The sequence below is a fragment of the Rahnella rivi genome (assembly GCF_019049655.1).
In the GTDB taxonomy this organism is placed as follows: Bacteria; Pseudomonadota; Gammaproteobacteria; order Enterobacterales; family Enterobacteriaceae; genus Rahnella; species Rahnella rivi.
The window spans coordinates 1-115,343 of the sequence record NZ_JAFMOX010000064.1 but is presented as its reverse complement, the minus strand read 5'-3'; the positions used below and the strand labels follow the sequence as shown (position 1 = coordinate 115,343).

The window sequence follows — 115,343 nt, the reverse complement described above, 5'->3', positions numbered from 1 at the left end:
CGCATAGGTGTAATGCGTCTGATGACTGACATTCAGTTTCATTATTGTGCCTCCAGATAGGTCTGATGGATGCTCTCGGCGATAGCGCCGGTCTGGTCGAGGAACTGCATCAACCAGGGGCTGAGGCCCATTTCGACAATCTCTTCCATTTCGGTGAAACGAAGCTGCGCGTGCAGGGTATGAACGCGGCGGCGTGGCAGGTTGCCTGCGGTGCCGCCGATTTCTTCCAGCTGTTCGGCCATGATTTCCACGCAAGACAGCAGTGAGCGCGGTAATTCACGGCGCAGGATCAGCAATTCAGCGATGCGCTTCTGGCTAAGTTGCTGCTTATAGAGCGTGTGGAACGCTTCGCGGGCGCTGACCGCGCGCAGCAGGGTGTCCATCCGGTAATACTCGCGTACCGGATCTTCATCGGCGTTGAGAAGCTGATTTTTGGCATCCAGCAGGCGGGCTGTACTGTCTGCGCGCTCCAGCATGGTGCCGAGCCGGATGAAGTTCTGGGCGTCGCTGCGCAGCAAAGTGCCGAACATGGCGCCACGAAACAGATGTGAGCGCTCCTTAACCCAGTCGAAAAATGAATCGGCGCCCGCCGACCCGACGCCCTGGCGGCGGATCAGTTTCATCTCGATCCAGGTGGCATTGATGCTTTCCCAGACTTCAGAAGACAGGCTGCCGCGCACGGCGTGAGCATTATTCCACGCCATTTGCAGACAGCTGAAAATGCTGCCGTGGTTGATGTTGTCTAACGCGAAAAAGTTGAGCAGATTGCTCATTGTCAGCTGCGGATAATGCGCATCGAACAGCGTGCGCGTGCCGGTCATGGTCAGCGGCACCAGCAGATCGTTATTTTCGTCGCGTGCTGTCACGTCGCGGATCGACATCATCGACAGCTTGTTAGTGACGTCCAGCAGACGGGCGATATTTTCGGCGCGTTCCAGATAACGCGCCATCCAGTACAGCTCACTGGCGGTTCTGCTTAGCATGCGTCGTCCTCCGTCGAATCTTCTTCCAGCACCCAGGTATCTTTGGTGCCACCGCCCTGCGATGAATTGACCACCAGCGAGCCTTCGGCCAGCGCAACACGGGTGAGCCCGCCGGGCACCAGGCGAATTTCCGCACCGGTCAGGGCGAAAGGCCGTAAATCGATGTGGCGCGGCGCCAGGCCGTTTTCGACAAACGTCGGACATGTTGAGAGCGCGAGTGTCTCCTGCGCGATGTAATTTTCAGGGCGGGTTTTTAGCAGATCGCGAAAACGGGCCAGCTCTTCCTGACTGGCCATCGGGCCAATCAGCATGCCGTAACCGCCAGCGCCATGAACCTCCTTCACCACCATTTTGTCCAGATTCGCCAGCACGAAAGAGAGATCGCTTTCTTTGCGGCATTGCCAGGTCGGCACGTTATTGAGGATCGGATCTTCGGCCAGATAGTAGCGGATCATCTCCGGGACATACGGGTAGATCGATTTGTCATCCGCCACGCCGGTACCGATCGCATTCGCCAGCACCACGCCGCCCGCGCGATAGACGGAAAGCAGGCCGGGCACGCCGAGCATGGAATCAGCACGAAACGCCAGCGGATCCAGGAATGCATCGTCGATGCGACGGTAAATCACGTCAATTTTGCACGGCCCGGCGGTGGTACGCATCAGTACGGCACCGTCTTTCACGAACAGATCGGCGCTTTCCACCAGCTCAACGCCCATTTGCTGCGCCAGGAAACTGTGCTCGAAATAGGCGCTGTTAAAGCGGCCCGGCGTTAGCACCACGACGGTCGGATCGTTCACCGGTGTGCTTTCGCGCAGGGTTTGCAGCAGGTGAGAAGGGTAGCGCGAAACCGGCGCGATCCGCTGCTGGGCGAAGAGTTCCGGGTATAACCGCATCATCATTTTGCGGTTTTCCATCATGTAGGAGACGCCGGAGGGCGTGCGCAGGTTGTCTTCCAGCACGTAATATTCACCGTCGCCACCGCGCACCATGTCGGTGCCGGCGATGTGGGCGTAAGTATCACGGTGAAGATCGATGCCCTGCATACAAGGCTGATATTGATCGTTTGCCAGCACCTGTTCGGCAGGCACGATCCCGGCTTTGAGGATCTTCTGATCGTGGTAAATATCATGCAGAAACGCATTCAGCGCCTGTACCCGCTGACGGATACCGCGATCGAGCATTTGCCATTCCCCGGCAGGAATAATGCGCGGCACGCTGTCGAACGGGATCAGCCGCTCCGCGCCATCATCTTCGCCGTAAACATTAAAGGTAATCCCCACCCGGTGGAACAGCAGCGCAGCTTCCTCTTTTTTGCGCTGGACGGCCTGTTGATCGGCCTGCTGCAACCACTGCCAGTAAGCCTGATAATGGCTGCGGTGTTTCCCTTCAGCCATTAACATCTCATCAAAAAAGGGTGAATCGGAAAGGTCAATCTTGATCATCATCACCTCACAAACTGGACAGGCTGCAATTGAATCGTTCAATAACAATGAAGATCAGGCATAAAGTGTGCCAGCGTGCAAAATGGGCTGGAAATCAGGAGAAAAGAGGCAGGGCTGCTTAATTATAGGGCGGAAAGCGGGTTCTTTGCCTGATAATGGGGCAAAAAAAACCAGCCCGCAGGCTGGTCTGGTGCATCGGTGGTGCGAATTAACGGCGTACAGCGATGGCTTCGATTTCGATTTTCACGTCTTTTGGCAGACGCGCGACTTCAACGCAAGAACGGGCCGGGAATGGCGCGTTGTGTTCGGTGAAGAAGGCTTCATACGTGGCGTTAACGGTGGCGAAGTCGTTCAGATCTTTCACGAAAACGGTGGTTTTCACGATGTCTGAAACTTTCAGGCCAGCGGCTTCCACGATCGCCTGCACGTTTTCCAGTGACTGGCGTGCCTGAGCGGCGATATCGTCGGCCACGGCGCCGGTTTTAGGATCCACCGGGATCTGACCGGACGTGATGATCATGCTGCCCAGATCGACGCCCTGAACATAAGGACCGATGGCTGCCGGAGCGTTTTCAGTGCTGATTTCGCGGGACATAATGTCTCCTGATTTGAGTTAAGGTGAATGAAAAATTATCCCTCAGTATAAAGGGTTAATCGTTGTTCAGCACCACCTGGTGCTCAAACTCTTTCTCGCAATACTTACATTTCAGGTGCACGCCGTCGGCACGCTGTTTCACCGCAAAACTGGAATCCACCGGCTCAAAGCGGCTGATGCAGTTGCCGTTCGGGCAGCGTAAAACGCCCACAATCCGGTCCGGCAGCGTCGGCATCAGTTTCTTCACCACTTCATAATCATCAATGCGATTTACCGTCGCGCGCGGGGCGTACACCGCCAGCTGATTGACCTGCTCGTCGGTCAGAAATGTATTCTCGATTTTGATGATGTCTTTGCGGCCAAGTTCGCCGGACGGCAGGTTCAGGCCGACGGTGACGCGTTGTTCCGTCTGGGTAAATTTGAACAGAGACAGCAGCTTAAACCCGACCTGCGCGGGAATATGGTCGATCACCGTACCGCATTTGATCGCTTCAACCTGAAGTTTATTGTCGTGAGTCATGATCGTTTCTCCTCAAGTTTATTGGGCAGTGTCTGCGTTCAGCACCAGTGCCAGCAACGCCTGGCGCGCAAAAATGCCGTTTCCGGCCTGCTGGAAATACCAGGCGTAAGGCGTTTTATCGACATCCGGCGTGATCTCATCAATACGCGGCAGCGGATGCAGCACTTTCAGATGCGGCTGAGCATGGGTCAGATCGGCGGCGCGTAACACAAACTGCGCCTTCACATTGGCGTACTCAGACGGGTCAAGACGCTCTTTCTGCACGCGGGTCATGTACAGAATATCGATGTCCGGCACGACCTCCTCGATGCTGCTATGCAGGCTGTATTCAATCCCTTTCTCTTCCAGCAGCGCCAGAATGTAGCCCGGCATCGCCAGTGCGTCCGGGGCGATAAAGTAGAAACGGTTGCCGTTAAATTTCGCCAGCGCCTGCGCCAGGGAATGCACCGTGCGGCCATATTTCAGGTCGCCGACCATGGCGATGTTGATGTTATCCAGGCGGCCCTGTGTTTCCTGAATGGTGAACAAGTCCAGCAGGGTTTGGGTCGGATGCTGATTTGCACCGTCACCGGCGTTCAGTACCGGAATGTTGCCGGAGAATTCAGTGGCCAGACGCGCCGCGCCTTCCTGCGGATGGCGCATCACAATGGCATCGACGTAGGTGCTGATCACCGAAATAGTGTCGGCCAGCGTCTCGCCTTTTTTGCCAAGCGACGTGTTGCTGCTGTCCGAGAACCCGACCACCGACGCACCGAGGCGGTGAACGGAGGCTTCAAACGACAGGCGCGTGCGGGTGGAAGCTTCAAAGAAACAGCTGGCGATGACTTTGTGTTTCAACAATTCAGGCTGCGGACTGGCTTTCAGGCTGGCGGCGGTGTCGAGCACCAGCTCGAGCTCCTCGCGGCTGAGATCGTTAATTGAAATGATGTCTTTTAGATACAACGGATTCGCCATCGTCATTCTCCTGTTTCTTTGTGCTTAAAAGATGTGCCTGCAGTGGCTGCACACTCAAATTTCGGACAAAAAAAAGCCCCTGCAATGAGGGGCCTTTCTTTTTGATCAACTGAACGCTGACCAGCAATACAACGGAAGAACAACGGCAGCGGGCTGCCTGATGGCACGGTGTCTGGTCGATCGTCTGAGCGCAAAACGTGGCAAATGTTCATGGGTTCTCCCGGCAAATTGTGGCGCATTATACGCGCGTAACCGGCGACATCAAGCGGAAAATCGCCCGCAGGCAAACGTTTGGCTGTGGCCGGATCCGCAGGCAAAAAGTGTTAACTGGATCAAGGGGCGCAGGGCAAGAGTGCATTATCATGTTCCCACATTGAAACATCATTTCATTTTTACTACAGCAAAGGGAAAATCATGATTACCGGTAATATTCATCAGTTACATTTAGTCCCCTATCTGCCTGCCGCGCTGCGAGAAGCGATCGAATTCGTCAAACAGAACATCAACGCCGATACCCCGCTGGGTAAACACGATATCTGTGGCGATGACGTTTTCGTGCTGATTTCCAATGATTCAACGGCACCTCAGGCAGAACGCCGCGCCGAGTTTCATGCGCGTTATCTGGATATTCAGATTATCCTCAATGGGACTGAAGGCATGACTTTCAGCAACTTACCGGCAGGGCACGTTGACACCGACTGGCTGGCCGACAAGGACATCGCGTTTCTGGCTGCCGGTGAACAGGAAAAAACCATGGTCATGCAGACCGGCGATTTCGTGGTGTTTTATCCGGGCGAAGTGCATAAACCGCTGTGCGCCGTTGGCGAACCGGCCAACGTGCGCAAAGCCGTGGTGAAAATGGACGCCAGCGTGTTACCCGCTTAACGCTCTGCAGGCTGACGTTTAGTACGTTTAAACAATTTCATCCGCCAGCGACGCAGTCTTCCGAGGCGTTCTGGCGCTTTCAGTTTGTGTTTGATCCACACCACCTGCCACGGCTGGAGTCGCGTCTGCCCGTTAAACACGTCCCCGCCAATCAGATCCTTGCCTTCTACCGCCAGTTTAAGCACCTGTGAACGGCTGCTGATGTTAAACACGCAGGTTATGCGGTCTTCTGTTTTCGGATCATAGCGTTCCATGGCAAACAGCGATTTCCCGAGGTCAAACACCCGCTGACCAGCCTGTGGCGAGAACGCCGGATGGGCGCGCCGGTGCCTTATCAGTGCCTGTAAGCCCTCGAAAACCCGCGCGGGCAAACTGTCTTTCTTTTCCAGTTCGGCCTCAATTTTACTCAGATCCAGCTTTTTACGGTTGATGCGCCGGTTGATCCCGGACTGATGCATGCCGTCGAGATCGTTTTCGCTGCCCAGCAGGCTGTGGATATAAATCGCCGGCACGCCGATGAACGACAACAACAGCGCCTGCGCCGCCAGGAACTTGCGCGCTTTCATTTCGACGCTATCTTCCGGTTCGGTCAGTGCGCTCAGGTAATTGATATTCAGTTCATAAGGAGAATGGGTGCCGTCGCCGTTGTCTTTGTAGGAGACGCGCCCCTCTTTGCGCAGCGTTTCCTGCGCCATGTATTTGCGTTCTTCATCGCTGAGAAAGGTTTCTGTCGGGCGCAGTCCGATCCCGTCGTGGCTGGCGAGGAAGTTGAAATACGTGGTGTCAGGGTAGCGCGCTTCGGCATTCAGGCTCTGTGCCCAGCGGGTGAGTGTGGTGGTGTCTTCGCGTAAAAATGCATGCAGCGTCAGCGGCGGCAGCGGGAACTGATACACCATGTGCGCCTCATCGCCTTCACCGAAATAACTGATGTTTTCGTGATGCGGAACGTTGGTTTCGGTAATCAGCCGCGTGCCGGGGATCACTTCATCCAGAATCGTGCGCCACACTTTGATGATGTTGTGCGCCTGTGGCAGGTGAATACAGGAGGTCCCGGCTTCTTTCCAGATATACCCGATGGCATCGAGGCGAATCGACTGCCCGCCGCTGGCCGCGTATTGCAGCAGCACGTCGATGCTTTCCAGAAGGACCTGCGGATTTTTGAAATTAATGTCCACCTGATCTTCGCTGAAGGTTGTCCACAGATACAGCTCGGTGCCGTCGGCTTTGATAAAGGGAGAGAGCAGCGGCGAAGCGCGCGGGCGCACAACGCGGCTGTAATCGAGTTCAGGGTTGGCGTCGATGAAATACCCTTTGTAATAGGGATCGTCGTGCAGATAGCCTTTCATCCAGTCGCTTGAACGCGAGATGTGATTAATCACGCAGTCGAACATCAGATTAAAGTTCTCTGACAGGTGGTGAATGTCAGACCATCCTCCGAGATTTTCGTCGATTCGCCGGTAGTCGATCACGCTGAAGCCGTCATCCGAGCTGTACGGGTACATCGGCAAAATATGGATGTCGCTGATAATGTCGCGCAAATAGGTGTTAGCAAAATGATTCAGCGTCGCCAGCGGCGGTTGCTCGCCCTGGCGGATATTATCGCCATAGGTAATCAGATAAATATTCGTACCGTCCACCCAGCCTGTGGTGCGGTGTTTGCCGTAATCCCATTTGTTGGCGAGATGCAGAATCTTTTTCAGCAGATCGGCGATGTGTTCCCTGGGGTAAATCCTGCTTAACAGGCTTTCCAGCCGCAGGACATACTCAAGATTTACTGAGCTCATATCGGTTCCTTCTCACTGCATTTCTGTTTTTCTGACAAAGGCGATAAAACGAAAGCGCTTTAAAAAGGTTAGTTGAAAATGACCGGCTGTGGCGACAAAAGGGGGGATAACGGAGAATTCTGGAGGAAAAAGGCGGCATCATCCGCAAAAAAGTCGGGATGATGCCGTGGAATTTATTCTGTGCCGAGTGTGGCAACCATGACGGCTTTGATGGTGTGCAGACGGTTTTCCGCCTGATCGAACACGACGCTGTGGCGGGACTCAAAGACGTCGTCAGTGACTTCCATACCGCCCTGCAAACCGTATTCTTCGGCCATTTGTTTGCCGAGTGTGGTCTGATCATCATGGAAAGCAGGCAGACAGTGCAGGAATTTCACGTCAGGATTGCCGGTCAGCGTCAGCATCGCGCTGTTCACCTGATAAGGGCGCAGCAGGTTGATGCGCTCCTTCCAGGCCTCTTTCGGTTCACCCATCGACACCCAGACGTCGGTATAGAGGAAATCCGCGTCTTTCACGCCGGTGGCAATGTCTTCGGTGAGCGTGATAGTGCCGCCATTTTCATTTGCGAGATGTTGACAGGTCGCGACCAGTTCGGCTTCGGGCCAGCATACTGACGGTGCCACAAGGCGTAAATCCAGCCCGCACAGCGCGGCAGCTTCCAGCAACGAGTTGCCCATATTGTTACGTGTGTCGCCCAGATACGCCAGGCGCATCCCTTTGAGCGGCTGATTTGGCAGATGCTCCTGCATGGTCAGCAGGTCGGCCAGCAGCTGTGTCGGGTGAAATTCATTGGTTAAGCCATTCCATACCGGCACGCCGGAATATTCCGCCAGCGTTTCCACTTTATCCTGACCATAGCCACGATACTGAATACCGTCGTACATCCGGCCCAATACGCGAGCGGTGTCTTTCATCGATTCTTTATGGCCGATCTGGCTGCCACTGGGGCCGAGATAAGTGACTTTTGCCCCCTGGTCATATGCGGCAACTTCGAAAGAGCATCGTGTGCGGGTTGAGTCTTTTTCGAAGATGAGCGCGATGTTTTTGCCTTGCAGGCGGGCTTTCTCAGTGCCATTTTTCTTTGCCGCTTTCAGTTCAGCGGAGAGTGTCAGCAGGGACGAAATCTCTGACGGGGTAAAATCCAGTAACCTGAGAAAATGACGTTTACTCAACAAACTCATGATGTCGCTCCATAGCGCGTAAGCATTTCGGATTGAATTAAAATTCAATTTATATGTATGAATATGCAATTACAACCCCGCAGAGAAAACTTTCTCTTTAATAGTGGAGGCGCGCTCTATGGTGTGTGAAAATAGCGTACAAACGTCAAATTGATTGAGGACTGAGAAATGGCAAACCGTGAATTGCTGGAAGAACAACGTGAAGAAACTCGCTTAATCATCGAAGAGCTGCTGGACGATGGCAGCGATCCTGACGCGCTTTACACCATTGAACACCACTTATCTTCAGAAAAGTTCGAAGTTCTGGAGAAAGCGGTCGTAGAAGCTTTCAAACTGGGTTATGAAGTTTCCGACCCGGAAGAGCTGGAAGCTGAAGACGGTACTGTCATGATGTGCTGTGACGTAATTAGCGAAGTGGCGTTAAATGCAGAGCTTATCGACGCACAGGTTGAGCAACTGATGAATCTGGCCGAAACCAACGGCGTTAACTACGACGGCTGGGGCACTTACTTCGAAGGCGACGACGACGAAGAAGGTGAAGAAGGCGAAGACGAAGATTTCATCGACGAAGATGATGACGGCAAACGTCATTGATTGAGTCAGGCTTCTGAATTTCGATTCATGAAGAAAGAAAAGGCTGCCGGAGACGGTGGCCTTTTTTGTTTGTGCATGACAGTCCCCCCTTTGTGACTCCCTTCGCATTAAGCAAATTTCATAAACCCTAAGTGAAATATGGTTAAATTCAACGCACCTGCCAAAAGTTAACATACCAATTCTGAAAGATATTCTACCTCATGGTGTGGAGTCAGATTATGGCAGCCGTAAAGAAATTGTCTGTTATAGAAAAACTTGGTTTTGGTATGGGAGACGCCGCTTGCGGGATCGTTTATTCCTCCGTCACGATGTTTCTGACCTACTTTTATACCGATATCTACGGGCTTTCCGCGGCAGCGGTCGGGGTGATGTTTCTGGTCACACGCATTCTGGATGCCGTCAGCGATCCGCTCACCGGTATTGTTGCGGACCGCGTGAAAACCCGCTGGGGGCATTTTCGTCCGTGGCTGATTTGGTTTGCCATTCCTTATGCCGTGCTGGCGGTGATGACGTTCACCACGCCTGATTTTGGTCATTCCGGAAAACTGCTTTATGCCTACATTACTTATTCTCTGCTGATGCTGTGTTACACCTTTATCAATATTCCTTACTGCGCGCTGGGTGGGGTGATTACCACGGATGATAAAGACCGGCTTTCTGCACAATCCTACCGGTTCACGATTTCTTCTCTGGCGGGTTTACTGGTTTCTGTCGGTACTTTGTGGCTGGTGGATTATTTTGGGAAAGAGAATCAGCAGGCCGGATATCAGGCGACGATGGCGGTGATGGGCGCGATTGCGGTGTGTATGCTGGTGTTCTGTTTTTGTTTCACCAAAGAACGCATCACGGCGGAGGATACCCGTCAGGTATCGGTGATGAGTGATTTGAAAAATCTGCTGTCGAACGATCAGTGGCGTATTGTCGCGATTATCACCTTTTTCTCCAGTATGGCCGGAGTGATGCGCAGTTCCGCCACGTTGTATTACGCGACGTATCTGATGCTGGATAAGGGGCAGAGTCTGGTCAGCGGTACGGCGATGAAAAGCACGTTTATTACCACCAGCGTGGTCGGCACGATATTCGGGGCGATGGCGGCGGGGTATTTTGCCAAACGGTTCAGCACGCTGGCGATGTTTAAAAATATCAACCTGCTGCTGGTTCTGACGGGCGTTGTGATGTTTTTCGTACCGCCGAAATTCCTGCCGGTGATTTTCCCGTTGTATTTCATCATTGGTTTTTTACACCAGATGTACCAGCCGTTTAAATGGAACATGATGGCCAATGCGGCGGATTATGGTGAGTGGAAAACAGGGCGGCGGATCACCGGCCTCTCTTTCTCCGGGAATCTGTTCGCGTTAAAACTGGGGATGGCCTTTGCCGGGGCGTTCGTCGGGTTCTCACTCGGCTGGTTCGGTTATCACGCTGGTGCAGAAACCCAAACCGCGCTGGCAACCACTGGCATCATCGGTCTGCTGACTGTCGGACCTTCAGTGTCCTATCTGATCCTCTATTTCCTTGCCCGCTTCTACAAACTCGATGATGCCACGATGAAAAATATTCAGACGGATCTGGCGAAACGCAGCGGTGATATTGCCCGCGAGCAGGAAAACGCAGCCGGTAATCTGGCGCCTGTGATGGCGGTTAAATAAGGGGGAGATGAATATGGAGAAGATTAACCACGCTGGCTGGTGCGCAGATTTGAGTGACGGGCGTTATCAGAATCCTGTTTTGCATGCGGATTATTCGGACCCGGATATCGTTTGTGTGGGCGACGATATTTATATGGTGGCCTCGAGTTTTAACCATATTCCGGGCCTGCCCGTTCTTCATTCAACCGATCTGGTGAACTGGAAAATCATTAATCACGTCGTGCAGCGGATTAACTCGCCGGCATACGACAACATGCAGCCTGGTAAAGGGATCTGGGCGCCGAGTATTCGTTATCACAACGGGCTTTTTTGGGTGTTTTACAGCATGCCCGATGAAGGCATTTTTATGTCTTATGCCGAAGACCCGGCCAAAGAATGGAGCGAGCCGCAGTGTATTAAAGCGGTGAAAGGCTGGATTGACCCTTGTCCGTTCTGGGATGACGAAGGACGGGCTTGGCTGGTTCATGCATTCGCCTACAGTCGTTCCGGCATCAAGCATCAGCTACAGCTTTGCGAAATGTCCCCGGACGCCACGTCCCTGCTCGATGAGGGTAAAATCATTTTCGATGGCGCGGTTTCCCATCCGACTATCGAAGGGCCAAAAGTCTACCGGCGTCATGGCTGGTATTATATTTTTGCCCCTGCCGGCGGCGTTGAAAGTGGCTGGCAGACCGTATTACGCTCCCGCCAGTTGAGCGGCCCGTTTGAGGCGCGCGATGTTTTACATCAGGGCACCACGACCGTGAATGGCCCTCACCAGGGCGGCTGGGTGGAACTGAAAAACGGCGAATGCTGGTTTGTTCATTTTCAGGATGCCGCACACAATGGCCGGATAGTGCACCTGCAACCGATGCGCTGGAATGGCGATGACTGGCCGGAGATCGGCGAAGAAATCAATGCCGAAGGGCTGGGGCAGCCGGTATCGGTGTACACAAAACCTGCTGCATACGCTCAGGGGATGCGATACGTTCCGCAAACGTCGGACAGTTTTGCCGACGGGCGCTTTGGCCTGCAATGGCAGTGGCAAGCGAACCCGCAGCCAGACTGGATAATCCCGTCGACGACTGGCCTGAAACTGGCCTGCCAGCCTTATGGCGAACGGGCTTTGTATGACACGCCGCAACTGCTTTTGCAGAAACTCTCCGCCCCTGAATTCACGGTGACCACCCGTCTGATACCGCATTTTAACCATGACGGTGAGCAAAGCGGTTTAATTGTGTATGGCGAGAGATACGGAGCGGTTTCGGTGTGTCAGCAGAATGGCGGGTGGGTGCTGGTGTTCGATTTCGGGTGGATGAGCGATAAAGGCGTTCTGAGCCAGAAAAGAACCGTGCTGGCAACGCTCACTGGTCATGGGGCGGTGTTCATCAGGGCGGATGTATTGTCACGTGGCGTTTGTCATTTTTCCTTCAGGCAGGTCGAAACGGAAGAGTGGAAAGCTGTTGAACCTCAATTTTCAATTTCAGCAGGGAAATGGGTGGGGGCGAAAATTGGCCTTTACTCGGCAGCCTCTGCAGTCAATGCTGATGCGGGCTACGGCGAGTTTGCCTATTTTTCGATGAGCGCCCGATAGCCATAAAAAAGCCAGCTCGCGGGAGCTGGCTGTTCTCTTCTTAAAGCACTTCACCGTTACTGCCAATCACTTTCTGATACCAGCCGAAGCTCTCTTTTTTAGAGCGCGCCATCGTGCCGGTGCCGTCGTCGTTTTTATCGACGTGAATGAAGCCGTAACGTTTGCTGTACTGGCCAGTGGTGAACGACACGCAGTCGATGCAGCCCCACGGCGTGTAGCCCATCAGATCCACGCCATCTTCCAGCACGGCTTTTTTCATCTGCACGATGTGCGCTTTCAGATAGGCGATACGGTAATCGTCGTGAATGACGCCGTCTTCACCGGCTTTGTCGATTGCGCCAAAGCCATTTTCGACGATAAACAGCGGCTTCTGATAACGTTCGTACAAGATATTCAGGGTGTAACGCAGACCGACAGGATCAATCTGCCAGCCCCAGTCGGATGCCTTCACATGTGGATTCGGCACGCTGCCCGCAAAGCCGGACAGGCCGTTATCGTCGCTCGGGTTGTGTGCCGAAATTGCGTTGCTCATGTAATAGCTCAGGCCGATGTAATCGGCACAGCCGTCGCGCAGCGCCTGAAGATCGCCGTCTTCCATTTTGATATTGAAACCGCGACGTTCCCACTCTTTCAGCGCATATGCCGGGTAATAACCGCGCATATGCACGTCGCTGAACAGGAACCGTTCGTGCATCGCTTCGACGGAATACATCACGTCGTCCGGATGGCAGGAGAACGGATAAAGCGGCACCATGGCGATCATGCAGCCGATTTTGAAATCAGGATTAATGGCATGGCCGAGTTTGACCACTTTGGCACTGGCAACGAACTGATGATGCAGCACCTGATACATAGTTTCTTCCGGATTTTCCTGCTCGGTAAACACCACGCCGGAGCAGCAATAACCGAACAACGGGTACTTCCAGTTGCGCTGGTTGTTGATCTCGTTGAAGGTCATCCAGTATTTGACCTTGCCTTTGTAACGCTCCATGACCACCTGGCTGAAACGCACAAAGAAATCCACCACCTGACGGTTTTTCCAGCCGCCATATTCTTTCACCAGATGCCACGGCATCTCAAAGTGAGAAAGGGTAATGACCGGCTCGATATTGTGTTTGAGTAGTTCATCAAACATATCATCGTAGAATTGCAGACCGGCTTCGTTAGGCTGTAATTCGTCACCGTTCGGGAAGATGCGCGTCCACGCAATCGAGGTGCGGAAGCATTTGAAGCCCATCTCAGCGAACAGCGCGATATCTTCTTTGTAGTGCGAGTAGAAATCGACGGCTTCGTGGTTTGGATAACTGTAACCCTCCAGCACGCCGTCGGTCATCACGCGGTCAACGCCATGTGCGCCGCCGGAAAGCACGTCGCAGATGCTGATGCCTTTGCCGCCTTTGTTCCAGCCGCCTTCAACCTGATGCGCCGCTACCGCGCCGCCCCACAAGAAATCTTTCGGTAACTGATGACTCATTTGATTCTCCCTGGATACTTGATGAGGGCAGATTGCTTCTGCCCTGTAGATCGTAATGTCAGATTTAATTCATTTCCGCCTGCGCGGCACGCCGGGATTCAGCCTGTACCTTTTTGGTGGCTACCACATCGGGCTCGTCTTTGAAGCCGACCAGCCAGGTGAAGAGCGCACCGAGAACAAAGGCCACGCTTATCGACAGCAGGAAGCCAAGGAACTGCGGCATATGGCCTTCTTTAAAGAACACCGGCAGCACGGCGATACCCGGCAGGCAGTAGCTCCATGACACCGCATTAAAGGAACCGGCTATCGCGCCGCCGATACCGCCCGCAACGCAGCTGCACAGGAACGGTTTTTTCAGGCGCAGCGCCACACCGTAAATGGCCGGTTCGGTGATGCCAAACAGACCGGTCACGCCGGCGGAGAGCGAGATGCCTTTCATTTCACGGCTGCGGGTTTTCAGGTACACGCCGAACATGCTGCCGGTCATCGCGAAGACGGCGGAAGCCTGCAGGCCGGTAAAGGTGTCATAACCCAAGGTCGCGTAGTTGCCGACGGTCACCGGCGTAATGCCCCAGTGAACGCCCAGCGTGACCAGCGGTTGCCAGAAGGCGCCGACCACGAAACCGGCAATGATCGGGCTGAGGTGATAGAGATAATTATAAACGCCGCCGATCGCGCCACCGATCATGTTACCGACCGGGCCGAACACCAGCAGGGTCATCGGCACCATAATGGCGATACAGAACATGGGGGTGAACAGGTTACGGATAACCACCGGCAGCACTTTATTAAAGAAGTGCTCGATGTACGACATCGCCCAGACCATCAGAATGATCGGGATAACGGAGGCGGTGTAACTCAGATATTTCACCGGAATACCGAGGAAATCCAGCGTCGGTGCAGAAACCGGAATGCCGACCACGTTTTGCAGAATGTTGGCGATATCAGGGTTGCTCACCGCTTCGCGCATCAGTTGCTGCATGGCCGGGTCAGCGGAGTTGATTGAGGTGATCTTGAACGCCGTCAGCATGTTCATGTAATCAGGGCTGATCAGCGCACAGGCCGTAATCACGGCGGTGAAAGGGTTCACGTTGAATTTTTTGGCGGCGGTGAAGGCAATCATCACCGGCAGGAAAGTAAACGCCGTCCACGACACAAAGTTGAGAATACGGTAGGTGCCGCTGTTCGCATCCATAATCCCGACAGCGGCAAGGAAGGAGATAATCCCCTGTAAAATACCGCAGGCGGCGAGCTGATAAAGGAACGGAGTAAAAATGCTGGAGATGACGTCCATAACCCGGCTGACGATACCGACGTTTGGCGCTGAAACAGGTGCGTTTTCATCGATGTCGATCAGTTGTAATACCTGTTTATAGGCATCGCTGACGTGGTTGCCGATCACCACCTGCATCTGGCCACCGGCCTCAATCACTGTGATCACGCCTTTTACACGTTTTAATTCTTCTTTATCGACGGCTTTATTATCTTTCAGAACAAAACGTAAACGAGTCGCGCAATGTGTGATGCTAATCACATTAGCATTGCCGCCGATATATTTAACAATATCCTGGGCTGTTTGTGCGTAATCAATGGCCATTATTTATTATTCTCCTGCCGGGGTGTACAGAGATGAGTTTTATTTTTTTAATCGCTGGCAGGAGTGTAGCAAAAGAAAGGATGAAGTCACGATATAACAAAAAACATGATTAGGAATATGTCACAACATAAAAACACCCTGTTTTTTCATTGCGCTGCGTCACGTTTTATTAACGGAAGTTTCTTGCCGATAGTTTCAATAATATAAAGTACCGGGATCTGCGTAGTAATATTATATTGGCCTTCAAGAACGATTTGCGGCATGTGGTAAGAGATGTTGAGGTCTGCCATGCGCGCCAGCGTGGAGTTCTCGCTGTTGGTCAGGCTGATGATCTTGCAATTGTGCTGGCTGAACTGTGTGGCAAAGCGCAGCACTTCTTCCGTTTCACCGGAAACAGAAAGAATAATGGCGATGGCATCTTTATACATATCGCTGTTGATCGGGAAATAAGGGTCGTCAATAAAGGTGCTGAATTTCCCAACATTAGAGAAAAAACGCGCGCTGTATTTCCCGAGTGATCCTGACGTTCCCACGCCCACAAATATAATGCGCTGGGCATCAGATATTTGTTTTGCGGCCTGATCTAATAATTCATCAAACTCGCTGTTATTAATACTTTTGAAATAGCTGATAATTTCACTGATTCCAAAAGAAACCGGCGGCTTTTCTTCATGTTCTAAAAACAGCTTAAAACGGATACGAAATTCTGAGTAACCGTCGCAATCCATCTTTTTACAAAAGCGCAAAACAGTGGTGGTAGACACGCCTGCGGCATCCGCCAGTTCGCGGATAGTCATGTACATCACTTTGTCGCCATTTTTGACGATGTAGTTATAGACCGTCAGTTCCAGTTCATTTAACGCGGAAATGGCTTTGTGTGTGAACATGAGGCGCCTGTTTGCAAAGATCGATTAAAGAACGAAAGCGGTGTCAGAGGTATTTTAACATCGTCACTTCGCAATCGACGTGACCTGTATTCCCCATTGCGCCATCAATGTGCTGGAAGCCGAGGCGTTCATAAAGGGCAATGGCCTGAGTCAGGCTGGCGGTGGTTTCCAGATAGCAGCGGGCAAACCCTTGCTGACGCGCATGATCGATGGCCTGTAATGCCAGACGTTTTGCCAGACCCTGGCCGCGCAAAGAAGGCATGAAGTACATCTTCTGCAACTCGCACAAATCGTCCTCTGCACCTGACAGCGGCGCCATACCGCCACCACCGGCCACCACGCCATCGAGTTCCACCACCCAATAAGCACAGCGCGGCTGGCTGTAGCTTTCATACAGATGATCTAAATTCGGATCAGCGACGGTATAGCCTTTGTCAGCCGTCAGGCCAAATTCGGCAGAAACGTGGCGGATCACGTTAGCGATAGCGGCATTATCTTCAGGGCGGATCGGGCGCACCAGCACGCTGACAGGAAAGGTGGTCGTCATGTTACTCACTCAGTTTCAATAATCGGCAATCATACAGACCGTTTTAATACCATTTAAGGGCGGGTGGGCGCAACGCTGCCGTCCCCTCTGCGACATATTCCTTAACGCAAATGAGAGTCTTTTTCATCTGAATTGTAAAGAATTCGTTGCCTCCTTGTACCGGAGCGTGATTAAATCTTCATCGTTATGTAAAGCACTACGCCTCTTTCTTAATTACAGGAGAGACGGTTTCTCATTCCTTTCAGGACGAAAGATAAAAATGTCTGATAATAATCAACACAACGACAACCTGCATCAGGTCCGTTTTCATGGTAAGGGCGGAGAATATTTCGCAATCTGGCTGGTTAATGCATTACTGACCATTGTCACATTAGGGATTTATTCTGCATGGGCGACAGTGCGCCGTCGTCGTTATTTTCTGGGTAATACTGAAATAAACGGTGATCGTTTTGATTATCACGCAAAGCCAATTCAAATATTGAAAGGCCGTTTGCTGGTGATTGCAGGGATCATTGTCTTTTATATTCTGGCGGCAATAATGCCGCATCTGGCGTTATTGTTCGTGCTGGCCTTTTTCGCCTTGCTGCCGTGGGTGATTATTCGCAGCTGGCGCTACAATGCGATCATGACCAGCTACCGTGGTGTACGTTTTAATTATCACTGCAAAACAGGGCGCGCTTACTGGACCCTGTACCTGTGTCCGATCCTGCTGATGCTGGCGTTGTATATTCCGATTGTGGCCATCGTTCTGATTGCAGTTCAGACAGCCAGTATCAGTGCAATAATACTGAGCGTGGTGCTGGTGGCTGTCGCCTTAGTCCCTGGTATTGCTGCCGTTCAGGGGATTATCAGCGCCATGACCCACGACCTGTACGTTAATAATATGTTCTTTGGAAAGACGGCATTCAGTGCCGAATTAAAGAAAGCCGCATTTATTAAATACAGCCTGCTGGGCATTTTATTATTCCTGCCATTCCTTATCTTCGCCTTCTGGCTGATGGGATCGTTTATCACCACCCTGTATCAGATGGCTCTGATGGGCGGTATGTCTGATGAAATGGCCAGTGCGATGCTGATGGGCAATCTGTTTGGTTTCTTCCTTGCCATCGTCATTCTGCTGGTGGGTTCCCTGGTGGTTGCCAGTTATCAGGTCGTGGCTATCCGTAATTACGTCTTTAACCAGACACGGATTGGCAACGGGGTTAAGCTGCATTCCTCGATGAAAACCCTCTCCTACCTGGGGCTTCTGTTGACTAATGCGCTGATTGTGGTGTTCTCACTGGGTCTGGCGACGCCGGTGGCGCATGTGCGTATGGCGCGTTACATCGCCGCATCGACCGCTGTTTCTGGCGATTTATCACTGCTGGATGTGCAGGCACACAGCGATTCTGTTAACACCGCCGTTGCCGAAGAAGTTGCACAGGCGTTTGATCTTGGCGTCGGTATGTAATGCATGATCATTGAAGGCTTTTATCAGCCTCCGGGACGGGCAGCGCGTGAGGCTGCCCGCCTCTTTTTAGAAGAAGGACAGCAGCTGACGCTGGACACGCCGGAATCGCAGATTCGATTTTCGCTGCGTGATATTGATGTTTCTGACGCGCTCGGCACTATCCCTTTATTCCTCACATTCCCCGACGGCAGCCGTTTTGTGCCTTCCGGTGACGCGGCGTTTCGTCACTGGTTGTCGCAGCATCGAAAGCCGGGCTGGGTTTATCGTATGGAAAGCCACAAGCGCGGTGTCATCCTTGCGCTGCTGTCGACCTGCCTGCTGATTATCTTTTATGTCTACGGTTTATTACCCTGGGCCAGTCATGCCATTGCGCTGCGAATTCCGACCACCATTGAGCAGAACCTTGGTCGTCATACGATGACGCTTCTGAAAGCCAGTGATTTTCAGGCATCGGCGCTGCCCGATGTCCGGCAGAGCGCTCTTCAGGCGCTGTTCCGGCAGGTGACTCCGCCGTCATTGCGCGATGACCGAACGCCGGTCAGCCTGAAACTGATGAATATTCCTGATACCGCTAATGCGTTTATGCTGGCGGATGGCACGCTGATCCTCAGCGATAAGCTGGTGGAACTCAGCCCCGGGGATGATGCGCTGGCGGCAGTCATGCTGCATGAAATGGCTCATCATGCTTATCGTCATCCGATGCGCATGCTGGTGCGCTCTTCACTGGTGTCACTCACGCTCCTGTGGATGACCGGAGATGTCAGCGGTATCGGTGATACGCTGCTTCAGACGGCGTCACTTGCCAATGAATTGCAGTTTTCGCGCAGCATGGAGCGCGAGGCGGATGACTGGGCGATCGCAGAGATGAAGCGGGAAGGGCGGTCGCTGGCGCAAATGGCGCAAATTTATATGTTGCTCTCAGCGCAGTCGCAGAATGAAGAAATCCACGACAGCACGTTGCCGGACTGGCTGAGTACGCACCCGGCGATGCAATCACGGATTGAACATATCAGGGAAGCGGATAAACACGAGTTTCCCCGCCCATAAAAAAAGGCCGCTTGCGCGGCCTTTATCATTTTGCTTTAGCGAGTTTACAGCGCGGCAATCGTGGCTTTCTGCTCTGCAATCTTGAGTTTCGCTTCACCGCAGGCTGCCAGACGTTCGCGTTCTTTTGCGACAACGGCTTCTGGCGCACGCGCGACAAAACCTTCGTTAGACAATTTGCCTTCGATGGAAGCAATCTCGCCGTCGAGTTTTGCGATCTCTTTGTCGAGACGTGCAAGCTCAGCATCTTTGTCGATCAGACCCGCCATCGGGATCAGCAGTTCCGCGCCTTCGACCAGTTTGGTGACAGACACCGGGCCTTTGTCGCCGGCAGGCAGAATGGTGATGGATTCCAGACGCGCCAGAGATTTAATGAAGCTCAGGTTCTGTTCCACACGACGCTGTGCATCCGCACCTGCACCGCGCAGCAGCAGTTCCAGCGGCTTGGCCGGAGACAGGTTCATCTCGGCACGCACGTTACGGATTGCGATGATCGCCTGCTTGATCCACTCGAGATCGGCCAGCGCCAGTTCATCCGCTTTCGCCGCATCAAACTCAGGGAAAGGTTGCAGCATGATGGTTTCAGCTGTGATGCCTTTCAGCGTTTTCACGCGCTGCCAGATGGTTTCAGTGATGAACGGAATGATCGGATGCGCAAGACGCAGCAGACCTTCCAGCACTTCCACCAGCGTATGACGGGTACCGCGCAGTTGTGCTTCGCTGCCCCCGTTCATGACCGGCTTGGTCAGCTCCAGGTACCAGTCGCAGAACTGGTTCCAGGTGAATTCATACAGAATGCTGGCAGCCAAATCGAAGCGATAGCTGTCCATCGCATCACGGTAGGCTTTCACCGTGCGGTTATATTCCGCGAGGATCCAGCGGTCAGCCAGTGACAGCTCAAGTTCGCCTCCGTTCAGGCCACAATCCTGATCTTCGGTGTTCATCAGTACGAAGCGGCTGGCGTTCCACAGCTTGTTACAGAAGTTGCGGTAGCCTTCAAGACGCTTCATGTCCCAGTTGATGTCACGGCCAGTAGAAGCCAGCGCCGCCAGCGTGAAGCGCAGGGCGTCAGTGCCGTGCGGTTCGATACCGTTCGGGAATTGCTTCTCGGTACGCTTGCGGATTTTTTCCGCCAGCTGAGGCTGCATCATGTTGCCGGTACGTTTTTCCAGCAGGTCTTCCAGTGAGATACCGTCAATCATATCCAGCGGATCGATAACGTTACCTTTGGACTTGGACATTTTCTGCCCTTCGTCGTCGCGGATAAGACCGGTCATGTAAACGGTATTAAACGGAACCTGTGGCTTGCCGTTTTCGTCTTTCACGAAGTGCATGGTCATCATGATCATGCGCGCGATCCAGAAGAAGATGATGTCGAAGCCGCTCACGACCACGCTTGAAGGGTGGAAGGCTTTGAGATCAGGCGTCTGTTCTGGCCAGCCCAGCGTGGAGAAGGTCCACAGGCCGGAAGAGAACCAGGTGTCGAGCACGTCTTCGTCCTGAGTCAGCACGACGTCTGCGCCCAGATTGTTTTCGCTGCGCACTTCCGCTTCGTCGCGGCCAACGAAAACGTTGCCTTCGGCGTCATACCACGCCGGAATGCGGTGTCCCCACCACAGCTGACGGGAAATACACCAGTCCTGAATGTCACGCATCCAGCTGAAGTACATGTTTTCGTACTGTTTAGGCACGAACTGGATCTCACCTTGCTCAACGGCTTCTACTGCCACTTTCGCCAGCGGCGCGGTACGGACGTACCACTGGTCGGTCAGCATTGGCTCGATCACCACGCCGCCACGGTCGCCGTAAGGTACGGTCAGATCGTGAGGTTTAACTTCTTCCAGCAGGCCCGCTTCATCAAACGCTGCGACCACGGCTTTACGCGCAGCAAAACGCTCAAGGCCACGGAACTGCTCAGGGATATCATTGGCACATGCATCACTTTCTTCGCCGTTCGTATCGAATACTTCAGCGGTCTGGCGGATATCGCCATCGAAAGTCAGGATGTTGATCATCGGCAGGCCGTGACGTTTACCGACTTCATAGTCGTTAAAGTCATGCGCAGGCGTGATCTTCACGCAGCCGGTGCCTTTTTCCATATCCGCGTGTTCATCGCCCAAAATAGGAATGCGACGGCCCACCAGCGGCAGAATGATCTCTTTGCCGATCAGATCTTTGTAACGCGGATCTTCCGGGTTGACCGCCACGCCGGTATCACCGAGCACGGTTTCCGGACGTGTGGTGGCGACCACCAGATAATCTTTGCCTTCAGCAGTTTTCGCGCCGTCAGCCAGCGGATAACGCAGGTGCCACATGGAACCTTTAGATTCGCGGTTTTCTACTTCGAGGTCGGAGATGGCGGTGCGCAGTTTCGGATCCCAGTTCACCAGGCGTTTGCCACGGTAAATCAGGTCTTCTTTGTACAGGCGAACAAACACTTCGCGCACGGCGTTGGACAGGCCTTCATCCATGGTGAAGCGCTCGCGCTCCCAGTCCACGGAGTCGCCGAGGCGGCGCATCTGGCGGGTAATGGTGCCGCCGGATTCTGCTTTCCAGTCCCAGATTTTGTTGATAAACGCTTCACGGCCATAGTCGTGACGGGTTTTGCCTTCTTCGGCCGCGATTTTACGCTCAACCACCATTTGCGTTGCGATACCCGCATGGTCGGTGCCCGCCTGCCACAGGGTGTTTTTGCCCTGCATGCGCTGATAGCGGATCATGGCGTCCATGATGGTTTGCTGGAAAGCATGACCCATGTGCAAGCTGCCGGTAACGTTCGGCGGCGGGATCATGATGGCAAAGCTTTCTTTACTGGTATCACCATGTGGCTTGAAATAGCCCTGTTGTTCCCAGTGCTCGTAAAGCGGCTGCTCGATGTCTTGCGGGTTATATGTCTTATCCATTTCGCTTCGTATTTTCGTCGGTCGATGTGGTGACGGAGGGCGGCGTGGCCGTCGTCAAAGAGAAACCCACGCTGCGATAGGCTTTGTAGCGTTCGCGCGCAAGTTGTTTAAGGGAATCTTCGTAAGGAACGAAGTCTACCACTTCATGGAAAGCAGTAGCAAAATCTGCAAACTCAGGCAGCAGGCTTATCAGCAGGTCGCGTGGCGCATTGCCGCGCTTACCTGGCCAGCAGAGCTCCACCGGCGCACCAAATCGCGGGCCTTCGCCCGCCAGATTGTGCGGTACAAAGTGGCTCGGATCGCGCTTCCAGAGTGCTTCATCCAGACGCTCGGCCTGTTGTTGATCTTCACAAGCCAGCAGGACACGTTTGCCCATCCGGTAACGTTCAGCGGCGACCTGACAGGCCAGCGCTTCGTGTGAGCTGAGCTCGCCACTTGCATCCGGCGCATCGAGAAGAAAAAAGGTTGCCTGTTTCATGATGAGTTCACTGTGCTGCTGAGAAAAAACAGGGGCGCAACTGGGTGCGCCCGCCTGTGAAGGGTCTGGCGAGCCAAACCCTGAGGATGAAATTATACCTTATTTGACGGGTGAATCAGATCATTCATCACCGTCAAGACCGGCACGGTTGAGCAGGAACTGAGACAGCAGCGCGACCGGGCGACCTGTTGCCCCTTTGTTTTTCCCTGAACGCCATGCAGTACCGGCGATGTCCAGATGCGCCCAGCTGTATTTACGGGTGAAGCGCGACAGGAAGCAACCGGCGGTGATAGCACCCCCTGCACGGCCACCGATGTTTGCCATATCGGCAAAGTTGGAGTCCAGCTGTTCCTGATATTCGTCAGCCAGCGGCAGACGCCATGCACGGTCACCTGCCTGCTCGGAGGCGCCAATCAGCTCATGGGCCAGCGGATTGTGGTTCGACAGCAACCCGGTGATGTGATGACCAAGGGCAATCACGCAGGCACCGGTCAGCGTGGCGACGTCAATCACCAGCTCAGGATCGAAACGTTCGACGTAGGTCAGCGCGTCACACAGCACCAGACGGCCTTCAGCGTCGGTGTTCAGCACTTCGACAGTCTGGCCGGACATTGTCGTCAAAATGTCACCCGGACGGAACGCCTGGCCGCCAGGCATGTTTTCACAGCCGGCGAGGACGCCAATCACGTTGAGCGGCAAATTCAGTTCAGCCACGACGCGCATCGCTCCATATACAGCGGCTGCACCACACATGTCGTACTTCATTTCATCCATATCTGCGGCGGGCTTGATGGAAATACCGCCGGAATCGAAGGTCAGGCCTTTGCCGACGAGCACGATAGGCTTAGCGTCCGGATTAGGATTGCCCTTATATTCCATCACCGACATCAGCGATTCGTTTTTCGAACCCTGACCGACGGCCAGATAAGCGTTCATCCCCAGCTCTTTCATCTGCTGTTCGCCGATAACGCGGGTGGTGATGTTCGTGCTGAACGCGTCGGCGAGCTGACGCGCCTGTGACGCCAGATAAGCGGCGTTACAGATGTTTGGTGGCATATTGCCCAGATCTTTCGCGGCTTTGATGCCGGCGGAGACGGCTAAACCGTGCTGGATGGCGCGCTCACCGCTGGTCAGTTCACGGCGGGTTGGCACGTTGAAGACCATTTTACGCAGCGGACGGCGAGGTTCGACTTTATTGCTTTTCAGCTGGTCGAAGGTATAAAGCGATTCTTTTGAGGTTTCGACCGCCTGGCGCACTTTCCAGTAAGTATTGCGCCCTTTTACGTGCAGCTCGGTGAGGAAGCAAACGGCTTCCATAGAACCGGTGTCGTTCAGGGTATTGATCGTTTTCTGGATAACCTGTTTGTACTGGCGCTCATCCAGTTCGCGTTCTTTGCCACAACCAATCAGCAAAATGCGTTCTGAAAGAATATTCGGTACATGATGCAGCAACAGGGTCTGGCCCACTTTGCCTTCAAGTTCGCCACGGCGGAGCAGGGCACTGATATAGCCATCACTGATTTTATCGAGCTGTTCGGCAATCGGTGACAGACGGCGAGGTTCGAAAACGCCGACTACAATACAGGCACTGCGTTGTTTTTCCGGGCTACCGCTTTTTACGCTGAACTCCATGCACTCTCCTGAATCTTAAAGACAAGGGCGGGAGGTACGGCTAGAATGGTTGCCGGAGACACTCTCCCGTCATTGTGTTAACGACCTGTGTTAACCTTAAACGGCGTTAGTTTTTATTTTGGCGGCTATAAGCATGTTCCTATAGGACACCCCAATTCTCGGTGTTGTAATACTATTTTAGCTGTGAAGGTTGCCATATGATGAGAATAAATGACGGATTAGCGATGAAACTAGCGATTTTCCTTCAAAAAGACAAGTTTTCACAGGCGTATTAAGCGTGATCATCATTAGATATCTGGTTAGGGAAACCTTCAAGAGCCAATTTGCCATTCTGTTCATTCTGCTTCTCATCTTCTTTTGTCAGAAGCTGGTCAGGGTGCTTGGAGCGGCAGTTGATGGCGATATCCCAACAAATTTAGTTCTGTCACTTCTGGGTTTAGGTATTCCGGAAATGGCGCAGCTTATCCTTCCTCTCAGCCTTTTCCTCGGCTTGCTGATGACGCTCGGTAAATTGTATACCGACAGTGAAATCACGGTCATGCATGCCTGTGGTCTTGGAAAACGGTCGCTGGTCATCGCGGCGATGGTATTGGCGTTATTTACCTCAGTTTTCGCCGGCTTTAACGCGATATGGTTAAGTCCGTGGTCATCGAAACATCAGGATGCGGTTCTGGCGGAAGCCAAAGCCAATCCCAGTATGGCGGCTATGGTTGAAGGCCAGTTCCAGCAGGCACAAAACGGCAATGCGGTGCTTTTCGTGGGTAACGTGAAAGGTAAGGAATTCCATAACGTCTTCCTTGCGCAGCTGCGCCCGAGTGGCAACCAGCGTCCTTCAGTGGTAGTGGCGGATAAAGGCCACATGTTGCAACGTCCGGACGGTTCTCAGGTCGTGACTCTGGATCAGGGCACGCGCTATGAGGGCACGGCCTTGCTGCGCGATTTCCGCGTCACTGACTTTACTGATTATCTTGCCGTTATTGGTCATCAGACCGTTCAGCTGGATCCGAACGAGTCCGATCAGATGAGCATGTCGCAACTCTGGCATTCCGATGAGCCGGAAGCGCGTGCAGAGCTTAACTGGCGTATCACATTAATTGTGTCGGTCTTTATCATGGCACTGTTAGTGGTTCCGCTTAGCGTGGTGAACCCGCGTCAGGGCCGCGTGCTGAGCATGTTGCCGGCTATCCTGCTTTATCTGATTTTCTTCCTGCTGCAAACCTCCCTGCGTTCCAATGGCGCGAAAGGTAAACTGGATCCGATGGTCTGGATGTGGGGCACTAACCTGCTCTACCTCGCACTGGCATTGGTTCTGAATGCATGGGATACCTTGCCGGTTCGTAAGGTCCGCGCGCGTCTGAGAGGAGTTGCCTGATGTTTGGCGTATTAGACCGGTACATCGGTCGCACGATCTTCAACACCATCATGATGACGTTGTTCATGCTGGTGTCGCTCTCCGGCATCATCAAGTTTGTCGACCAGTTGCGTAAGGTCGGGCAGGGCGGATATTCAGCGGCAGGCGCAGGGCTTTACACCTTACTGAGCGTTCCGAAAGATATCGAGATCTTCTTCCCGATGGCCGCACTACTCGGTGCATTGCTGGGTCTTGGCACACTGGCAACACGCAGTGAGCTGGTGGTCATGCAGGCCTCTGGTTTCACCCGTATGCAGATCGCTGCATCGGTGATGAAAACGGCAATTCCGCTGGTGCTGCTGACCATGGCGATTGGTGAGTGGGTCGCGCCGCAGGGCGAGCAGATGGCGCGTAACTATCGTGCGCAGCAGATGTACGGCGGTTCGCTGCTCTCTACCCAAAATGGGCTGTGGGCAAAAGACGGGCATGACTTTATCTACATTGAGCGTGTTGCGGGTGAGAAAGAACTCACTGGCGTGAACATCTACCATTTCGATGATCAGAATAAGCTGCAATCGGTGCGTTATGCCTCTTCAGCTACCTTTGATAATGGCGAGTGGAAACTCTCTCAGGTGGATGAATCAGACCTGACCGACAAGCTGCAAATCACCGGTTCTCAGACCCTTTCCGGCGTGTGGAAAACCAACCTGACACCGGACAAACTCGGTGTCGTGGCACTGGATCCGGATGCGTTGTCGATAAGCGGGCTCTACAACTACGTAAAATACCTCAAGCAGAGCGGCCAGGAGTCCAAGCGTTACCAGCTGAACATGTGGAGTAAAATCTTCTCTCCGCTGTCTGTTGCCGTAATGATGCTGATGGCGCTTTCGTTCATCTTCGGGCCGCTGCGCAGCGTGCCGATGGGCGTGCGGGTGGTGACGGGGATCTGCTTTGGTTTCCTGTTCTACGTGCTTGATCAGATTTTCGGCCCGCTGAGCCTGGTTTACAGCATTCCGCCGATTCTGGGCGCATTGCTGCCAAGCGGACTGTTCCTTGTCATCAGCATGTATTTACTGTTGAAGAAAAAGTAAAACCGCAGATTCAGATAAACAAAAAGCAGGCTCTTTACAGAGGCCTGCTTTTTTTACGTCTGAATGCGGAGGTCTGAACAATCAGATCTCGTTATTGCGCACCAGATCAGCCACCAGATCGTTCACGCCATCACTCATGTTTTTAAACTTGGTCAGCTCGCTGCGGGTCACCACCACGAACACACCGACACCGCGTTGCGGTACCATCGCAACATAAGTGATAAAACCACCGCCGCCACCGGTTTTCTGAATGATGCGCGGTAACAGTGGGGTTGGCGCCATGGTCACCCATCCCATGCCCAGCGAGTCAGCCATGCCCGGTACGTCCATCCCCTTGAGCGACACTAAATCAGAACGTTTGTAATACATTTTCTGCGCCATCTCGGCGGTAGAGGTGCGTTGCCCGAGGAACTGACGCATCCAGCGGCCCATATCAGCCGGCGTCGAGTACAGCCCGCCACTGCCTGCTGCTGCGGTGGTGTTGATGCATGGCGTCGGTCGCAGGCCCACCATCAGCCTTGCACACTGGCTGGCATTTGGTGTGAGCGTGGTGTCGATCATGCCGAGCGGCTGGGTGATCTGCTCGCGCAGAAGTTGGGTGTAAGGTTTATTCGCGGCTTTTGATAACGCATCCGACAACAGATCAAATGCCAGATTAGAGTAAGACGCGCGGGCGCCCGGCGGCACGGTCATTTTGGCGACGCTCAGCCAGTTCCAGCGATCGCTTTTCGTCGGCCAGGTAAATACATCACGGTGCGCAACGCCACCCGGTTGCTCACGCGGCAGCCCACTGGTGTGCGTCGCCAGATTCAGCAACGTGATGGGATTGGTGCCGTTGTAACTGGGTACGCGGGCACCGGCAGGTGCATATTTACGCAGCGGGTCATTAATACTGACTTTGCCCTGTTGCGCCATTTTGACCAGCACTTCGCTGGTAATCAGCTTAGTCAGCGACGCGACGCGCACGAGGGAGTCTTCACGTGGACGCACATCGGAACCAGGGCGGGTTTCACCAAAACTGCGGAACACCTGCTGATTGTTATCCACCACCACCAGCGCCATTCCCATTGCGCCACTGCCGTAAAAAATATGTTCTGCATGGTCATCCACGACCTGCGACGCGAGACGCGCGTTTTGTTGCGCATAGCTCCATAAAGGCGTACTGGCAAAGGCCAGGGCAAGGAGCGAAAGAGAGATTTTTTTCAACAAGCGGGTATCCATCAACAGGGCATCAACTATTCGTGATTTGTATACTAATGCGAAGTTTGAGAAACGGCATGAGAAAAACGCGCCCAAATCGAAGATTTTTGTCAACAAAACCCCCACTTACCGCTGCTGATGTTTGTTTTTTCAACACTTAAACCGAACAGGGTGGGATAACTATTGCGTGACCTGCTGGGCTGGGTATAATGCCCACGTTTTCCGCATACTACTTTCTGTGCCGAAGTGGCGAAATCGGTAGACGCAGTTGACTCAAAATCAACCGCCGCAAGGCGTGCCGGTTCGATTCCGGCCTTCGGCACCATTAGTATGTAAATAGACCTCAACTGAGGTCTTTTTTTATGCCTAAAATCCAGTCCCCGCAAGGCTTTCCCCCGCGTTTCAGTCAACCGATGTCAATCTGAGTTACCCCACATCAACATGCTTGTGAGTATAGAACCGAGTATATATGCTGGTTCGATAATGCTTATATACTCACGGCAGCATATGGAAGGAATACCATCATGGCCCTGACTGATACCAAGGTGCGTTCGGCAAAACCTGAAGCAAAGGAATACTCGCTAGTAGACGGCGATGGAATGTTTTTGCTGATACACCCTAACGGCTCCAAATACTGGCGTTTCCGCTTTCGCTTTGGCGGCAAGCAACACTTGATGGCGTTTGGTGTTTACCCAGAGACATCACTTGCTGACGCCAGACATAAAAGAGAAGCTGCCAGAAAACTCGTTGCCGCTGGGATTGATCCTCGCAAACAAAAGCGAGCAGTAAAAGAAGAGTTGGCGAAAGAAGTCTTCACCTTTGAAGTGGTTGCCAGAGAATGGCATGCGACTAATAAGAAGTGGTCAAAAGATCACAGTGCTCGAGTTTTGAAAACCCTGGAAGATTTTCTTTTTCCGGCCATTGGTAAACACAATATCACCGAACTTAAAACTCGAGATTTACTGGCACCTATAAAAGCCGTGGAGAAGTCTGGACGTCTTGAGGTGGCTTCGCGTCTGCAACAGCGCACAACAGCAATCATGCGCTATGCCGTACAAAGCGGTTTGACCGATTATAATCCCGCTCAGGAAATGGCTGGTGCCGTCGCTACAGCAAAACGGCAACATCGTCCCGCCTTAGAACTTAGCCGCACTCCTGAACTACTTCATCGTATCGACACCTACACCGGCAGACCGCTCACTCGTTTGGCAATAGAGATGACATTGCTGGTCTTTATCCGGTCAAGTGAGTTGCGTTTCGCCCGCTGGTCAGAGATCGACTTCGAGACAGCTATGTGGACGATTCCGGCAGATCGCGAACCATTGGAAGGTGTTAAGCATTCTTACCGTGGATCTAAGATGCGAACGCCGCATCTGGTACCGTTATCTCGTCAGTCCCTTGGAGTCCTTGAGAAAATAAAACGCCTAAATGGTAATCGCGATTTAATTTTCGTTGGCGATCATGATCCGCGTAAACCAATGAGTGAAAATACGGTAAACAATGCACTTCGGGTAATGGGCTACGATACGAAAGTCGAGGTTTGCGGTCATGGCTTCAGAACCATGGCGTGCAGTTCGTTAATTGAATCGGGGATTTGGTCTAAGGATGCGGTAGAGCGACAGATGAGCCATCAGGAGCGTAACTCTGTACGTGCCTCTTACATTCATAAGGCTGAGCACTTGGATGAGCGCAGACTAATGCTGCAGTGGTGGGCTGATTTTCTGGATGCGAATCGGGAAAGCGCGACGAGTCCATTTGATTACGCAAAGATTAATGCATCGATGAGAATTTAGAATGGCTGATGGCTGACGAATACATTCCATGTGAACACGAAAAGTGGCCCTTAACTAATAGATACCAACCGCGGACCTCACTGACAATTCCATCAGTGAGGTTAATGTCTTCATTTTAATTTAATTATCGCTTCATGTGGCGCTGTGAGGGATATATATCGAAACACAGATTACACTGAAATTCATCGACATAGAGATGTATTTGATGAAGTAAATGACAACTTTTGTTAAACAAGAAATTGAAGCCAATATGCAACGCTACTTGGATTTTGCTAAACTTTATGAGATTATTTTTTATATGGTAGTAGTGGGGATGGAAAGTCTCAGATTTTGACAAGCTGTCAGTCAGAACATCGTTACCAGCAGCGGTTCACGTTCCATTTGGATGCTACACATATTTTTGCTCCCCGACAATCAGCTATTGATGCCCTGAATATTTTATTTGAAAAACACCATCTGCAATCACGTCCCCTATTGGTGGGCATTTATAATGGGATGCTTGCTAACTTTGCAAGAGAAGGCGCTGAATGCCACCAGAGAGTTCGAGTTGCGATTGATCTGTTTTTATCAAAACAGGAGAAGTAGCATGGTTCTTATAGTACGGATAATTTCTATTTTTTGACTTCGAAAATTATTAAAAACTTCAGTTCGACGCAGATAAAAATGCTCACAATTTAATAAAAAAGTATTAGATCAGTTAAATTGCGATACTGGTGAAAATATTTTTACACTATTTTTAAATGTGAAGGATTCACAGAACATGATTTAAATGTAGTTGTTAATTTCAAGCTGCTCTGTATGCCTGGCGTTAAGGATATCTTAATTACGAAACTTTTTAAAGTGCGATTAATTAAATGTCAGTTCGTTACTACGAGAACGTTATTGGATTTTCTATAGCCAAATTCCCCTGTCAGTTTAATAAATAACATTACGTCACTGATGTTACTTATCCCTTTAAATAAACAGTGCGGCGACACCTGGTTATAAATTAGTTTTTATGCCAGAGGTATTCTGAACCCTTTTTCGGTAAAGTTCAAAAAATGCAGTGCCTCCACCAGCATATGCCAGTAAAAAATCACAGATCTGTTTATCCAGCGAGAATTGTAAGTATCCCTGCAAGCAGTGGATATCCGCTTGGTATGCGACTGGATTGAGTCCTGGAGCTAATCTCACCTTGGTAGCGTTACTCATTATATCTCTAACAAAGTGTCCAGAATGATTAGACCATTACAGTGTGAAAATTTTAGGAATTACCATATTGATCTCTCCCACTAAAATATTATTATTAAAATTACAGGTGCTAAGAAAAGTTGCTAAGAGGTCAGCAGCCTTGAGATGGAACCTCTCAGAAAAAAGTTGCGGCAGTCTCTTAAAGATTTGAGACTTAAATGGAGAAATAGCATGACACAGAAGAAAAGCACATCCAATCAGATTGATGACTACTTTAAAGCTATGAGCGAAGGCACACTGGGTGAAAGGAAGACATATTTGCAACTTTTTGCCGAACTTACCTCAACGCATAAATCGGTCAGCCGAAAGGACATCATTCGAGGCCTGGTTAAAAAGCTTGAAATGGAGAAGGACGTAACAAAGGCCGATATTTATCGCAATATACTTGAACAGATGCATGAAACTCGGGATAACGACTAGCTAAGCAGGCATAATTTTCAATGTATAAGAGAAAAAATACCGGACGAGAAAGTTACTAAATCCACTGAGTAAAAAAATTTTCAAGACTACATTAAGCATTCAATATTTATGCTGATATTAATAAGGAATTCTATTATATACCTCTGTCATTGTAGACTGAAGATTCTATATTAAAATGATGAGTGCGCCATTTAGTGGAGTGGGGCTCGAGTTTATGAATATACCGTTGCTCCTTCGTAAATTTATTAGCCCAACTATCATACTTCGCTACATGCAATTTAAAAAGTGTGAAAAAAACTCATACATTGTTCCGTACAATGTATGAGTAAGCCAAGTGGCCAATACCAGGGAATCAAAAACACTATAATAAATAGTGAGTTAGTAAATTTCCTGAACCGGGACGAACTTATTGATTACAAGTGTCTGACCGAAATTTAAGTTCTAGAATTGTTGCATGTGAATGAGCTTAATTCTGTATTCCAGTAAAGTGCTTACTTTGTATTTCTGCATAGCTGACCTTAAATGAGAGCTAACTGTTTTAGGTGTTATGCCCGTTATTGTACTTATCTCATTATGGCTTAGACCTTTCCTGAGCAGATCAGAGACTTTACGTTCCTTATTTGTTAAGGCTAAATTTTCAGTTCTTACAAAAAGATTATTCCTAATTAAAGGCGAACCAAACATAACCATTTTAAAGATGTTTAAAATCTGATCTAATCCTGTGTCAGGGGCAATAAAAAGTGCATTTTCATACCCTCTTATGCCTCTCACAACTTCTGACATTGAAAAAGTACAGAAAACGATCACTGCTCCTCCTCTATCAAGCGAAGGGCTACGTTCAGGTAACTTTTCAAATATGCTCCTGGAAGATAAGACGACAATATCAGCTTGAAAATAATCGTTATATCTTGACTCATGTCGATTAATGAGCCTTACATTTACTACATGAGAATGATATATATCATCTAAAAGTTTTTGCAAGCCAACCTTAAAGTAATAATCCTTGCAGTAAATAGAAAAAAGTGAATTTCCATATGACAACATATTCAAAGTCCATATTAATAGCAACAGCTCTAGCGAATTGCAATTGAATATCTTAAGCAATCGCTAATAAAAAAACTTAAAGATCGTTATCCTTTTTACCAACAGGAACTAACTAAAGCAACTCGTCAAAGCTGTAAGGAGAAATGACATAATGAGCATAATCCTAATATCGAAAACGAAATAGTGGCTTCTCTTTAAATTAACAAACCAAATAAAATAGGAATATTCATACTGCACGTTGTGCCCAATTAGGATTGAAGCGATATAAACTAGGATTTTTCACATGCAGCAAGAAATAATAACATAAGTGATTAATCATAATCATAAATCACTAATTGCTAGCAACGATAGATACAATCACATTGATAGAAATTAACATTTTAAACGCCTTGATAATTTAAAATGAATAATCAATTCATTCCAAAGAATGCCCCGTTGTGGACGTTTCATCATGGTTGAAGTGAAGACGTTACTCACCCCACTTTGGGCGGAATAAGATATGCAAAAAGACAATTAAGTATAGAGTTCACTGACATCTTCCATTTCGCGTTGTTAGATTCCTGATATAAATCATGGTGACTAACTCAATTGAAGCCATCGAGAGTATCGATATGTGAAAGCTTTACTCTGTACTCTAACAAAGTCTTAACTTTAAATTTGGTCATGGCTGATCTTAAATGTAAACTCACAGTCTTTGGGTTAATGCCTGTAAATTGACTAATATCATATTGATTTAGTCCTTTACTCAATAGTGAAGACACACGCATTTCATTACAGGTCAAGGGGGCCAAACCCGTCTTTGTAAACAAAGATTTTTTTGCTCCTTCCGTGCCAAACACTAGCACACAAAAAATCTGAGCTAACTTCTCCAGTTTGACATCCATCGGAATACACGAAACGAGATCGTATCCTGTAATACCGGTGAGTATGTGTGTCATTGAGTCAGAACAAAATATTATTGCAGCGTGATTCTTTTTTTTCTTAAGAATTTGTTCAGGTATTTTCTCATATATAGCCTTAGAAGACAGAACTATGATGTCAACGACAAAATAGTCAGCGAGCTCTAATTCGAATGGAATGCCATTATTAACAGGCAATTTAACTGATGAACATATGTCCTTAAAGATTTCTTGTAATTCTATTTTAAAAAAACGATCTTCACAATGAATAGAAAATAAACAACTCCCAATTACAAACATAATCAGACCTAGTTATTGAATTTAATCTTGATATAAAATAAAATATCCGCAGCATGGCTAGAATGCATATCGTAATTAAAAAAAACACTTTAACCATCATGCATATAGAATATTTCCCATATCATTAATGAACGCCAAAAGGGAATGCTAAGTATTTCTATCTCAGAATTTTACATTACTGTTCCTGACAGGATAGTAGTGAGTGATGTTTATCATGACACTGTTTAACTAAACAGCAGTCTAACAACATCAAAGATAAAAACTTAATCCACTATTGATAACGATTTATAAATCTTTAAGATTACTGAGCCCTGCCTGCCTTACAGAACTCCGCACGTATTTATATTATTAACGCATTGTTAGTCATAAATTTAAAATCAATGTAATAATATTTCATTATCGTGTAAATTAATGTTTATGTTGGCGTTATGTATCTTGATGTGAGGAATAAGATATGTAAATTAATGAATTTTTGTACACTTAAAGTAGTTGGATGTAATTGGACATGGTTTTTTATATTCTCCGGGAAAAAGGCTGGTATTCATTCAGACTCAAAGAAACATTATATTCATGAAGTCAGAGCAAGCTGAGATATTCCATGATGTAGTAGTTATCACTGTGCAAGCTTCAATAAAATTAGCGTATTAATAACCAGACATCACTGCGTTTTCTGCCCGGCTGCGGCCACCGAAGCCTCAGGGTTTATATCCAAACCCCATCCGGGGCATGGATTTTGTTTTTATGCGTTGTTTGACAGGCGACGACTGCGCCTGTTGACAGTTATAAAACCTTACACCCGCGAATGCCTGGGAATATGTGTGGGAAAGGATCAGCATTGGGCAGCAGTGGACAGAAGTGGCTGGGATGCTGACAACCACGCGCTCAGGCTCTTTTTACCGTATTTGCAGAGAATCGATACATAATGTTGCTAGGTTATTGATAAGAATAAGTAATGCCTATCAATGATTTTGCAGTACCACTCTTTAAGTCTTTGGATGTATCACGGACGTAACTAAATCCTAAAGTAAGTGCCATCGGAAGGTTTTTGTCAGAACCCACAACACCGCCGCTGTTGCCAATAAAATACTTAGTCTGGCCGGGGATATCTTTTGCTGAGCCATCAGGACCGAAAGAAAGCTGGGTTCCGGAAGAATTCGTTAATGTGAAACCTATACCCGAAGCTGTTGAATCAGAGGTTAAGGAGGTGATAGTGCTTCGATTAGCAGGATTATTTAAATCTGAAACTGAGTAATACAGTGCGATGCTTGGATCGCAAACAAGCGAGAATGTTACCTGCTGAGTATTTATTAATTGTGATGCAGCCGAATTGAGTAAAGAAGACATGGCCACAGCCCCCATGTCAACAGAAGCTGTCACGACATTTGGGGTACAAGTTCTAATTGAAGCTCTTACATTTGCGCTACCTGTACTGATATGAATAATTTCCTGGAGGGTATTTGTTTCATCGTAACATTCGAAACGGAACATTTCTTGCCCCGGAATTAAGGTATAGCCATCATTAGGGCGGTCTGAACCTTTCCAAATATACGAACCATAAGTAGTAGGTATTCCATTATAAACGCGTGCACCATTATCATAATTACCACTCCAGACAGTAGTTCTGACTGTTTGTCCGTAAGTTATCATCGCTGCATTAGATGACACATTATAAAAGGGAATTAGTGCAAACCCCGGTGCGCCAGTATCAAACAAATACATAACACTAGAACCTGCACTTGAATAAGTCTGACCTAAATAGCTTGCAACTGGAACGTAATCAACCCTTCTAAGGCTATAATTAATTGTATTGTTCGAACATATTTTTACCTGCCTGCCTATCCCCGAACCAGCTAAGACAGTAGCAAATGCCATGCTATCCGCAGCATTATTAATAACAATGTCCCCAGAAGTATAATTCCTCGAGTAATAAGACTCAACTACAGCAAGACCTTCTTTAGGAAAACAAATTAAGGTTAATACTATAAAAAAAGGGAACAAGTAAGTGCTTTTGTTCATGATTCATCCTTATAATCAACTATTAAAATTATTCATATGTATTTTTTTAAGTATTGAGTCATCATCGTCGACTACAAAAACCCAAAAATTACATTTCTTCAATTTGCAAAATTTACTTACATTGACTTTCCCTTCAGGAATTAAAGTTATTCTGCTATCTAATTTCTCAGTGCTCGGATATTTTATATTGATAGTCAAAACGAAATTGGAATGATTTCTTAACCAAAAAATGTCATTACCTTCCTTTACCAAGGCAAGGAGCGCAGGATCAAATTTTGAGAGATTATCATGTCTGTAAATCAAATTAAAATGTGACCTCAGTGCCAATGATATTGTACTGAAATCCTTCATTTTCTTTGAGTTGGGTATAAATGCAATAGTCAGTGAATATAGTTGGTCGGCTTTAATATTTTCTATTTTATCTGGGATCAGCATCTGTATATTAGATGTGTTCTTAGCAAGTAAAAATAAAGGAGGGGTTACGACAAAGCGACCTTCATCGTTTCCAGAAATATTGGTTTTGACTAAATAATCATTTTCATTGTCATTGATGATTTTTATAGGCAAACTTTTGGTATTTTGAGTAATTATAAAACGGGTTCCGACGACAGAAACACCTGCCAGAGAGTCCGCACTCAATATAATCAGAGACAATATTAAGATAAAAACTATTCTAGTCATAGGAGATTTCAAATGATGTGACGCCCGTGACTTTTCCGGGAGACATTTCGCCAGATGTTTTAACATAGGCAGCGTAGAAACTTAGTTTATTAATATCCGATGAATGAGTTAAATTAAAGCTACTAAAATTATTCCTGATGTCCAGGTTAGTTATATTCATGTCATATAATCCAATGGCTACACCATTTGCTTCACCCTCTGCACCAGAATTAATCTGAAGCAAATTAGGCATTTTCTCATCGCTAGCTCCAGTAAATCTCACGTTGGCTGTGTTAATTTCTAAAGGACAATTTTCAATTATTATATTAAATGGTGTGAGACCAAAAGGGACTCCTAAATTCTTACCATTTAAGAGTCCAGTCGTCATGTTAACAACGGAGTTATCGCTCCCGGAAGAAAGAGAGCAAGTTGATGAGCTCAACTTTGCACTGATATTTATAGTTATCTGCTCAGCACTACCTGGAAAACAGGTAAAAATAAAACCCAGACAAATTAAAAATTGTTTAATCATAATACATATCCAGGAAAAGTACTGATGACGCGTCACCAGCTGCAACAGGGACTGCGACCGCTCTGTATTGCAAGAAGAATTTTAAATTATATTTTTCGGTCGTTACAGGTGAACCCAGGGCTAACTTGGTATTCAAAGGAATTCGGTTACCTTTGTCATCTAATATTTCAATAGCAAGCCCTTGCGCAAGAGGTTCCGACATATCTGGCTGGCCCTTAATCTTTAGCAACGTCGGATCCAGTTCATTGGCCTCACCTGTAAATTGGTAAGAAATGTTGCTCGAAGTACCCAGGCAGTCTAAACCAATGTCTATCTCTTCCTTATTACTCACATTCCCTGGCGCTTTGAAGGCAGATGTATTCAAGTCAGAAAAAACAACATTCTTGGTGAGGTCTTCACTATTTACATTACAATTTTGATCTCTCAAGGCGCCATTGATACTCACCATCACATCAGCAGCGTAACTGCGTAGGTGTATAGCGTTGATCAGAACAAACAAGAACATATACTGGAAAAATTTAAGTTTCAATGCACATTCTCCTCAATGACATTCGACCTGAGTTCTATTTATTGTTCTGGATTTAAAATTCTCGTCATAATGTATTACAAATTTACAAGTGTCCTCATCATCCCATTTTACTTTATAGGTGGCATTGTTACTGACTCCAGTCAGATATACTGTTCCATCATCATTGGCAATAGCGAATGAGTTATTTCCTTCTTCGCTCACGATTGTTCCAAATCGTATAGGTTTGTTTTTATATTTAACCGAAACTAAGAAGTTATAGCCTCTTTTAACATCAAAAACTACTTTCGAGACAGCGCCTCGCGTTGGCGCCACTTTGATAACTCTGCCTTCTACATCAAAGTCATCACCAAATGTTAAAGGATCCAATTCAACATCATTATAATGATATGGCGATGCATAGGGGATAAGAGCATACCCATGCTTATCTATAGTAATGTTTTCTCCTGCCCGGTTAATTCTTGCTCCGCTAGCACCAGCAGCTTCAACCAGGATCGCAGTGTCATTCGCTTGTTGAGAGAAAACAATACCATTTTCATGTGCTAAAATAGAACCGCTAACTCCGTAATCTGCTTGTTTTGTTACAGGGGAGAATGTTAAACCTGATTTAAATCTTGCATAATCAGACCTATAATTAGCGGAAAGATATGTTGTATTGTTATCATGTTCTCTGTTAATACTTTGATTTATATTATAATCCATTCTATTGTCTAACGCAGTACCATACAAGCTTGTATTATTATTGTATGTTCCATCCTGTTTGTTATAAGTATAGCTATTGGAAATATATGCAATGTTGTTCCGCCCGCGACCGGAAAGGGGTATGGTAAAAGATACAAAAAACAAATTATTTTTTGTTTTATTGTACTCATATTTATTAAAACTTAAGGACAGCATCATGTTATTGAGTTTGTTAAAGGTTTTATTCCAACCTGCTTGAATGTTTTTCGATGTACCGCCGTTCCAATAATCCGTAGTATTACCCCATAGAGATAACTGCCCAAAATTGTTTAGATTTTGGGATATATTCCACTGATATGAAGCTTTCCTTGCACCGGAATAATTATAGTTCACTGACTCTCCAGTAAGCGGGTCAATATACTGGTTGTTATCTTTTTGAACCGCTTCATTAAGTGAGTAATAATTAGATGTTGAATATCTATAGCCGGTTATCTGTATATTTGTTCCAATATCCTGGAAAGACTTTGAGTACAACACTCTATAGGATTGTCCAACTTCTTTGTCATGCGCATCCTCAGTGTAATACGAATTGATGGCATCAAATGATAGCGCACCAATCCCACCTAAATCTTTTGCTAAACCGAGTCCTAAGGATCGATAATTTCCTGATAACTGAGTGCCACCATAAATTGTAGTTTCATGCGGCAAGCCAAATGAAGCAGAACCTTGAAAAAATGATGCTTTCCTGGCAGCCTGGAGATCAAGTTCGCCTGCTGTAGCAGAATAATTATATAGTCCCGTTTTTAACAAATTAGGCAATGTAGAGTAGGGAATTATAAAATTTTTAACAGTACCGTCTGCAGCAATGAGTTCTACCTGATAATCACCACTGCTACCTACCGGGTTCAAATCCTTAATATCGTAGGGGCCTGCATCAACATAAGTTTGGTATACAATTACACCATTTTGTCTAATTGTTAACTTAGAGCGGCTATCTGCTATACCTTTAATCGGAGGTGAATACCCTCTTTCACTTTCCGGACGCATTTCTTCAGATGTAGCCAGTGTAACACCAGTATAGGTAAGTGAATCAAATAAATTAGATCCTAATGAATTTTGACCTATGATTAGATTGCTTTTAAGCCCCTGAATAGCTCTGCTCGCAAAGACGTTATTTATCTTTTTTTCATTGTGATGACTTACACCGTAATGACTCTGATTCCAGTAGATATTACCATTAAAACGCCATGCTCCGTAGTTCAGCTTATTATTAAAGCTAAAATAAGACGATGAAAAATTGGAGTTATTTGTGTTTTTTGAGTTACTCCCGGTAAAGTCATAATTACTAATAAATACGGGAATACCATCATCCCAGTCTCTTACATCAGCCAGGCTAGAGCGTGTGGCATCAAGATATATTTGAGGTATAGATATTCTCAGAAGCAGCTTCGACATCTCGACCTGATACGATGAGCCACTAACATTTTTTTGTAAGTCTATGCATTTACTATTATCTCCAATAGCTCGCAATTTCTTTTTTAGACTATCGTTAAATGGCATAAGGTCAACTAACTCAGATGTGAAGCACGGTTCAACTTTTTTTTCCTTCGAATTCACTTCGACAAAACGAATTTTACTGTTCTTGATGAATTTGTCGCCTACATAAACATCAAAATAATAAACGCCAGGTGTAACGTTATTATTTTTAGATATAAATGATAAATCATGCAGAGAAGCTACATCACTACCTAAGAACAATGGATTGAAATAATCCTCAGCATGTACCTGAGCTATGCGTACAAAAAGCAAAGCAAATGTAATAAATCTTAAGGAATACATTTCTAGATCCAATCGTTTATTTTTTAAAATTAAGACTATAACTTGCAAGTATTATTATTGACTTGCACTCCATAATCGTTGATGAAACTATATTTTATTTCTGATCCTGATGATTTTATAGCAATGCTTACATTGCCAAATGGGGCAATGGTTTCCGCCTTAGAAACTTCTTTGTTATTGATGCTAACATTGACCATATTTACGTAGTATGGTGATGTGTTTTTAATTTGTAATGTTTTACCGTTGAGCTGGCAAGCGAGCGTTTTTGCAGCATCGCTCGCTTCGCTATTCAAATCATTTGGCCTTATGAATAATTTTATTTTTGTTGTAATTGAAACCAATAGCGAGTTATTAAGCTCTTGTTCCTCTTTACTTAAAGATGGGATCACTTTAGCATTGAAATAAAAAAGTTCCTCTCTGTCATTGGGTATTTTATTTTTATCACCAGCATAAACAATACGTAATACGCTGTCAGTATTTGCATTTAACACAAATAGTGGTGGAGTTACGATAAAGTCATCGACTTTATTTCCCTGCTTATCGGTAACCCAGGATTGGACGAGGAAATTATTTTTCTTATCGTTATTAAATATTTTTATCGCAGTTTGACTTTTATCTGCCGGGTATATTAAACGAGTAGCCCCTAACGAGACCCCTTCGGCGAAAGCAGGGGGCATAATAAAAGTTAAAATGAGTAAAATTAATAAATTAAATTTCAAGGTTTTCCCCTGGGATTATTCAATTATTAGCTGGTCTCGAGTACCAGCTAATATTATTATTTAGTTATAGGTAAGCATGAAATTTGCTACGGACTGAACTTTGCCAGCACCGACTACGGCTGCAGTGGAAACATAGTCCGCTGCAAAATTAATAGTCGATGTAGCGCCTTCGTTCAATGCTACTGGTGCGGTTTGTCCAGTACCTAGAGCTAAGGCTTCATTATTTGGCCCATAAATCTGCAACCCGACATTTGTTGCAGCGCCAGCGCCTGCATTATTTGCCAGAAGGTTAGGTGAAGTCGCATCAGCTTGTCCTGTGAAACTTACGCTAACATTTTTATATGTCGTCGTGTCGCAATCCTGTAAGGAAATGGTGAATGGTTTACGTGCATTAGCTACCTGGTCTTTAGCAGTAAATACGCTTGATCTCACAGTATCCAGATTAACAATTTTATTTGTGTCGTCACTGGCAACAGAACATGCGCCTTTAGTAATTTCTCCATTAAAAGTTACCTGGCCGCCAGTTGTTGTAACCGGATCAACTTCACCCTCAGCATAAGCAGCTGATGCTGAAATTAAAAAACCGAAAGCAAAAGCAGGTAGTAACACATTCTTCATTTTCATAAAATCTTCCTTGCTGTAATTACCAATGTTAAGTGTTGAGAACGCTAACCCCGGCAGAACAGTATTTCAGACATACCGGGAAGCGGAGCAAGTTTAAGGGTATCAATTCTCCAGAATCAAGCTGGTATTAATTCCCCTGTCATCCTTCACTGATGATATTTGTGGGTATAATCCTAAAAATATCATCTTTGGCAAATTAAGATTTTCCTCGATTTGGATTTTAAAAATATATTCAGATCAATAATTTTTCGTACAGTAAACATCCAGCGGTTAGGAGTAATCGCATTTTTCATGGTTTCTTAAGTTATATAATTAGTTATAACAACCTGTCTCACCTCATAAAACGTCAGAAATTAATTGTCAAAAACATTTATAAATAACTTTTTGTCATCTTTTTTGCCCCTCAATACTGCCTTATCACCTTTATGAAGCTATGAGTTGGGTGACATCATCCACATGCTGACCGAAATCATATCTATGGAACTGCTAAAGCCACCTTTTACAACTGATTGACTGTATCCAGAGGATGGAAATCGCTGATTTTATAAATGCTAAAGCCCGTGAGGATGAGAACTGTCATCTGAGGCAGTTTTCCCAAAGCGAAGACTGGTAGTTCAGGCACATAATCGGAGGTTTTGGTAGGATTCAGGCTGCTGTCACATAAATGTAATATCCCCGAATGATAGTAAAATTTGAAACTTGCCGATTTTTCACATCAAAAAATCATTCGCAACTTCAAAATAACCCACTCAGGGGAGAGGGATGTTATTTACGTTTCTGTGAACTATCACGTTAACTGAGAAATCAGTCGCGGTTATATCTGTATTTACACAAAGCCAAGGGGGGGGAAGTGGCAGACAGATGTAATCGCTATTCTGCTATCACAAGGTTTAGAGTGCCCGAAGCTGTAAACCACCATAGAGATAATAATCTAAATATAGAAATGTACAGACGGGCAGGGGACGTTGACAATTAATCAGACTGGATTTTTAACGCTAAATATAGATTAAACACTCGTTTCATGCCCATCAGTATCTTCCTCTTATTTTTTATAAGGTTTAGCAAACCAAACCAATAAAGTGAGTGTAAGAAAAACATAAGATGAAACAGAGAATATTTCATTCGCAGAAATCAGCAGTGATTGCTGAGTAATGGTCTGATTAATGTATTCCAGCGCCTGAGAAGTGCTTAATCCTGCCGTTTTTAAATTGCTGATATAATGCTCAAAAACAGGATTGGCAGAATTAATATTTTCTGTTAACTGGGTGTGATGCACCGATTCTCTCCGGCTCCATAACGTCATCGTCAAAGATATCCCTACAGAACCTGACAGAGTGCGCAAGAAATTACTCAGGCTTGTAGCACTGGCTAATTTATCGTAAGAAAGTCCTGCTAAAGATATTGTTGTTAAAGGCAGAAAGAAGCACGCAACCGCGAACCCTTGTATCAACTGCGGCCCAATAATTGACGTAAAATCGATCGTCGGAGTGAAAGTAACAGAACGCCAATGATAGCATATGAAATAGACCGTAAAGCTGAATGTAACCAGCAGTCTCATGTCTATGTTCTTATTGTAGCGACCAATGAGTGGAGCGATGATCAGTGGCATTATGCCTATCGGTGCGTAAGCTAAACCAGCCCAAACTGAAGTATAGCCATATACACTCTGTAAAAGTTGAGGCATCAAAACAATAGCACCGGAATAGATAAGATAGGCACAAACAATACACAAAATGGCGATGCTAAAATTCAGGGATTTGAAAAGACTTAAGTCAACCAAGGGGTTTTTATCTTTTATTTCATGCAGCACGAATAAGGGCAAAGTCACAACGCAAATTATTGTGAGCGTCACAATCGTGGAGGAGCTAAACCAGTCAAGGTCTTTGCCTTTATCCAGCATTATTTGCAGAGACCCCACTCCCAATACCAGCAGGCTTAGTCCGATCAGATTGAGTTTCACTGGCTGAGTGGCAGTTTCCCGGCCCTTCAGTAAGAAAGAACAAACTAAAACTACCGCGATACCCATAGGGACATTAATAAAAAAGATCCATCCCCAATGGTAATTATCGCAAATATAGCCCCCGAGAATAGGGCCAAAAATCGGGGCGATGATAACGGTCATAGACCAGATAGCTAAAGCGTAGGTGCGTTTCTCCGGGGGATAATTGCGCAGGAGCAGGCTTTGAGATAACGGAATGAGGGGGCCTGCGACTAATCCCTGAATGATACGAAAGAAAATCAGCATATCGAGACTGGAGGCCACTCCGCAACAAAACGATGTCATGAAAAAGAGTGTGACAGACATTAAAAAAAGACGTCGTTCTCCTAAACGCAACGAAAGTCGCCCCGTGACAGGAATCGAAATAGCATTCGCCACACCAAAAGATGTAATAACCCAGGTTCCTTCATCGGAAGAAGCGCCCAATGACCCGGAAATCGTTTGGATCGCCACATTCGTTATTGTTGAGTCGAGCATTTGCATAAAAGTCGCCATTGCCAGCGCAATAGTGACAAAAATTAGGGTGCTGCCTTTCAGCGGCGGGAGTACTGATGATGAACACGCCATTATTGTGCCCCGTTTCGCGCAATAATCCCGGTGATCACACTTTCAATTCCCCGTGTTTCGACCACAAGCGCCTTACTGCTTAAGGCGGGGGTTGAGATAACATGTTTTGAAAGTGTTTCATCACCCACCTCATTTTGACCGCTGGAATAGAGCTTCGCCGTCGTGGAGAGACCAATTCGCAAGGGATGTTCAAGCAGTTGCGCTGGATTGAGTGCGACCCGCACTGGTACGCGCTGAACGACTTTAATCCAGTTACCTGTGGCATTTTGCGCAGGCAGGAGGGAGAAACTACCTCCAGTTCCCATATTTATCCCGGTGACATGTCCTTCATATGGGACTTCATCTCCGTAAATATCACTGATAATGGTCACTTTCTGGCCTAAAGAAACGCCGCTAAGCTGGGTTTCTTTGAAGTTTGCATTAACCCACATTTGTTCAACAGGAATGACTGACATCAACGTTTGCCCGGCAGAAACAGTCTGACCAACCTGCACATTTCTTTCTGCGATATACCCTGTCACCGGGCTGCGGATCACCGTACGTTGCAAAGTGATCCACGCCTCTCGAACGGCATCTGCGGCCTGCAAAACCTGCGGTTGTTCATTAATGGGCGTATCAAGCAACAATGCTTTGCTGGCTTTATATTGCTGAATGGCTGCATCTAATGCTGCTTTTTGGGAGGACACCTTATTTCGATAATGTTCAAGCGCCATTCTGGCAATCAATGCATCATGGCTCAGTCCGTTTTGACGCTCGTAATCAGTTACCGCCTGGCTGTACGCAATTTTTGCCTGACTGACATCTGCTTCAAGCTGGTCATTCTGAAAGGCAAGTTGTTGTGTTTGCCTGACAACATACGCCAGGTTATGTTTAGATTTTTTATAAGCGAGTTGTGCATCGGTATCATCAAGAACCGCCAGCACATCACCTTCCTTTACAAATTCGGTGTCAGTATGATTAACCGTAATGACACTTCCATTAATGAGCGCTGATACCGGATTTATGTTTCCTGCTACATAAGCATCATCCGTAGTTTGCACGTTTCCCCGAAAGAGATATCTATATGCTAAGGTCACGAGGGAAATTGTTATAATCATAATAATAATGCTAGTGATGACTATTTTTTTATTCTTAAAATCTATTTTCACCGGATATATCCACAATAATTTCTTGATGTCGACGCTGTCAGACATCAATGACAAAAAGGCAGAACTCAGTAAAGAGTTTAACTTCCTGATAACTTGGGTTTAAGCTGCACGTTCTGGAACTATTAGATAATAGAAAGGCATGGTATTTATAGAAGAATGATTCGTATTCTTTGTAGAATTTTTCTTACGTATGTAATCGATGGCTGAAATAATTAATCTAAAATTAACAATATTAAAACAATATATTGCTGAATGCGTATAGCTCTCATCTTTAACTATGCCCTCATTTATATTGCGTTTATATTCACTCCCATAATAAATGTTAGAATGTTTTTCATGTGGCAACCTCACTAATTAATATTTAACGACTCGCATATTTCAATTGTAAATGTCGTAATATGTATTTCTCATATTTTCTCGGACACAGGAAATTTGAAGGAATTGATGTTTAATTTTTGTTAAATCAAAGGATGATGATTTAATAATGAAGGCAATAATCGTAGACGACCACCCTATCGCACTCATCGCGATAAGAAATTTGCTTAATGCAAATGGAATAGACATTTTGGCAGAACTGGATGAAGGGGGAAACGTCGTCAATAAAGTCGAAACGCTAAAACCCGATCTTCTTATCATTGATGTCGACATCCCTGTACTAAGCGGTATCGAAGTGCTGGAGCAATTACGTAAGCGTCGTTATTCAGGGGCTATTATCGTCATTTCGGCTAAAAATGAAGTCTTTTATGGACAGCGCAGTGCAGAATTAGGAGCAAATGGATTTGTCAGTAAAAAAGAAGGACTTAATAATATTATGTCTGCAATTGAAGCTGCCAATAATGGTTACAGTTATTTCCCTTTCACGCTGAGTCGTTTTTATGGCGAGACAACAAGTGAACAAGGCAAACTGGATTCACTTTCCATGCAGGAAGTAAAAGTTTTCAGATATATGATTAACGGTACTGATTATACCAGTATCGCCAGTAAAATGAACATTAGCAATAAAACAGTTTGTACCTATAAAAGACGTTTGTTAGAAAAGCTTAACTGTAATTCTTTGATGGATCTTTTTAGTTTTGCGCAAAGAAATAAGCTTGGATAAACTCATGAAGATTTTTGCGTTTATACTTTTAATTGTGCTATTCCCTGTAAATGCGGCCACGGTAAAGAATATTGAAATTAAAAATAGTTTTATTAATAATTTTGAGAGGGTCAAATTAAGTAAGGATGAAATACGCCTGATTGCCCGTAAACAGAGTCTGGTTATTGGTACATGGACGCCTGAGATTTCACCCGTTGTTTACGATAGCGTTGACCATTATTACAGAGGAATTAATGCTGATTATCTGGCGTTAATGCAAAAGAGCCTGGGTGTTAAGATCACTATTACACTGTATAGCAGCGAGGCCGAAGCACTTGAAGAACTCAGAAAAAACCACGTCGATATGCTGCTTACCCCATTGACGCGTAAAGCCTATGAAGAGGATGATTTACTGCATAGCTCGGCTTTAGTCAGAACCTATCCGACGCTCGTGACATCCTTAAAAAACGCGATGCAGCCTTTATCAACAGATAAAACGGTCACTATTGCATGCTCTGAGTCATGCCCTCCTGCCGGGAGTATCAAAGCTGACTTCCCTAATGCAGTGATTAAATATTATGATACTGATTATCTCGCCATGTCATCAGTATCAGATAATGAAAATACTTACTTTATTGGTGATAACATCTCCACTGGTAATTATATTTCTAAGTTTTTTCCTCAGTCACTCTCAGTGATACGTTACTTTCTTCAGTCAGATCTGGATAATCACTTCATTTTTAATTCTGAACAAATCATACTCTGTGAAACTATCAATAACTTTATTCATGCAATATCAAATGAAACAAATATTCAGATTACACAAAACTGGCTAGACAGAGGGAACCTCTCATTTTTAAATAAGCCAATTTCATTAACTGGCCGAGAGAAGAGTTGGCTTAAAAAACATAAAAAAATACGTGTGCTTGTCAACCCATACTATCCTCCTTTTACAATCACCAATCACGAGAATGAAATTCGCGGCATTATGGGTGATATCTTGAATCTTATCCAGATACAAACCGGTATGGAATTTGAACCGGTATTTACTAATTCAAATGCTGAAATGATTAAGATAATGCTTAAAGGGGAGTGGGATCTGATCCCCGCCGCCACTTATAGCAGTGAAAGGGTAGATCATATTTCATTCAGTGATCCTTTTATGAAAGTCCCTTTTGTCCTGGTAACGAAACTAAAACGAGCAGTGGATACTTCGCTCAAAGATATTACTCAGGTCGCAATACCTTCTCACTTTACCATTGACCGTCAACTCAGGGATAAGTACCCACAGGTAAAATGGATCTTAGTAGAAAACACCAGCATTGCTATGAATATGGTGAATAAAGGTGAGGTTGATGCAGCAGTGACAACTCAATTATCAGCACGCTATATCATCGATCACTATTATCCTAATGCATTAAATTATATGCGCCTCTCAGATATGCCGCTTGCACCAATCAGTTTTGCCTTATCCAAAAGCGATCCTGAATTGAAATCCATTTTAAACAAAGCTCTTATGTCGATTCCACCGCGAGAGATACTTCAGTTGACTGAAAAATGGTCAAAGATGCCTAAAGTTCAGATTGAAACCTGGAACCTATACAGCAAGCAATTTTATCTCGTCATCGCGTTAGCCGGAACACTGATTATAAGTAGCCTGATTTGGGGAATTTATCTGTTAAGTGAAGTACGTAAACGTAAAGAGTCCGAGCGTCAGTTGGAAATTCAGCTTCAGCTGAAAGAATCTCTTTCCAGCGCACTTGAAGAGGAAAAAAATAAAGCGATTCTTGCAACGGAAGCAAAAAGTCAGTTTCTCGCCACGATGACACATGAATTGCGCACTCCTGTCAGCTCCATTGTGGGTTTCTTAGAATTACTGGACGGTCATAAACTCGATGATCAACAACATCGGGAAGCTATTTCACAGGTATATTCCACAGCGCAATCATTGTTAGGGTTGATCGGCGAAATACTTGATGTTGATAAAGTGGCGTCAGGTAAATATCAGATTCACTACCAAAGAACCGATGTTAATAAACTGATTCTTGAAATATGCCGCTCTTTTGAGGGGATTACACAGAAAAAAAATCTTTCATTAAATGTTAATATTACTCTTCCCAATGATATACAGATACTCGTTGACCCTCAGGCACTCAGGCAGATTGTGAATAATCTCATCAGTAATGCTTTGAAGTTTACTGATAAGGGTTGGGTTCAGGTGTGTGTGCATCAGCATAGGTTTAGCGACTATCAAACCGGAATTCAGATCCTTGTCAGTGATACCGGATGCGGTATTTCCCAGGACGAACAGGCGACACTTTTTACGCGTTACTCCCAGGCCAGGTCCGGACGTTTGCAAACCGGGTCGGGCTTAGGGCTGGCGATATGTAAAGAGCTCGTTTCGCTGATGCATGGCACACTCACGATGGATAGCCAGCCCGGCAGCGGAACGACTCTTACCCTCAACTTACCTGTGGAAATATGTGCGCCACAGCCAGACATTTCCTCAGTACCTCAAAGTGAGCCTTTAGCTCTCGCCCCTCTCTCTATTCTGATAGCAGATGACCATCCAGCTAACCGCCTGCTGCTCAGGAGGCAATTACAAAATATCGGTTATGAGGTGCATGAAGCCAGTGACGGGGATGTGGCAGAGAAAATGCTAGGGAGAATGCATTTCGATTTGTTGATTACTGACATTAATATGCCGGGCAAAGATGGAATTACACTTTCTAAAGACATACGAAAAAGCCATCCCACTTTACAAATTTGGGGACTGACGGCAAATGCTCAGGAGCACATGCGAGAGAAATGTTTGCAAAGCGGGATGAATCTCTGTCTTTTTAAACCCGTTTCCCTGGGAACTCTGACCAATGAACTCAATAAGCTTGCGCGGGGGCGTCCGGTTACACCTGCGATTTCTCATCTCAATGTGGATGTACTTAATCGCAACACTGGCGGACAAAAGGATCTGCTCAATGAGCTGATTCAGGTTTTCTATCGTGAAGCTAAGAAGGATCTGGCTGAAGCTGAGAAGGCAATCACAGTGGGCTCTTTCAGCAAGTTCAGGCAGGCCATGCATCGCCTTCATGGTGCTTCTCAGCTTCTCGAAATAGCAGAACTTAAAACAATTCTTGTCCCTGTTGAAGCCATGGATGAGATTGAGTTGACGAATGAATATTGTCTGTCAGTGCTGAAATCAGTCAGAAGCATTTTGCAGGACGTCAGTGAAGAGATCACCATTATTTGCCCGGCAGACATTCAAGAACTGCCAGACAGATAATAATAGTGATATTTCAAATCAGTTGGTTAAATCTAAAAGCTGGCTTTCCACCACAATTCCATCTTCTGCGCTTTTCAACATCAGATTGGCTTCGTAGTATTTGCCAGTGTTGAGCAGATGGGTGGTCTCGGCAACGGCATGGCGTGTTTGCTGTAATGGCATCAGATACTGATTTTGCACCACGCTCATGCCAGCTAAACGCAGCGTGTCGACGGCTCCTTTTGGATCGCCCTCAGAGATTTTCTCGTTAGCCTTTTTAATGGCGGCCTCTTTTTCCGGTGAGGCAACGAAGTTCTCTGAAATCGAAAAATTAGAATTAATGATAATATACTGATCGTTAATCATCTTCGCTTTATGATCCATCTTGGTGAACTTGCTCCAGTCTGTGCTGGTATCAGAGAGCAAGGTCGTTGCGTTAGCGATAAAGTTTTCGGCTGTTCCAGTATGCCCCTGAAATATGGCGACTCTGGCCAATTGTATATCGCGCATCGCATCAAATCCCTGTCCGGCCATGTGCAATACCTCTCCGGCTTCGCGTTGAACCTTTTTAACTGAAGTGGTTTCCGTTTTAGCATCGGCAGTATTTTCTGACGCCCAAACTGGAGTCGCGGTCATCACGGTAGCTATCATGCTGGCTAATAATAAGTTTTTCATAATAATATCCTTTCAATAAGTTGTTTCTGGAAAACATTTATAGAATAGGGTTTACATTGCATGATGGTAATAGGACCGCCACCTTTATTGTGAGAGATATGACTTACACTTGTCATCCCTGTTTAGTATGGATTACAGATGTGAGATTGAGATGATAATGACGGGATGTTTATCCTATGTATTTTGATGAAAACAAAGAATAGATTGTCACAACAAATTCGTTATTGAAAAAATTATTATATCTTTATCTTTATCTTTATCAGGCAGAGAAAATTGAATAATACCAATGAAAAAATAGCTCATCTTTCCTGGTGCGCGCTGATAGCTCTTTACATCAACAATCACAGACATCCATCACAGGATGCCGCACAAGAAGACCTTTTTTTACGTCGCTGGCTAATAAATGCTCAACACCAAAAAAGGTTTCCCAAAGAAGTGGCGGGATCACTCAATGACATTATCTGCTATAGCAGGCAGTTAAGTCGGAAGGTGAGAATAAAAGAATATTTGCTGGATATATGGAACAGTTATTCAAGGTCAGAAGAGGACCCGCTGTCGTTATGAAACTGTCGTTATGAAGCTGCCCTCAGCATCAATATATTATTTTACGGTATCCACCCGACAAGAGGCATCATGCGTGTTGGAAAAATTTTACTTTTAACTCTCACTTCTTTCATGTTGCCGCAGTCCCTGGGCTCAACTATAGCTACGGGAAATACGGTTCCGCCAAAGATGGTTACATATGAAGAGTTTATTTTCCTGGAGTCAGATGATGTGTTTCCAATGACAACTTTGGAGACTGCAAATGACAAGGTTGTCCAAAGTTATAAATTAATTAGTTCCCATAAAGTAAGGCGTTTTTTATTGCGTCTATTATCGGGAAAATAACGTATTGATTATAATTTATTTATTGCAGAATTTGAATTGTAAACAGGTAACAGAAGTCACTGACTGTGGCGCGGTTTTATTTATCGTCTGTCAGGTTATCGTCTGTCAGGTCATAGTCTCCATGACATAAACGCTATCGAATTCCCCCGGCACCGTTCAATCTTTGATTTGGTCATTTATTGGCGTTGCTTATATTTTTAAATAAAAAACTTTTAATGGTTTATAAAGTGAGCGAGCATATGAAAGTTACACAATCGAATAAAGATGACGTTTATGCGTCAGCAGAGTTAGCATCATCATTACCCACTTCAGTTTTTCCAATAGCAGAGTGTGAGCCTCGCAATATATTTAATGCGATCCGTGATGAATTACTCCTGGATGGTAATTCACGTCAGAACCTTGCGACTTTTTGTCAGACCTGGGTGGATGATGAAATCCGTGAGCTGATGGATTTGTCCATCGACAAAAATATGATCGATAAAGATGAATATCCGCAGACGGCGGAAATAGAAGCGCGCTGCGTGCGAATGCTGGCCGACCTGTGGAATTCGCCAACGCCGGACACCACGCTGGGCTGCTCGACGATTGGCTCTTCAGAAGCGGCGATGCTGGGCGGGTTAGCGCTGAAGTGGCAGTGGCGTAAGAAACGCGCAGCACAAGGTTTGTCAGTGGATAAACCCAACCTGATTTGCGGCCCGGTACAAATTTGCTGGCACAAATTTGCCCGCTATTTTGACGTCGAATTGCGTGAAATTCCTCTGGAAGGCGATCGTCTGATCATGTGTCCGGAAGAGGTGTTAAAGCGTGTGGATGAAAACACCATCGGGGTGATCCCTACGCTTGGCGTGACATTTACCTGCCAGTACGAGCCGGTAAAAGCGGTGAGCGATGCGCTTGATCAGCTGCAGCTGCAGACCGGGCAGGATATTCCCATGCATATCGACGGTGCCAGCGGCGGTTTTCTGGCGCCATTTTGTGCGCCGGAACTGGAGTGGGATTTCCGGCTGCCGCGGGTTAAATCCATCAATGCATCAGGCCATAAATTCGGTCTGGCCCCGCTTGGCGCAGGCTGGGTCGTGTGGCGTGAGGTGGCAGACTTGCCTGAAGAGCTGATTTTCAATGTTAACTATCTGGGCGGCAACATGCCGACCTTTGCGCTTAACTTTTCACGACCGGGCGGGCAGATCGTTGCCCAGTACTACAACTTCCTGCGCCTGGGGCGTGAGGGTTACGCCAAAATCCATAATGCCTGCTACGCCACGGCTCAGCATCTGGCAGCGGAAATCGGCAAGCTCGGGCCGTTTGAGATCATTTTCGATGGCGACAGCCAAAAAGGTATCCCTGCACTGGCCTGGACGCTGAAAGAGGGCGCTTACCTTGGCGGTTACACGCTCTACGATCTGGCTGAGAAACTCCGCGTGCGTGGCTGGCAGGTGCCGGCTTACTCCATGCCGTCCCACCGTGAAGATTTGGTGATTCAGCGCATTCTGGTCCGTCACGGTGTGAGCTACGACCTCGGCTGCCTGCTCATTGAAGATATGAAACGTGCGCTGAATGATTTCATGAGTCACCCGCTCAGCCAGCCTTCCAGCGCATCACGCACGGGCGGCTTTAATCACGCATAAACGCGTGACCTCTCTTGTTCCGGGGTGACCCGAAAGTCACCCCCCTAAATTTCAGATTAAAACTTACTGAGAAGACTCTGCGCTTCCTTCAGGAGATCAGTTATGGCGAGCACAGTAAAAAGCGCCGCACCTAAACAATTATCGTTGTTGGGCTTTTTTGCTATCACGGCGTCGATGGTGATGGCCGTTTATGAATATCCCACGTTTGCTACCTCGGGTTTTTCCCTTATTTTCTTTCTGCTGTTGGGCGGTCTGCTGTGGTTTATTCCCGTCGGTCTTTGTGCGGCGGAAATGGCGACGGTAGAAGGGTGGCAGGAGGGGGGCGTTTTCACCTGGGTTTCTAAAACGCTGGGTGAAAAATGGGGGTTTGCGGCTATTTCGTTCGGCTATTTGCAAATCGCGATAGGGTTTATCCCCATGCTCTATTTTGTGCTGGGTGCGCTCTCTTACATCCTCAAATGGCCGGAGCTAAACAACGATCCGATAGTAAAAACGGTAGCGGCGCTGGTGATCCTCTGGGGTCTGGCTTTAACGCAGTTCGGCGGCACCAGGAATACGGCACGTATTGCAAAAATCGGTTTTTTCGCAGGTATCCTGCTGCCTGCATTAATTCTGGTTGTTTTGGCGCTTAGCTATTTGCATTCCGGTGCGCCGGTGGCTATCAAAATGAGTATGTCGACTTTCTTCCCGGACTTTACCCAGATGGGTACCTTAGTGGTATTCGTGGCGTTTATCCTGAGTTACATGGGTGTTGAGGCTTCTGCAACCCATGTCAACGAAATGAAGAATCCGGGTCGGGACTATCCGCTCGCGATGCTGTTGTTAATGGTTGCGGCCATCTTCCTGAGTTCTATTGGCGGGTTGTCTATCGCTGCAGTGATCCCTCACAGTGATATTAATCTATCGGCAGGTGTAATGCAGACTTTCACCGTGCTAATTAATCACTTTGGCAGCGGTTTTGAGTGGGCTATCCGTGTTATTGCCGCGTTGTTGATGTTGGGAGTATTGGCTGAAATTGCTGCCTGGATTGTCGGGCCATCTCGTGGAATGCTGGTGACGGCGCAAAAAGGCATATTGCCCGCGAGTTTCGCCAAAATTAATAAGAACGGTGTACCCGTCGTTCTGGTGATTTCCCAGTTAATCATCACTTCTGTGGCTCTGATTGTTCTTACCAATACAGGCGGCGGCAATAATATGTCATTCCTGATTGCGCTGGCATTAACCGTTGTTATTTATCTGTGTAGCTATTTCCTGCTCTTCCTCGGATATATCAATCTGGTGCGCAAGCAGTCGAAAAACAAGCGAACCTTTAATATTCCCGGTGGAAAAACGGTAAAACTTAGCGTTGCGATGGTCGGTTTACTGATTTCAATGATTGCCTTTGTGGTCTCGTTCTGTCCGCCTTCTGGTCTGCCGGGCGGGGAGGCGAACCACCTGTACGCGGGTCTGCTGATCGTCAGCTTCCTGGTAGTGGTATCGATTCCGTTCATTATCTATGCATTGCATGATAAGCGTGGTAAGGCATGTAATTTAACACTTGAACCTATCACTACAGATTCAGCGCCTGAAGGACATTTCTTCATTCATCCGCGCGCGCGTTCGAAACATCATATCTTTGTAGGTGATAAAAAAATGCATTGATTGGAAACAAACAGACCAGTATGACTGGTCTGTTTACTTGTTTCGTGTCTGACCTACTTTATCGCTTCTTTCAGGATCTCATTTATAAAAGTTTGCCTGACAGCTTAATAAAGAAAAATACATCACTCAGGCTGTTAATACCTTTAAATAAATCACCGGCTGAAATGCTTTCTCTGAAGCATGACTTCACCCCGATCTTGTCCCCCACATTATTTCTAAACAACCCCAAAAAATGCCGCGCCTCCACCAGCGCATGCCGGTACAAAAACACCCTGATTCTTATGTTCTGCTCCAGCCTGGCCAGCCGGATGATTTCCGCAATCACCTCTATATAGCTTTGTGCCCTGACGTCAAAATAATCGCTGCGATGCGTGATGGAATCGGCATTTACCTTATAAGTGTAATCTTTGCTGTCGGATAAACAGAATCGACCATTGGCCGCTGCAAGGTGAATGGTCCAGAGAATATCTTTGTGGCTTTTGCCGGACTGAAAGGAGAGGGAATGCTGGCGGATATAAGATGACCTGATGATCTGCAGCCACAGATAGTGTGGCCATTCGCGATGCGTCACGCAGTGGCGTATCCAGTCATGCCCGGATAGGTTTTTTCCGTAGGGCTGTTTGACATGCACAGCCGTGTTGGATGAAGAGGACCCCGTGCGCCAGGCATTGAAGATCATCACATCGGCCTGAGTGTTTATCGCGTCCTGCCAGCGTTCATAAATGAATCCGTCTTTAACGTCGTCGTCTGCATCAAGAAATATTACCCACTCACCATGGTGAATATCCAGTGCGGCATTGCGTGCCGCGTAAACGCCCTGATTTCCCTGCTCAATGAGGATAACCCGGTCGTCGCAGATATCCCGGATAAGTCTGCCGGTACCATCATTGGAACCGTCGTTAACGATAATGAGTTCAATAGCGACACGGGTTTCGCTGAGGATCTTGCTGATGAGGTGACTGATGGTCTCTGCCGCGTTATAGACTGGAATGATGACGCTGACCTCGATTACGGCCTGCCGGTCTTGCTGAATGAGCGCCATTTAATCTTTGTGCCTTTGGACTGGGATTTCTCTTCTTTCTCGAATTTCCAATTGAATGTCATATAAGCATTCCTCGCAGAGCTCTTTATCCAGCGCGAATAACCGTTCGATGAAGTTTCTTTTTTATTACAGCGGGTACATCTTTTCATGTTCATCTCTTCGCGGCTGCATCGTTCTAGCATGGTGGCCTGGTGTTGGCGTACTCATCTGATGCAAAAATGGTTACCTGAGGGACGATTAGTTTCTGGCATCCCTGCAGTGATGACGTAGCAAGCCCCACAGCGGTAATACGCCGTGATACAAAGCAATTTATCGTCATCAATGAAAGTCAGGATAACCAGAGAGGTTGTTGGAAAGATCATCGTTTTGATAGATCGATAATTGGATTCCGATCTTTATCGCCGATCGATGTGGACAGGATATCGATAATGGATAGGTATTCCTTGCCCTGCGTTGTGGAATGGCCCAAATAAGTCTGGTAAGAAATACCTGCTCGAGAAAAAGATTTTTAAAATCATGAGCATGAAAGCCTGTATTTTCGATTTGTGACCAATGTGTTCAGAATGCGAGGTTCAACTGACACGCAACGCATCCATTGGTGCATAACTCAGTTCAGCACTGTTTGAAGGAATATGACGTGCTACATCAACGTTATTGCACCATCAGCTCATTAACGGACGAGTAGGGCTGTTAGCCGAATGCGGAGCCGGTACAGATAAAGGAAATACAAAAAAGAGGTATGTGTTCACTAAGCCGGTTTATTTCTAAATATTTCTAGAATAATTTTTCAGCAGAACTGCTATTCAGCAGTATTCGTCTTATTTAGGTAATGTGGCAGGGAGTCACATGGTGTAATTCCCTAAAAAAACCGTGGATTGGCATATTTATTAATATTTTTCGTGACTTTCTTTTTACATATTTTGCAATGTCATTAGCCCGTTAATTGCTAAAGGTGGATCATTCCTCAGCCGATATGTGTTGAATATTAAACAATCCTTCAACGCTGTAGCGGCACCTGACGCGCAAGATTGAGAGCGGAAAGGGCAGCAAGTCGGCGAGAGAAAACGCCCGGATATGGAAATCATAAGCCTTGTTACTAGTTTTCGACATTTCAAACGCCGGAAAGTTAAACTTTTAGCGTCGTTATACTTACTGTTTGCTTTTGCGACGCAGGCCGCGCCGCTTAGCCCCGCCGACCGCGACAGTATCGAACAGCAGCAGCGGCAACTTCTGCAGCAGAACCAGCAGCAGCGTCAGGAACTGGAGCGCAGCACACCGATAACACCCGCGCCGCAAACGCCAGCTCAACCCGGCGGCCCGTGCTTTGATATTCACGACATTACCCTCAGCGGCGCAGACCATATGCCCGCGCGAATACAGCAAAAACTTACCGAACCCTATCTGCAACAGTGCCTCGGCATTGGCCAGATTAATGCCCTGGTGAAACAGGTCTCCGACTGGTATATCGGCCAGGGTTACATCACCAGCCGCGCGTTTCTCACCGAGCAGGATTTGTTTTCCGGCACCCTCAGCCTGACAATCATGGAAGGCAAACTCGAAGCCATCAAAATGGAAAATCAACGCGGCGCAATGCTGGCGATGGCGTTTCCGGGACGGGTGGGCAAAATTCTTAATCTGCGCGATATCGAGCAGGGGATGGAGCAGATTAACCGGTTGCGCAAAACGCCGGTGCAGATTGAAATCCAGCCCGGCAGCCAGCCGGGATACTCCATCGTCAACCTCACCTCAACGCCTGAGTTTCCGCTGCAGGTCAGCGCCGGTTTTGATAACTCAGGGCAGAAAAGCACCGGCACCGGACAGGTCAGCGGTTCGCTGACGGGCAATAACCTGCTCGGGCTGGCGGATCATTGGTTTGTCAGTGCGTCACGCAGCAGCGACGGCGCAAGCGACCACGACGCGAAAAGCGTGCAGGCGGGCGTTAATCTGCCTTATGGCTACTGGCTGTTCGATTACAACTACAGCTACAGCGATTACCTGAGCACCATTGAATCGCAGGGCTATCTCTGGCGCTCCACCGGCGACAGCCAGGCGCACCGTTTCACCCTTTCCCGCGTACTGTTTCGCAACGGCGACATGAAAACCGCCGCCAGACTCGGGCTGACGCACCGCCTCAACCGAAATTATCTCAACGATGCTCCGCTGGAAAGCAGTACCCGCAGCCTGACCAGCTGGACGGCTGGCCTCAATCACAGCCAGAAACTCTGGGGCGGATACGCCACGCTTAACCCGGCGTTCAGCCGTGGCGTGCCGTGGTTTGGCGGCGAAAGTGATGAAGATAAAAAACCGGATGCCCCGCGTGCGGAGTTCTCTAAATGGACGATGTCCACCAGCTATTACCGGCCTGTCACACAACGTATTACCTGGCTGACCAGCGCCTACGGCCAGTGGGCTGACGACCGTCTTTACGGCAGCGAACGTCTGACCGTTGGGGGCGAAAGCTCGGTGCGGGGGTTCAAAGAGCAATACCTCTCCGGCGACAACGGCGGCTACTGGCGTAATGAGCTGGACACTCAACTGTTCGCCATGCCGGGGCTCGGACAAATCAGCAGCGTAACGGCCCTCGACGGCGGCTATCTGCAACGCAGCAATCACGACACCAACGCCTCCGGCACTCTGTGGGGCGCGGCGGTCGGGCTTGCCAGTACCAACGCACATTTCTCCAGCCAGTTTACCGTCGGCTGGCCGCTGAGCTATCCGGACTCACTGGCACCGGATCGCGTCACGGTCTACTACCGTATCGGCTTTGCACTTTAGCTTTGTACCTCTACATAAGAGAGAAGGAATTCGGCGATGAAATCGATCACAGAGCAACCGGTCGCGTTATGGCGTAAGGCACTGGCGTACGGGCTGATGGGCTGGCTGGTCTGGCAACCGGTGATGCCCGCATTTGCCGCCGGTATTACCGTGGCCGAAGGCAACACCCGAACCGATCAGGCGGGCAACGGCGTGCCGGTAGTGAATATCGCCACCCCGAATCAGGCCGGGATTTCGCATAATAAATACAACGATTTCAACGTCGGCCAGCAGGGCCTCATCCTCAATAACGCCACCGGTAAACTGACCCAGACTCAGTTGGGCGGGCTGATCCAAAATAACCCCAATCTTACGACAGGTCAGGAAGCGAAGGGCATCATTAACGAAGTGGTGTCAGCGAACCCTTCGCAGCTTAACGGCTACATGGAAGTCGCCGGTAAAGCCGCCAACGTCATGGTCGCCAACCCCTACGGCATCACCTGTAACGGCTGCGGCTTCCTCAACACCCCGAACGCCACGCTGACCACCGGCAGGCCGGTGCTGAACGCGGACGGTTCGCTGCAGTCCCTCGACGTCACGCAGGGTGCGATTACGGTTGAAGGTCAGGGGCTGGATGCCCGCACGAGCGACTCTTTTTCACTGATTTCCCGCGCCGCGCAGATTAACGCCGGGCTGTACGCTAGAGACCTTAACGTCACCCTGGGTGCCAACCGTGTCGATGCGCAGGGCAATGCCACGCCGATATCCGGCGCAGGCGTACCGTCGGTGGCGATTGACACCGGCGCACTCGGTGGCATGTATGCCAACCGCATTCATCTGGTTTCCAGCGACAAGGGCGTCGGGGTCAACCTCGGCAACCTGAACGCCTCGGTCGGCGATATGCAGATTGATGCCAGCGGCAAGCTGACGCTAAGTAATGCGACTTCGACCGGCAAGCTGACGGCGAATGCGCAGGCCATCGCCCTTAACGGTACCCAGCAGTCGGGCGCCGATATGGCGCTCAACAGCCAGGGGCAACTGGCCGTGCAGGGGAGTCAGGTGACCAGCGGCGGCAATATGACGCTGGCCGCTGACCAGCTCAATTCAGGCAATACCGCGCTGGTATCTGCGGCGGGCAATATTCATGCTACCGCCGGTAATGGCAGCCAGTGGCAGGGCAAGCTGACGGCGGGGAAAGATCTCCAACTGAACACCGGGGATCTGACCAATAACGGGCTGATCGCCGCAAACGGAAACGCCCGCATCACCACGCAGCGGCTGACCAATACCGGCACGCTGCAGGCACAGGGGACGCAGGATCTTCAGGCGACAACGCTGGATAACAGCGGGGTGGTACAGGCCAGCGGAGCCCTGACCCTCACCGCCGGAGAGACTCAGCTTGGCGGATTGCTGTCGACTGACAACCAACTGACCGGACGTTTCGGGCAACTTTCCACCCTTGCAGGGTCGCAGATTCAGTCTGGTACCGATGCGGATATCGGCGTGCAGAACAGTGCGGTACTCGGCGGTAACGTCCGCGCCGGACAAAACCTGCGGCTCAGCAGCGGCTCACTGAGTTCGGCCAGCAGCGCTAAGCTTTACGCCGTCGGCAATGTGCAGGCGGAGGCGGGCAATAACGGCGTATGGGACGGCAGCCTGACGGCGGGCGGTAATCTGGGCGTTAGTGCGGGCGACATGACCAACAACGGCACGCTGGCCGCCAGCGGCAACACGCAGATCACTACGCAAAAACTGACCAACGGCGGGCTGATCCAGGCGCAGGGCACACAGACCCTGAACGCCACCAATTTGGTGAATACGGGCAAATTGCAGGCCGGAGGCGTGGAGCAAATCCGTGCTGATAGCCTGCGAAACAGCGGCGCAATGAGTGCCGGTGGCCTGCTGGATATCACGGCCGGTGATGTACAGATTGACGGCTCACTGACGGGTTTGCAGGCCACGCAGTTGAATGTCGGTTCACTCAGTACCACCGGCGATTCGACGATCACCAGCGCAGGCGAGCTTTCGCTGACGGCTGATAACGCGCAGCTCGGCGGGTTGATTTCAACGGATAATCTGCTGACCGGACGTTTCGGCGAGCTGACCACGCTGGCAGGGTCGCAACTTCAGTCGGGCACGGACGCAGATGTTCAGGCAACCGGCAAAGCGATATTAGGTGGCAAGCTGCGCGCCGGGCAAAATCTTCTGCTCAGTAGCGGGTCACTCAACTCAGATAATACCGCGCAAATTTATGGCGTGGGCGATGTGCAGGCCAATGCGGGCAATAACGGTGTGTGGAACGGCAGCCTGACGGCGGGCGGCAATCTGGGCGTCAGCGCGGGCGACATGACCAACAACGGCACGCTGGCCGCAAGCGGCAACACGCAGCTAGCCACGCAAAAACTGACCAACGGCGGCCTGATCCAGGCGCAGGGCACACAGACCCTGAACGCCAGCGAACTGAACAACAGTAGCAAAATGCAGTCCGGCGGCGCGCAAGATATCACTGCCAATACCCTCAGTAATCAGGGGGTGATCGGCTCGCAGAAGGGGCTGGGTTTACAGGTTGCTGACCAGATGACCGTGGGTGAACAAGGCTCGCTGTTTGCCGGTGATCGGCTGAACATCGGCGGCGGTAAGATGATTGTCGACGGCACGCTGACCGGCAAAAATGGCCTGACGATCAACAGTACTTCCCTGAACGCCGGGCAAAACTCGCTGATCACCAGCCTTGGCGATATTCAGTTTACTGCCGCGCAGCAGACGCTTGGCGGCCAGTTGTCGACCTCCGGCAACGTGGGCCTGAACGCCACGGATCTCTCCGTCGGGGCACAGGGTTCCGTTCACAGCGATAAAGATTTATCCCTGACGGTAACCGGCAGCGCCATGCTGGCCGGTGCGCTCGACGGCAACACGCTGAAAGCCGGTGGCGGCACATTGCAGGTGACCGGCACCGGTTCGCTGGCTTCAACCGGTGATATGCAGTTATCCTCCGCTCAGCAACAGCTCGATGGCACCACCAGCGCGGGCAATACTCTTTCGATCACCGCTGACCTGCTGAATGCCGCACAGGGTGGTAAAACCTCGGCGCAAAATGACGTGCAGGCCACGGTTGCCAGTGGCGGACAGTGGTCTGGCAGCCTGATTGCCGGGCGCGACCTTAACTTCTCCTCGCACGATTTCAGCAACGGCGGCACGCTGGCCGCCAACCGCAACGGGCAGTTCAGCTTCGGTATCCTGACCAATAACGGCCTGCTGCAATCCCTCGGCACCCAGCAGCTTGACGGCGACACCTTCAATAACAACGGCACGGCGCAGTCCGGCAGTGACCAGACGCTGACCCTGAATCAGTTCAACAATCAGGGGCTGACCGGCACCCGCGGCGACTTAGCGCTGACCGTGCGGGACGGCGTGATTAACGGCGATGCGGCAATCTTACTGGCCGATGGTCAGCTGACGCTCAACACCGGCCAGGCAGATCTGGGCGGTACGCTGACCGGCACGCTGGGGGCGACGCTTAACGCCACCGCGCTGACCACCCGCGCCGGATCTGTACAGTCCAGCCAGGGCGATGTGGCTCTGAAGACTGATACTGCGAACTTAAACGGTTTTCTCTCCGCCGACGGCAACGCGGCGCTGACCACGCAACAGCTCACTACCGGCAACGGCTCGCAGACGCAGGGTAAAAAGGCGCTGGGGATCAGTGCGTCTGAAAAAGCCGATCTGGCCGGGAAACTGGTGACACCGGGCACGCTGACAGTTCAGGCCGGTACGCTGACCAACGGCGCGGCGCTCGGCGCGGACAATGTGGATATCACGGCCACCTCGCTGACCAACAGCGGTGCCATCACCGCCGATGACGGCCTGCATGTGAAAGCCGGTACCTTGCAGCAGCAAGGCAGCCTGTCTGCGCAGAACCAGATGACGCTGGAAGGCCAGACGCTGGTTAATCAGGGCAACGTGTCGGGCGGTAACGTCGGCGTGAATGCTACCGGCAGCCTGACCAATCAGAACGCGGGCGTGATATCAGCGGGCAACGGCCTGACCGTGACGGCACCGGTTGTGACCAACAACGGCCAGCTTCTGGCACAAACCGTCGGCGTGAATGCCACGGGTATCAGCAACAACGGGCTGATGCAGGGCAACGGCGGTACCACGCTCACCGCCACTACCTTAACCAACGGTGCGCAGGGGCAGGTATTGTCCGGCGGCACGCTGGGTGTGCAGGCAGGCGATACGCAAAATCAGGGCAGGCTACAGGGCAGCCAGCTTACTCTGACCGGCAACAGCCTGACCAACGGCGGCACGGCATTAGGCACGAATGGCCTGAACGCGCAGATGCAGGGTGACCTCAATAACGGCGGCAGCCTGCTCTCATCCGGTGATGTCACGGTGAACGCCGCCACGCTGGAAAACAGTGGCCAGTTGCTCAGCGATAAAACCGCCACGGTGACGGCTAACCATCTGACCAATCAGGGGCAAATCCAGGGCGACACGCTGGCGCTTACGGCGAACAACGCGGACAACAGCGGCAACCTGATTGGCCTGAAGGGCCTGACGGCGCAACTGCAGCAGGATTTAACCAACGCCACGTCCGGCAAGATGCTGACGCAGGGCGCACTCACCGTCACCACTGCGCACGTCACCAACAATGGCAGCTGGCAGGCCGACAGCGCCGATTTACACGCCGGTCAGTTAGATCTTAACGGCGCGATCCAGACAGCTTCGCGCGCGAACCTCAACCTGACCGGTGCGCTCAACACGCAGGCGCAGGGCAAAATCATCTCAACCGGTCTGGCTATTTTGCAGGCGGCGAACCTGAATAATCAGGGGAACTGGTCGGCGGATAATCTCACCCTGACCGGTGGTGCGCTGACCAGCAGCGGCGGCATCAGCGGTGTCAGTCAGCTTGCGACCACGCTCAGCGGGCAACTTCAGGTTCAGCAGGGCGGCACATTACTCAGCGGCGGCACCGCCACGGTGAACGCCGGGAATATTGCTAACAGCGGCACTCTTCAGGCCGGTAACCTGACGCTCACCACCAACAGTATTAGCAACGCCGGGCAGTTACAGGGCCAGCAAAGCCTGCAGGGCATGGTGCAAAATGACATTAATAACCTGAGCAGTGGCACGCTGCGTAGCCAGGGAACCTTAGATTTGGGCGCTCAGTCGCTGCTCAATCAGGGGCAGATGCAGGGCGACGGCGTCAGCCATCTCACGTTTTCCAATAACCTGACCAATCAGGGTACGTTGCTGACCGGCGGCCGCCTGACGGTGTCTGCTCCCACGCTGACGAATACGGGTGTTTTGCAGGCGCAGGGCCTGACGATGACCGGCGGCACGCTCAACAACAGCGGTACGCTGACCGGTCAGGGCGACAGCACGCTTAACGTCACGCAGATGACCAATCAGGGCCAGCTTCAGGGCGACCGGCTGACGCTGACCGGTAACGAACTGCATAACACCGGCACCGTATTGGGCAGCCAGTCGCTGGGGCTTAACGTTCAGAACGCCGACAACCAGGCGGGCGGAAAACTCTACAGCGCAGGTAACCTGACGCTGGTGACGCCGGTGCTGAATCAGGCAGGCAGCCTTCTGGCGCTGGGGGATATGACGCTGCAACTCGGTTCGGGCTTTACCCAGACCGGCACGCTGGCAGCGGGACAGAACCTCAACCTCAGCACGCAGGGCGACCTGAACGTGCTCGGCACCTTGCAGGGCAACGGGATCCAGCTCAGCTCGACCGGCAACTTTACCAACAGCGGTCAGCTGCGCGGTGGCGGCGGTACGGTGGGCGTGGACGCCAGCAACATCCAGCTCAACGGCAGCGGCAGCGTACAGTCCGGAGGGGATATCCGCCTCGCCAGCCGTGGCGTGATTAACAACAGCGGCTTTGTCGGCGGAGCGGGCAACGTGGTGATGTCCGCTGGTGGCCAACTGACGAACAGCGCGCTGCTGTACGCCGGTAACAACATGCAGTTGCTGGCCGACAGTATTCACAATAACTACGGCGATATTCTGGCAGGCAACAGCCTGTGGCTGCAGCGGGACGCGGCGGACAACGCCAACAGTGAAGTGGTCAACACGTCGGGGGATATCGAAACCACCAACGGCGATATCACCATCAACACCGGCCATCTGCTGAATCAGCGGGACGGGCTGAGCACGACGAGTTCTTATCAGGCGGCGGCAGCCAGCCCGGCATCCGGCGGTGCCAGTTCGATCAAGGTGCGTCTGGGGGATCTGGATGATGATGAACTGGGTACTTACCTGTCAACGTTCAATTATAACAACGGCGGAAGCGGCAGTAATGGTGAGCGCTGGAGTATAACAACCAGCTATCTGGCACCCAACCAAAAAGGATCAGTTAAAGAGTTCCTGGAGGGCACATCAACCGTGACGGCGACGGCCAGCGGAGGTGCCGGACGTATTGCCGCTAACAACAATATCAATATTGCAGCCAGCACTCTGGACAATGTCGGCAGTAATATTCTGGCGGGTGAGAATATCTCACTGTCTGGTGTGAATCTGAATAACCAGTCCTATGAAAATGGTATTCAGAATAAATATCTTACCTACACCTATACCGGCACACTGGGGTCTGATAATCCTGATAGCAAGGATTATAAAAAAACGTTTGCTACAACTTCCGACTCCACCCAGTCGACTGTTGGACGCGGGGACAGCGTTGATTCAACCGTGACCTACAACCTCTCTGAAGCACCGACTTATGAGAATGTCAGCACCGGCGAAGGCCTCCGCTCAGTTATTCAGGCCGGTGGGGCGGTTAACGCCAGTTTCAGCAATAACATCAGCAATACCACGACCTCCGCTAACGCAGGCGGTTTATCCCATGCGATAAGCGCCCCGTCTCTGAACGGTACGTCGGGCCTGCAACAGGTCAGCGGTTCGCAAAGCAAACAACTGGCATCCGCACAAAACCTGACCGTTGGATCGGTACAGTGGAACAATTCCGTCACCGATGCGTTAAAGCAAATTGGCAATCAGGGCGCAGCACTGACGGATTACCCGCTGCCGACCGGCAATAACGGTTTGTTTGTGGCGAGTCAGGATCCTTCCAGCCCGTATCTGATCACCACCAACCCGCAACTTGGCGGGATCGGTAAAACCGATCCGTCACTGTTCAATGCGCTGAACGATTACCTGTCGCGTCCGACCTCCGTAGTCTCCGGCGTAAATCAGCAGACCACTCAGAACGGCGCCGGGCTGAGTACAGTGCCCGGGTCCTCCGGGCTGGCGTTTGTGCAGACTTCCGCCCCGGGAGGCAAAGGGGCGACGGCTGCGGGGTATATTCCGGCGCAGGGCACAGTGATCAACCCGGTTGTGCAACCCGGCACGCCGTCCAACCCGCGTATTGAGACGGCACCCGTCTATACCGACGAGAGCAAATTCCTTGGCTCGGCCTACTTTATGGACCGGCTGAAGCTGACACCGGACTATGACTACAAATTCCTCGGCGATGCCGCCTTCGATACCCGTTATGTCGATAACGCCGTGCTCAGTCAGACCGGGCAGCGTTACGTCGGCGGCACAGGATCAGACCTTGCGCAGATGCAGTATCTGATTGATAACGCCGCCGAACAGCAGGCCGGTCTGGGCCTGCAACTGGGCGTAAGCCTGTCGCCGGAACAGGTCGCGGCGCTGACCAAAAGCATCGTCTGGTGGGAAAAAACCACCGTCAACGGCCAGACCGTTCTGGCCCCTAAACTGTATCTCTCTGCCAACGACACCCACGCGGTGACCGGCAGCGTGATTTCCGGGAACACCGTCAATCTCGACGCCGGGCATATCGTCAATGCAGGCAGCACGTTGCAGGCCGGAACCCAACTGACAGCAAAAAGCAGCGGCGCGCTGGATAATCTTAGCGCAGGGCTTATTGCCTCCAACGGAAGCCTGCAACTCGCTGCACTGGGAGATATCAATAACATTGGTTCGTCGATTTCCGGGCAGACCGTTGCGCTGCAATCCGTCAGCGGCGACATCAATAACGTCACCCAGGCGCAGCAATGGAATGCTGCACCGGGCAGCAGTAAAAATAAAACAGCGCTGCTGACGTTCAGTGAGACACAAACCGGGGACGCCGCGAGTATTACCGCTGGCAAAGGGCTCTCGCTCACCGCCGGTCACGACATCAACAACACCGGCGCCAGACTCACGGCGGGCAGTGACCTGCAACTGGTGGCGCTGAACGACATCAACATCACCGGCAATGCGCTCAGCACACAGAACACCACCTTACAGGGGAGTTCACAGGTTACGAGCAGTCAGGGCAGTGAGGTCAGTGCTTCAGGTTCATTGTCGGCCAGTGCAGGGCATGATCTGAACGTTACCGGTAGCGCGATTGCTACCAAAGGGAATGCCAGCCTGTCTGCGGTCAATGACGTCAATATTGAAACGATGGACAAGAGCAGCCACCAGACCAGCGGAAAAAATCAGAACGATATTAACGATGCCACCAGCAGTGCTGTCAGCAGCGGCGGCGATCTGGCTATTAACGCGGGGCGTGACCTGAATGCTAAAGCTGCGCAACTGACCGCCGATCTGAATGCTTCATTGAGTGCAGGACGCGATGTCAATCTTAATGCTCAGCAGACAGGAGCATATAGCGAGAAACACGGAAATAAGAGCGTTAGCATTCGGGAGACTGTACGCCAGGAAGGCACTGAGATAGCCAGCGGAGGCAATACTTCCATCATAGCTGGTCGCGATATCACCACTCAGGCCGCACAGGTGAATGCGAAAGAGGACCTGGTTTTGAATGCGGGTCGTGATGCCAATATCACCACCGCCAAAGAGAGTGATTACAGCTACGACGAAAAAACCACGGTTAAAAAAGGTTTCCTGTCTAAAACGACGACGCATACCGTTAAAGAAGATTATGCGAGTCAGGAAAAAGGCTCGGTACTGAGCGGCGACAACGTGTCTGTTAGTGCCGGTAACAATCTGAAGGTCAAAGGCTCGTCAGTGGTGGGGGACGGGCAGGTTAGCCTTACTGCGGGGAATAACGTTGATATTGTTGCCGCAACGGATGAACAGTCCAGCTATCGTCTGAATGAAAAGAAAAAGAGCGGTCTCATCAGTACCGGTGGCATCGGCGTGACTATTGGGTCGAGTAATTCCCGTTATAAAATGAATGAGGAAGGTACTACCCAAAGCCAGAGTGCGAGCACTGTCGGTTCAACGGGGGGAAATGTCAGCGTGGTCTCGGGCGGGCAGGCGCGCATCAGCGGTTCTGATTTGATTGCAGGTAAAGATCTCAGCATCAGCGGCGACAGCGTAGTCATCGATCCCGGACATGATAAACGCTCACGTGATGAAAGCTTTGAACAGAAAACCAGTGGCTTAACCGTCGCACTATCGGGTGCCGCGGGCAGCGCCATTAACTCCGCAGTGACCACGTCGTCAGAGGCAAAAAGTGAGTCTGACAGTCGACTCGCGGCTCTACAGGGAACCAAAGCGGCGCTCTCCGGCGTACAGGCGGGGCAGGCGATGGCGCTTAATGCCGCCAAAGGTAACGAGACATCGGCATCTTTCGGCGTCAGTGCAACGCTTGGGTCGCAAAAATCGTCTTCATCTTCTCATCAAAGCTCTGATGCTGTTGTGGGTTCTACGTTGAATGCGGGTAATAATCTGGCGATCACCGCGACAGGAAAAGGTCATCAGACGCAGAGTGGTGACGTGACGATCGCGGGCAGCCAGTTAAAAGCGGGCGGTGATACCATTGTAAATGCCGAGCGTGACATCTTGCTGGCAGGTTCTGCAAATACGCAGCAGTCATCAAGTAAAAACAACAGTAGCGGATTCGGTGTTGGGGTAGACGTTTCCATTGGGCAAAATACGGGTTTTGCCATCACGGCAAATGCGAATAAAGCACAGGGCAATGACAAGGGTAATGGGACGCAGTGGTCAGAGACAACGCTTGATAGCGGTAAGTCGCTGACGCTGCAGAGCGGGCGCGATACAACCCTTCTGGGTGCGCAGGTCAGCGGTGAAACGGTCATTGCCAATGTGGGACGTGACCTGACGCTTTCCAGCCAGCAGGACACCGATCGTTATGATGCTAAACAAAGCAGCGTATCGGGTGGAGTGAGTATCCCTATTGGGGCGAGCACCAACGCTGGCGGCCAGTTCAGTTACAGCCGTGACAAAATCCACAGCAACTATGACTCGGTGCAGGAACAAACCGGAATTTACGCCGGTAAAGGCGGATTCGATATCACCGTGGGTAAACATACCCAGCTTGACGGCGCGGTGATAGCCAGCACGGGCAATGCCGATAAAAATCGTCTGGACACTGGCACGCTTGGTTTTAGCGATATCCATAACCAGGCCGATTTTAGCACTGAACATCAGGGTGGCTCACTCAGTTCCGGGGGGGGTATCGCCGGTAACCTGCTTTCTAACGTCGGCAACCTCTCACTTGCGGGGGCGGGCAATAACGGACACGCCAGTGGTACGACACAGTCAGCCGTATCGGACGGCACTATCGTTGTGCGTGACACCGCGGCTCAGCAGCAAAATATCAAAGACCTCAGCCGCGACACGGAACATGCCAACGACAGCATCAGCCCGATATTTGATAAGGAAAAAGAGCAGAACCGTTTAAAACAGGCTCAGCTCATCGGGGAAATTGGCGGACAGGTGATGGATATTGCGCAAACGCAGGGCGATATCAACGGGCTGGAAAAGGCTCATGCCGACAACCCTGGGATCAAAAAACCGGGGCCGGAAGCTACGGAGAAAGAGCGTGATGCTTATGTTACTGCACTGAAAAATACCGACAGCTACAAAACTGAAATGGCGAAATACGGTACGGGCAGTGCTATTCAGCAGGGATTACAGGCTGCCACGGCGGTAATGCAGGGGCTGGCCGGTGGGGATTTAGCGAAGGCTATTGCAGGCGGGAGTGCACCGTATCTGGCGGAAGTTATCAAGGAGATTGCACCGGATGAAGCCAGTCGGGTAATGGCCCATGCTGTCGTAGCTGGCGCACTGGCCTCAGTACAAGGTAACTCTGCCGCTGCGGGTGCAGCCGGTGCTGCGACTACGGCATTAATGGGCGAAGCGATAAAAACTGCGTTGTATGGTGATATTCCAGTAAGCCAATTAAGTGAAAGCCAGAAACAAACGTTGGTTGCGCTAGGAACTGCAGCGGCAGGGTTGGCTGGCGGGTTGGCAGGCGACAACTCGGCTAATGCGATGGTGGGGGCGCAGGCTGGCCAGAATGAAATCAGTAATAACATGGTCGGTATCGGGTTAGTTCAGCAGATGCTAGCGTATGAAACCCTGAACTCTGCGGCGATAGCCGAAAGCGGTAAAGGTAATGCGAATGATCAGGCTGCGCTAGCGCTAACGAAAGCCGTGAAACAGGGGCTGGGTGCGAACTGTCTGGCGAATGATGTCTGTGTAATAATGGCGATAGTTGCGGCGCAGAACCAGCAACACACAGACGGTGCAGGAAGCAAAACTCAAACCGTGCCGGTGAATGATGATCTGACGGGAGGGAACCTGTTTAATCCGGTTCCGGACGAGAACAAAGGGACTTCACTGATTACGCCGGATCTGTCTGGTGATAATAAAGGCATGATTACTATTTCACCGGAAAGCCAGCCCGGTAAGAACGATGGTATTTATATTAATCCTAGACCTGCGCTAGCAGATAAGAATGACTCGAACTATATATCAGAGTCACAGGATGGGATTAATGCGGGTAATTTTTTAGATGGTACAACATATACCGATAAAGTACGCCAACAAGCATCTTCGGGAGATTATCATTCTTTCCCTGAATCAGTCGATGGATATGCTGGACAAGGTACGGTATCCGAGATCACTGGTGGTGATGGTGTCAAGCGTTGGAAGCTCGAAATACCTGGTACTTACAGAGGAAGTGAAGGTGTTTTCGAATATATACGAAATCCAGATGGGACGATTAATCATCGACTTTTTGTTCAGGATAAAAAATAAAGAGGGCTATAAGTTATGATTGGAAAAATTTTAGAGTTATATGCCCGTTGCGGACATAGCTTACTTGAAAATGGTTTAAATGAGGCAGTGTTGCCTATATCTTCATCAAATGATGCTCTTGATATTTTTAAAGAAAATGGCTGGTTAGTTTTAGGTGGTGATGTTTATCAGCGTGGAAGTGATGGGGGTATGAATAACTTTTATGCAGATTGGTTCAGCTCCTCATCTGATCCAATTGAAGCTACTGAATATGCAAAAGAGCATATTAATGGCTTGAAAGGCGATAATTTATTTATCTCTTTTACTATAAAATCATAATACTAAACTCCGGACAATCTGGTCGAGGTAGTGGCCGGGTAGCTGCGATATCAACCTTGTCAGCGGGTCTTGCTGGCGTGATTACCGGTGACAGCAGTGCCAATGCGGTAGAAGGTGCACAGGCTGGTAATAATGCGCTTGAGAATAATGCGCTGAGTCTGCCGCACAACAAAGCGCGTGCTCATGAGATAACTCAGTGCCAGGGCGATTCTGCCTGTGAAGATGCTGGAGAACTCGCCGGAAAACGTTGCTGCTGAGCAGAAATACGGCATCGGCAGCCCGTTCTGGACGGCGGGCACGGCGATATCAGGCGCGCTGGCAGGCTTAACCGGTGGTGACATGAGTCAGGCACTGGCGGGCGGGCTGGCACCTTATTTGTCCCTGGCGGTGAAGGCGGCGACCACAGACGCCAAAGGCAACGTTAATCAGGCTGAGAATATTACGGGGCACGCCCTTGCCGGCGCGGTAGTTGCCTATCTGCAGGGCGGCTCCGTGACCGGCGGCGCAGCGGGTGCGGCGACCGGCGAACTGGCGGCGCAGCTGATTGCGAAAGAGCTGTATCCGGGGGTAAAACCGGAAAACCTGACGAATGAGCAAAAGGCGAATGTGAGTGCCTTGAGCACGCTGGCCGCAGGACTGGCAGGCGGCGTGGCGGGGAATTCGTCTGTTGCAGCAGGGACTGGGGGGATTGCAGGGAAGACGGCGGTTGAGAATAATTTCCTTAGCCCACAACAAGCTGAAACGCTGAATAAGTCTATTGAGGATCAGAAAGCTGGTAAAAACCTACTAGAGGCTTCACAGAATATCGTCAGGCTGACGAATGAAGACCGAGCTAGCAATGTGTTGCTGCAACAGTACCAATCAGGCCAACCACTGACAGAAGGCCAGAAGCGAGAGCTAGCCGGATTGCTTAACCAGTATGGTTATGAACTTCAGTCTATGTACGGGTATACCCCAGAGCACGCGGCTGACGCTATTCAGTCACTGGTCGCAGGTAAGGCATTTGTCGCCTCCACAGGAAATATCAAAGCGTATAACGAGGCGCTGAGTTATCTGAAAGGATACAGTGTCCAGTCTGGCCAAGCCGCATTAGGAACTGATGCTCTACTCGCTTTGCCAGGTGCACCGGGGATTATTGCTCGTTCAACTCTGGCTGCTGGTGGGGCTTATCAAACCGGTACTGGGATCGGTCAGGTCGTTGAGGGCAACTACGGAGAAGGTGCACTAAATATCGGCTTAGGGACAGCGGCAATCTTTGGTGGTGTTGCGGGAAATAATGTCATAGGTAAGACAGATGGCGCCATAACGTCACCGAATAACTCTAACATATGGCAAACAGGCTCTATCGGTAATGTGATTACAAAATCTGAGGGGTCTTTAACGGGGCCAGTAACCAAGATGGAGTCAGGGATGACGAAAGAGAATATCCGCTCTCTCAACAGGGAAAATGAGAGTGCTCAAATTCTTTCGCAATCAGGATTTTATATAGAGCAGAACCCTTCTATAGCTGGAAATAAGAATCCAGATTACCGGATTAATGGCGAGATCTTTGATAACTATGCCCCTAGATCTAATAGTGTGCGAAATATCTACAGCGAGGTTAAATCTAAAGTAGACAAAGGCCAGACATCTAATGTCGTGATCAATATGTCTGACACTAAAGTTAGCATTCCAGAACTTCAAAAACAGCTAACGCAGTGGCCAATTATGGGATTGGATAAAGTTATCGTAATTGATAAAACCGGCAACGCTATTAGGGTGAAGTGAGGATGCTATGTCTATAGGATTAACATGTTTTACTAAGCTGACTTGTGCTGATTTGCAACATAAGTTGAACGAATTTGCGACACGATATCCAGATGTATTCCCCGCGCACTACTATTTATCTACTGCGGGTATACCACATCCAATTCAAAAAGAGGTATCTAATGAATTTGGGTTGGATCCGATATCGTATTGTTATATATCAGTAAATAATAAATCGCTTAAAATATCGACTGATAAGATGGCTGAGATGATTAGGGAAGCTCTAGGGGCGGACAATGTCATTGTTCTTTTAAATAGTGAAGATTTAATCTAAATCCTGTAATAGGTCCCGGCCTACTGGCCGGGATTTTTGCTTCTAAGCTCTGAAACTGTCAGCTTCCAGCCTTGCAACCGGAGCAAACTGGGCGCAGCGGTGACTTCCAGTTGTTCCGCATCGATAATGCCGGACTCGGTGAGCCAGTCGCCACCGATAATCACCTCGCCGTTCTCTATCACCCAATCCGTCCGCAAATCTTGCCGCTGTTGGCTAACGTCGGCAACCTCTCACTTGCGGGGGCGGGCAATAACGGACACGCCAGTGGTACTGTAAGCATCCCGCTTAACCGGCCCATTCACTTTTAGAGATCTTCGGACATACAGATCATGTCCCTGAGGAGATCGCTATGCGTAAGATCCGATTCACCGAGTACCAGATCATCACCGTTCTAAAGTCTGTTGAAGCCGGACGTACTGTCAAAGATGTCTGCCGCGAAGCGGGAATATCTGAGGCTTCATACTATAACTGGAAAGCGAAGTATGGTGGCATGGAAGCCTCTGATATCAAAAGATGAAGGATCTTGAGGACGAAAACCGCCGTCTCAAACAGATGTTTGCCGACCTGAGTCTGGAAAATCGCGCGTTAAAAGACGTCATCGAAAAAAGCTTTAAAACCAGCGATAAAGCGTGAGCTCGTCAGCTATCTGACCACACAGTTTACGATGAGCATACGCCATGCATGCAGGACGTTATCGCCGAGTAGGACGGTGTTTCGCTATCAACCGGATACGCGACGTGATGAACCGGTGATCCATAGGCTGACTGAGGCGGCTGAACGCTATCCCTGCTACGGTTTTAAGAAGCTTTTTCAGGTGCTTCGCAGGCAGGGGCACGTCTGGAATCACAAGCGGGTACACCGGATTTACTGTCTGTTAAAACTGAATTTTCGTCGTAAGGGTAAACAACGCCTGCCGGTGCGCGATCCGGCTCCGCTGGCAACGCCGGAAGCACTCAACCAAAACTGGTCGATTGATTTTATGCACGACGCCCTGACATGTGGCCGACGTGTTCGGCCCTTCAACATCGTGGATGATTTTAACCGAGAGGATCTGACCATCGAAATTGACCTGAATATCCCGGCGCAGCATGCTGTATGGGTGTTGGACAGAATAGTGGCAAACCGTGTATTTCCGCTGAAGAGGCGAACGGATACGGGCCGAAACTGATATCGCTGGCTCTGGCACAAAGGGCTGAGGCCCATGATGTAATGCTGGAATTTATCAAGCCAGGCAAACCGACACAAAACGTATTTATCGAACGGTTTAACCGAACGTTCCGGACCGAATACTGGATTTTTATCTGTTCAGAACGCTGAATGAAGCACGGGAAATAACGGAACGTTGGCTGAATGAATACAACAGTGAGCGGCCCCATGAATCCCTGAATAACCTGACGCCGGAAGAATACCGGCTGATGGCCGAGAACACGGAAATCTCAAAAAGTGTGTGGAACTAAAGCTGGGATACTTACAATTTTATTGATCGACATGTAGGAAAAACTGAAGCGGAGTTATTTGATAGAGTGTCTACAGGTAATACAAAAACAGCATCTACATTTACTGATAGAGCTACAGCAGAAGCTGTAACAAGTAAAGCCATTGATAGTAATCAATCGAAGATCCAGAGTTATTTATCTGGTAGCCAAAAAGGTTACTTAGAACTTGATTATCAATCTTCTGCTGCTATTGGTATTAGCGTTACTCGTGGTTCTACAAATGTTGTACCAACCACAAATGCCAGAATTATCATTGGAAGGGATCCTTCAATGCCAGAGGGATATAAAATCATTACAGGATATCCAACACCATGAATATTAAAGAGAAATATCCTTCCTTGTCATATTTGCTAAGATGCTACTTTAACCAAGATTTTGAAGTGCTCTTTGGCAACGCGGATGAAACATTAGCAGCTTATAAGGCTACCGAAACTGCGGAAGAGCGATTGCAGATGAAAGCTGAAATAGATTATCTGTTGGCACTTTCTCTGTCAGATGATGAATTACAAGACATTTTGCTTAACAAAATTGATTGTAATTATTATTACCCTAACGAATGGCCTTCATCTGAAGAATGGTTAAAGCATATATACAAACAAATGAACTGAAAGATCCCGGCCACCGAGCCGGGATTTTTACCTGTCAGCTGTCAAATCCACTTCCCGACAGGAGGCTTCTTAGCGGTGATCACCCCAATAAACTCAAGGATTTGCTGTTGCTTACGGCCCGAGAGCTTACAGACCTTCTTCAGTGTCTGCATAATCTCCGGCTCTGGCGGCGGTGTGGGTTCGGGATCTTGTGGGGTCAGCACCAGCCAACCGGGCATCACGCGAACCTTCAGCGGTGTACCGGTTGTAAACCCCGCATCTTCCAGCCAGTCGCTTTTAAGTGTGGTTGTTGTGGTTGCTCTTTAACAGCGTTGGGGAAAGTGGCTTGCAACGCGCAGCGTTATCTCGGCGTTATCCATGGTTTTTTCCAGCTTGGCGGCATCAGCCCGACGGCGCGAAACCTGATGCGGGATCTCGCCTGGCGCGTCAGTTCATTGGATAAGCCGTAATCTGGCGTGTTTTAGTCATACTGTTGTTGGCTTTTTCACACAGCTCGAACAGCGCAGGGATAAGGTGGGCCGAGGCTTTCAGGTAACCACTGACCTGCGCAATCCCTTCAGGGGGGAGTGTCTCGCAATTCTCCAGACCTTCGCTCAGGCACAGTAAACCCTGGCACAACCCTTCGGCTGATTCGGACGCCAGCGCGCTGAGATCGTAGAGTTGTGCCTCGGCAAAGTGTCCTACGTCCAGCTCGGAAATCAGTGAACGAAATACGGTGATGGAATTAGCGGTGAATGCGGTGTTGTCGGTATCAGTCATGATGATCATTCCATTGTCAGTGAGTTGAAATCCCTTTTCCGGCCGGGAAGTTGCCGCTGCGAAGTCACTCTATCTTTGTTGAAGATTCAAAGAAATAACCTGTATGCATTTACAGTATTTTGTTGCGAGAGTTGGAAGGCAACTCGCAATTTTTGCCGCAGCGAAGAGAGCCTAATTCGTGGGATTTATACCGTAAGAGGAATTTTTAGGCAGTTTTGGTTTTTGCGAGATGTTTTGGAAAAGGGGGATGAATTTAAACGTGTAAACGGGGGGTTATCGCGCCTAACTTTGGTAAAAGTGGTCAAACTATTCAAAAAATAAATGCATGAGTTGTATGTAATCAAGAACGCCTTATACTTCCAACCTATTGATTCAACTAACAGGTGTCGATAGATGGCGGATGAAGAGGTTTGCGTAGTTCTCTCTGAGAATGACGTATCAAAGTGGGATGATAAAACTGGTGAGCGATATCATTATCCTAATAAATACAAAAATCTTATTCGCCCCGGAATGCGATTTATTTACTATAAAGGGCGCCTAAGACCTGAAAACAGACTGTATGCTTCTCTACGTTTATCAAAGGCACCGCATTATTTTGGCATTGGACGAATAGGTGAAATTACACCTGATGGCAAAGGTGGCTTTTACGCAACAATAACTGATTATCAGCAGTTCAATCATGCAGTTATTTTTAAAAATGATGAAGGGTATTACGAAAAAATACCAGAGACCCAAAAACTAAACTATTTCCGGGTAGGCGTACGCCCTATTTCAGTAGATGTCTTTGCAGACATCGCCGTAGCCGCCGCGCTAACTGAACCTCGCCACATCATCGGCGATATTAAAAATGAAGCGGTGCATGTTGAAAATGAAGCTGACGAAGAATCGCTGGTTTCTTACCAAGAAGGTAAAAAATCTTCCAAGTTTGTCACCATTTATGAAAGAGATCAGAGGCTAAAAAAACTCGCTAAAAGTTATCACGGCACTACTTGCTATGCCTGTGGCTTTAATTTCGAGGATTTCTACGGAGAGTATGCAAAAGACTTTATCCATATTCATCACGTGGTGCCGGTTTCGGAGTTTGGCCAATCTAAAGCTGTGGATTATAAAACGGAACTCGTTCCCGTTTGTGCTAACTGCCATGGGATCATTCATCGCAAAAAAGACCGCACGCTTTCAATTGATGAATTAAAAAGCATGATCGCTGCAAGTCAAAAAACGCCCTAAAAAGGGCGTTTCAACGTCTAGCTAATCTCCCCTCCTAAAAAATCCTCCCCATCTCCAGTTGCCCCATCAGTAACGCGTTATCACTGTAATCCACCGGTACGGCGACGACGGCGGGGCCTTGTACGTCCATGGCGGCGCGCAGCGTGCTTTCCAGCGTTTCGGCGGAGGTGACGGCAAAACCTTTGGCGCCGAAGGCGTCGGCGTAGGCTTTGAAATCTATCGGGCCGAACTGGATGCCGGAGGTGCGGTGGTATTTTTTCTCTTCCTGGATGGCCACCATGTTGTACGCCTCATCAACCCAAATGATGTGCAGCAGGTTGACGCCCAGACGGACGGCAGTTTCCAGTTCCATGCTTGATTGCATAAAGCCACCGTCGCCGGAAACGGACACCACTTTGCGGCCCGGATCGACCAGCGCGGCACCGATAGCCCACGGTAATGCGACGCCCATGGTTTGCTGGCCGTTGGAAATCAGCACCTGACGGGCGCGGAAACTGTAGAGGTAGCGGGCGATCCAGATATGGAAACTGCCCATGTCGACGCACAGGGTGACGTCGCTGTTGACGATGTCCTGCATCGCGCGCACCAGGCGCAGCGGGTGGATTGCAAACTGATTCAGGCTGCGGCCTTTCTGAGCCAGCAGCTCACGTTGCTGGCGGCGATCTTCGAGGATCTCGACAGATGACGCGCTCAGATCGATGCGCTGATGGATCTGTTCGGTCAGCAGATCCAGCGTGTCGGCGATGTCGCCCACCAGCTCGACGTCCGGCAGATAATCGCTGTCCGTTTCGGCGGGCATGACGTCGATATGCACCAGTTCGGCGTTGTCGTTACTCCACTGCGCCGGTTCGTACTCGACCGGGCTGTAACCGATGGTGATCACCAGATCGGCATTACGCAGCAGGCGGTCACCGGCCTGATTGTTGAACAAACCGACGCGCCCGGCGAAGCGGTGGAAGGAAGCCTGATCAATAACGCCCGCCGCCTGATAAGTGCTGGTCACCGGCAGATCGCTTTTATGCAGCAGACGGCGGATCGCTTCGGCGTTACGCGGCTGGCTGGCCATCAGGCCGAGCAGCAGCACCGGATTTTTAGCCTGTCGCAGCAGGTGCGCCACTTGCATGATCGCATCGTGCGGCGCACTGCCGAGCACCGGTGCCTGCGAGGTCAGCAGTTTGCCGCTGGCCGGTTCGTTGACGATATCCATCGGCAGGCTGATAAATGCCGCGCCGGGGCGGCCAAACTCGGCGGCGCGAAAGCCGTTCGCCAGCACTTCGGCCAGCGCGGAAGGGGAGGTGACTTCAGCGGAATACTTCGTCACCGGGCGAAACATCGCAACGGTGTCCATGGTCTGGTGCACCTGTTTGACGTGGTCGGCGCGTTTTACCGCACCGCCCAGCGCAACCAGCGGATCGCCTTCGGAGGTCGCGGTGGCGACGCCGGTGATAAGGTTCGAGCAGCCGGGTCCGGAGGTGACCAGCGCGACGCCCGCTTTACCGGTCAGGCGGCCAACCGCACCGGCCATAAAGGCGGCGTTGGCTTCGTGACGGACCGGGATCAGCGTAATGCTGGAATCGAGCAGAGAGTCAAAGACGCGATCGATTTTTGCGCCGGGAATGCCGAATACGTGTTTTACGCCCTGGGCTTCAAGCTGCGCGACCACCAGATCCGCACCGCATTTCCACTCGGTTTTACTGTCTGAATTTTTCATGGTGTCACTCCTTCGATGTGGCGGTGATTAACTTTCAACGGACTGGATGGCGTCGTTCAAATCATCCGGGCATAAATTGGCGTGCAGGAAATCGCTGTCCTGCGGGAAGTCGATCAGCAATTTTTCAACGGTGCCGAAGGTCAGCGTGCCGCTCTCCACCTGATAATCCAGCACGTGGCCGCCGCTACTGCGTTCCTGATTAATAAAGTGTTCGTGGTATCCGGCGACGTTGATGCCCTGCATATACGCAGGGGTCAGAAACCCAATCAGCACGCCCTGGCTGTGTTCGATATGGTAAGTCGGCTGGGCTTCGATGGCTTCGAGCATCGGTTTATAAGGCCGGTGCTGTTCCGGCACGGTGCGCGTCTCGACCCGGCTGAATCTCCCGTCAATGCGCAGCGCGCAGAAGGTGTTCTGGCTGGCGACAACCTCGTCGATCACGTGATGGATCTGCTCGCGGCTGTGCGGACGTTCGATGTGGTATTCATGGGTGGGATTAAAGAATGTCATGACGGCGAACGGCGTTTTTTGTTCCGGGCTGGCGCGTCGTGCGCTGCCGTCGCCGCGCAGCTGGAAGATGTTGCTGTTAAAGGCGATCAGCTCACCGTCGAGATGGTTGAAGGTGCCGAGGCCAAAATCGCCATGCCGGAGCAGGTCTGCCATCGTCGTCTCGCCCTCATAAACGCCGCTGAGCAGGGCGCTCATCAGTGATGACTGATACAACACGCGGTCAGGATGTTGTTGCTTAAACGCCGTGGCCGTGCGGGCGATATCGGCGACGCAGGAACAGGAATCGGAATGGTTTTTCATGCAGAGCTCCGGATGGAATGATTAACTTAGCTAACTAAAGGTTGACGCCATTCCGCCCTGAGTTCCAATATGAGGAGGTGTTCACTTTGAGACGTTTTTGATATGGAACTGCGTCATCTGCGCTATTTTGTGGCGGTGGCAGAGACGGGGCACTTCACCCGTGCTGCTGAACAACTGGGCATCTCCCAGCCTCCTCTGAGCCAGCAAATCCAGCGGCTCGAACATGAAATCGGTACCCCTTTACTAAAACGCCTGACCCGTGGCGTTGAGCTGACCGAAGCCGGAAAAGTGCTGTACGACGAGGCGCTGAATATCATCAAACTGACCGATGCTGCACTTGAGCGCACGCGCTCGGTGGCCCGTGGCATGAACGGCACGCTGCGCATCGGTTTTGCGACTTCGACCGCGTTTAATCCGCAGGTTTTTTCGCTCTTACATCGCTTTCGGGATAAATATCCGGGCATGGTGATGGAGCCGCAGGAAAAAGACATGGCAGGGCTGATGACCGCGCTGGGCGAGGGCGCACTCGACGTGGCCTTTATTCGTCTGCCCTGCGAACGCAGCAAAGCGTTCAGTTTTAAGGTTCTGGATATTGAAGAGATGATGGTGGCGCTGCCGAAAACGCATCCGCTCAGCCAGGGTAAGGACGTCCGGCTGGCGGCATTGCGTCACGACGCGCTGATCACTTTTCCACGGGATTTATCGCCGGGGTTGTACGATGCGGTGACGACGGCCTGCGAAGAAGCGGGTTTTTCGCCGCGCTATGGTCAGCAGTGTCCGCAAATCACGTCATCGCTGAGTATGGTGGCGACAGGATTTGGTTACGCGCTGGTGCCGGCGTCGCTTGGTAAAATTGATGAGAATAATGTGCGCTGTCTGCCCATTGCCGGGCAGACATTGACGACGCAGATAGCGCTGGCGTGGCGCAGAACGGATAACTGCAAGGCCGCACTGCATCTGGTGGGGTTGTTATAGCTACACCACAATAATCACAGACACCCGACGGTTCTGCGCGCGTCCTTCCTGCGTTTTATTGCTGGCGACCGGCTGGCTCTGGCCTAATCCGCGCGTGTGAATATTGGCGCGTGGCATGCCGGCCTGAGCAAAGGCCGCGGCGACGGTGTTGGCGCGGCGCAGTGACAGATCGTTGTTGTAGCCGACATCACCGTAGTTGTCGGTGTGGCCGTCGAGATTCACTTTCATCAGGCCAACATGCAGCAAATCGCTGGCAAGTTTTTCGACCGTTTTTTCACTTTCCGGTGAAAGCGTCGCCTGATTGTTACCAAACAGCACTTTCGCATCCAGACCCAGTTCCCAGCCTGCGGCCGTCTGCGTGAAGCCATTTTTTTGCAAAACAGCGATTTGTTCCGCAGTGAGTCCGGCGGGTTTGGTCTGGCAGGCGGCCAGCAGCAAAATGCACAGTCCCATCGCGGCGAACTGATACCAGGTTTTCAATGTGTGATACGCGTGCATGGTGGTGTTAACTCCTTTTAGTCTTTCGTCACGACGGTCAGCGGCATGCCTGTTGAAACATGCCAGCAGCTGCCTGATATTTTTTTCGAGCGGTACATCGCTTCATCGGCTTTTTCCAGTAACTCTTTAGCGCTGTGTGCCTGTGAAGGTGACAGCGCGATACCAATACTCAGCGAAACATCCAGCGTCTTGTTGTTGAGCAATATCACCGGCGTTTTCATGGTATCGACAATGCGTTCGGCAAAGGCCACCGATTCGGCGGTAGAGTTCATCGGGTCAAGCAGAATGGCAAACTCATCGCCACCCAGGCGCGCCAGCACATCGCCTTCGCGCAGGGTCTTCGACAGACGTTCGCCAATCACCATCAGCACCCGATCCCCCGCCGCATGGCCGAGTGAATCGTTGATCTCTTTGAAGTTATCGACATCAATAAACAGCAGTGCCAGAGACAGCGGCGGGCGCATCGGATTGAAGCACTGATTGAGGGTATCAATAAAGAACGCGCGATTATGCAGACCGGTCAGGCCGTCGTGCAACGCTTTTTTGGTCAGGGATACGTTCTCGTTTTTCATGTGATTTTCCCAGGCTTCCAGCTCCGTCAGCAGGCTGTTGAAGTCCTGACTCAGCGTATGCAGTTCGGCAACCGGCGCGGAAGGGACGCGCAGATTAAAGGAGCGGTTAGCGCTCACTTCGTGGGTAACCCGCGTGATATGGCCGAGTGCGTCCACGATGCCTTTTTGCATCCGCCGCGAGAAATAGAGCGCAACCAGCGCCGTCAGAACCAGGCAGCCAATCAGGCTGAGCACTGTCTCCAGCAGGAAGCCGAGCAGGCTGGTGCCGTTACCGGTAAGCCAGACGGTGCCGATCACCGAACCGGAATGAATGACCGGCAGCGTCACCGGATCCGGGAAAGCAAGATGTCCGATGAACTGCCCCAGTTTGTCCCAGTTCCCTTCCGTCGGGCGTTGCCATTCGGCGAAGGTATTGCCCGCCGGGGTCAGGATTTTCGCCTGCGAGAAATCTCCCCGGTCGGCAATAAAAATCAGCGAATCATGGGCGGCAGAGGCATCGTTAAACACCAGCGCGGCTTCTGTGGTGTAGCTGATCGCACGCGCGGTCAGCTGCAGATTACTTTCCGCATGTGAGCGCAGGGCAATCAGCGCCAGTAAAGTCAGTAAAAAGCCCGCCAGGCCGATCGCCGTCAAAATCACAATAACGTGGATGCGGTTGAGCGCAGCGCCCAGGGTTTTACGCGGGCGCGGCTGTTCAACCTCAGGAACAGGAATAGTTTTATTCTTCATCGTTACTCCTTTTCCCTGGCAAGTTGTAATACGGCGGGATTTACCCGCACGCCGCTGCGTGACAGCGTATCCAGGTTCAATTTAAACCCGGTATGTTGAGGGGTGATCACCAGACAAAAGGCATTGAGTAATGCACAACCGTCATCCTGCTCACTGATGGTCAGTACCGCGTGGCCTGTGAGTCGCTGGTTTAAATCTGCCTGCTGTTCCGGCGAGGTGTAGCCGGAGTAAATGGCGTCACATTGCGTCGCCAGCATCGGGCTGTCGAAAGGGTAAGTCATCACGTTGAGCGGTCTGCCGGAGAAAGCACTGCCATCGGGCGTTAACTGCGCCGCAAATTCTACCGGGGGAATGATGCAAAGCCGCAACGCAGTTGAAGAGGCCTCCCCGGCGGGCCAGCGCGAATAGCTGAGGATCCCGTTAACGGTCTGGGCGACGCTCGCCTCCTGCGCCACGTCATCATGTGTTTCTGCCACGCTTTGCGTCAGCGGGGCGATAGTGAGAAAAATGAGCATGGCAAAGCCGTACATCGCCTTGAATAACCGGCGGTTATGCGTCTTCACTGACAGGCAAAAAGAATGTCGGGCTTTGTCCATGGGCTCGCTCTGCGATTCATCCGGTTAAAATTGTTTCACCGGCGTAAGAATAACTTTATCGGCAATACTTCTGAAAGCGTCAGTAAAAAATTTATCTGCCCGTAAACCGGCATAATTGTGCTGATTTGTTGACATGGCGGCAGACACAACAGGGAATACTGAAGAAGTCTTAATGTAATTCGTTTTCGCATTGTTTATTTATTGAACATATATTTTGTCTGGCTAAGCCGTTAAATAATCCAACTTGTTTGTATTTCAACCGTTAATTAAATAATAGTCACGGCGATAACAAATAATTCGTTAAGAATAATGTTATCAGCCTCTCCTTTTGATGAAATTAAATTGGAGAAAATGTTAATGGTTTGGAATTTAAAGGAATATTAGGCGGCTATTTTAGGATATTCGTGACCATGATCTCAAAGCCACGCGGTTACCCAGATTTTTATGCTACGGATAGGTATCATGCCCGCATTAATGGTATGTTTTATCCGTCAGGATGGTTTTTTTGATGACGGGTGCAGTGAAAAAAACATCAACCATTCTGGGGAAAACGAATTACTTTATAAATAAGCATTGAGGGATTATGGATAACACAACTATTGGAACGCTGTCTAAAGAGTCAGTCAGTTCCTGGCGTAAAACCGATACCATGTGGATGTTGGGTCTGTACGGAACAGCAATTGGAGCAGGTGTTCTTTTCTTACCGATTAATGCCGGTATTGGCGGATTAATACCGTTAATTATTATGGCTATCCTGGCATTTCCAATGACGTTTTTCGCTCACCGCGGATTAACCCGATTTGTTTTATCAGGGAAGAATGCCGGTGAAGATATTACCGAAGTGGTGGAAGAGCATTTTGGTATTTCCGCCGGTAAGCTAATTACGCTGCTTTATTTCTTCGCGATTTACCCGATCCTGTTGGTTTATAGCGTTGCTATCACCAATACCGTTGAGAGCTTTATTACTCATCAGATGCATCTGACAGCACCTCCGCGCGCATTATTGTCGCTGGTATTGTTGTTAGGCTTAATGACGCTGGTGCATTTCGGTCAGGATCTGATCGTCAAAGCGATGAGCATTTTAGTCTTCCCGTTCGTTGCGGTATTAATGGCGCTGGCGCTGTACCTGATCCCAAACTGGAACACCACAGTCTTTGAGAATGTCTCCCTGTCCGGTAACGGCGTAGGGCACGGCATGCTGATGACCCTGTGGCTGGTTATTCCGGTGATGGTGTTCTCCTTCAACCACTCGCCAATTATCTCTTCTTTTGCGGTCGCAAAACGTAAAGAGTACGGCGACGACGCTGAGAAAAAATGCTCACGCATTCTGGCATTTAGCCACATCATGATGGTGCTGACGGTGATGTTCTTCGTCTTCAGCTGCGTCCTGAGCCTCTCTCCGGCAGACCTGATGGAAGCCAAAGCGCAGAACGTTTCTATTCTGTCGTATTTAGCCAACCATTTCTCTAACCCGGTGATTGAATATATCGCTCCATTTATTGCCTTTATTGCAATTACCAAATCTTTCCTCGGGCATTATCTCGGTGCACGTGAAGGTTTTAACGGCATGGTGATTAAATCACTGCGCAGCAAAGGGAAAACAATTCCATTACCTAAGCTCAACCGTTATACCGGCATCTTCATGTTAGTCACGGCCTGGGCGGTTGCTACGCTCAACCCAAGTATTCTGGGTATGATTGAAACCCTCGGCGGCCCGATTATTGCGATGTTATTATTCCTGATGCCTATGTATGCCATTCGTAAAGTTCCGGCAATGAGAAAATACAGCGGCCACATCAGTAATGTTTTCGTGGTAATTATGGGTCTGATTGCTATGTCAGCCATTGTATTTAGCCTGATTGGTTAATCATTAAAACCGAAGTAAAGTGAGCGGGAATATTCCCGCTCGCTGTTTCCTGCACCTCTTTTCCTGTTATTTCCCGTAATCCTATTCAGACATGGAGTCCACCGTGATCAGCGTCTTCGATATTTTCAAAATTGGTATTGGTCCTTCCAGTTCGCATACTGTTGGCCCGATGAAAGCCGGGAAAATATTCACTGATGAACTTATTTCTTTAGGTCATCTCGCACAGACCACCCGCGTGGTGGTAGATGTTTACGGGTCTTTATCTTTGACCGGTAAAGGTCACCACACCGATCTGGCCATCATTATGGGGCTGGCCGGAAATATGCCGGATGACGTTGATATTGATGCGATTCCTGGGTTTATTCGTCAGGTTGAAGCCACCGGACGTCTGATGCTCGGCAAGGGCGCCAAAGAGGTCGATTTCCCGGCGAATTCAGGCATGAATTTCCACACCGGTAATCTGCCGCTGCATGAAAACGGCATGTCCATCAGCGCCTTTAACGGCGATGATCTGCTGTACACACAAACGTATTACTCCATTGGCGGCGGCTTTATCGTCGAAGCCAGCAAATTCGGGCTACAGGATGAAAACCCTGTCGTGCGTCCGTATCCGTTCCGCTCGGCCAGTGATTTGCAAAAACACTGCACCGACACCGGCCTGTCGCTCTCCGCGCTGATGCTGCAAAACGAACTGGCGGGCCATTCGCGCGTGGAAATCAGCGAACATTTTGCGGCGATCTGGAATGTCATGAGCGAAGGCATTACCCGCGGAATTCACACCGAAGGGCTGCTGCCGGGGCCGATGAAAATCAACCGCCGCGCCGCCGCACTGCGCCGCATACTGGTGACGCAGGACAAAAATAATGTCGACCCGATGGGCGTGGTGGACTGGATCAATATGTACGCGATGGCGGTGAACGAAGAAAATGCCGCCGGTGGCCGCGTGGTCACTGCACCCACTAACGGCGCGTGCGGCATCATTCCTGCGGTGCTGACCTATTACGATCAGTTTATCCGCCCGATAAGCCCTGATTCGTACAGCCGTTTCTTCCTCGCATCTGGCGCGGTCGGCATTCTGTTTAAGATGAATGCGTCAATTTCCGGTGCAGAAGTCGGTTGTCAGGGCGAGGTCGGCGTGGCCTGTTCCATGGCGGCAGCGGGTCTGACCGAGTTGCTGGGCGGCAGCACCGCGCAGGTATTTATGGCGGCAGAAATCGCGATGGAGCACCACCTCGGGCTGACCTGCGATCCGCTGGCCGGACAGGTTCAGGTGCCGTGCATCGAACGTAATGCCATCTCTGCGGTGAAAGCGGTCAACGCATCGCGTATGGCACTGCGCCGCACCAGCGAGCCGCGCGTGTGTCTCGATAAAGTCATCGAAACCATGTACGAAACCGGTAAGGACATGAACTCGAAATACCGTGAAACGTCTACCGGTGGTCTGGCGATAAAAGTCCTGGCTTGTAACTGATCTCTTTCCTTCATATTTCCTAAAAGGCGGGAAACCGCCTTTCTCGTCTCCTTCCCGATTTTCCTCCTGTGCTATGTTTTGGTTATCAAAAAATTTATGTAGTCCCTCAAAACACTTGGAAAACAGTTAAAAGGAAACGTCCGGCATGTCTAAATTTTTCATGAATGACCGCAAGACTCTGATTAACGATGTTATCGAAGGGGTGATCCTGACCTCTCCCTACAAAAATCTGGCAAAACTGGACATCGATCCGGCCATTCGCGTCGTTGTGCGGCGTGACTGGGATAAGAAAAAAGTTGCGCTGATCTCCGGCGGTGGCTCGGGCCACGAACCGGCGCACGTCGGGTTTATCGGCAAAGGGATGCTGACCGCGGCGGTATGCGGCGAAGTGTTCGCCTCGCCGAGCGTCGATGCGGTGCTGAATGCAATCGTGGCGGTCACCGGCAAAGCGGGCTGTCTGCTGATCGTCAAAAACTACACCGGCGACCGTCTGAATTTCGGTCTGGCCGCCGAGAAAGCCAAAGGCATGGGCTATAACGTCGAGCTGGTGATGGTGTCTGACGACATTTCCCTGCCGGACAACAAGCAGCCACGCGGCATCGCCGGTACCGCACTGGTGCACAAAATTGCCGGTTACGCGGCAGAGCAGGGAAAATCTCTGAAAGATGTCACTAAAATCGCCCAGCAGGCGATTGATGCCACCGCCAGTATCGGTGTGGCGGCGGCCGGTTGCAGCCTGCCGGCTGGCGGAGAAGATGAAGAAGAACAACGTATCGAATCAGGCCACGTTGAGCTGGGTTTAGGCATTCACGGCGAGCCGGGTGTGTCGAAGATGAAGACCCAGAACAGCAAAAAAATTGTCGATACGCTGGTCGAAAAGCTCCAGCCGCATGTGAAGAAAAGCGACAAGCTGGCGGTACTGATCAACAACCTCGGCGGCGTTTCTCCGCTGGAGATGAGTCAGATCACCAAAGAAGTGGTGCATTCCGCGCTCGGCGGGTCGATCCGTTATCTGATTGGCCCGGCTTCACTGGTCAGTGCGCTGGATATGAAAGGGTTCTCGCTCTCGGTGATTGCGCTCAAAGGCGGCATTGAAGAAGCCCTGCTGGCAGAAGTGGAGGCGTCCGGCTGGCAGCCGCTGGTGAAGCTGGAAAAACTGGCGACCAAAAAAGGCAAGAAAATCAGCGATAAGAAAACGGTAAAAGCGTCTTCTAATGCGCAGGTCAGTAAGATCGTGGAAACCATTACCCAGACGCTTTCCGATCTCGAAGATGAGCTGAACAAACTCGACGCCAAAGTCGGTGACGGCGATACCGGTTCGACGTTTGCCACCGGTGCCCGTGATATCCAGAAACAAAACAAAGCGAAAAAACTGCCGCTGAACAATGTGGCGGATCTGCTCGGGGTGGTGGGCGATCGTCTTGCCGTCGTGATGGGCGGATCCAGCGGCGTGCTGATGTCGATCTTCTTTACCGCTGCCGGTAAAAAAGTGGAGGAGGGCGAAAAATTACCGAAAGCCTTACTGTTCGGGCTGGAGCGTATGAAGCATTACGGTGGTGCCGATCTCGGCGATCGCACCATGATCGACGCCCTGCAACCGGCGCTGGAAGCGCTGGGCAAGAAAGATGCCCTGAAAGGCGCGGCCAAAGCGGCGGCCAAAGGCGCGAAAGATACCGCCAGCATGAAGAAGGCCAACGCCGGCCGTTCTTCTTATCTGAGCAGTGACAGCCTGAAAGGAGTGAAAGATCCGGGCGCGGTGGCTGTCGAGAAAGTGTTTGAGGCGCTGGCGAAGAAATAAGTTTGCCTGCGTAAATGAAAAAGGCCTGCGGGAAACCGGCAGGCCTTTTGTTTTTCAGCGCTCAGAAATCAGTGCCCGACCGGCCAGCGATCCAGCGTGATATTGCGATCCGGCGCTTTTGCCCCGAAATCTGACAGCACCGCTTTCACATCCGGATCGATATACCCGACATTCTCCCGTTCGACCCGCACCACGCTGTTATCGGGGATCTCCGCCAGCAAGCTTTGCAGACGCGGGTTATGAAGGAACGTCAGGTTCTGATGAAAACGCATTACATAATGGTTTTCGTTGCGCGTCAGCTGCATCGCATTGTGATGACTTTTGTATGTGCTCGACAGCAACTGCGCAAGCAGGCCGATGCCGATCCCGGCCAGCATCCCGAAGACCAGAATACCGGCCAGCGTGGCGATAAATGGCAGAAACTGCGGCAGACCAAGCCGCCACTGGGTCATGAACAACGCCGGTGAGGCCAGTTTGTAGCCGGTATACAGCAGCACCGCCGCGAGACAGGCCAGCGGAATGGTGTTGAGCATGTCACTGAAAAACATGCCGCACAGCAGCAACAGCACGCCGTGAAGCAGAATCGACACCTTGCTGCGCGCGCCGGTATTTACGTTCACCGAGCTGCGCACGATCACGGCTGTGATCGGCATGCCGCCGAGAAATCCACTGATCAGATTCCCGATCCCCTGCGCGCGCATTTCTTTGTTGGGCGAAGGCGCGGGAGTTTGCTCTTTCAGCTTTTTCAGCGCTTCCTGACTGAGCAGCGTTTCCAGGCTGGCGACCAGCGCCAGCGTGGCGGCAATCACGTAAATCTGCGGATTATTCCACGCGCTCCAGTTCGGTTTTTCCAGCTGTGAGGTGACCTCATCCACACTGTCAAATTTCGGTAGCGCAATGCGCGGCAAGGCCTGCATCGCATCCGGCACTATGCGGTCACCGAAAATCATCGCCAGACTTCCCCATAACACCGCCACCAGCGGGCCGGGCACATAGGTCATCAGTTTGATGCGCTTAAACGGCGGTGTGGTCCACAGCCACAAAATCAGCAGGGCGACAGCCGAGACAATCAGAACCGCGGGCGAGAAACTGAACGCCGGATCGCTAAAAATGCCGCGTAATCCGTCTTCACCCTGATAGCCAAGCGCGACCGGGATCTGCTGCATGATCAGCAAAATACCGATCGCCGCCAGCATGCCCTGGATCACTGAACCTGGGATGAGCGAAACAAAGCGTCCGGCTTTTATGATCCCAAAGACGATTTGCAGAACGCCCGCCAGCATCAGCGCCAGCAGCAGGGAGGAGAAGGATCCGAGCGTTTCCATGGCACCGACCACAATCGTCACCAGCCCGGCAGCCGGTCCGCTGACCGCAAAACGCGACGGGCTGAGCAGGGTGACGATGATGCCGCCGATAACGCCGGTCAGCAGGCCGACAAAAGGGGGTAATCCGCTGGCCTGGGCGATGCCAAGGCTCAGCGGCAACGCCACCAGAAACACGACAATCCCGGCCGGGATGTCGTAACGCAGGAAACTCATGTTGAGACTTTCAGAGGATTTTATCGTCATGAAGTGCTCTCCACTGCGTATGAAAAGGTGAGGATAGGGCGTGGAATGGATGCGGTCACAATGGGCTTCTCTCTGTCAGGGGGCGGCGAAAAATTCGCGATGGCCCGGTGGCGGTCAACGTCTAAAGTTAGAAATTCTTTAGTTACGATTTGAAGCTTTCTGATGCACTTTCTAACATGGTAGTCGGCAATTCCGCATAAGGAAAATCTTAGAGTGGTGAGGTGGCGATCACGGAAAACCGGGTTTGCGGCCTGAAAACCTTGATCTCACGCATGCCAAAGCCATTCCCCGCAGCAGACTATTTTTTGCCCACGTATAATCTCCGCCCTTGAATTTCTGGCTGCTAAATCACGATGTATAAGCCGTGCTTAAGCAACGTCCCCCTTTATTTCAGCGAAAACTCTTTATGCCAATCAGCCTGATCCAACCCGATCGCACCCTGTTTTCTTATCCGCGTTACTGGGCCGAATGCTACGGCACTGCGCCGTTTTTCCCGATGACCCGTGAGGAAATGGATCAGCTTGGCTGGGACAGTTGTGATGTGATCGTGGTGACGGGCGATGCGTATGTCGATCATCCGAGTTTCGGTATGGCGATCGTGGGCCGTATGCTGGAGGCGCAGGGGTTCCGCGTGGGGATCATCGCGCAGCCGGACTGGAGTAACAAAGACGATTTCATGCGTCTTGGCAAACCGAATCTGTTTTATGGGGTGACCGCCGGCAACATGGATTCGATGATCAACCGCTACACCGCTGACCGCAAACTGCGTCATGACGATGCCTATACGCCTGATAACGTCGGCGGCAAGCGGCCTGATCGCGCCACGCTGGTCTACTCCCAGCGCTGCAAAGAAGCCTACAGCGATGTGCCGGTTTTGCTCGGCGGTATCGAAGCCAGCCTGCGGCGCATTGCGCATTACGATTACTGGTCCGATACCGTACGCCGTTCAGTGCTGGTGGATTCCAAGGCCGATATGCTGATTTATGGCAACGGCGAACGCCCCCTGGTGGAAGTGGCGCACCGTCTGGCGGCGGGCGAGGCGATCACTGACATTCATGACGTGCGCAATACCGCCGTGATGCGTAAAACCGCACTGATTGGCTGGAGCGGGGTGGATTCCACCCGCCTCGATAAACCGGGTCGTATTGAGCCGATCATGAACCCGTACGGCGAAGATTTGCCCTGTTCAGAAGGCGAACTGCCCGCACCCGACGCAGCGCAGCCGGTCACCGTTCGCGCGCCGAAACCGAAGCCGTGGGAAAAAACCTACGTGCTGCTGCCGTCATTTGAAAAAGTGAAGGGCGATAAAGTGCTGTACGCGCACACCTCGCGCATTTTGCATCACGAAACTAACCCTGGCTGCGCGCGTGCGCTGATGCAAAAACATGGCGATCGCTATGTGTGGATCAATCCACCGGCGATCCCGCTGTCTACTGAGGAAATGGATGCAGTGTTTGCGCTGCCGTTCCAGCGCGTGCCGCATCCGTCTTACGGAAAGGCCACCATTCCGGCGTACGACATGATCCGTTTCTCGATCAATATTATGCGTGGCTGCTACGGCGGCTGTTCGTTCTGTTCGATCACCGAACATGAAGGGCGGATCATTCAGAGCCGTTCGGAAGAGTCTATCGTCCGCGAAATCGAAGAGATCCGCGACAATGTGCCCGGTTTTACCGGTGTGATCTCCGATCTCGGTGGTCCGACTGCCAACATGTATATGCTGCGCTGCCAGTCGCCAAAAGCAGAACAAAGCTGCCGTCGCGCCTCCTGCGTGTATCCTGAAATTTGTACGCACATGGACACCAACCATGAGCCGACCATCAACCTTTACCGCCGCACCCGCAGCCTGAAAGGCATCAAGAAAATCCTGATCGCTTCTGGCGTGCGTTACGATCTGGCGGTGGAAGATCCGCGTTATATCAAAGAGCTGGCTGAACACCATGTGGGCGGGTATCTGAAGATCGCGCCGGAGCATACCGAAACCGGGCCGCTGTCGAAAATGATGAAACCGGGTATGGGCAGTTATTACCGGTTCAAAGAGCTGTTCGACAGCTATTCGAAACAGGCCGGGAAAGAGCAGTACCTGATCCCTTATTTCATCTCGGCGCATCCGGGCACGCGCACTGAAGATATGATCAATCTGGCGCTGTGGCTGAAGAAAAACCGCTTCCGGTTGGATCAGGTGCAAAACTTTTATCCGTCGCCGCTCGCCAGCGCCACCACCATGTATTACAGCGGCAAGAATCCGCTCAATAAAGTCGATTACAAAAGTGAAGACGTGGTGGTGCCGAAGGGCGATCGTCAGCGCCGGTTGCATAAAGCGTTGCTGCGCTATCACGATCCGGTGAACTGGCCGGTGATCCGCGAAGCGCTGACCGCAATGGGTATGCGCCGTCTGATTGGCGTGCGCCCGGATTGTCTGGTGCCGCCGGACGGGTTTGATCCTCGTTTCGCTCCGCCTCGCTCGGGGATCGCTCGGCCTGCGGCGACCCGCTTTACCGCATCGAAGGCACAGGATCCGGCAAGCGGATCAGGGAAAGCACGCGCGGGGAAAAAACCGGTCGCCGCAGGGCCGGCAACAGGAAAAGCCGGAAAACCGGCGCAGGGGAAAGGTGAAAACCGGGGTGTCAGTCGAGGTAAAAGACCGGTTTAAGATCGTCACTTATCGGGCTGTTATCGGCATTGGCAGGCATCACGTCTGCCATATGCTTCCACCACTGCTGGCAGATGTCCGTTTTCGCCACCGCGTTCCATCTCTCTTCTGATTCAATTTCCACATAGCCAAACAGCAGATTGCGTTTTTCATCCAGAAAAATGCTGTAGTGATGCGCGCCGTGGGCTTTCAGCGTTTCTGCCAGTTCCGGCCATATTGGCGAATGACGACGCTGATATTCGTCGTGCGCATTGGCGTTAACCTGCATCACGAAAGATTTACGGATCATGTTTTCTCCTGCCTGGTTTGCCTCCTCCCTCTGCAAAGAGGGAGGAGTAAAGAAATCGCCCCTGGTTTTTCACTCTTCGCAGAGTAAAAAGCGAAAAATTACATCGCCTTCAGATACAACTCGCGCACTTCTTCGCGCGTCGGCGTCCTCGGATTGCATGGCGCGCACGGGTCTGCCAGCGCTTTGTCCAGCCAGCCTTCAATGTCGGCCTCCTGAATCCCCAGCGCTTTGAAACCGGACGGGATCCCCACACGTGCCGACAATTGACGAATCGCATCAATGGCCGCGATGCTTGCCTGTGTTTCACTGATGCTTTGCGTATGTACGCCCATCGCCCGGGCGATATCGGCAAAGCGGTGCGGGGCAGCAGCGCGGTTAAATTCTTCGACGACCGGCAACAAAATCGCATTACAAACGCCGTGCGGCAAATTGTGTGTCGCGCCCGGCTGATGCGCCATGGCATGAACGAGGCCAAGACCGGCGCTGTTAAACGCCATGCCTGCCAGATATTGCCCCTGTGCCATTTTCTCACGCGCTTCAAGATTATCGCCGTGATCCACCGCTTTTGGCAGCCATTGGGTAATGGTTGAAATCGCGGCCAGCGCGGTCGGATCCGTCAGCGGATGCGCGCCGAGTGACACATAGGCTTCAATGGCGTGGGTCAGCGCGTCCATGCCGGTGGCTGCGGTCACATCCGCCGGGATCTTCAGCATTACCGAAGGATCGTCCACGGCGATATCCGGGATCAGGTTGGCATCGATGATCACTTCTTTCACCTGACGCTGGCTGTCGATGATCACTGCATTGCTGGTGAGTTCTGCCGCTGTGCCCGCTGTGGTGTTGATGGCCACCAGAAAAACGCCTGGTTTAGTAACTTTACCCACACCGGAATACATCGTGGCGGGCCCAGGATTGGCGGTCAGAATTTTAATGCCTTTGGCGGTATCAATCGGGCTGCCGCCGCCGAAAGCGATCAGGTAATCGCAATGATTGTCCTGAAACAGACGCAAGCCTTGATCAACATGGGCGGAAGTGGGATTGGGCACGACGCCACCGTACAGGGCGTAGGGCAATCCCGCTTGTTTGAGTGCGTGGAATAAACTTTCAAGCAGGCCGAGTTCGACTAACTGGCCGTCGGTGACGATCAGCGCTTTGCCCGGTTGTCGGGTTGCCAGCATCGCCACCATATCTTCGATTGCGCCCTGGCCGTGGAGGCTGATTTTAGGAAGTGCCAACATAAAACTCATAAAAAATCCCTCTAAGAGTAAATAGAACTGATGTTCTGTGTGGCGATGCTCCCGGGTCTTTGCCCGTTCTTGCTACGGGGAACATCCTCTGTTCCCCGTGCAGGATTTATCGTGTCCGGAGCAGCAACCGCCGGATCAGGCTTTCAGTGCCGCCTCGAAAGGCGTGACCTCAAAACGTTTGCCGAGGGCAATCAGTTCGTCGGTCTGAATGGTCTGTTTCATGCCCCCCATGGAAATCACTTTGACCAGAATTTCTGCCGATTTTTCGGCGGTGTCGATCAGGCCAAAGGCGTCATCCAGCGTCGGACCGCAGCCGAAGATACCGTGGAAAGCCCACAGCACCAGGCTGTGATGTTGCATCTGATCGGAAGTGGCGGCGCCAATGCCGTCGGTGCCCGGCACCATCCACGGCACAATGCCCACGCCGTCGGGGAACACCACCAGACATTCGGTGCTGCATTCCCACAGCTTGCGGGTGATTTTGGCGCTGTCGAGTTCCAGCACGTAAGTCAGTGCGATCAGGTTGGTGGCGTGGCAATGCATGATCACCCGATCCTGCCCGTTGGTGACACGTTTACGTACGGCGTGCGATTGCAGGTGTGATGCCAGTTCTGAGGTCGGCAGGCCGCCTGCGGTCAGGCCCCACAGAATTTTGTAGCTGGCGCCTTTGTCATCGAGCTGAATCACCGTCAGCGCTTCCGAAGGGGCGAGCTGTACGTTACGGAAGAACTTCCCGGAACCGGTGACGATGAAGTATTCATTCGCCAGATCCGGCGCATGTTGAGTCAGTTCCACCGTGCGGGGCTGGGCGTAAAAATCATTTTTGTAGGGGGCAATATCTTCCGGTAACAAACGCATGCTGACGTTGCCGCCGTTACGCTCATCCCAGCCTTTCAGCCACATATCTGTGGTTGCTTTAACCATGCCCTGTACAAACCACGCGCTAAATAATGTTTTCATCAGTTCTTTCCTGCGAATAAGGTGAATGCGTTCTGTTGTGATAAGCGATTGTTAACGTTTTGCCAGCACGCTGGTTTCGTAGTGGCGGACGGCATCCAGCCACTGGCCGCCAACCGGCACGTCGTGACGCTGGCAATACATGTCCCAGACCGCCTGCCACGGCAGCGATTTCTGTTCTTCCAGCAGGGCCAGGCGCGCAGTGTAATCGCCTTCGGTTTCCAGCTTTTTCAGTAATTCGGTCGGCTCCAGCAGGGCTTTCAGCAGTGCTTTTTTCATGTTGCGCGTGCCGATAACCCAGGCGGCGATGCGATTGATGGAAGCATCGAAGAAATCCAGCCCGATATGCACGCGGTTGAACAGATTGTGACGAACGATTTCGCTGGCGATGGCCTGCGTTTCGTCGTCAAGCAGTACCACGTGGTCGCTGTCCCAGCGCACAGGACGGCTGACGTGCAGCAGCAGGCGCGGCACATACAGCATGGCGGCGGAAATTTTGTCGGAAATCACTTCTGTCGGGTGGAAGTGACCGGCATCGAGGCACAGCGCAGTGCCGCGGCTGGCAGCGTACCCGAGATAGAATTCGTTGGAGCCGACGGTGTAGCTTTCAGAACCGATGCCGAATAATTTGCTTTCGACCGCGTCGATGTGTTCGGTGAGCGCAAACTTCTCAGAAATCACTTCATCAAGCGCACTCATCAGGCGCTGGCGCGGTGCCAGACGATCGACGGTGACGTCTTTCATGCCGTCCGGCACCCAGATATTCATCACTGACGGCGTGCCGAGCGCGCGGCCAAACGAGGCGGATACGCGGCGGCTGGCCTGACAATGTTCGATCCAGAACTGACGGACTTCAGGGTTGGCGCTGGAAAGAGTAAACCCGTCGGCGCTCATCGGGTGTGAGAAACATGACGGGTTGAAATCCAGACCCAGTTTGTTTTTCTTCGCCCAGTCTACCCAGCCGGTAAAATGCTTCGGTTCGATTTCGTTACGCGGCACCGGCGTGTCGGATTCCAGGTAAATAGCGTGCAGGTTCAGACGATTAGGGCCGGGGATCATGGAGATCGCCAGTTCTAAATCTGCCCGCAGTTGCTGCGCATTTCGCGCTTTGCCGGGATAGTTGCCGGTCGCCTGGATCCCCCCGGTGAGGCCGCCTTCCGGGTTCTCAAAGCCCGCGACGTCATCCCCCTGCCAGCAATGGATGGAAACCGGCAGAGTATCGAGTTGGGTGATTGCGGCTTCGGCATCAATGCCCAGCTGCGCAAAGCGTTCTTTAGCAAGCGTCCATGCGTGATCGATAGATGAAGTCATACTGCGAGCTCCTCATTGACGTGACAGAGCGCCTCAAAACGGCGCCAGTGAATAGCGAAATCCGCGTGAACACGGGGAATGTAATGGTGCTGTTCGAAGTTCGAGGCCACGATACGACGAAATTCAGCGGTGTCTTTAACGGCGTTGAGCGCCATCAGCTGGCAGCCGATATTGCCGAGCGTAGAGGCTTCAACCGGCCCGGCGCTGACGTTGACCTGACAGACGTCGGCACACAGCTGGTTGAGGAACTGGTTCTGGCTGCCGCCGCCAACAATATGGATATCTTCCAGCGGCGCGCCCTGTAAATCAGCCAGTTGCAGGGCGATTTTGCGATACAGCATGGCCAGACTGTCGAAAATACAACGCGCCAGTTCGGCCGGTGATTCCGGCACCGGTTCGCCAACCTGCTGGCAGGCTTCGCGGATGGAATTGACCATCGACGGCGGATTGATAAAGCGGTCTTCGTTCGGATTGATCAGGTAAGTGAACGGGGGAATGTTTTTTGCCAGTGTGATCAGTGAAGGCAAATCCTGAATCCCCAGTTCCCGGCAAACCCGCTGGAACAGCCACAGCCCCATAATGTTGCGCAGCACCCGATAACTGTCGTTGATGCCGCCTTCATTGGTGATGTTGTCGTGCAGCGCCTTCGTCTGGTTGAACGCTTTAGGACTTTCGATGCCCATCAGCGACCAGGTGCCGGAGCTGAGATAGGCGCTGTGCGGGCCGGTCAGCGGTGCGGCGACCACGGCGCTGGCGGTATCATGCGAAGCGACGCTGATAACCGGCACGCTGCGCCCGCGCGGGCTGTGCCAGACTCCCTTTGAGTTTCCCGGTTGCGTCGGTTTTTGCAGCCAGCGGCGTGGAACACCCGCCAGTTTCAGCAGATCCTCATCCCAGTCACCGGTGGTGATATTCAGCATTTGCGTGGTGCTGGCGTTGGTATATTCCCAGTTCAGCGCGCCGGTCAGGCGGTAATGGAAATAGTCGGGGATCATCAGCAGATGTGCGGCTGTGTTCACGACCTCGGGCTGTTGTTCGGTCAGCGCCCGCAGCTGATAAAGCGTGTTGAACGGCATAAACTGGATGCCGGTTTTCTGATAAATGGTGTGGCGGCCTGCCTGCTTTTCCATCCGCGCCATGACGCCTTCGGTGCGGCTGTCGCGATAGGCCACGGCTAAACCCACCCGCTGGCCCTGTTCGTCGAGCAGCACGTAATCCACCCCCCAGGTATCGATGCCAATACCATCGAGCGGGACGCCGGAAGAATCCAGACGGTTCAGTCCTTCCAGAATGTGCTTTTCAAGGTCATCCAGATCCCAGGTATCGTGGCCGTCAACGTGCTTCAGAGTATTTGGAAAACGGTGAATTTCTGTCAGCGTCAGCGTTGCGGCTGAATCGGGATCCTGGCGGGTAAACGTGGCCAGCATTACACGGCCGCTGGAGGCACCGAGGTCAATAGCGGCAAGATGGTGAGTTCTCATAGCGGCCATTCCTTGTTGAATATGCTGGCCAGTGTAGGGGAGGTGGGGCGGGGGCACCTTCCGGTGATTGCCACGGGTTTTAACCGGATGGCAGCATTAAAAAGGTAGATGCGAGGCAGATCACAGTTCAGCCCAAAGACCTGCTGACGGCGGTGATGAAAACGGCAGGTAACGCGAACACAGCGATTGTGATCCTCGCCGCAGATCTGCATCACCACAGGGGGAATCTTGAAAAAATGACCGTTTATGCCGTTTTTAGCGCCGCGGTTTGAAGGTAAGACGGCGTGGCACAGGGTAGGGTGGGTTCCCCGAAGCACATGAATGTCTAAACCGGAGGCGATCCAATGACGTTACTGAAGGGTGATGATTATTTTGCGGCCCCTGAGCTGACGGTGACCGTTGAGCGACGTCTTCCGCAAAGCGTATTCCCGGAGCACTACCACGATTTCCACGAGATTATGCTGGTGGAAAGCGGCTCCGGCGTGCACATCTTTAATGACAATCCCTATACGCTGACGGCCGGCACGGTGTGTTTTGTGCGTGCAAGCGATCACCATTTGTTTGAAAACGTGGAGAATCTGCGGCTCACCAACGTCCTTTTCCGTTCGCCAAAAGCATTCCGTTTTATTCAGGACGTCGGCCATTTCCTGCCACAGGAGCATCATTATCAGGCGCAGATCCACTGGCAACTCAGCCCGCACGTGGTCGTACAGGTGCTGGAGTGTATTGCGCAGCTGGAAGCACTGCCGGACAGCATTGAAATGGAGCATATCGCCACGCGTGAAAGCCTGTTCCTGCAGTTGCTGATCCTGCTTTATCAGGATTGTTTCCAGCCACAATTGCGAGACACCTCTGAAAACAAAGTCAATCAACTGTTGCAATGGCTCCAGTCACATTACAGTGAAGAAGTTAACTGGACTGAAGCCGCAGATCGTTTTTCTCTGGCGCTGCGCACCCTGCACCGGCAGATGAAGCATTACACCGGCCTGACGCCACAACGGTACCTCAACCGTCTGCGTTTGCTGGAGGCGCGCCGTCGTTTACATCACAGCGATCAGAGCATTACCGATATCGCCTATGCCTGCGGGTTCAGTGACAGTAACCATTTTTCGACGCAGTTCCGTCGGGAATTTTCGGTGTCGCCAAAACTCATGCGTGACCAGTTACGTTAAGCGGCACCTCTCGCGGCCTCAGGAATTATCTGCCTGAGCCGCCTCGTTTATTTTGTGGTCAAACGGGTTGAGATTGCTGCTATGTCGCTGAAACTGAATAAAAATGATTTCTTTCTGACCGGAATGAATTCCGTCGTGGTGGCAGAGCGCCATCCTCAGGCGGATTTTCCCAGTCACGACCACGATTTTGACGAGCTGGTGATTGTCTGGCGCGGCAATGGTGTCCACATCTGGAACGATATCCCTTATCCCATCACCTGCGGCGATCTGTTTTATATCAACGCCAAAGACCGGCACAGCTATGAATCCGTCAATATGCTGGCTCTGGATAACGTGTTGTATTGCCGCGAGCGTTTCGGGCTGGCGGCCGACTGGGCGCACCTGTTGCCCGGCGAAAGTGTCAGTCAGGAACAGCGTTACTGGCGGCTGAGTACGCTGGGCATGTCGGTGCTGCGCGATAAAGTCGATGAGCTGGCGAAAGAGTGCATGAAATCTGAGGCGCTGTCGGTGCAACTCAGTGAGGCTTTGCTTATGCAGCTGGCGCTTTTGCTGCTGCGCTTTCGTCATCAGCCCGACAGCGGCGTGCTGCCTGATGCCCATCAGCTGGATTTATTGCTGATGGCGCTGCGGGCTGGTATTTCAGCCCCTTTCCATCTGGAAACATTTTGCCGTCAGCATCAGCTCAATCCCCGCGCTCTGCGCGCTTTGTTCAAGCAGCATACCGGCATGAGTGTGACCCATTACCTGCGCCAGTTGCGGATTTGCCGGGCGATGAGTTTGCTGCGTTATGGCAACATGGCGATAAGCGATGTGGCTGCGGAATGCGGCTTTGATGACAGTAATTACTTTTCGGTGGTGTTTAACCGCGCCTGTGGCGTTTCGCCGCGTGATTACCGGCAACGCTTTACCGGCCATGCAGTCAAATCGCCGGAAGGGGAATACGCCGAGGTAAACCGCCTCTGAAGGCCGATGATAAGCATGTTAAAACAATAAATTAGGATGGCGTGCCGGTGAGGCGTTCACGGTTTAATGGCGGGATGATCAGCAGACGCTTGGCAGGTGTTTAGTGCTATAGGATTATCTTTATGTTTCATTTTTTTTCTAAAACTCAGAAAAGGATTCTGAGTCATTGAACAATACAAACAGAATTGAAAATCACCTCTCTCCAGACATTAATTAGAATAAAGCGATGATTTACTTTTCTATGGTCCTCTTTTATCTGCTGCGGATATGAATGGTTATGCATTAAAGATGAATGCCTGCCCAAAGCTGATAAATTTGAGTGGGCAGGAAAGTCAAAGGGATAACATTAATAACAATAAGCGTATTGTTATTAATGTTACTTTCAGGCCATTTTCTCTTCACTCAACGTCTGCTGTTGTTCAGTCACTTCCCAGGCATAAAGTATTTTATTGCGGCCACTGTTTTTAGCGTTATACAGCGAGACATCAGCCTGACTGAGAGCATTATTAAAATCTCCCTCTTCCAAGGCGGCCAGCCCTGCGCTCACCGTGACATGCGTGGATACCTCGGCGTTAAACAGATGCGGAATATTCAGACCCAGCACTTTATTTTGGATCCGCTCGGCCATGCGGATGGCATGTTCCTGTTTAACGTTAGACATCAGCACCAGAAACTCTTCCCCACCGTAGCGGACGACCACATCGCGCGAACGCACGGCGTCGCGAATGGCTGCGGAGACCCTGACCAGCGCCTGATCGCCCATGCTGTGGCCGTAATTGTCGTTGTAAGCTTTAAAGTGATCGATATCGAGCAGCATCACGTAATGACCCGAGGCCTGACTCAGCAGGCCCTCCAGCTTATTCTGTAACCCGCGCCGGTTGTAAAGGCCGGTGAGTGGATCAAGCATACTGAGATCGCTGAATTTTTCCCTTTCGCTGTAGAGGTTTGACAGCATCCGGCGGGTAAATTCATCGCTGCGCCGCAGCATCAGATGGTGCAGCCATAACCCAATCAGCGGCAGGGAGACGGAAAACATGATGCGGCCGATGTGCTGAAAATCATCTAAAAAGACCACGCACAGAGTGGAAGGTACCGCGTGGAGGCAAAAAGCGAGAAAATTATCAGACAGCGCAATGGCGCTGATAAAGAAAATACTGAGTAAACTCACCAGCAGGTAGTTTTTATCTAAATGCCCGACTTCTTCAAACCGCAAAGCAATTAACCACGCCCACAGTAATCCGATAATGACAGAGCACATATTCAAATGGGCAGAGTAATTTTTCTTTGTGAAAAAAGAAAATACTAAACCTGCACTGCAGAGTACAAAGATCAGAACTAGCGGGAAAGGAGTGGAAACCGCATTATCCGGCGGATCAACCATAGAAAATAGCGCAGTAGCACTATTTAAAAAAAAGAATAGCAACATAACCAGTCGATGTTTGCTTTTTAGCAACTCATCATAGGAATGAGATATCATCAAATTCACTCTATTTATTGTGTTTGTTGTCTGAATAGATAAAGAATCTTATCGCCCAATGCCGTTAATTAAATCCTTACAGGCAGGCCAATGGTTTTAATGCGTAATTATTAGATTTCTATGAATGTATTTTTCATGTGTATTTTTTAAGGCGTTAAAACTAGCACTTTTGTACGCAGGTGTCACCTCGCCAGGGGCGTGCGCAGCAAATAGATGGTAAATGAGAAAAAATCCTATATGATATTGGTTCTCATTATCATTGTTTGGAGCAGGGTTATGATAGCGGCGATTGTCATGGCATGTGGGATCTGGGCGGTTGTGTGGGTGCTGGGTAAGCGTCTGACCAGCGGCTGGGGCGTTTTATTGCCTTGTGCACTGATGCCGTTGCTGGCGATGGCACATATGACGCTCGATCAGCTCCGCGTACTGGTCGTGGTCGCGATGCTGGTTACCCTGGTGATGCTTTTTCACCGGACATTGCGCCATTACATGTTGTTACCCTCATTTATGGCACTGGCGGGTGGTCTGGCCGCGGTGACGCTGAATTTTAGTCTATAGTCATAAGTGATTGTTATAAAAAAGGAACGAAAAGAGATGAAAAGCAGGAAACACAGTAAAGCCGCAGGGATTTTTTATTTTTTAAAAGCGAGAGAGTTAATGCAGGAAGAAAAAACCGGAGAACAGAATCATGTGGTGCGAAGAGAGGGACTTGAACCCTCACGTCCGTAAGAACACTAACACCTGAAGCTAGCGCGTCTACCAATTCCGCCACCTTCGCACAGATGAATTCTGCTTACTGCTTGATTTATATCACCGGTTTGGTGCGAAGGGAGGGACTCGAACCCTCACATCCGAAGGACACTAACACCTGAAGCTAGCGCGTCTACCAATTCCGCCACCATCGCGTACCGTGCCGTGCAATATAAATCTTGTGATTGTATTGGTGCGAAGGGAGGGACTCGAACCCTCACATCCAAAGGACACTAACACCTGAAGCTAGCGCGTCTACCAATTCCGCCACCATCGCGTTCCAATTGATTACTGTGGTGACGCATTCATCAGAATGTCATCAGCAAGTAACACAACCACGGGGGCGAATTCTAGAGATTTTCCCACAGCCGTCAACAGTTATTTCCCCCATTGTGGACGTTTGATGTAAAAAACAGCATATCCGCAGTGAATAGATGAAGAGGTAACATTATCGTCAGGTTAATTGATGTTTTATTCAACAATGCCTGAGGATAACGGCCTGTGAACTGAATGCCTCCCAGGCTATGAAAACAGTGAGATAAGCCAGTCCAGCAGCGCGCGGATCCTCGGTGCCAGAAAGCGTCCGGGCGGGTACATTATGTACAGCGGCATCGGCGGTGGCGGGTACTCCGGCAGCACCTCAATCAGCGTTCCCTGCGCCAGTTCCTGTGCAATGGCCAGTTTCGAAGCCTGAATCAGTCCAAACCCTGCTTTTGCCGCCGCCACGTAGGCATCGGCACCGCTGACGGTCAGGGTGGCGGGGAGCATAATTTTTTCCGTATTGCCGCCAACCCTGAACTCGAGATGCGTTTCTGCCCGCTGATGGGCAAAAAAATAGCCAACCGCCTGATGTGATTGCAGATCGGCCAGCGTCTGAGGTGTGCCGCGTAACGCGAGATAGGCGGGTGAAGCGCAGGTCAGTTGCACCAGATCGGTGAGATGACGCGATTGCAGATTGTCATCTTCCGACGGCCAGGCGCGCAGAACGCAGTCCACGCCCTGATCCAGCAAATTAATGGCATTATCGTTAGCGCTGAGGATCAGGTTGATCTGCGGATACCGTTGATAAAATTCACTCAGCGCCGGGATCACCCGTTCGCGTGCCAGCGAGTGCGGCATATCGATGCGCACAATGCCAGCGGGCTGATTTTTGTGATGGGCGAATAACGTATCGGTTTCTTCCAGAGCGGCCAGTAAATGCAGGCAGCGCTGATAATAAATTTTCCCTTCGTCGGTAATTTTCACCTGACGGGTGGTGCGTAAAAACAGCCGGACGCCGAGCCGCTGCTCCAGCCGTTTGAGCGTGGTGCTGACGGTGGCGCGGGGGATGTCGAGGTCTTCCGCCGCGCGGCTGAAACTTTCCAGCTCTGCAATACGGATGAAAATTTTCATAGCCTGAATCTGATCCATATCACTCCCGGCGATGGCTGGTGGCTTTCTATTGTTCGTGAATTCTGAACAGTGTTGCACGTTTACGCGGATTTATCTTTTCCGCCACAACAACCACACTTCATTTCGTCACTCCCCCATTCATATCAAAAGGAAAGTCAGATGAAACAACGTCAGCTTGGAAAAAATGGCCCGCTGGTCTCCGCGCTCGGTTTAGGTTGCATGGGTATGAGCGATTTTTACACCACCGGTCAGGACGAAAAAGCGTCGCTGGCAACGCTTGAACGGGCGCTCGAACTTGGCGTGACCCTGTTAGATACCGCCGATATGTACGGGCCGCATACCAACGAGGAGTTGCTCGGCCGCTTTCTGAAAGGCCGTCGCGAGAACGTCTTTCTGGCCACCAAATTCGGCATCGTGCGTGATGCTTCCAATCCGCAGGCGCGCGGTACAAACGGCCATCCCGACTACGTGCGTCAATCCGTGGAAGGCAGCCTGAAACGTCTGGGAACCGACGTTATCGATCTCTATTATCAGCACCGCCCCGATCCTGGCGTGCCGGTAGAAGAGACGATCGGTGCGCTGGCGGATCTGGTGCGTGAGGGCAAGATCCGTTATATCGGCCTGAGCGAAGTGTCGGTGAGCATTCTGGAACGGGCGCACAGCGTTCATCCGATCACGGCGCTGCAAACGGAGTATTCGCTGTGGTCGCGGGATGTGGAGGCAGATATTTTACCGGCGTGTGAACGGCTGGGTATTGGATTTGTGCCGTACAGCCCGCTGGGGCGAGGTTTTCTGACCGGTCAAATCCGTTCGATTGACGATCTGGATGCAGACGATTACCGTCGCGACAGCCCGCGTTTTCAGGGGGAGAACTTCGCGAAGAATCTGCAACTGGCGGAGAGAATTGCTGAGCTGGCGCAGGAAAAAGGGGTAAAACCGTCGCAGCTGGCGCTGGCCTGGGTATTGTCGCGTGGTGACAACATGGTGCCGATCCCTGGCACCAAACATCGTCATTATCTTGAGGAAAACATCGCCGCGCTTGATGTCTCCCTGAGTGAAGCCGAAATCGCGGCGATCGAAGCAGTATTTCCTTTCCGCGCCGCAGCAGGCGAACGCTACAACGCAGAAATGATGCGCATCCTCAGTGTCTGACTGATTAACGTCTTTTCTTTTTCGAATCGCGCGGCGCACGGCCACGAACGGCTTTATACACTTTGAAGCGGCCGTTTTGGGCCAGCACTTCATGGCTGCCGAAAGCATCATCAAGCAGCGCGGCATAAGGCAGGAAGGCGTTAGCCACAATGCGCAGTTCGCCGCCGATATTCAGATGGCTGATTGCGCCACGGATCAGCTGCTCAGACGCATGCAGGCTGGTTTGCAGCCCTTCATGGAACGGCGGATTGGAAATGATCATATCGAAACGGCCATCAATGTCTGAATAGACGTTGCTGGCAATCACTTCGCCGTCCAGTCCGTTGGCGGCAAGCGTGGCGCGGCTGGCTTCGATAGCGGCTGCGCTCACATCGCTGAGCGTGATTTTCATCTTCGGCGAGTAAGTCGCCAGAACAGAGGCCAGAACGCCTGAACCGCAGGCGATATCCAGAACTTTGCCTTTCACCGGCTCTTCAAACGTGTTGATCAACAGCAGGCTTCCGCTGTCCAGACCTTCACGGCTGAATACGCCCGGCAGGGTTTTGATGGTCACTTCTTCGACCATGTATTCATCCCACCAGCCGTCAGCATCAAATTCAGGCTGTTTTTCCAGACGGCCATGATACAAACCACAGCGGCGGGCGCTGTCGATTTTGCTCAGTTCACACAGGCCTTCCAGCGTGGTTTCCGCGCTGCGCACGCCGCTGCGGTTTTCGCCGATGACAAACACGTCGATGCCAACCGGCATCTGCGACAGCAGATTAAACAGCTGGAATTTGGCTTCGAGTTTGCTCTTAGGCCAGTAATAAATCAGCACATCGCAAGGGGCGATAAGATCTGCGTCGGCGAGTAAACCGAACTGTACGTTGTCGCCCAGCGCTTTGCTAAGCATCTGCCCGTGGTGATACATATTGGTGTGGACGCGGACTTCTTCGGCGTCAATTTCAGCAGGCAGGCTGTCTTGTAAGTCGCCGGCGAACAGGACGCGGCGGCCTTCAAATTCTTCGCTATGGCGCAGTATGACTTCACTGGCCGGAGTTAATGCAGACATCAGGATAAGGCTCCTCAGGGTTTGGCCCGCGATTATATACTCTTCGTCCCTGATTGAGTAATCGAGCTTTATTGGCGCATGTTCCGTGTGTTTGCTAGCATAGCCGGGCTTTTCGCACTTCAACGGGCAGGGATCAGGCATGGCATCCAGAAGAGATACGTTGTTACAACAACTGGGCATCACCCAGTGGACGCTGCGTCGGCCTGCGGTTTTACAGGGCGAAGTCGCCGTCAGCCTGCCTGCAGACACCCAATTACTGATTGTCGCAGACGTTCCGCCGGCTGAAGATGATCCGCTGGTGTGCGATGTCCTGCGCAGCCTGGCGCTGACCGGACAGCAGGTTTACCGCCTGACGCCGGAACAGGTGACGATGTTACCTGAAGATACCCGCTGCAACGTCTGGCGACTGGGGGTAAACGAACCTCTGCCGCTCACCGGTACGCAGTTATCCAGCCCGGCTCTGGCCGAGCTTTATCAAGATGCCGGCGCCAAACGCGCGCTGTGGCAGCAGATTTGTGAAAATGAACCCGATTTCTATCCTGACGCCCGCTGATCTTCCCCGCGCATTCCAGATTGAACAGGCCAGCCATGCTTTTCCGTGGACTGAAAATACGCTTGCCAGCAATCAGGGCGAGCGCTATCTGAACCTTAAAATCATGCAGGGTGAAGTGATGGCCGGTTTCGCCATCACTCAAATCGTCCTCGACGAAGCGACGCTGTTCAACATCGCCATCGATCCGGCCTTCCAGCGCCAGGGCTTAGGCCGCACGTTGCTGGAAGAGGTCATACAACAGCTTGAGCAGAAAGACGTTTTCACCCTCTGGCTGGAAGTGCGTGCTTCTAACGCCAAAGCTATTGCGCTGTACGAAAGCCTCGGCTTTAACGAACTCTCTATTCGCCGCAACTACTATCCTGCCGCCCAGGGGCGTGAAGATGCCATTATGATGGCGCTGCCGCTGGGATAGAGCACAAAAAAACCATTGATTGCCCATCCCGGCTAAATCAGTGAAAATAGCCGGCTATAACTTTTATTACCGCTTTGCCTGACGTCTCCTTCTGACGTGATGTGAAATCCTATGCAGGGCGGACCAACCGCAGAAACGTGAAAAACATGTCTCCAAGTGAATACGCCCTTGAAGTGGCTAAGCGCCGCACATTTGCCATCATCTCTCACCCCGATGCCGGTAAAACCACCATTACTGAAAAAGTTCTGTTATTCGGAAACGCGATTCAGACAGCAGGTACGGTAAAAGGCCGTGGCTCGAACAATCACGCCAAATCCGACTGGATGGAAATGGAAAAACAACGTGGTATCTCCATCACCACGTCCGTGATGCAGTTTCCGTATAAAGAGTGCCTGGTTAACCTGCTCGACACCCCGGGGCACGAAGACTTCTCCGAAGATACTTACCGTACCCTGACCGCCGTCGACTGCTGTCTGATGGTGATCGACGCCGCAAAAGGCGTCGAGGATCGTACCCGTAAGCTGATGGAAGTTACCCGTCTGCGTGATACGCCGATCCTGACCTTCATGAACAAACTTGACCGTGATATCCGTGATCCGATGGAAGTCATGGACGAAGTGGAACGTGAGCTGAAAATCGCCTGTTCACCGATTACCTGGCCGATTGGCTGCGGTAAATTGTTCAAGGGCGTTTACCACCTCTACAAAGATGAAGTCTATCTGTACCAGACCGGTAAAGGTCACACCATTCAGGAAGTCCGCACGGTCAAAGGGTTGAATAACCCTGAGCTGGACGCCGCCGTCGGTGAAGAACTGGCGAAGCAATTGCGTGAAGAGCTGGAGCTGGTGCAGGGCGCATCGCATGAATTCGATCACGAAGCGTTTCTGACCGGTGAACTGACGCCGGTATTCTTCGGTACCGCGCTGGGTAACTTCGGCGTTGACCACATGCTTGACGGTCTGGTGGACTGGGCGCCTGCGCCAATGCCACGTAATACCGACGTGCGTGAAGTGAAAGCCGACGATGAAAAATTCACCGGTTTCGTGTTTAAAATTCAGGCCAATATGGATCCTAAACACCGCGACCGCGTGGCGTTTATGCGTGTGGTTTCCGGGCGGTACGAAAAAGGCATGAAACTGCGTCAGGTGCGTACTGGCAAAGACGTGGTGATCTCCGATGCGCTGACCTTCATGGCCGGTGACCGTTCGCATGTGGAAGAGGCCTACCCGGGTGACATCATCGGTCTGCACAACCACGGCACCATTCAGATAGGCGACACCTTTACTCAGGGTGAGAACATGAAGTTCACCGGCATCCCTAACTTTGCCCCTGAAATGTTCCGCCGTATCCGCCTGCGTGATCCGCTGAAACAGAAACAGTTGCTTAAAGGGCTGGTTCAGCTGTCAGAAGAAGGCGCTGTTCAGGTGTTCCGCCCTATTGCCAATAACGATTTGATCGTCGGTGCGGTAGGTGTTCTGCAGTTTGAAGTGGTCGTGGCGCGCCTGAAAAGCGAATACAACGTGGAAGCGATTTATGAATCGGTCAACGTGAGCACCGCCCGCTGGGTCGAATGTGACGACGTGAAGAAATTCGAAGAATTCAAGCGTAAGAACGAAACCAACCTGGCGCTCGATGGCGGTGATAACTTAGCTTATATTGCGCCTACTATGGTCAACCTGAATCTGGCTTCTGAGCGATATCCTGAAGTGAAATTCCGCAAAACCCGCGAGCATTAATTCCTGATTGCGTGGTTTACAACCTGAAGACGGCCATTGCGCCGTCTTTTTTTTGCCCTTTTTTGGCTGAGCGTCACATTTCCTTTCATTCCCGTTTGTGTATTTTTTCATCTTCCCACCCTGAATTCGCCCATAATTTCTTCGAAATCTTAAGACTTGTCTGCATTCGGCCCCGTAATTGGCGATCGCTCTACTCTTTTGGACATTCTTGACTATATTAAATGTGTGTTCACGAAACAGTGGCGTAAAGCACTGCTTAAAAGTGACGAAGCAGAGTGTTATATCGAAAGGCGATGAAAAGCCCGAATAAAACGACGTACTCTGCTACAAAGGAAGTAAATACAGCAGCAATACAATTTGTTAGAAGGCGTCACCAAAAATGTGGCGTACCGGGTCCAGGCTTAGGGCTCATAAACTGAAAGGAATAAATCGATGAAAAATTCTAAATTTGCCTATTCAATGATGGCCGTTGTTCTGGGTACCGCACTGATGAGCGGTAGCGCACTGGCTGCAAGCACCACTGATAGCGCAGGTGCAAAAATCGATAGCTCCATGAAAAAAGTTGATAACTACATGGGCGATAGCGCCATCACAGCAAAAGTGAAAAGTGCACTGGTGGATGATAAAGCCATCAAAAGCACCGACATCTCTGTTACCACCAATTCTGGTGTGGTTACGCTGAGCGGCTTTGTGGCTTCCCAGTCAGAAGCTGAACAAGCTGTTGCCGCCGCCACCAAAGTTGAAGGCGTGAAATCTGTCAGCGACAAATTGCACACTAAAGACAAAAGCGAACAAAGCGTGAAAGGTTACGCCGGTGACTCTGCTACCACGGCTTCTGTAAAAGCCAAACTGCTGGCAGACGACATCGTTCCTTCACGTAACGTCAAAGTAGAAACCACCGAAGGCGTTGTTCAGCTTTCCGGTTCAGTAAAAGACCAGGCACAGTCTGACCGTGCTGAAAGCGTTGCGAAAACCGTTGATGGCGTGAAAAGCGTTAAAAACGACCTGAAAGTTGCACCATAATTTTCGCGAAACGTGTGTCGTATGAAGCAGTAAACGGCGTCCGCTCACGGGCAGGGCGCCGGATTTGAATAACATATAATGATATACCGTACCTCCTGCCCATTGTCCGGCACTGAAGGCTTACGCAATAGCGATGTGAACATTTATTTGAAAAATAAGCGTTAGTTTTTGCTAACACTTCCATTTTTCCGACTATCTTTATTAGGTAAGTGATGATTTTTATCTCCGGTATTTGCCGGCTAATAAAGTGTCACCAAGACAAATGTTACACCGAGACTTCAGACCGGAAGTAGGAGTGTCACCTTTTTAAACTGGCAAAGTGAATATATAGGGTAAGGAGAAGCTTATGTTTCGTTGGGGCATTATTTTTCTGATCATCGCGTTGATCGCAGCAGCACTGGGTTTTGGTGGTTTGGCTGGTACAGCTGCCTGGGCTGCAAAAATCGTATTCGTAGTGGGTATCATTCTGTTCCTGGTCAGCTTGTTTACCGGTCGTAAACGACTCTGACAATATAACGTTATGAAATCATAACGTTAACAGAAGTCCCTCGTAAGACACCGCATCGCCCTCTTATCTGAACACATTGCCTGACCGCAGTGTTTTCAGAAAAGGGGGCGATGTTTTTTATGTTATGACCCTTCTCATTTATGTGATCCGTTAACAGTAAGTAACGATTTTATCCTCACATCCTGGTAAGAAACTCACCGAAACTGATAAGACGAGGTATGCTCAGAAATGAAGCCTGCCCGTAAAGGCTAATTGTGTGAGGATAATGCGTTGGGATACAGAATACCTGTCACGCTGGGGAATATAGAACCGCTGGCATATAAACCCTACCGGCCGGGCAAGATTGCCCTGGTGTGCGAGGGGGGAGGGCAGAGAGGCATTTTTACCGCCGGTGTGCTGGATGAATTTCAGCGGGCGAATTTCAATCCCTTCGATTTGTACCTCGGAACCTCTGCCGGCGCGCAAAACCTTTCCGCCTTCGTGTGCGGACAACCGGGTTACGCCAGAAGAGTCATTACCCGCTACACCACCAGCCCTGACTTCTTCAATCCGCTGCGCTTTGTGCGCGGCGGGCATCTTATCGATCTCGACTGGCTGGTCGATGAAACCGCAAAAAACATGCCGCTGGCGATGGAAAGCGCGGAAAAGCTGCTGATCGATGGCCGCGAATTTCTGATGTGCGCCTGCCGCAGCGACGATTACACGGCCAGCTATTTTTCACCGACGCGTGAGAACTGGTTGCCGGTGATCAAAGCCTCCAGCGCCATACCCGGCTTTTATCGTATGGGCGTGGATCTGGACGGCATCAGCTATCAGGACGGCGGCATCAGCGACGCTATTCCGGTGGAAGAAGCTTACCGTCGCGGGGCAGATACCATCGTGGTGATCCGCACGGTGCCTTCGGCGATGTTCTACACGCCGCAATGGATGAAGCGTATGGAGCAATGGCTGAGCGAAAGCAGCCTGCAACAACTGGTGCGCATGATGCAGCATCACGAAAACAGCTATCATCGTATTCAGCAGTTCATTGAAAACCCACCGGGCGACGTGCGGATTTTCGAAATCTTCCCGCCGAAACCGCTGGCCAGCCACGCGCTCGGCAGCCGTTTACCTGCTCTCAATCAGGATTATCATCTCGGGCGCCGCTGTGGCCGGTATTTCCTGTCGGCAGCCGCACACTGGCTGTTGCCGCGTGAAAATGAGCGGCCTTATCCGCAGATTATCCCGCGGGCGACACGGCCTCAGCGCGTGGTGGTGCCGGAGAATGAGCCAGAAAACGTGACACCGCTGGCGGCGGCCGTCAGCACGGTCGAACAAATTGTGCTCGATCCCGCTGTGCTCACCGATATGGTGGCCGATGGCGGCGTCGTGCGTCCGGCGGCTTTTCAGGACAGTACGCCGGCAGAAATCCGCCCGCAAAGCGTCCCGTCTGAGATGCGGTCAGCGGACATTTATCCTGCCAGTGAAGGCGACAAGCTGTGAGTGTTCACTTCGTAGATACGCACTGCCATTTCGATTTCCCGCCGTTTACCGGTGCTGAGGCTGAAAGCCTGCATCTGGCACAACAGAGTGGCGTGCGGGACATCATCGTGCCCGCCGTTACTGCCGATCGTTTCGACGGTATTCTCTCGCTGGCAAAAAAATTCCCTCAGCTTTATGCCGCGCTCGGTCTGCATCCTCTGTATATCGCGCAGCATACAGACGACGATCTGGCGTTGCTGGATACCCTGCTCAGCCAGCGCGATCCGCGTGTGGTGGCCGTCGGGGAAATCGGGTTGGATCTGTTTATGGAAACGCCAATGTTTGAGCAACAACAGCGTTTGCTGAAGGCGCAGTTCGCCCTGGCAAAGCGTGAGACGCTGCCGGTGATCCTGCATTCACGGCGCAGTCACGATCAGCTGGCGGCCATGTTGCGGCAGGCAAAACTTCCTGCGACCGGTGTGGTACATGGTTTTGCAGGCAGTCTTTCTCAGGCGCAGGCGTTTATCAGACTGGGTTTCGCCATTGGCGTCGGCGGCACCATCAGCTATGCGCGTGCGCAGAAAACCCGTCAGGTGATGGCGCAGTTACCACTTTCCTCATTGTTGCTGGAAACGGATGCGCCGGATATGCCGTTGCAGGGTTTTCAGGGCCAGCCAAATCGCCCGGAACGCGCCGCCTCAGTGTTTGATGTGCTGTGTGAGTTACGCCCCGAACGCCCCGAAGATATCGCCGCCGCGCTGCTTGCGAATACCCGCCGGGTGTTTAATCTTCCTTCTTATTGATGTTCACATTCATCATTTTGTGATTTAAATAACATTAATTTCTCGTCAAATTCCCCATTAACATGCCGATCGTGATGTTTTGTAAGTTTTGTTTCCTCTTTAAATGTTATTATTATAACATCATCGGCAAGATTACCGGTCGGTGATCCCCGCGTGTCTGCCCGAACTCCGTTTGTCATGAATCGGGTATACACTCTTATATGGGCCGAATACTGAGCATAACGCCGGGTAAATGTGATTCAGATCTCATTTCACCAAGCAACGTTGCAAACGGTTTTCATTTTGTGTGAAATACTGCACACAGGAACCTGATGTGACGTGTTCAAATAGTCACAACGAATTGGCGTCTGCCAATCCAAGCGCGGTGAGAAGGATCTCAGTTGCCACGTAAGCCAGATACAGCGCTTACGCACGCTATCTTCAAGGAACCAAGTCCGCTCGCCAACCGTGCAGAATTCTTCTGCGGCGTTACCTGCCGAAAGGAATTCATGACTGTATGCTCAGTTCTGGCTGGTCGCTGGAATTGAAAATTGTTGGAGAGTTATATGACCGATTTAACCGCCGCAGCACAACGTGCGCTGAACCTGATGGATTTAACCACCCTGAACGAAGACGACACCGATGCAAAAGTGATCGCGCTTTGTCATCAGGCAAAAAGCCCGGCAGGTAACACCGCTGCTGTGTGCATTTACCCTCGTTTTATCCCGATTGCCCGTAAAACCCTGCGCGAGCAAGGTACGCCGGACATCCGTATCGCAACCGTAACCAACTTCCCGCACGGGAACGACGATCTTGAGATTGCGCTGGCTGAAACCCGTGCCGCTATCGCTTACGGCGCAGATGAAGTTGACGTGGTCTTCCCGTACCGCGCGCTGATGGCCGGTAATGAGCAGGTTGGTTTTGAAATGGTGAAACAGTGCAAAGAAGCCTGTGCCGCTGCCAACGTCCTGCTGAAAGTGATCATCGAAACCGGTGAACTGAAACAAGACGCGCTGATCCGTAAAGCGTCTGAAATCGCTATCAAAGCGGGTGCTGATTTCATCAAAACTTCTACCGGTAAAGTGCCGGAAAACGCCACGCTGCACAGCGCAGAGCTGATGATGACTGTGATCGCTGAAATGGGCGTCGGCAAAGACGTCGGTTTCAAACCTGCCGGTGGCGTTAAAACCGCTGAAGATGCCGCACAGTATCTGGCGCTGGCCGATCGCCTGCTGGGCCGCGAATGGGCTGACTCACGTCATTTCCGTTTCGGTGCATCCAGCCTGCTGGCAAGCCTGCTGACCACTCTGGGTCACGCCGGTCAGAAAGCCACCAGCAGCTATTGATCACCGGGGCACCGCCCAGGCGGTGCGCATCTGTCGGGGCGTTGCCATGCAGCGCCCGCACAATCAGCGTCCAGATTCTGGCGTTCAGCTCAGGCAGGGGGATACCTTGTTTCTCGCACAAGAAATTATTCGTAAAAAACGTGATGGCCATCCTTTAAGTGACGAAGAAATTCGTTTCTTTGTGAACGGTATTCGCGACAGTCAGGTTTCAGAAGGTCAGATCGCCGCACTGGCAATGACTATTTATTTCAACGACATGACCATGAATGAGCGCGTGTCGCTGACCATGGCGATGCGTGATTCCGGTACCGTACTTAACTGGAAAAGCCTGAACCTGAACGGCCCGATCGTGGATAAACATTCCACCGGTGGCGTGGGTGACGTGACATCCCTGATGCTCGGCCCGATGGTGGCGGCGTGCGGAGGTTATGTTCCAATGATTTCAGGCCGTGGCCTCGGTCATACCGGCGGCACGCTCGATAAACTCGAAGCCATTCCGGGGTTTGATATTTTCCCGGACGACAGCCGTTTTCGCAGCATTATTCAGGACGTTGGCGTAGCGATCATCGGCCAGACCAGCTCGCTGGCCCCGGCGGATAAACGCTTCTATGCCACCCGCGATATCACCGCGACCGTTGATTCCATACCGCTTATCACCGCGTCAATCCTCGCCAAAAAACTGGCTGAAGGTCTGGACGCGCTGGTCATGGACGTCAAAGTGGGTTCAGGCGCATTTATGCCGACCTATCAGCTGTCCGAAGACTTGGCTCAGTCGATTGCCGATGTGGCGAACGGCGCAGGCTGCAAAACCACCGCGTTGCTGACGGACATGAACCAGGTGCTGGCCTCCAGTGCCGGTAACGCTGTTGAAGTGCGCGAAGCCGTGCGCTTCCTGACCGGCGAATACCGCAATCCGCGTCTGCTTGAAGTGACTATGGCGCTGTGTGTGGAAATGTTGCTGTCCGGCGGTCTGGCAAAAGATGACGCCGATGCCCGCAGCCAACTGCAGGCCGTACTGGATAACGGCAAAGCGGCAGAGATTTTTGGTCGCATGATTGCGGCGCAAAAAGGACCGGCTGACTTTATTGAAAATTACGATCGCTATCTGCCGCAGGCAACGCTGAGCAAACCGGTTTACGCCGAGGGCAACGGGATTGTCAGCGCGATGGATACCCGTGCGCTGGGCATGGCCGTGGTGTCACTGGGTGGCGGTCGTCGCCGTGCCAGCGACCCTATCGATTACAGCGTAGGCCTGACGAATATGGCGCAGCTCGGCCAGCAGGTGGATACCCGCCAGCCACTGGCGATGATCCACGCCAACAGCGAAGCTGCCTGGCAGCAGGCTGCCGCAGAAGTGCGTGCCGCCATTGTTCTGAGCGACAGCGCGCCGGAAATTACGCCGGTGGTGTATCGCCGGATCGGCGGCAACGCTTGATTTCAGGCCACATCGCCCCCATTTAAGACTGATCAGGTACGCGGCAGTTCCGCGTGACCCAATGCGTAACCATTCGCAGGAGAGCAAAATGAAACGTACATTTATCATGGTGTTAGACTCATTCGGTATCGGTGCCAGTGAAGATGCCGAACGCTTTGGCGATACAGGCTCTGACACGCTGGGCCATATCGCGGCTGCCTGTGCGCGTGGTGAAGCGGACAAGGGTCGCAAAGGGCCGCTGCATCTGCCAAACCTGACCCGTCTGGGGCTGGCGAAAGCGGCTGAAGAATCTACCGGTAAAATTCCTGACGGCATGGACGGTGATTCCGAAATCACCGGTGCGTATGCCTACGCCAGCGAACTGTCTTCCGGTAAAGACACCCCGTCAGGCCACTGGGAAATCGCCGGTGTGCCTGTGTTGTTTGAATGGGGCTATTTCAGCGACACCACCAACAGCTTCCCGCAGGAACTGCTGGATAAACTGGTTGAGCGTGGCAATCTGCCGGGCTATCTCGGTAACTGCCACTCCTCCGGTACCGTTGTGCTGGATGATTTAGGTGAAGAGCACATGAAAACCGGCAAGCCGATTTTCTACACCTCCGCCGACTCCGTATTCCAGATCGCCTGCCACGAAGAAACTTTCGGGCTGGATCGTCTGTACGAACTGTGCGAAATCGCCCGTGAAGAGCTGACGGAAGGCGGTTACAACATTGGCCGCGTGATCGCCCGTCCGTTCATTGGCGACAAAGCCGGTAACTTTGAGCGTACCGGTAACCGTCACGATCTGGCGGTTGAGCCACCGGCACCGACCATTCTGAAAAAACTGGTTGATGAGAAAGACGGCCATGTGGTGTCTGTCGGTAAAATCGCCGATATCTATGCGCAGGTCGGTATCACCAAAAAAGTGAAAGCCACCGGTCTGGACGCTCTGTTTGATGCCACCATCAAAGAGATGAAAGAAGCGGGCGACAAAACCATCGTCTTCACTAACTTTGTGGATTTCGACTCCTCTTACGGCCACCGTCGTGATGTGCCGGGCTACGCCGCCGCACTGGAACTGTTCGACCGCCGTATGCCGGAATTGCTGGAACTGGTGAAAGAAGATGACATCATCATCTTCACCGCTGACCACGGTTGTGACCCAACCTGGCGCGGTACGGATCATACCCGTGAGCACATTCCGGTGTTAATCTACGGCCCGAAAGTGAAACCGGGCTCATTAGGCCACCGTGAAACCTTCGCGGATATCGGTCAGACGGTCGCGAAATACTTCGATCTGTCACCGATGGACTACGGCAAATCCATGCTGTAAGACTTTGCAGACGCGGCCGGCACTGATGCCGGC

General features: G+C 50.7%; 88 protein-coding genes, 4 tRNA genes and 8 pseudogenes (1 of these 100 running past the window's edge). 52 read left to right on the top strand and 48 right to left on the bottom strand.

The window, feature by feature from the left end:
* From J1779_RS18280 to pyrB, 6 genes are all read right to left on the bottom strand, one after another.
* Positions 1-42, bottom strand: partial view of a transglutaminase family protein gene (locus J1779_RS18280; protein ID WP_056776478.1) — the 5' end (the start) only. 753 nt of this gene lie to the left of the window's left edge; only the first 42 of its 795 coding nucleotides appear in the window; it begins with the start codon at positions 40-42; its stop codon lies off the left edge, out of view.
* Entirely contained in the window at positions 42-983 is a 942-nt protein-coding gene (locus J1779_RS18275; RefSeq protein WP_056776481.1) for an alpha-E domain-containing protein, read from the bottom strand. Before J1779_RS18275 ends, J1779_RS18280 begins: the two co-directional genes overlap by 1 nt.
* On the bottom strand, positions 977-2,428 hold the full coding sequence (locus tag J1779_RS18270; RefSeq protein ID WP_056776484.1) for a circularly permuted type 2 ATP-grasp protein: 1,452 nt from the start codon (positions 2,426-2,428) through the stop codon (positions 977-979). The genes J1779_RS18275 and J1779_RS18270 overlap by 7 nt, the downstream gene beginning before the upstream one ends.
* A gap of 208 nt (positions 2,429-2,636) precedes the next feature.
* On the bottom strand, positions 2,637-3,023 hold the full coding sequence (ridA, locus tag J1779_RS18265) for a 2-iminobutanoate/2-iminopropanoate deaminase (RefSeq protein ID WP_056776488.1): 387 nt from the start codon (positions 3,021-3,023) through the stop codon (positions 2,637-2,639).
* Between the two features lie 55 nt (positions 3,024-3,078).
* Positions 3,079-3,543 carry an aspartate carbamoyltransferase regulatory subunit gene (gene pyrI, locus J1779_RS18260; protein WP_056776493.1) on the bottom strand — a complete coding sequence of 155 codons (465 nt, stop codon included), beginning with the start codon at positions 3,541-3,543 and terminating at the stop codon, positions 3,079-3,081.
* A gap of 18 nt (positions 3,544-3,561) precedes the next feature.
* On the bottom strand, positions 3,562-4,497 hold the full coding sequence (gene pyrB, locus J1779_RS18255; protein WP_217204462.1) for an aspartate carbamoyltransferase: 936 nt from the start codon (positions 4,495-4,497) through the stop codon (positions 3,562-3,564).
* A 414-nt stretch (positions 4,498-4,911) separates the two neighbouring features.
* On the opposite strand from pyrB, the gene J1779_RS18250 reads away from it, so the two are divergent.
* Positions 4,912-5,382 carry a NanQ anomerase/TabA/YiaL family protein gene (locus J1779_RS18250; protein WP_217204461.1) on the top strand — a complete coding sequence of 157 codons (471 nt, stop codon included), beginning with the start codon at positions 4,912-4,914 and terminating at the stop codon, positions 5,380-5,382.
* Here the strand turns inward: J1779_RS18250 and J1779_RS18245 are convergent.
* Both J1779_RS18245 and argF read right to left on the bottom strand, forming a co-directional pair.
* Positions 5,379-7,166 (bottom strand): sugar phosphorylase, encoded by a 1,788-nt coding sequence (locus tag J1779_RS18245; protein ID WP_183848422.1) that lies wholly within the window; start codon positions 7,164-7,166, stop codon positions 5,379-5,381. The two genes, J1779_RS18250 and J1779_RS18245, sit on opposite strands and share 4 nt — an antisense overlap.
* Before the next feature lie 173 nt (positions 7,167-7,339).
* Positions 7,340-8,347: an ornithine carbamoyltransferase gene (gene argF / locus J1779_RS18240; RefSeq protein ID WP_217204460.1), complete on the bottom strand. Its 1,008-nt coding sequence runs from the start codon at positions 8,345-8,347 to the stop codon at positions 7,340-7,342.
* 168 nt (positions 8,348-8,515) lie between these two features.
* Here argF and rraB point away from each other — a divergent pair, with 168 nt between their 5' ends.
* The 3 genes from rraB (at position 8,516) to J1779_RS18225 (ending at position 12,163) form a co-directional block, all read left to right on the top strand.
* Positions 8,516-8,941, top strand: a complete 426-nt coding sequence (rraB, locus tag J1779_RS18235) for a ribonuclease E inhibitor RraB (RefSeq protein WP_056776511.1) — start codon at positions 8,516-8,518, stop codon at positions 8,939-8,941.
* 218 nt (positions 8,942-9,159) lie between these two features.
* On the top strand, positions 9,160-10,590 hold the full coding sequence (locus tag J1779_RS18230) for a glycoside-pentoside-hexuronide (GPH):cation symporter (RefSeq protein ID WP_056776514.1): 1,431 nt from the start codon (positions 9,160-9,162) through the stop codon (positions 10,588-10,590).
* Between the two features lie 13 nt (positions 10,591-10,603).
* Entirely contained in the window at positions 10,604-12,163 is a 1,560-nt protein-coding gene (locus tag J1779_RS18225) for a glycoside hydrolase family 43 protein (RefSeq protein WP_217204459.1), read from the top strand.
* Between the two features lie 40 nt (positions 12,164-12,203).
* On the opposite strand, the gene J1779_RS18220 is transcribed toward J1779_RS18225, so the two are convergent.
* The 4 genes from J1779_RS18220 to J1779_RS18205 form a co-directional block, all read right to left on the bottom strand.
* Positions 12,204-13,637 carry a 6-phospho-beta-glucosidase gene (locus J1779_RS18220; RefSeq protein ID WP_183848428.1) on the bottom strand — a complete coding sequence of 478 codons (1,434 nt, stop codon included), beginning with the start codon at positions 13,635-13,637 and terminating at the stop codon, positions 12,204-12,206.
* Between the two features lie 64 nt (positions 13,638-13,701).
* Positions 13,702-15,234 (bottom strand): PTS transporter subunit EIIC, encoded by a 1,533-nt coding sequence (locus tag J1779_RS18215; RefSeq protein ID WP_056776524.1) that lies wholly within the window; start codon positions 15,232-15,234, stop codon positions 13,702-13,704.
* A gap of 146 nt (positions 15,235-15,380) precedes the next feature.
* Positions 15,381-16,121 (bottom strand): MurR/RpiR family transcriptional regulator, encoded by a 741-nt coding sequence (locus J1779_RS18210; RefSeq protein ID WP_136375479.1) that lies wholly within the window; start codon positions 16,119-16,121, stop codon positions 15,381-15,383.
* Between the two features lie 43 nt (positions 16,122-16,164).
* Entirely contained in the window at positions 16,165-16,668 is a 504-nt protein-coding gene (locus tag J1779_RS18205) for a GNAT family N-acetyltransferase (protein WP_122094377.1), read from the bottom strand.
* A gap of 259 nt (positions 16,669-16,927) precedes the next feature.
* Between J1779_RS18205 and J1779_RS18200 the strand changes: the two genes are divergently transcribed.
* Together J1779_RS18200 and J1779_RS18195 are read left to right on the top strand one after the other, a co-directional pair.
* Positions 16,928-18,118, top strand: coding sequence for a YjgN family protein (locus J1779_RS18200; RefSeq protein ID WP_217204458.1), 1,191 nt, complete (start codon positions 16,928-16,930; stop codon positions 18,116-18,118).
* A gap of 3 nt (positions 18,119-18,121) precedes the next feature.
* The gene (locus J1779_RS18195) at positions 18,122-19,165 is read left to right on the top strand and encodes a M48 family metallopeptidase (protein WP_217204457.1); all 1,044 of its coding nucleotides are present in this window, start codon (positions 18,122-18,124) and stop codon (positions 19,163-19,165) included.
* 44 nt (positions 19,166-19,209) lie between these two features.
* Here the strand turns inward: J1779_RS18195 and J1779_RS18190 are convergent, their stop codons facing one another.
* The 3 genes from J1779_RS18190 to pepA all read right to left on the bottom strand — a co-directional run bounded on the left by J1779_RS18190 (position 19,210) and on the right by pepA (position 24,175).
* A complete protein-coding gene (locus J1779_RS18190) occupies positions 19,210-22,065 on the bottom strand; it encodes a valine--tRNA ligase (RefSeq protein ID WP_122094371.1) in 2,856 nt (951 codons plus the stop codon).
* The gene (locus tag J1779_RS18185; protein ID WP_122094369.1) at positions 22,058-22,543 is read right to left on the bottom strand and encodes a DNA polymerase III subunit chi; all 486 of its coding nucleotides are present in this window, start codon (positions 22,541-22,543) and stop codon (positions 22,058-22,060) included. Before J1779_RS18185 ends, J1779_RS18190 begins: the two co-directional genes overlap by 8 nt.
* A gap of 120 nt (positions 22,544-22,663) precedes the next feature.
* A complete protein-coding gene (gene pepA, locus J1779_RS18180) occupies positions 22,664-24,175 on the bottom strand; it encodes a leucyl aminopeptidase (protein WP_056776547.1) in 1,512 nt (503 codons plus the stop codon).
* Positions 24,176-24,452: 277 nt separating this feature from the next.
* Here pepA and lptF point away from each other — a divergent pair, with 277 nt between their 5' ends.
* Positions 24,453-25,547 carry an LPS export ABC transporter permease LptF gene (gene lptF / locus J1779_RS18175; RefSeq protein WP_056776550.1) on the top strand — a complete coding sequence of 365 codons (1,095 nt, stop codon included), beginning with the start codon at positions 24,453-24,455 and terminating at the stop codon, positions 25,545-25,547.
* Complete coding sequence (lptG, locus tag J1779_RS18170) at positions 25,547-26,617, top strand: LPS export ABC transporter permease LptG (protein ID WP_056776552.1); 1,071 nt, start codon at positions 25,547-25,549, stop codon at positions 26,615-26,617. The genes lptF and lptG overlap by 1 nt, the downstream gene beginning before the upstream one ends.
* A gap of 81 nt (positions 26,618-26,698) precedes the next feature.
* On the opposite strand, the gene ampH is transcribed toward lptG, so the two are convergent.
* Positions 26,699-27,838, bottom strand: coding sequence for a D-alanyl-D-alanine-carboxypeptidase/endopeptidase AmpH (gene ampH, locus J1779_RS18165; protein ID WP_217204456.1), 1,140 nt, complete (start codon positions 27,836-27,838; stop codon positions 26,699-26,701).
* Between the two features lie 219 nt (positions 27,839-28,057).
* On the opposite strand from ampH, the gene J1779_RS18160 reads away from it, so the two are divergent.
* From J1779_RS18160 to J1779_RS18145, 4 genes and pseudogenes are all read left to right on the top strand, one after another.
* Positions 28,058-28,142: transfer RNA gene (locus J1779_RS18160), tRNA-Leu, on the top strand.
* A gap of 199 nt (positions 28,143-28,341) precedes the next feature.
* Complete coding sequence (locus J1779_RS18155) at positions 28,342-29,610, top strand: tyrosine-type recombinase/integrase (protein WP_217204455.1); 1,269 nt, start codon at positions 28,342-28,344, stop codon at positions 29,608-29,610.
* A 174-nt stretch (positions 29,611-29,784) separates the two neighbouring features.
* A pseudogene (gene dptF / locus J1779_RS18150) lies at positions 29,785-30,504 on the top strand (DNA phosphorothioation-dependent restriction protein DptF); the annotation flags it as partial.
* A 507-nt stretch (positions 30,505-31,011) separates the two neighbouring features.
* Positions 31,012-31,260, top strand: coding sequence for a biofilm development regulator YmgB/AriR family protein (locus J1779_RS18145; protein ID WP_159281389.1), 249 nt, complete (start codon positions 31,012-31,014; stop codon positions 31,258-31,260).
* A gap of 441 nt (positions 31,261-31,701) precedes the next feature.
* On the opposite strand, the gene J1779_RS18140 is transcribed toward J1779_RS18145, so the two are convergent.
* The 11 genes from J1779_RS18140 to J1779_RS18090 all read right to left on the bottom strand — a co-directional run bounded on the left by J1779_RS18140 (position 31,702) and on the right by J1779_RS18090 (position 44,814).
* A complete protein-coding gene (locus J1779_RS18140) occupies positions 31,702-32,304 on the bottom strand; it encodes a helix-turn-helix transcriptional regulator (protein ID WP_132966393.1) in 603 nt (200 codons plus the stop codon).
* Positions 32,305-32,888: 584 nt separating this feature from the next.
* Positions 32,889-33,503: a helix-turn-helix domain-containing protein gene (locus J1779_RS18135; protein ID WP_217204454.1), complete on the bottom strand. Its 615-nt coding sequence runs from the start codon at positions 33,501-33,503 to the stop codon at positions 32,889-32,891.
* A gap of 933 nt (positions 33,504-34,436) precedes the next feature.
* A complete protein-coding gene (locus tag J1779_RS18130; RefSeq protein ID WP_147243259.1) occupies positions 34,437-35,519 on the bottom strand; it encodes a fimbrial protein in 1,083 nt (360 codons plus the stop codon).
* Positions 35,520-35,534: 15 nt separating this feature from the next.
* Positions 35,535-36,200 (bottom strand): fimbrial biogenesis chaperone, encoded by a 666-nt coding sequence (locus J1779_RS18125; protein ID WP_159281388.1) that lies wholly within the window; start codon positions 36,198-36,200, stop codon positions 35,535-35,537.
* On the bottom strand, positions 36,193-36,711 hold the full coding sequence (locus tag J1779_RS18120) for a fimbrial protein (protein ID WP_217204453.1): 519 nt from the start codon (positions 36,709-36,711) through the stop codon (positions 36,193-36,195). The genes J1779_RS18125 and J1779_RS18120 overlap by 8 nt, the downstream gene beginning before the upstream one ends.
* Complete coding sequence (locus J1779_RS18115) at positions 36,704-37,240, bottom strand: fimbrial protein (RefSeq protein ID WP_113876266.1); 537 nt, start codon at positions 37,238-37,240, stop codon at positions 36,704-36,706. Before J1779_RS18115 ends, J1779_RS18120 begins: the two co-directional genes overlap by 8 nt.
* Positions 37,241-37,252: 12 nt before the next feature.
* On the bottom strand, positions 37,253-39,757 hold the full coding sequence (locus tag J1779_RS18110) for a fimbria/pilus outer membrane usher protein (protein WP_159281387.1): 2,505 nt from the start codon (positions 39,755-39,757) through the stop codon (positions 37,253-37,255).
* 35 nt (positions 39,758-39,792) lie between these two features.
* Complete coding sequence (locus J1779_RS18105; RefSeq protein WP_238485216.1) at positions 39,793-40,476, bottom strand: fimbrial biogenesis chaperone; 684 nt, start codon at positions 40,474-40,476, stop codon at positions 39,793-39,795.
* 60 nt (positions 40,477-40,536) lie between these two features.
* Positions 40,537-41,100 (bottom strand): fimbrial protein, encoded by a 564-nt coding sequence (locus J1779_RS18100; protein ID WP_113876269.1) that lies wholly within the window; start codon positions 41,098-41,100, stop codon positions 40,537-40,539.
* A 1,042-nt stretch (positions 41,101-42,142) separates the two neighbouring features.
* The gene (locus J1779_RS18095; RefSeq protein WP_217204452.1) at positions 42,143-43,666 is read right to left on the bottom strand and encodes a DHA2 family efflux MFS transporter permease subunit; all 1,524 of its coding nucleotides are present in this window, start codon (positions 43,664-43,666) and stop codon (positions 42,143-42,145) included.
* Complete coding sequence (locus J1779_RS18090; RefSeq protein ID WP_338019869.1) at positions 43,666-44,814, bottom strand: HlyD family efflux transporter periplasmic adaptor subunit; 1,149 nt, start codon at positions 44,812-44,814, stop codon at positions 43,666-43,668. The genes J1779_RS18095 and J1779_RS18090 overlap by 1 nt, the downstream gene beginning before the upstream one ends.
* 484 nt (positions 44,815-45,298) lie before the next feature.
* On the opposite strand from J1779_RS18090, the gene evgA reads away from it, so the two are divergent.
* Together evgA and J1779_RS18080 are read left to right on the top strand one after the other, a co-directional pair.
* Positions 45,299-45,913, top strand: a complete 615-nt coding sequence (evgA, locus tag J1779_RS18085) for an acid-sensing system DNA-binding response regulator EvgA (protein ID WP_112289462.1) — start codon at positions 45,299-45,301, stop codon at positions 45,911-45,913.
* A complete protein-coding gene (locus J1779_RS18080) occupies positions 45,906-49,172 on the top strand; it encodes a response regulator (RefSeq protein ID WP_217204450.1) in 3,267 nt (1,088 codons plus the stop codon). The genes evgA and J1779_RS18080 overlap by 8 nt, the downstream gene beginning before the upstream one ends.
* Before the next feature lie 18 nt (positions 49,173-49,190).
* On the opposite strand, the gene J1779_RS18075 is transcribed toward J1779_RS18080, so the two are convergent.
* Positions 49,191-49,826 carry a YfdX family protein gene (locus J1779_RS18075; RefSeq protein ID WP_217204449.1) on the bottom strand — a complete coding sequence of 212 codons (636 nt, stop codon included), beginning with the start codon at positions 49,824-49,826 and terminating at the stop codon, positions 49,191-49,193.
* A 273-nt stretch (positions 49,827-50,099) separates the two neighbouring features.
* Between J1779_RS18075 and J1779_RS25800 the strand changes: the two genes are divergently transcribed.
* The 3 genes from J1779_RS25800 (at position 50,100) to gadC (ending at position 53,980) form a co-directional block, all read left to right on the top strand.
* Positions 50,100-50,390, top strand: coding sequence for a DUF2913 family protein (locus tag J1779_RS25800; protein WP_157960996.1), 291 nt, complete (start codon positions 50,100-50,102; stop codon positions 50,388-50,390).
* 563 nt (positions 50,391-50,953) lie between these two features.
* Positions 50,954-52,339, top strand: coding sequence for a glutamate decarboxylase (gene gad / locus J1779_RS18065; RefSeq protein WP_217204448.1), 1,386 nt, complete (start codon positions 50,954-50,956; stop codon positions 52,337-52,339).
* Positions 52,340-52,441: 102 nt separating this feature from the next.
* On the top strand, positions 52,442-53,980 hold the full coding sequence (gadC, locus tag J1779_RS18060; protein ID WP_217204447.1) for a glutamate/gamma-aminobutyrate antiporter: 1,539 nt from the start codon (positions 52,442-52,444) through the stop codon (positions 53,978-53,980).
* 82 nt (positions 53,981-54,062) lie between these two features.
* Here the strand turns inward: gadC and J1779_RS18055 are convergent, their stop codons facing one another.
* Positions 54,063-55,022, bottom strand: a complete 960-nt coding sequence (locus tag J1779_RS18055) for a glycosyltransferase (protein ID WP_217204446.1) — start codon at positions 55,020-55,022, stop codon at positions 54,063-54,065.
* Positions 55,023-56,096: 1,074 nt separating this feature from the next.
* On the opposite strand from J1779_RS18055, the gene J1779_RS18050 reads away from it, so the two are divergent.
* The 13 genes and pseudogenes from J1779_RS18050 to J1779_RS18005 all read left to right on the top strand — a co-directional run bounded on the left by J1779_RS18050 (position 56,097) and on the right by J1779_RS18005 (position 74,266).
* The gene (locus J1779_RS18050; RefSeq protein WP_217204445.1) at positions 56,097-57,797 is read left to right on the top strand and encodes a ShlB/FhaC/HecB family hemolysin secretion/activation protein; all 1,701 of its coding nucleotides are present in this window, start codon (positions 56,097-56,099) and stop codon (positions 57,795-57,797) included.
* Between the two features lie 36 nt (positions 57,798-57,833).
* A pseudogene (locus J1779_RS25795) lies at positions 57,834-59,573 on the top strand (filamentous hemagglutinin N-terminal domain-containing protein); the annotation flags it as partial.
* 87 nt (positions 59,574-59,660) lie between these two features.
* A pseudogene (locus J1779_RS25850) lies at positions 59,661-63,671 on the top strand (beta strand repeat-containing protein); the annotation flags it as partial.
* Positions 63,672-65,144: 1,473 nt separating this feature from the next.
* A pseudogene (locus J1779_RS25845) lies at positions 65,145-65,372 on the top strand (hypothetical protein); the annotation flags it as partial.
* 885 nt (positions 65,373-66,257) lie between these two features.
* A pseudogene (locus J1779_RS25840) lies at positions 66,258-69,764 on the top strand (hemagglutinin repeat-containing protein); the annotation flags it as partial.
* A 15-nt stretch (positions 69,765-69,779) separates the two neighbouring features.
* Positions 69,780-70,082: an Imm40 family immunity protein gene (gene imm40 / locus J1779_RS18040; RefSeq protein WP_122094344.1), complete on the top strand. Its 303-nt coding sequence runs from the start codon at positions 69,780-69,782 to the stop codon at positions 70,080-70,082.
* A 77-nt stretch (positions 70,083-70,159) separates the two neighbouring features.
* Positions 70,160-70,339, top strand: a complete 180-nt coding sequence (locus J1779_RS18035) for a VENN motif pre-toxin domain-containing protein (protein WP_338019872.1) — start codon at positions 70,160-70,162, stop codon at positions 70,337-70,339.
* Entirely contained in the window at positions 70,305-71,849 is a 1,545-nt protein-coding gene (locus J1779_RS18030; RefSeq protein ID WP_238485217.1) for a CdiA C-terminal domain-containing protein, read from the top strand. The genes J1779_RS18035 and J1779_RS18030 overlap by 35 nt, the downstream gene beginning before the upstream one ends.
* Positions 71,850-71,856: 7 nt before the next feature.
* The gene (locus J1779_RS18025; protein ID WP_136377220.1) at positions 71,857-72,162 is read left to right on the top strand and encodes a hypothetical protein; all 306 of its coding nucleotides are present in this window, start codon (positions 71,857-71,859) and stop codon (positions 72,160-72,162) included.
* Positions 72,163-72,233: 71 nt separating this feature from the next.
* Positions 72,234-72,470 (top strand): hypothetical protein, encoded by a 237-nt coding sequence (locus tag J1779_RS18020; RefSeq protein ID WP_217204442.1) that lies wholly within the window; start codon positions 72,234-72,236, stop codon positions 72,468-72,470.
* A gap of 41 nt (positions 72,471-72,511) precedes the next feature.
* Positions 72,512-73,619: pseudogene (locus tag J1779_RS18015) on the top strand (IS3 family transposase).
* A gap of 21 nt (positions 73,620-73,640) precedes the next feature.
* Positions 73,641-73,973, top strand: coding sequence for an RNase A-like domain-containing protein (locus J1779_RS18010; RefSeq protein ID WP_217204526.1), 333 nt, complete (start codon positions 73,641-73,643; stop codon positions 73,971-73,973).
* Positions 73,970-74,266, top strand: coding sequence for a contact-dependent growth inhibition system immunity protein (locus J1779_RS18005; protein ID WP_238485214.1), 297 nt, complete (start codon positions 73,970-73,972; stop codon positions 74,264-74,266). The genes J1779_RS18010 and J1779_RS18005 overlap by 4 nt, the downstream gene beginning before the upstream one ends.
* A 41-nt stretch (positions 74,267-74,307) precedes the next feature.
* On the opposite strand, the pseudogene J1779_RS18000 reads toward J1779_RS18005, so the two are convergent.
* Positions 74,308-74,547 (bottom strand): annotated as a pseudogene (locus J1779_RS18000) (SymE family type I addiction module toxin); the annotation flags it as partial.
* Positions 74,548-74,586: 39 nt separating this feature from the next.
* Between J1779_RS18000 and J1779_RS25565 the strand changes: the two are divergent.
* A pseudogene (locus tag J1779_RS25565) lies at positions 74,587-74,715 on the top strand (alpha/beta hydrolase); the annotation flags it as partial.
* On the opposite strand, the gene J1779_RS17995 reads toward J1779_RS25565, so the two are convergent.
* Positions 74,693-75,025, bottom strand: a complete 333-nt coding sequence (locus J1779_RS17995; protein ID WP_056777196.1) for a hypothetical protein — start codon at positions 75,023-75,025, stop codon at positions 74,693-74,695. The pseudogene J1779_RS25565 and the gene J1779_RS17995 overlap by 23 nt on opposite strands.
* Positions 75,026-75,418: 393 nt before the next feature.
* Between J1779_RS17995 and J1779_RS17990 the strand changes: the two genes are divergently transcribed.
* On the top strand, positions 75,419-76,252 hold the full coding sequence (locus J1779_RS17990) for an HNH endonuclease (RefSeq protein ID WP_217204441.1): 834 nt from the start codon (positions 75,419-75,421) through the stop codon (positions 76,250-76,252).
* A 34-nt stretch (positions 76,253-76,286) separates the two neighbouring features.
* On the opposite strand, the gene alsS is transcribed toward J1779_RS17990, so the two are convergent.
* Both alsS and budA read right to left on the bottom strand, forming a co-directional pair.
* Positions 76,287-77,963, bottom strand: a complete 1,677-nt coding sequence (gene alsS, locus J1779_RS17985; protein WP_217204440.1) for an acetolactate synthase AlsS — start codon at positions 77,961-77,963, stop codon at positions 76,287-76,289.
* A 27-nt stretch (positions 77,964-77,990) separates the two neighbouring features.
* The gene (budA, locus tag J1779_RS17980) at positions 77,991-78,773 is read right to left on the bottom strand and encodes an acetolactate decarboxylase (RefSeq protein WP_136374779.1); all 783 of its coding nucleotides are present in this window, start codon (positions 78,771-78,773) and stop codon (positions 77,991-77,993) included.
* Between the two features lie 102 nt (positions 78,774-78,875).
* Between budA and J1779_RS17975 the strand changes: the two genes are divergently transcribed.
* Entirely contained in the window at positions 78,876-79,748 is an 873-nt protein-coding gene (locus J1779_RS17975) for a LysR family transcriptional regulator (protein WP_056776591.1), read from the top strand.
* Here J1779_RS17975 and yfiB read toward each other — a convergent pair whose 3' ends face one another.
* The 3 genes from yfiB to yfiR are packed head-to-tail and all read right to left on the bottom strand — an operon-like array spanning position 79,749 to position 82,143.
* Positions 79,749-80,246, bottom strand: coding sequence for an outer membrane lipoprotein YfiB (gene yfiB / locus J1779_RS17970; RefSeq protein WP_056776593.1), 498 nt, complete (start codon positions 80,244-80,246; stop codon positions 79,749-79,751).
* A gap of 17 nt (positions 80,247-80,263) precedes the next feature.
* Positions 80,264-81,547 (bottom strand): diguanylate cyclase DgcN/YfiN, encoded by a 1,284-nt coding sequence (gene dgcN, locus J1779_RS17965; protein WP_056776596.1) that lies wholly within the window; start codon positions 81,545-81,547, stop codon positions 80,264-80,266.
* A gap of 2 nt (positions 81,548-81,549) precedes the next feature.
* On the bottom strand, positions 81,550-82,143 hold the full coding sequence (yfiR, locus tag J1779_RS17960) for a regulatory sequestration protein YfiR (RefSeq protein ID WP_238485213.1): 594 nt from the start codon (positions 82,141-82,143) through the stop codon (positions 81,550-81,552).
* A gap of 583 nt (positions 82,144-82,726) precedes the next feature.
* On the opposite strand from yfiR, the gene J1779_RS17955 reads away from it, so the two are divergent.
* From J1779_RS17955 to J1779_RS17945, 3 genes are all read left to right on the top strand, one after another.
* Entirely contained in the window at positions 82,727-84,010 is a 1,284-nt protein-coding gene (locus J1779_RS17955; protein WP_056776603.1) for an HAAAP family serine/threonine permease, read from the top strand.
* A 103-nt stretch (positions 84,011-84,113) separates the two neighbouring features.
* Positions 84,114-85,481, top strand: coding sequence for an L-serine ammonia-lyase (locus tag J1779_RS17950; protein ID WP_122094284.1), 1,368 nt, complete (start codon positions 84,114-84,116; stop codon positions 85,479-85,481).
* Positions 85,482-85,626: 145 nt separating this feature from the next.
* Complete coding sequence (locus J1779_RS17945) at positions 85,627-87,279, top strand: dihydroxyacetone kinase subunit DhaK (RefSeq protein WP_217204439.1); 1,653 nt, start codon at positions 85,627-85,629, stop codon at positions 87,277-87,279.
* A 68-nt stretch (positions 87,280-87,347) separates the two neighbouring features.
* On the opposite strand, the gene J1779_RS17940 is transcribed toward J1779_RS17945, so the two are convergent.
* Positions 87,348-88,847 carry a SulP family inorganic anion transporter gene (locus J1779_RS17940; protein WP_217204438.1) on the bottom strand — a complete coding sequence of 500 codons (1,500 nt, stop codon included), beginning with the start codon at positions 88,845-88,847 and terminating at the stop codon, positions 87,348-87,350.
* A 406-nt stretch (positions 88,848-89,253) separates the two neighbouring features.
* Here J1779_RS17940 and J1779_RS17935 point away from each other — a divergent pair, with 406 nt between their 5' ends.
* Positions 89,254-91,500, top strand: a complete 2,247-nt coding sequence (locus tag J1779_RS17935; protein ID WP_217204437.1) for a YgiQ family radical SAM protein — start codon at positions 89,254-89,256, stop codon at positions 91,498-91,500.
* On the opposite strand, the gene rhaM is transcribed toward J1779_RS17935, so the two are convergent.
* From rhaM to rhaB, 5 genes are all read right to left on the bottom strand, one after another.
* Positions 91,475-91,789, bottom strand: coding sequence for an L-rhamnose mutarotase (rhaM, locus tag J1779_RS17930; RefSeq protein WP_056776618.1), 315 nt, complete (start codon positions 91,787-91,789; stop codon positions 91,475-91,477). The genes J1779_RS17935 and rhaM overlap by 26 nt on opposite strands.
* A 98-nt stretch (positions 91,790-91,887) precedes the next feature.
* Positions 91,888-93,036, bottom strand: a complete 1,149-nt coding sequence (fucO, locus tag J1779_RS17925; protein ID WP_217204436.1) for a lactaldehyde reductase — start codon at positions 93,034-93,036, stop codon at positions 91,888-91,890.
* A 135-nt stretch (positions 93,037-93,171) separates the two neighbouring features.
* Positions 93,172-93,996 carry a rhamnulose-1-phosphate aldolase gene (gene rhaD, locus J1779_RS17920; protein WP_056776624.1) on the bottom strand — a complete coding sequence of 275 codons (825 nt, stop codon included), beginning with the start codon at positions 93,994-93,996 and terminating at the stop codon, positions 93,172-93,174.
* A gap of 51 nt (positions 93,997-94,047) precedes the next feature.
* Entirely contained in the window at positions 94,048-95,304 is a 1,257-nt protein-coding gene (locus J1779_RS17915; protein ID WP_122094272.1) for an L-rhamnose isomerase, read from the bottom strand.
* Positions 95,301-96,785, bottom strand: a complete 1,485-nt coding sequence (gene rhaB / locus J1779_RS17910; protein WP_217204435.1) for a rhamnulokinase — start codon at positions 96,783-96,785, stop codon at positions 95,301-95,303. The genes J1779_RS17915 and rhaB overlap by 4 nt, the downstream gene beginning before the upstream one ends.
* A 344-nt stretch (positions 96,786-97,129) precedes the next feature.
* Between rhaB and rhaS the strand changes: the two genes are divergently transcribed.
* Positions 97,130-97,957 (top strand): HTH-type transcriptional activator RhaS, encoded by an 828-nt coding sequence (rhaS, locus tag J1779_RS17905; RefSeq protein ID WP_056776633.1) that lies wholly within the window; start codon positions 97,130-97,132, stop codon positions 97,955-97,957.
* Positions 97,958-98,038: 81 nt separating this feature from the next.
* Positions 98,039-98,920 carry an HTH-type transcriptional activator RhaR gene (gene rhaR, locus J1779_RS17900; protein WP_122094598.1) on the top strand — a complete coding sequence of 294 codons (882 nt, stop codon included), beginning with the start codon at positions 98,039-98,041 and terminating at the stop codon, positions 98,918-98,920.
* Positions 98,921-99,302: 382 nt separating this feature from the next.
* On the opposite strand, the gene J1779_RS17895 is transcribed toward rhaR, so the two are convergent.
* Complete coding sequence (locus tag J1779_RS17895; protein WP_217204434.1) at positions 99,303-100,397, bottom strand: GGDEF domain-containing protein; 1,095 nt, start codon at positions 100,395-100,397, stop codon at positions 99,303-99,305.
* A gap of 276 nt (positions 100,398-100,673) precedes the next feature.
* On the opposite strand from J1779_RS17895, the gene J1779_RS17890 reads away from it, so the two are divergent.
* Together J1779_RS17890 and J1779_RS25650 are read left to right on the top strand one after the other, a co-directional pair.
* A complete protein-coding gene (locus tag J1779_RS17890) occupies positions 100,674-100,955 on the top strand; it encodes a DUF1435 domain-containing protein (RefSeq protein WP_056777204.1) in 282 nt (93 codons plus the stop codon).
* A gap of 36 nt (positions 100,956-100,991) precedes the next feature.
* Entirely contained in the window at positions 100,992-101,126 is a 135-nt protein-coding gene (locus J1779_RS25650) for a hypothetical protein (RefSeq protein ID WP_274388820.1), read from the top strand.
* Here J1779_RS25650 and J1779_RS17885 read toward each other — a convergent pair.
* The 4 genes from J1779_RS17885 to J1779_RS17870 form a co-directional block, all read right to left on the bottom strand.
* Positions 101,089-101,175, bottom strand: a tRNA-Leu gene (locus tag J1779_RS17885). The genes J1779_RS25650 and J1779_RS17885 overlap by 38 nt on opposite strands.
* Before the next feature lie 41 nt (positions 101,176-101,216).
* A tRNA-Leu gene (locus J1779_RS17880) sits at positions 101,217-101,302 on the bottom strand.
* A gap of 36 nt (positions 101,303-101,338) precedes the next feature.
* A tRNA-Leu gene (locus tag J1779_RS17875) sits at positions 101,339-101,424 on the bottom strand.
* A 245-nt stretch (positions 101,425-101,669) separates the two neighbouring features.
* Complete coding sequence (locus tag J1779_RS17870) at positions 101,670-102,557, bottom strand: LysR family transcriptional regulator (RefSeq protein WP_217204433.1); 888 nt, start codon at positions 102,555-102,557, stop codon at positions 101,670-101,672.
* A gap of 141 nt (positions 102,558-102,698) precedes the next feature.
* Here J1779_RS17870 and J1779_RS17865 point away from each other — a divergent pair, with 141 nt between their 5' ends.
* A complete protein-coding gene (locus J1779_RS17865) occupies positions 102,699-103,691 on the top strand; it encodes an aldo/keto reductase (protein ID WP_217204432.1) in 993 nt (330 codons plus the stop codon).
* Positions 103,692-103,695: 4 nt separating this feature from the next.
* Here J1779_RS17865 and rsmC read toward each other — a convergent pair whose 3' ends face one another.
* The gene (gene rsmC, locus J1779_RS17860; RefSeq protein WP_056776643.1) at positions 103,696-104,742 is read right to left on the bottom strand and encodes a 16S rRNA (guanine(1207)-N(2))-methyltransferase RsmC; all 1,047 of its coding nucleotides are present in this window, start codon (positions 104,740-104,742) and stop codon (positions 103,696-103,698) included.
* 139 nt (positions 104,743-104,881) lie between these two features.
* On the opposite strand from rsmC, the gene J1779_RS17855 reads away from it, so the two are divergent.
* The 10 genes from J1779_RS17855 to deoB all read left to right on the top strand — a co-directional run bounded on the left by J1779_RS17855 (position 104,882) and on the right by deoB (position 115,310).
* The gene (locus tag J1779_RS17855; RefSeq protein WP_056776646.1) at positions 104,882-105,295 is read left to right on the top strand and encodes a DNA polymerase III subunit psi; all 414 of its coding nucleotides are present in this window, start codon (positions 104,882-104,884) and stop codon (positions 105,293-105,295) included.
* Entirely contained in the window at positions 105,264-105,707 is a 444-nt protein-coding gene (gene rimI / locus J1779_RS17850) for a ribosomal protein S18-alanine N-acetyltransferase (RefSeq protein WP_122094260.1), read from the top strand. Before J1779_RS17855 ends, rimI begins: the two co-directional genes overlap by 32 nt.
* 146 nt (positions 105,708-105,853) lie before the next feature.
* Positions 105,854-107,443, top strand: coding sequence for a peptide chain release factor 3 (gene prfC, locus J1779_RS17845; RefSeq protein ID WP_056776651.1), 1,590 nt, complete (start codon positions 105,854-105,856; stop codon positions 107,441-107,443).
* 432 nt (positions 107,444-107,875) lie between these two features.
* Complete coding sequence (gene osmY / locus J1779_RS17840) at positions 107,876-108,466, top strand: molecular chaperone OsmY (RefSeq protein WP_056776654.1); 591 nt, start codon at positions 107,876-107,878, stop codon at positions 108,464-108,466.
* A 346-nt stretch (positions 108,467-108,812) separates the two neighbouring features.
* Positions 108,813-108,974 (top strand): DUF1328 domain-containing protein, encoded by a 162-nt coding sequence (locus J1779_RS17835; RefSeq protein ID WP_013577105.1) that lies wholly within the window; start codon positions 108,813-108,815, stop codon positions 108,972-108,974.
* Between the two features lie 270 nt (positions 108,975-109,244).
* Complete coding sequence (locus tag J1779_RS17830) at positions 109,245-110,456, top strand: patatin-like phospholipase family protein (protein WP_238485212.1); 1,212 nt, start codon at positions 109,245-109,247, stop codon at positions 110,454-110,456.
* Positions 110,453-111,238 carry a TatD family hydrolase gene (locus J1779_RS17825; RefSeq protein ID WP_217204431.1) on the top strand — a complete coding sequence of 262 codons (786 nt, stop codon included), beginning with the start codon at positions 110,453-110,455 and terminating at the stop codon, positions 111,236-111,238. The genes J1779_RS17830 and J1779_RS17825 overlap by 4 nt, the downstream gene beginning before the upstream one ends.
* Before the next feature lie 545 nt (positions 111,239-111,783).
* A complete protein-coding gene (gene deoC / locus J1779_RS17820; RefSeq protein ID WP_056776662.1) occupies positions 111,784-112,563 on the top strand; it encodes a deoxyribose-phosphate aldolase in 780 nt (259 codons plus the stop codon).
* Between the two features lie 46 nt (positions 112,564-112,609).
* Positions 112,610-113,998 carry a thymidine phosphorylase gene (deoA, locus tag J1779_RS17815; protein WP_200930297.1) on the top strand — a complete coding sequence of 463 codons (1,389 nt, stop codon included), beginning with the start codon at positions 112,610-112,612 and terminating at the stop codon, positions 113,996-113,998.
* Between the two features lie 88 nt (positions 113,999-114,086).
* Positions 114,087-115,310 carry a phosphopentomutase gene (gene deoB / locus J1779_RS17810; RefSeq protein ID WP_056776667.1) on the top strand — a complete coding sequence of 408 codons (1,224 nt, stop codon included), beginning with the start codon at positions 114,087-114,089 and terminating at the stop codon, positions 115,308-115,310.
* The last annotated feature ends 33 nt before the right edge of the window (positions 115,311-115,343 follow it).

Bases quoted from the DNA above. Each gene is read 5' to 3' on its own strand.
- J1779_RS18275 (WP_056776481.1), bottom strand. From the start codon at position 983: ATGCTAAGCAGAACCGCCAGTGAGCTGTACTGGATGGCGCGTTATCTG.
- J1779_RS18270 (WP_056776484.1), bottom strand. From the start codon at position 2,428: ATGATCAAGATTGACCTTTCCGATTCACCCTTTTTTGATGAGATGTTA.
- ridA (WP_056776488.1), bottom strand. From the start codon at position 3,023: ATGTCCCGCGAAATCAGCACTGAAAACGCTCCGGCAGCCATCGGTCCT.
- pyrI (WP_056776493.1), bottom strand. From the start codon at position 3,543: ATGACTCACGACAATAAACTTCAGGTTGAAGCGATCAAATGCGGTACG.
- pyrB (WP_217204462.1), bottom strand. From the start codon at position 4,497: ATGGCGAATCCGTTGTATCTAAAAGACATCATTTCAATTAACGATCTC.
- J1779_RS18250 (WP_217204461.1), top strand. From the start codon at position 4,912: ATGATTACCGGTAATATTCATCAGTTACATTTAGTCCCCTATCTGCCT.
- J1779_RS18245 (WP_183848422.1), bottom strand. From the start codon at position 7,166: ATGAGCTCAGTAAATCTTGAGTATGTCCTGCGGCTGGAAAGCCTGTTA.
- argF (WP_217204460.1), bottom strand. From the start codon at position 8,347: ATGAGTTTGTTGAGTAAACGTCATTTTCTCAGGTTACTGGATTTTACC.
- rraB (WP_056776511.1), top strand. From the start codon at position 8,516: ATGGCAAACCGTGAATTGCTGGAAGAACAACGTGAAGAAACTCGCTTA.
- J1779_RS18230 (WP_056776514.1), top strand. From the start codon at position 9,160: ATGGCAGCCGTAAAGAAATTGTCTGTTATAGAAAAACTTGGTTTTGGT.
- J1779_RS18225 (WP_217204459.1), top strand. From the start codon at position 10,604: ATGGAGAAGATTAACCACGCTGGCTGGTGCGCAGATTTGAGTGACGGG.
- J1779_RS18220 (WP_183848428.1), bottom strand. From the start codon at position 13,637: ATGAGTCATCAGTTACCGAAAGATTTCTTGTGGGGCGGCGCGGTAGCG.
- J1779_RS18215 (WP_056776524.1), bottom strand. From the start codon at position 15,234: ATGGCCATTGATTACGCACAAACAGCCCAGGATATTGTTAAATATATC.
- J1779_RS18210 (WP_136375479.1), bottom strand. From the start codon at position 16,121: ATGTTCACACACAAAGCCATTTCCGCGTTAAATGAACTGGAACTGACG.
- J1779_RS18205 (WP_122094377.1), bottom strand. From the start codon at position 16,668: ATGACGACCACCTTTCCTGTCAGCGTGCTGGTGCGCCCGATCCGCCCT.
- J1779_RS18200 (WP_217204458.1), top strand. From the start codon at position 16,928: ATGTCTGATAATAATCAACACAACGACAACCTGCATCAGGTCCGTTTT.
- J1779_RS18195 (WP_217204457.1), top strand. From the start codon at position 18,122: ATGATCATTGAAGGCTTTTATCAGCCTCCGGGACGGGCAGCGCGTGAG.
- J1779_RS18190 (WP_122094371.1), bottom strand. From the start codon at position 22,065: ATGGATAAGACATATAACCCGCAAGACATCGAGCAGCCGCTTTACGAG.
- J1779_RS18185 (WP_122094369.1), bottom strand. From the start codon at position 22,543: ATGAAACAGGCAACCTTTTTTCTTCTCGATGCGCCGGATGCAAGTGGC.
- pepA (WP_056776547.1), bottom strand. From the start codon at position 24,175: ATGGAGTTCAGCGTAAAAAGCGGTAGCCCGGAAAAACAACGCAGTGCC.
- lptG (WP_056776552.1), top strand. From the start codon at position 25,547: ATGTTTGGCGTATTAGACCGGTACATCGGTCGCACGATCTTCAACACC.
- ampH (WP_217204456.1), bottom strand. From the start codon at position 27,838: ATGGATACCCGCTTGTTGAAAAAAATCTCTCTTTCGCTCCTTGCCCTG.
- J1779_RS18155 (WP_217204455.1), top strand. From the start codon at position 28,342: ATGGCCCTGACTGATACCAAGGTGCGTTCGGCAAAACCTGAAGCAAAG.
- J1779_RS18145 (WP_159281389.1), top strand. From the start codon at position 31,012: ATGACACAGAAGAAAAGCACATCCAATCAGATTGATGACTACTTTAAA.
- J1779_RS18140 (WP_132966393.1), bottom strand. From the start codon at position 32,304: ATGTTGTCATATGGAAATTCACTTTTTTCTATTTACTGCAAGGATTAT.
- J1779_RS18135 (WP_217204454.1), bottom strand. From the start codon at position 33,503: ATGTTTGTAATTGGGAGTTGTTTATTTTCTATTCATTGTGAAGATCGT.
- J1779_RS18130 (WP_147243259.1), bottom strand. From the start codon at position 35,519: ATGAACAAAAGCACTTACTTGTTCCCTTTTTTTATAGTATTAACCTTA.
- J1779_RS18125 (WP_159281388.1), bottom strand. From the start codon at position 36,200: ATGACTAGAATAGTTTTTATCTTAATATTGTCTCTGATTATATTGAGT.
- J1779_RS18120 (WP_217204453.1), bottom strand. From the start codon at position 36,711: ATGATTAAACAATTTTTAATTTGTCTGGGTTTTATTTTTACCTGTTTT.
- J1779_RS18110 (WP_159281387.1), bottom strand. From the start codon at position 39,757: ATGTATTCCTTAAGATTTATTACATTTGCTTTGCTTTTTGTACGCATA.
- J1779_RS18100 (WP_113876269.1), bottom strand. From the start codon at position 41,100: ATGAAAATGAAGAATGTGTTACTACCTGCTTTTGCTTTCGGTTTTTTA.
- J1779_RS18095 (WP_217204452.1), bottom strand. From the start codon at position 43,666: ATGGCGTGTTCATCATCAGTACTCCCGCCGCTGAAAGGCAGCACCCTA.
- evgA (WP_112289462.1), top strand. From the start codon at position 45,299: ATGAAGGCAATAATCGTAGACGACCACCCTATCGCACTCATCGCGATA.
- J1779_RS18075 (WP_217204449.1), bottom strand. From the start codon at position 49,826: ATGAAAAACTTATTATTAGCCAGCATGATAGCTACCGTGATGACCGCG.
- gad (WP_217204448.1), top strand. From the start codon at position 50,954: ATGAAAGTTACACAATCGAATAAAGATGACGTTTATGCGTCAGCAGAG.
- gadC (WP_217204447.1), top strand. From the start codon at position 52,442: ATGGCGAGCACAGTAAAAAGCGCCGCACCTAAACAATTATCGTTGTTG.
- J1779_RS18055 (WP_217204446.1), bottom strand. From the start codon at position 55,022: ATGGCGCTCATTCAGCAAGACCGGCAGGCCGTAATCGAGGTCAGCGTC.
- J1779_RS18050 (WP_217204445.1), top strand. From the start codon at position 56,097: ATGGAAATCATAAGCCTTGTTACTAGTTTTCGACATTTCAAACGCCGG.
- imm40 (WP_122094344.1), top strand. From the start codon at position 69,780: ATGATTGGAAAAATTTTAGAGTTATATGCCCGTTGCGGACATAGCTTA.
- J1779_RS18030 (WP_238485217.1), top strand. From the start codon at position 70,305: ATGCTGGAGAACTCGCCGGAAAACGTTGCTGCTGAGCAGAAATACGGC.
- J1779_RS18025 (WP_136377220.1), top strand. From the start codon at position 71,857: ATGTCTATAGGATTAACATGTTTTACTAAGCTGACTTGTGCTGATTTG.
- J1779_RS18005 (WP_238485214.1), top strand. From the start codon at position 73,970: ATGAATATTAAAGAGAAATATCCTTCCTTGTCATATTTGCTAAGATGC.
- J1779_RS17995 (WP_056777196.1), bottom strand. From the start codon at position 75,025: ATGACTGATACCGACAACACCGCATTCACCGCTAATTCCATCACCGTA.
- J1779_RS17990 (WP_217204441.1), top strand. From the start codon at position 75,419: ATGGCGGATGAAGAGGTTTGCGTAGTTCTCTCTGAGAATGACGTATCA.
- alsS (WP_217204440.1), bottom strand. From the start codon at position 77,963: ATGAAAAATTCAGACAGTAAAACCGAGTGGAAATGCGGTGCGGATCTG.
- budA (WP_136374779.1), bottom strand. From the start codon at position 78,773: ATGAAAAACCATTCCGATTCCTGTTCCTGCGTCGCCGATATCGCCCGC.
- J1779_RS17975 (WP_056776591.1), top strand. From the start codon at position 78,876: ATGGAACTGCGTCATCTGCGCTATTTTGTGGCGGTGGCAGAGACGGGG.
- yfiB (WP_056776593.1), bottom strand. From the start codon at position 80,246: ATGCACGCGTATCACACATTGAAAACCTGGTATCAGTTCGCCGCGATG.
- dgcN (WP_056776596.1), bottom strand. From the start codon at position 81,547: ATGAAGAATAAAACTATTCCTGTTCCTGAGGTTGAACAGCCGCGCCCG.
- yfiR (WP_238485213.1), bottom strand. From the start codon at position 82,143: ATGGACAAAGCCCGACATTCTTTTTGCCTGTCAGTGAAGACGCATAAC.
- J1779_RS17955 (WP_056776603.1), top strand. From the start codon at position 82,727: ATGGATAACACAACTATTGGAACGCTGTCTAAAGAGTCAGTCAGTTCC.
- J1779_RS17945 (WP_217204439.1), top strand. From the start codon at position 85,627: ATGTCTAAATTTTTCATGAATGACCGCAAGACTCTGATTAACGATGTT.
- J1779_RS17940 (WP_217204438.1), bottom strand. From the start codon at position 88,847: ATGACGATAAAATCCTCTGAAAGTCTCAACATGAGTTTCCTGCGTTAC.
- J1779_RS17935 (WP_217204437.1), top strand. From the start codon at position 89,254: ATGCCAATCAGCCTGATCCAACCCGATCGCACCCTGTTTTCTTATCCG.
- rhaM (WP_056776618.1), bottom strand. From the start codon at position 91,789: ATGATCCGTAAATCTTTCGTGATGCAGGTTAACGCCAATGCGCACGAC.
- fucO (WP_217204436.1), bottom strand. From the start codon at position 93,036: ATGAGTTTTATGTTGGCACTTCCTAAAATCAGCCTCCACGGCCAGGGC.
- rhaD (WP_056776624.1), bottom strand. From the start codon at position 93,996: ATGAAAACATTATTTAGCGCGTGGTTTGTACAGGGCATGGTTAAAGCA.
- J1779_RS17915 (WP_122094272.1), bottom strand. From the start codon at position 95,304: ATGACTTCATCTATCGATCACGCATGGACGCTTGCTAAAGAACGCTTT.
- rhaB (WP_217204435.1), bottom strand. From the start codon at position 96,785: ATGAGAACTCACCATCTTGCCGCTATTGACCTCGGTGCCTCCAGCGGC.
- rhaS (WP_056776633.1), top strand. From the start codon at position 97,130: ATGACGTTACTGAAGGGTGATGATTATTTTGCGGCCCCTGAGCTGACG.
- rhaR (WP_122094598.1), top strand. From the start codon at position 98,039: ATGTCGCTGAAACTGAATAAAAATGATTTCTTTCTGACCGGAATGAAT.
- J1779_RS17895 (WP_217204434.1), bottom strand. From the start codon at position 100,397: ATGATATCTCATTCCTATGATGAGTTGCTAAAAAGCAAACATCGACTG.
- J1779_RS17890 (WP_056777204.1), top strand. From the start codon at position 100,674: ATGATAGCGGCGATTGTCATGGCATGTGGGATCTGGGCGGTTGTGTGG.
- J1779_RS25650 (WP_274388820.1), top strand. From the start codon at position 100,992: ATGAAAAGCAGGAAACACAGTAAAGCCGCAGGGATTTTTTATTTTTTA.
- J1779_RS17870 (WP_217204433.1), bottom strand. From the start codon at position 102,557: ATGGATCAGATTCAGGCTATGAAAATTTTCATCCGTATTGCAGAGCTG.
- J1779_RS17865 (WP_217204432.1), top strand. From the start codon at position 102,699: ATGAAACAACGTCAGCTTGGAAAAAATGGCCCGCTGGTCTCCGCGCTC.
- rsmC (WP_056776643.1), bottom strand. From the start codon at position 104,742: ATGTCTGCATTAACTCCGGCCAGTGAAGTCATACTGCGCCATAGCGAA.
- J1779_RS17855 (WP_056776646.1), top strand. From the start codon at position 104,882: ATGGCATCCAGAAGAGATACGTTGTTACAACAACTGGGCATCACCCAG.
- rimI (WP_122094260.1), top strand. From the start codon at position 105,264: ATGAACCCGATTTCTATCCTGACGCCCGCTGATCTTCCCCGCGCATTC.
- prfC (WP_056776651.1), top strand. From the start codon at position 105,854: ATGTCTCCAAGTGAATACGCCCTTGAAGTGGCTAAGCGCCGCACATTT.
- osmY (WP_056776654.1), top strand. From the start codon at position 107,876: ATGAAAAATTCTAAATTTGCCTATTCAATGATGGCCGTTGTTCTGGGT.
- J1779_RS17835 (WP_013577105.1), top strand. From the start codon at position 108,813: ATGTTTCGTTGGGGCATTATTTTTCTGATCATCGCGTTGATCGCAGCA.
- deoC (WP_056776662.1), top strand. From the start codon at position 111,784: ATGACCGATTTAACCGCCGCAGCACAACGTGCGCTGAACCTGATGGAT.
- deoA (WP_200930297.1), top strand. From the start codon at position 112,610: ATGCAGCGCCCGCACAATCAGCGTCCAGATTCTGGCGTTCAGCTCAGG.
- deoB (WP_056776667.1), top strand. From the start codon at position 114,087: ATGAAACGTACATTTATCATGGTGTTAGACTCATTCGGTATCGGTGCC.